Origin of the sequence: Enterobacter sp. 22499 (assembly GCF_052044815.1) — a bacterium.
Taxonomy (GTDB): domain Bacteria; phylum Pseudomonadota; class Gammaproteobacteria; order Enterobacterales; family Enterobacteriaceae; genus Enterobacter; species Enterobacter bugandensis.
The window spans coordinates 112,859-224,981 of the sequence record NZ_JBQENR010000007.1; the positions used below are offsets into that span (position 1 = coordinate 112,859).

109 protein-coding genes, 1 tRNA gene and 4 pseudogenes (2 of these 114 cut by a window edge) are annotated in these 112,123 nt (G+C 55.6%); 45 read left to right on the forward strand and 69 right to left on the reverse strand.

Annotated elements, in window-relative coordinates; all coding sequences use genetic code 11:
* The 3 genes from ACTJI7_RS18515 to ACTJI7_RS18525 form a co-directional block, all read right to left on the reverse strand.
* Positions 1-608: the 5' end (the start) of an efflux RND transporter permease subunit gene (locus ACTJI7_RS18515; RefSeq protein WP_063155224.1), read on the reverse strand. Its footprint begins 2,503 nt before the window's first position; only the first 608 of its 3,111 coding nucleotides appear in the window; it begins with the start codon at positions 606-608; its stop codon lies beyond the left edge, outside the window.
* Positions 608-1,729, reverse strand: a complete 1,122-nt coding sequence (locus tag ACTJI7_RS18520) for an efflux RND transporter periplasmic adaptor subunit (RefSeq protein ID WP_045260816.1) — start codon at positions 1,727-1,729, stop codon at positions 608-610. The genes ACTJI7_RS18515 and ACTJI7_RS18520 overlap by 1 nt, the downstream gene beginning before the upstream one ends.
* A 148-nt stretch (positions 1,730-1,877) precedes the next feature.
* Positions 1,878-2,447 (reverse strand): TetR/AcrR family transcriptional regulator, encoded by a 570-nt coding sequence (locus ACTJI7_RS18525; protein ID WP_048959756.1) that lies wholly within the window; start codon positions 2,445-2,447, stop codon positions 1,878-1,880.
* Between the two features lie 186 nt (positions 2,448-2,633).
* Here ACTJI7_RS18525 and ACTJI7_RS18530 point away from each other — a divergent pair, with 186 nt between their 5' ends.
* The 7 genes and pseudogenes from ACTJI7_RS18530 to ACTJI7_RS18560 all read left to right on the forward strand — a co-directional run bounded on the left by ACTJI7_RS18530 (position 2,634) and on the right by ACTJI7_RS18560 (position 6,761).
* Positions 2,634-3,053, forward strand: a complete 420-nt coding sequence (locus ACTJI7_RS18530) for a GNAT family N-acetyltransferase (protein ID WP_063155222.1) — start codon at positions 2,634-2,636, stop codon at positions 3,051-3,053.
* 147 nt (positions 3,054-3,200) lie between these two features.
* Complete coding sequence (gene nlpA / locus ACTJI7_RS18535; protein ID WP_063155221.1) at positions 3,201-4,001, forward strand: lipoprotein NlpA; 801 nt, start codon at positions 3,201-3,203, stop codon at positions 3,999-4,001.
* A gap of 122 nt (positions 4,002-4,123) precedes the next feature.
* Positions 4,124-4,816 carry an MBL fold metallo-hydrolase gene (locus ACTJI7_RS18540; RefSeq protein ID WP_063155220.1) on the forward strand — a complete coding sequence of 231 codons (693 nt, stop codon included), beginning with the start codon at positions 4,124-4,126 and terminating at the stop codon, positions 4,814-4,816.
* Between the two features lie 26 nt (positions 4,817-4,842).
* Positions 4,843-5,541: pseudogene (locus ACTJI7_RS18545) on the forward strand (GlxA family transcriptional regulator); the annotation flags it as partial.
* A gap of 2 nt (positions 5,542-5,543) precedes the next feature.
* Positions 5,544-5,777, forward strand: a pseudogene (locus ACTJI7_RS18550) (VENN motif pre-toxin domain-containing protein); the annotation flags it as partial.
* Between the two features lie 15 nt (positions 5,778-5,792).
* Positions 5,793-6,301, forward strand: a pseudogene (locus ACTJI7_RS18555) (polymorphic toxin type 25 domain-containing protein).
* A 4-nt stretch (positions 6,302-6,305) separates the two neighbouring features.
* The gene (locus ACTJI7_RS18560) at positions 6,306-6,761 is read left to right on the forward strand and encodes a hypothetical protein (protein ID WP_048960249.1); all 456 of its coding nucleotides are present in this window, start codon (positions 6,306-6,308) and stop codon (positions 6,759-6,761) included.
* Positions 6,762-6,799: 38 nt separating this feature from the next.
* Here the strand turns inward: ACTJI7_RS18560 and ACTJI7_RS18565 are convergent, their stop codons facing one another.
* Together ACTJI7_RS18565 and ACTJI7_RS18570 are read right to left on the reverse strand one after the other, a co-directional pair.
* Positions 6,800-7,888, reverse strand: coding sequence for an AAA family ATPase (locus ACTJI7_RS18565; RefSeq protein ID WP_048960250.1), 1,089 nt, complete (start codon positions 7,886-7,888; stop codon positions 6,800-6,802).
* Positions 7,881-8,777, reverse strand: coding sequence for a LysR substrate-binding domain-containing protein (locus tag ACTJI7_RS18570; RefSeq protein WP_044597397.1), 897 nt, complete (start codon positions 8,775-8,777; stop codon positions 7,881-7,883). Before ACTJI7_RS18570 ends, ACTJI7_RS18565 begins: the two co-directional genes overlap by 8 nt.
* 130 nt (positions 8,778-8,907) lie before the next feature.
* Between ACTJI7_RS18570 and ACTJI7_RS18575 the strand changes: the two genes are divergently transcribed.
* From ACTJI7_RS18575 to ACTJI7_RS18585, 3 genes are read left to right on the forward strand one after another with little or no spacing between them, the layout of a single operon-like run.
* Positions 8,908-9,918 (forward strand): aldo/keto reductase, encoded by a 1,011-nt coding sequence (locus ACTJI7_RS18575; RefSeq protein ID WP_192979463.1) that lies wholly within the window; start codon positions 8,908-8,910, stop codon positions 9,916-9,918.
* A gap of 45 nt (positions 9,919-9,963) precedes the next feature.
* Positions 9,964-10,761, forward strand: coding sequence for an SDR family NAD(P)-dependent oxidoreductase (locus ACTJI7_RS18580; protein ID WP_192979466.1), 798 nt, complete (start codon positions 9,964-9,966; stop codon positions 10,759-10,761).
* Between the two features lie 32 nt (positions 10,762-10,793).
* Positions 10,794-11,210 carry an SRPBCC family protein gene (locus tag ACTJI7_RS18585; protein WP_048960253.1) on the forward strand — a complete coding sequence of 139 codons (417 nt, stop codon included), beginning with the start codon at positions 10,794-10,796 and terminating at the stop codon, positions 11,208-11,210.
* A gap of 141 nt (positions 11,211-11,351) precedes the next feature.
* On the opposite strand, the gene ACTJI7_RS18590 is transcribed toward ACTJI7_RS18585, so the two are convergent.
* From ACTJI7_RS18590 to ACTJI7_RS18600, 3 genes are all read right to left on the reverse strand, one after another.
* Positions 11,352-12,311: a YbgA family protein gene (locus ACTJI7_RS18590; RefSeq protein WP_041911685.1), complete on the reverse strand. Its 960-nt coding sequence runs from the start codon at positions 12,309-12,311 to the stop codon at positions 11,352-11,354.
* A 102-nt stretch (positions 12,312-12,413) separates the two neighbouring features.
* On the reverse strand, positions 12,414-12,824 hold the full coding sequence (gene uraH / locus ACTJI7_RS18595; protein WP_069733374.1) for a hydroxyisourate hydrolase: 411 nt from the start codon (positions 12,822-12,824) through the stop codon (positions 12,414-12,416).
* A 99-nt stretch (positions 12,825-12,923) separates the two neighbouring features.
* Entirely contained in the window at positions 12,924-13,649 is a 726-nt protein-coding gene (locus ACTJI7_RS18600; protein WP_028014996.1) for a MerR family transcriptional regulator, read from the reverse strand.
* A gap of 117 nt (positions 13,650-13,766) precedes the next feature.
* On the opposite strand from ACTJI7_RS18600, the gene ACTJI7_RS18605 reads away from it, so the two are divergent.
* The 3 genes and pseudogenes from ACTJI7_RS18605 (at position 13,767) to ACTJI7_RS18615 (ending at position 15,006) form a co-directional block, all read left to right on the forward strand.
* Entirely contained in the window at positions 13,767-14,291 is a 525-nt protein-coding gene (locus tag ACTJI7_RS18605; protein WP_324660419.1) for a lipocalin family protein, read from the forward strand.
* 114 nt (positions 14,292-14,405) lie between these two features.
* Positions 14,406-14,519: pseudogene (locus ACTJI7_RS18610) on the forward strand (class I SAM-dependent methyltransferase); the annotation flags it as partial.
* 31 nt (positions 14,520-14,550) lie between these two features.
* Positions 14,551-15,006, forward strand: a complete 456-nt coding sequence (locus ACTJI7_RS18615) for an acetyltransferase (protein WP_440670550.1) — start codon at positions 14,551-14,553, stop codon at positions 15,004-15,006.
* Here ACTJI7_RS18615 and ACTJI7_RS18620 read toward each other — a convergent pair.
* Positions 14,996-16,024: a virulence RhuM family protein gene (locus ACTJI7_RS18620; RefSeq protein ID WP_440670552.1), complete on the reverse strand. Its 1,029-nt coding sequence runs from the start codon at positions 16,022-16,024 to the stop codon at positions 14,996-14,998. The genes ACTJI7_RS18615 and ACTJI7_RS18620 overlap by 11 nt on opposite strands.
* A gap of 58 nt (positions 16,025-16,082) precedes the next feature.
* Positions 16,083-16,424 carry a SymE family type I addiction module toxin gene (locus tag ACTJI7_RS18625; protein ID WP_440670554.1) on the reverse strand — a complete coding sequence of 114 codons (342 nt, stop codon included), beginning with the start codon at positions 16,422-16,424 and terminating at the stop codon, positions 16,083-16,085.
* Between the two features lie 125 nt (positions 16,425-16,549).
* Here ACTJI7_RS18625 and ACTJI7_RS18630 point away from each other — a divergent pair, with 125 nt between their 5' ends.
* Positions 16,550-16,741 carry a toxin-antitoxin system HicB family antitoxin gene (locus tag ACTJI7_RS18630; RefSeq protein WP_064489764.1) on the forward strand — a complete coding sequence of 64 codons (192 nt, stop codon included), beginning with the start codon at positions 16,550-16,552 and terminating at the stop codon, positions 16,739-16,741.
* A 1-nt stretch (position 16,742) separates the two neighbouring features.
* Here the strand turns inward: ACTJI7_RS18630 and ACTJI7_RS18635 are convergent, their stop codons facing one another.
* The 3 genes from ACTJI7_RS18635 to ACTJI7_RS18645 form a co-directional block, all read right to left on the reverse strand.
* Complete coding sequence (locus tag ACTJI7_RS18635; protein ID WP_193037605.1) at positions 16,743-17,771, reverse strand: DUF262 domain-containing protein; 1,029 nt, start codon at positions 17,769-17,771, stop codon at positions 16,743-16,745.
* Positions 17,771-18,823: a hypothetical protein gene (locus ACTJI7_RS18640; protein ID WP_440670557.1), complete on the reverse strand. Its 1,053-nt coding sequence runs from the start codon at positions 18,821-18,823 to the stop codon at positions 17,771-17,773. The genes ACTJI7_RS18635 and ACTJI7_RS18640 overlap by 1 nt, the downstream gene beginning before the upstream one ends.
* A gap of 71 nt (positions 18,824-18,894) precedes the next feature.
* Positions 18,895-18,989 (reverse strand) — tRNA-Sec (locus tag ACTJI7_RS18645).
* Between the two features lie 289 nt (positions 18,990-19,278).
* On the opposite strand from ACTJI7_RS18645, the gene ACTJI7_RS18650 reads away from it, so the two are divergent.
* On the forward strand, positions 19,279-20,670 hold the full coding sequence (locus ACTJI7_RS18650; protein ID WP_150145118.1) for a glycoside-pentoside-hexuronide family transporter: 1,392 nt from the start codon (positions 19,279-19,281) through the stop codon (positions 20,668-20,670).
* 12 nt (positions 20,671-20,682) lie between these two features.
* Complete coding sequence (gene yicI, locus ACTJI7_RS18655) at positions 20,683-23,001, forward strand: alpha-xylosidase (protein ID WP_440670559.1); 2,319 nt, start codon at positions 20,683-20,685, stop codon at positions 22,999-23,001.
* A 110-nt stretch (positions 23,002-23,111) separates the two neighbouring features.
* Here the strand turns inward: yicI and ACTJI7_RS18660 are convergent, their stop codons facing one another.
* A complete protein-coding gene (locus ACTJI7_RS18660) occupies positions 23,112-24,800 on the reverse strand; it encodes an AsmA family protein (RefSeq protein ID WP_248223748.1) in 1,689 nt (562 codons plus the stop codon).
* Between the two features lie 119 nt (positions 24,801-24,919).
* Positions 24,920-26,311: a xanthine/proton symporter XanP gene (gene xanP / locus ACTJI7_RS18665; RefSeq protein ID WP_014881972.1), complete on the reverse strand. Its 1,392-nt coding sequence runs from the start codon at positions 26,309-26,311 to the stop codon at positions 24,920-24,922.
* A gap of 225 nt (positions 26,312-26,536) precedes the next feature.
* On the opposite strand from xanP, the gene gltS reads away from it, so the two are divergent.
* Complete coding sequence (gene gltS / locus ACTJI7_RS18670; protein WP_047366905.1) at positions 26,537-27,739, forward strand: sodium/glutamate symporter; 1,203 nt, start codon at positions 26,537-26,539, stop codon at positions 27,737-27,739.
* Between the two features lie 2 nt (positions 27,740-27,741).
* Here the strand turns inward: gltS and recG are convergent, their stop codons facing one another.
* The 5 genes from recG to gmk are packed head-to-tail and all read right to left on the reverse strand — an operon-like array spanning position 27,742 to position 33,608.
* Positions 27,742-29,823, reverse strand: a complete 2,082-nt coding sequence (gene recG, locus ACTJI7_RS18675) for an ATP-dependent DNA helicase RecG (RefSeq protein ID WP_048958508.1) — start codon at positions 29,821-29,823, stop codon at positions 27,742-27,744.
* A 3-nt stretch (positions 29,824-29,826) separates the two neighbouring features.
* Positions 29,827-30,516, reverse strand: a complete 690-nt coding sequence (trmH, locus tag ACTJI7_RS18680) for a tRNA (guanosine(18)-2'-O)-methyltransferase TrmH (RefSeq protein WP_028015010.1) — start codon at positions 30,514-30,516, stop codon at positions 29,827-29,829.
* 4 nt (positions 30,517-30,520) lie between these two features.
* A complete protein-coding gene (spoT, locus tag ACTJI7_RS18685) occupies positions 30,521-32,635 on the reverse strand; it encodes a bifunctional GTP diphosphokinase/guanosine-3',5'-bis pyrophosphate 3'-pyrophosphohydrolase (RefSeq protein WP_045630233.1) in 2,115 nt (704 codons plus the stop codon).
* Between the two features lie 19 nt (positions 32,636-32,654).
* Entirely contained in the window at positions 32,655-32,930 is a 276-nt protein-coding gene (rpoZ, locus tag ACTJI7_RS18690) for a DNA-directed RNA polymerase subunit omega (protein ID WP_000135058.1), read from the reverse strand.
* Positions 32,931-32,984: 54 nt separating this feature from the next.
* Complete coding sequence (gene gmk / locus ACTJI7_RS18695) at positions 32,985-33,608, reverse strand: guanylate kinase (RefSeq protein ID WP_010426438.1); 624 nt, start codon at positions 33,606-33,608, stop codon at positions 32,985-32,987.
* 251 nt (positions 33,609-33,859) lie between these two features.
* On the opposite strand from gmk, the gene ligB reads away from it, so the two are divergent.
* The gene (gene ligB / locus ACTJI7_RS18700) at positions 33,860-35,530 is read left to right on the forward strand and encodes an NAD-dependent DNA ligase LigB (RefSeq protein ID WP_063155209.1); all 1,671 of its coding nucleotides are present in this window, start codon (positions 33,860-33,862) and stop codon (positions 35,528-35,530) included.
* 2 nt (positions 35,531-35,532) lie between these two features.
* Here ligB and ACTJI7_RS18705 read toward each other — a convergent pair whose 3' ends face one another.
* Positions 35,533-36,150: a trimeric intracellular cation channel family protein gene (locus ACTJI7_RS18705; RefSeq protein WP_023334014.1), complete on the reverse strand. Its 618-nt coding sequence runs from the start codon at positions 36,148-36,150 to the stop codon at positions 35,533-35,535.
* A gap of 206 nt (positions 36,151-36,356) precedes the next feature.
* Entirely contained in the window at positions 36,357-37,220 is an 864-nt protein-coding gene (locus ACTJI7_RS18710) for a YicC/YloC family endoribonuclease (RefSeq protein ID WP_008502687.1), read from the reverse strand.
* A 125-nt stretch (positions 37,221-37,345) separates the two neighbouring features.
* On the opposite strand from ACTJI7_RS18710, the gene rph reads away from it, so the two are divergent.
* The gene (rph, locus tag ACTJI7_RS18715) at positions 37,346-38,062 is read left to right on the forward strand and encodes a ribonuclease PH (RefSeq protein WP_010426431.1); all 717 of its coding nucleotides are present in this window, start codon (positions 37,346-37,348) and stop codon (positions 38,060-38,062) included.
* Positions 38,063-38,130: 68 nt separating this feature from the next.
* The gene (gene pyrE, locus ACTJI7_RS18720; protein ID WP_041911672.1) at positions 38,131-38,772 is read left to right on the forward strand and encodes an orotate phosphoribosyltransferase; all 642 of its coding nucleotides are present in this window, start codon (positions 38,131-38,133) and stop codon (positions 38,770-38,772) included.
* Positions 38,773-38,813: 41 nt separating this feature from the next.
* Here pyrE and slmA read toward each other — a convergent pair whose 3' ends face one another.
* From slmA to coaBC, 3 genes are all read right to left on the reverse strand, one after another.
* Positions 38,814-39,410, reverse strand: coding sequence for a nucleoid occlusion factor SlmA (slmA, locus tag ACTJI7_RS18725; RefSeq protein ID WP_028015015.1), 597 nt, complete (start codon positions 39,408-39,410; stop codon positions 38,814-38,816).
* A gap of 118 nt (positions 39,411-39,528) precedes the next feature.
* Positions 39,529-39,987 (reverse strand): dUTP diphosphatase, encoded by a 459-nt coding sequence (dut, locus tag ACTJI7_RS18730; RefSeq protein ID WP_015570042.1) that lies wholly within the window; start codon positions 39,985-39,987, stop codon positions 39,529-39,531.
* Complete coding sequence (gene coaBC / locus ACTJI7_RS18735; protein ID WP_028015016.1) at positions 39,965-41,176, reverse strand: bifunctional phosphopantothenoylcysteine decarboxylase/phosphopantothenate--cysteine ligase CoaBC; 1,212 nt, start codon at positions 41,174-41,176, stop codon at positions 39,965-39,967. Before coaBC ends, dut begins: the two co-directional genes overlap by 23 nt.
* Before the next feature lie 173 nt (positions 41,177-41,349).
* Here coaBC and radC point away from each other — a divergent pair, with 173 nt between their 5' ends.
* The 4 genes from radC to mutM all read left to right on the forward strand — a co-directional run bounded on the left by radC (position 41,350) and on the right by mutM (position 43,542).
* Positions 41,350-42,015 (forward strand): RadC family protein, encoded by a 666-nt coding sequence (gene radC / locus ACTJI7_RS18740; RefSeq protein ID WP_028015017.1) that lies wholly within the window; start codon positions 41,350-41,352, stop codon positions 42,013-42,015.
* Between the two features lie 218 nt (positions 42,016-42,233).
* Positions 42,234-42,470: a 50S ribosomal protein L28 gene (rpmB, locus tag ACTJI7_RS18745; protein ID WP_002436699.1), complete on the forward strand. Its 237-nt coding sequence runs from the start codon at positions 42,234-42,236 to the stop codon at positions 42,468-42,470.
* A gap of 22 nt (positions 42,471-42,492) precedes the next feature.
* Entirely contained in the window at positions 42,493-42,660 is a 168-nt protein-coding gene (gene rpmG, locus ACTJI7_RS18750; protein ID WP_003024094.1) for a 50S ribosomal protein L33, read from the forward strand.
* A 72-nt stretch (positions 42,661-42,732) separates the two neighbouring features.
* A complete protein-coding gene (gene mutM, locus ACTJI7_RS18755) occupies positions 42,733-43,542 on the forward strand; it encodes a bifunctional DNA-formamidopyrimidine glycosylase/DNA-(apurinic or apyrimidinic site) lyase (protein WP_028015018.1) in 810 nt (269 codons plus the stop codon).
* 2 nt (positions 43,543-43,544) lie between these two features.
* Here mutM and coaD read toward each other — a convergent pair whose 3' ends face one another.
* From coaD to rfaQ, 7 genes are all read right to left on the reverse strand, one after another.
* On the reverse strand, positions 43,545-44,024 hold the full coding sequence (coaD, locus tag ACTJI7_RS18760) for a pantetheine-phosphate adenylyltransferase (protein ID WP_063155207.1): 480 nt from the start codon (positions 44,022-44,024) through the stop codon (positions 43,545-43,547).
* 3 nt (positions 44,025-44,027) lie between these two features.
* Positions 44,028-44,798 (reverse strand): glycosyltransferase family 2 protein, encoded by a 771-nt coding sequence (locus ACTJI7_RS18765; protein WP_049137152.1) that lies wholly within the window; start codon positions 44,796-44,798, stop codon positions 44,028-44,030.
* Positions 44,798-46,072 carry a lipid IV(A) 3-deoxy-D-manno-octulosonic acid transferase gene (waaA, locus tag ACTJI7_RS18770; RefSeq protein ID WP_028015020.1) on the reverse strand — a complete coding sequence of 425 codons (1,275 nt, stop codon included), beginning with the start codon at positions 46,070-46,072 and terminating at the stop codon, positions 44,798-44,800. The genes ACTJI7_RS18765 and waaA overlap by 1 nt, the downstream gene beginning before the upstream one ends.
* 66 nt (positions 46,073-46,138) lie before the next feature.
* Positions 46,139-47,128, reverse strand: a complete 990-nt coding sequence (locus ACTJI7_RS18775; RefSeq protein WP_028015021.1) for a glycosyltransferase — start codon at positions 47,126-47,128, stop codon at positions 46,139-46,141.
* Positions 47,129-47,139: 11 nt separating this feature from the next.
* Complete coding sequence (locus ACTJI7_RS18780; protein WP_440670566.1) at positions 47,140-48,240, reverse strand: glycosyltransferase; 1,101 nt, start codon at positions 48,238-48,240, stop codon at positions 47,140-47,142.
* A 2-nt stretch (positions 48,241-48,242) separates the two neighbouring features.
* The gene (locus ACTJI7_RS18785; protein ID WP_041911666.1) at positions 48,243-49,370 is read right to left on the reverse strand and encodes a glycosyltransferase family 4 protein; all 1,128 of its coding nucleotides are present in this window, start codon (positions 49,368-49,370) and stop codon (positions 48,243-48,245) included.
* Entirely contained in the window at positions 49,367-50,437 is a 1,071-nt protein-coding gene (rfaQ, locus tag ACTJI7_RS18790; protein WP_045260064.1) for a putative lipopolysaccharide heptosyltransferase III, read from the reverse strand. Before rfaQ ends, ACTJI7_RS18785 begins: the two co-directional genes overlap by 4 nt.
* A 150-nt stretch (positions 50,438-50,587) precedes the next feature.
* Between rfaQ and ACTJI7_RS18795 the strand changes: the two genes are divergently transcribed.
* Positions 50,588-51,544: a polysaccharide deacetylase family protein gene (locus ACTJI7_RS18795; protein WP_063155205.1), complete on the forward strand. Its 957-nt coding sequence runs from the start codon at positions 50,588-50,590 to the stop codon at positions 51,542-51,544.
* Between the two features lie 24 nt (positions 51,545-51,568).
* On the opposite strand, the gene ACTJI7_RS18800 is transcribed toward ACTJI7_RS18795, so the two are convergent.
* Genes ACTJI7_RS18800 through rfaD form a run of 6 tightly spaced genes read right to left on the reverse strand, consistent with a single transcriptional unit; the run spans position 51,569 to position 57,757 of the window.
* Complete coding sequence (locus tag ACTJI7_RS18800) at positions 51,569-52,783, reverse strand: O-antigen ligase family protein (RefSeq protein WP_063155204.1); 1,215 nt, start codon at positions 52,781-52,783, stop codon at positions 51,569-51,571.
* Complete coding sequence (locus ACTJI7_RS18805; protein ID WP_063155203.1) at positions 52,771-53,679, reverse strand: glycosyltransferase family 2 protein; 909 nt, start codon at positions 53,677-53,679, stop codon at positions 52,771-52,773. Before ACTJI7_RS18805 ends, ACTJI7_RS18800 begins: the two co-directional genes overlap by 13 nt.
* 5 nt (positions 53,680-53,684) lie before the next feature.
* On the reverse strand, positions 53,685-54,785 hold the full coding sequence (locus tag ACTJI7_RS18810; RefSeq protein WP_041911661.1) for a glycosyltransferase family 9 protein: 1,101 nt from the start codon (positions 54,783-54,785) through the stop codon (positions 53,685-53,687).
* Between the two features lie 3 nt (positions 54,786-54,788).
* A complete protein-coding gene (rfaC, locus tag ACTJI7_RS18815) occupies positions 54,789-55,772 on the reverse strand; it encodes a lipopolysaccharide heptosyltransferase RfaC (protein ID WP_047366919.1) in 984 nt (327 codons plus the stop codon).
* Between the two features lie 3 nt (positions 55,773-55,775).
* Positions 55,776-56,822: an ADP-heptose--LPS heptosyltransferase RfaF gene (rfaF, locus tag ACTJI7_RS18820; protein ID WP_063155202.1), complete on the reverse strand. Its 1,047-nt coding sequence runs from the start codon at positions 56,820-56,822 to the stop codon at positions 55,776-55,778.
* 2 nt (positions 56,823-56,824) lie between these two features.
* On the reverse strand, positions 56,825-57,757 hold the full coding sequence (gene rfaD, locus ACTJI7_RS18825) for an ADP-glyceromanno-heptose 6-epimerase (RefSeq protein WP_041911658.1): 933 nt from the start codon (positions 57,755-57,757) through the stop codon (positions 56,825-56,827).
* Positions 57,758-57,972: 215 nt separating this feature from the next.
* On the opposite strand from rfaD, the gene kbl reads away from it, so the two are divergent.
* Together kbl and tdh are read left to right on the forward strand one after the other, a co-directional pair.
* Positions 57,973-59,169, forward strand: coding sequence for a glycine C-acetyltransferase (gene kbl, locus ACTJI7_RS18830; protein ID WP_045260056.1), 1,197 nt, complete (start codon positions 57,973-57,975; stop codon positions 59,167-59,169).
* A 9-nt stretch (positions 59,170-59,178) separates the two neighbouring features.
* Entirely contained in the window at positions 59,179-60,207 is a 1,029-nt protein-coding gene (gene tdh, locus ACTJI7_RS18835) for an L-threonine 3-dehydrogenase (RefSeq protein WP_063155201.1), read from the forward strand.
* Between the two features lie 26 nt (positions 60,208-60,233).
* On the opposite strand, the gene ACTJI7_RS18840 is transcribed toward tdh, so the two are convergent.
* Together ACTJI7_RS18840 and ACTJI7_RS18845 are read right to left on the reverse strand one after the other, a co-directional pair.
* Positions 60,234-61,148 (reverse strand): hypothetical protein, encoded by a 915-nt coding sequence (locus ACTJI7_RS18840; RefSeq protein WP_045260055.1) that lies wholly within the window; start codon positions 61,146-61,148, stop codon positions 60,234-60,236.
* A gap of 15 nt (positions 61,149-61,163) precedes the next feature.
* Positions 61,164-62,369, reverse strand: a complete 1,206-nt coding sequence (locus ACTJI7_RS18845; RefSeq protein WP_440670572.1) for a glycosyltransferase — start codon at positions 62,367-62,369, stop codon at positions 61,164-61,166.
* A gap of 205 nt (positions 62,370-62,574) precedes the next feature.
* On the opposite strand from ACTJI7_RS18845, the gene ACTJI7_RS18850 reads away from it, so the two are divergent.
* Positions 62,575-63,375, forward strand: coding sequence for a glycosyltransferase family 2 protein (locus ACTJI7_RS18850; protein ID WP_063155199.1), 801 nt, complete (start codon positions 62,575-62,577; stop codon positions 63,373-63,375).
* Between the two features lie 3 nt (positions 63,376-63,378).
* Here the strand turns inward: ACTJI7_RS18850 and ACTJI7_RS18855 are convergent, their stop codons facing one another.
* The 3 genes from ACTJI7_RS18855 to gpmM are packed head-to-tail and all read right to left on the reverse strand — an operon-like array spanning position 63,379 to position 67,152.
* Positions 63,379-64,311, reverse strand: coding sequence for a divergent polysaccharide deacetylase family protein (locus tag ACTJI7_RS18855; RefSeq protein ID WP_074147980.1), 933 nt, complete (start codon positions 64,309-64,311; stop codon positions 63,379-63,381).
* A gap of 3 nt (positions 64,312-64,314) precedes the next feature.
* Complete coding sequence (gene envC / locus ACTJI7_RS18860) at positions 64,315-65,574, reverse strand: murein hydrolase activator EnvC (protein ID WP_234105947.1); 1,260 nt, start codon at positions 65,572-65,574, stop codon at positions 64,315-64,317.
* Positions 65,575-65,607: 33 nt separating this feature from the next.
* A complete protein-coding gene (gene gpmM / locus ACTJI7_RS18865; protein ID WP_063155196.1) occupies positions 65,608-67,152 on the reverse strand; it encodes a 2,3-bisphosphoglycerate-independent phosphoglycerate mutase in 1,545 nt (514 codons plus the stop codon).
* 245 nt (positions 67,153-67,397) lie between these two features.
* Between gpmM and ACTJI7_RS18870 the strand changes: the two genes are divergently transcribed.
* The 5 genes from ACTJI7_RS18870 to cysE all read left to right on the forward strand — a co-directional run bounded on the left by ACTJI7_RS18870 (position 67,398) and on the right by cysE (position 70,507).
* Positions 67,398-67,829, forward strand: coding sequence for a rhodanese-like domain-containing protein (locus tag ACTJI7_RS18870; RefSeq protein ID WP_014882007.1), 432 nt, complete (start codon positions 67,398-67,400; stop codon positions 67,827-67,829).
* 11 nt (positions 67,830-67,840) lie between these two features.
* Positions 67,841-68,092: a glutaredoxin 3 gene (gene grxC, locus ACTJI7_RS18875; RefSeq protein WP_028015037.1), complete on the forward strand. Its 252-nt coding sequence runs from the start codon at positions 67,841-67,843 to the stop codon at positions 68,090-68,092.
* A 32-nt stretch (positions 68,093-68,124) separates the two neighbouring features.
* Positions 68,125-68,592: a protein-export chaperone SecB gene (gene secB, locus ACTJI7_RS18880; RefSeq protein ID WP_003860835.1), complete on the forward strand. Its 468-nt coding sequence runs from the start codon at positions 68,125-68,127 to the stop codon at positions 68,590-68,592.
* Positions 68,592-69,611, forward strand: coding sequence for an NAD(P)H-dependent glycerol-3-phosphate dehydrogenase (gene gpsA, locus ACTJI7_RS18885; protein WP_045630251.1), 1,020 nt, complete (start codon positions 68,592-68,594; stop codon positions 69,609-69,611). Before secB ends, gpsA begins: the two co-directional genes overlap by 1 nt.
* A gap of 74 nt (positions 69,612-69,685) precedes the next feature.
* On the forward strand, positions 69,686-70,507 hold the full coding sequence (cysE, locus tag ACTJI7_RS18890; protein WP_008502718.1) for a serine O-acetyltransferase: 822 nt from the start codon (positions 69,686-69,688) through the stop codon (positions 70,505-70,507).
* Here the strand turns inward: cysE and trmL are convergent.
* The 9 genes from trmL to ACTJI7_RS18935 all read right to left on the reverse strand — a co-directional run bounded on the left by trmL (position 70,504) and on the right by ACTJI7_RS18935 (position 80,590).
* Complete coding sequence (gene trmL, locus ACTJI7_RS18895) at positions 70,504-70,977, reverse strand: tRNA (uridine(34)/cytosine(34)/5-carboxymethylaminomethyluridine(34)-2'-O)-methyltransferase TrmL (RefSeq protein ID WP_063155195.1); 474 nt, start codon at positions 70,975-70,977, stop codon at positions 70,504-70,506. The genes cysE and trmL overlap by 4 nt on opposite strands.
* A 45-nt stretch (positions 70,978-71,022) precedes the next feature.
* A complete protein-coding gene (locus tag ACTJI7_RS18900) occupies positions 71,023-72,363 on the reverse strand; it encodes an MFS transporter (RefSeq protein WP_028015040.1) in 1,341 nt (446 codons plus the stop codon).
* 180 nt (positions 72,364-72,543) lie between these two features.
* Complete coding sequence (lldD, locus tag ACTJI7_RS18905) at positions 72,544-73,731, reverse strand: FMN-dependent L-lactate dehydrogenase LldD (RefSeq protein ID WP_063155194.1); 1,188 nt, start codon at positions 73,729-73,731, stop codon at positions 72,544-72,546.
* A complete protein-coding gene (gene lldR, locus ACTJI7_RS18910) occupies positions 73,728-74,501 on the reverse strand; it encodes a transcriptional regulator LldR (RefSeq protein ID WP_028015042.1) in 774 nt (257 codons plus the stop codon). The genes lldD and lldR overlap by 4 nt, the downstream gene beginning before the upstream one ends.
* Complete coding sequence (gene lldP, locus ACTJI7_RS18915) at positions 74,498-76,153, reverse strand: L-lactate permease (protein ID WP_045630254.1); 1,656 nt, start codon at positions 76,151-76,153, stop codon at positions 74,498-74,500. Before lldP ends, lldR begins: the two co-directional genes overlap by 4 nt.
* Positions 76,154-76,424: 271 nt before the next feature.
* Entirely contained in the window at positions 76,425-76,787 is a 363-nt protein-coding gene (locus tag ACTJI7_RS18920) for a YibL family ribosome-associated protein (protein ID WP_015572767.1), read from the reverse strand.
* Between the two features lie 57 nt (positions 76,788-76,844).
* Positions 76,845-77,435 carry a mannitol operon repressor MtlR gene (mtlR, locus tag ACTJI7_RS18925; RefSeq protein ID WP_028015045.1) on the reverse strand — a complete coding sequence of 197 codons (591 nt, stop codon included), beginning with the start codon at positions 77,433-77,435 and terminating at the stop codon, positions 76,845-76,847.
* Positions 77,432-78,580: a mannitol-1-phosphate 5-dehydrogenase gene (gene mtlD / locus ACTJI7_RS18930; protein ID WP_440670577.1), complete on the reverse strand. Its 1,149-nt coding sequence runs from the start codon at positions 78,578-78,580 to the stop codon at positions 77,432-77,434. Before mtlD ends, mtlR begins: the two co-directional genes overlap by 4 nt.
* 102 nt (positions 78,581-78,682) lie before the next feature.
* Positions 78,683-80,590: a PTS mannitol transporter subunit IICBA gene (locus tag ACTJI7_RS18935; protein WP_028015047.1), complete on the reverse strand. Its 1,908-nt coding sequence runs from the start codon at positions 80,588-80,590 to the stop codon at positions 78,683-78,685.
* A gap of 633 nt (positions 80,591-81,223) precedes the next feature.
* Here ACTJI7_RS18935 and ACTJI7_RS18940 point away from each other — a divergent pair.
* From ACTJI7_RS18940 to selB, 5 genes are all read left to right on the forward strand, one after another.
* On the forward strand, positions 81,224-81,580 hold the full coding sequence (locus ACTJI7_RS18940; protein WP_248223759.1) for a DUF3302 domain-containing protein: 357 nt from the start codon (positions 81,224-81,226) through the stop codon (positions 81,578-81,580).
* A gap of 2 nt (positions 81,581-81,582) precedes the next feature.
* A complete protein-coding gene (locus tag ACTJI7_RS18945; RefSeq protein ID WP_028015049.1) occupies positions 81,583-82,719 on the forward strand; it encodes an HlyD family secretion protein in 1,137 nt (378 codons plus the stop codon).
* Positions 82,720-82,809: 90 nt separating this feature from the next.
* The gene (locus ACTJI7_RS18950) at positions 82,810-83,418 is read left to right on the forward strand and encodes a glutathione S-transferase (RefSeq protein ID WP_402740598.1); all 609 of its coding nucleotides are present in this window, start codon (positions 82,810-82,812) and stop codon (positions 83,416-83,418) included.
* A 103-nt stretch (positions 83,419-83,521) separates the two neighbouring features.
* Complete coding sequence (selA, locus tag ACTJI7_RS18955) at positions 83,522-84,907, forward strand: L-seryl-tRNA(Sec) selenium transferase (protein WP_236299503.1); 1,386 nt, start codon at positions 83,522-83,524, stop codon at positions 84,905-84,907.
* The gene (gene selB, locus ACTJI7_RS18960; protein WP_236299501.1) at positions 84,904-86,742 is read left to right on the forward strand and encodes a selenocysteine-specific translation elongation factor; all 1,839 of its coding nucleotides are present in this window, start codon (positions 84,904-84,906) and stop codon (positions 86,740-86,742) included. Before selA ends, selB begins: the two co-directional genes overlap by 4 nt.
* A 3-nt stretch (positions 86,743-86,745) precedes the next feature.
* On the opposite strand, the gene ACTJI7_RS18965 is transcribed toward selB, so the two are convergent.
* Positions 86,746-87,630 (reverse strand): ROK family protein, encoded by an 885-nt coding sequence (locus tag ACTJI7_RS18965; protein WP_028015053.1) that lies wholly within the window; start codon positions 87,628-87,630, stop codon positions 86,746-86,748.
* Positions 87,631-87,795: 165 nt separating this feature from the next.
* On the opposite strand from ACTJI7_RS18965, the gene aldB reads away from it, so the two are divergent.
* Positions 87,796-89,334 (forward strand): aldehyde dehydrogenase AldB, encoded by a 1,539-nt coding sequence (gene aldB / locus ACTJI7_RS18970; protein WP_041911639.1) that lies wholly within the window; start codon positions 87,796-87,798, stop codon positions 89,332-89,334.
* On the opposite strand, the gene ACTJI7_RS18975 is transcribed toward aldB, so the two are convergent.
* On the reverse strand, positions 89,331-90,296 hold the full coding sequence (locus ACTJI7_RS18975) for a LysR family transcriptional regulator (protein WP_059357123.1): 966 nt from the start codon (positions 90,294-90,296) through the stop codon (positions 89,331-89,333). The two genes, aldB and ACTJI7_RS18975, sit on opposite strands and share 4 nt — an antisense overlap.
* A 117-nt stretch (positions 90,297-90,413) precedes the next feature.
* Between ACTJI7_RS18975 and ACTJI7_RS18980 the strand changes: the two genes are divergently transcribed.
* The 3 genes from ACTJI7_RS18980 (at position 90,414) to ACTJI7_RS18990 (ending at position 91,968) form a co-directional block, all read left to right on the forward strand.
* Entirely contained in the window at positions 90,414-91,154 is a 741-nt protein-coding gene (locus tag ACTJI7_RS18980) for a MipA/OmpV family protein (RefSeq protein ID WP_402740596.1), read from the forward strand.
* Between the two features lie 209 nt (positions 91,155-91,363).
* The gene (locus tag ACTJI7_RS18985; RefSeq protein WP_041911637.1) at positions 91,364-91,549 is read left to right on the forward strand and encodes a type II toxin-antitoxin system HicA family toxin; all 186 of its coding nucleotides are present in this window, start codon (positions 91,364-91,366) and stop codon (positions 91,547-91,549) included.
* A 14-nt stretch (positions 91,550-91,563) separates the two neighbouring features.
* Complete coding sequence (locus ACTJI7_RS18990) at positions 91,564-91,968, forward strand: type II toxin-antitoxin system HicB family antitoxin (protein ID WP_045630266.1); 405 nt, start codon at positions 91,564-91,566, stop codon at positions 91,966-91,968.
* A gap of 43 nt (positions 91,969-92,011) precedes the next feature.
* On the opposite strand, the gene ACTJI7_RS18995 is transcribed toward ACTJI7_RS18990, so the two are convergent.
* Together ACTJI7_RS18995 and ACTJI7_RS19000 are read right to left on the reverse strand one after the other, a co-directional pair.
* Positions 92,012-93,961: a glycoside hydrolase family 127 protein gene (locus ACTJI7_RS18995; protein WP_063155188.1), complete on the reverse strand. Its 1,950-nt coding sequence runs from the start codon at positions 93,959-93,961 to the stop codon at positions 92,012-92,014.
* Positions 93,962-93,971: 10 nt separating this feature from the next.
* Positions 93,972-95,372 carry an MFS transporter gene (locus ACTJI7_RS19000; protein WP_028015059.1) on the reverse strand — a complete coding sequence of 467 codons (1,401 nt, stop codon included), beginning with the start codon at positions 95,370-95,372 and terminating at the stop codon, positions 93,972-93,974.
* A gap of 225 nt (positions 95,373-95,597) precedes the next feature.
* On the opposite strand from ACTJI7_RS19000, the gene ACTJI7_RS19005 reads away from it, so the two are divergent.
* The gene (locus tag ACTJI7_RS19005; RefSeq protein WP_063155187.1) at positions 95,598-96,416 is read left to right on the forward strand and encodes a helix-turn-helix domain-containing protein; all 819 of its coding nucleotides are present in this window, start codon (positions 95,598-95,600) and stop codon (positions 96,414-96,416) included.
* On the opposite strand, the gene araD is transcribed toward ACTJI7_RS19005, so the two are convergent.
* The 8 genes from araD to yiaK form a co-directional block, all read right to left on the reverse strand.
* On the reverse strand, positions 96,417-97,112 hold the full coding sequence (gene araD / locus ACTJI7_RS19010; protein ID WP_041911632.1) for an L-ribulose-5-phosphate 4-epimerase: 696 nt from the start codon (positions 97,110-97,112) through the stop codon (positions 96,417-96,419).
* On the reverse strand, positions 97,106-97,966 hold the full coding sequence (locus ACTJI7_RS19015) for an L-ribulose-5-phosphate 3-epimerase (protein ID WP_045260035.1): 861 nt from the start codon (positions 97,964-97,966) through the stop codon (positions 97,106-97,108). The genes araD and ACTJI7_RS19015 overlap by 7 nt, the downstream gene beginning before the upstream one ends.
* A gap of 2 nt (positions 97,967-97,968) precedes the next feature.
* Positions 97,969-98,622: a 3-keto-L-gulonate-6-phosphate decarboxylase UlaD gene (ulaD, locus tag ACTJI7_RS19020; RefSeq protein WP_063155186.1), complete on the reverse strand. Its 654-nt coding sequence runs from the start codon at positions 98,620-98,622 to the stop codon at positions 97,969-97,971.
* Positions 98,619-100,124: an FGGY-family carbohydrate kinase gene (locus ACTJI7_RS19025; protein ID WP_063155254.1), complete on the reverse strand. Its 1,506-nt coding sequence runs from the start codon at positions 100,122-100,124 to the stop codon at positions 98,619-98,621. The genes ulaD and ACTJI7_RS19025 overlap by 4 nt, the downstream gene beginning before the upstream one ends.
* Positions 100,125-100,200: 76 nt before the next feature.
* Positions 100,201-101,520, reverse strand: a complete 1,320-nt coding sequence (locus ACTJI7_RS19030) for an MFS transporter (RefSeq protein ID WP_041911629.1) — start codon at positions 101,518-101,520, stop codon at positions 100,201-100,203.
* Positions 101,521-101,562: 42 nt separating this feature from the next.
* Positions 101,563-102,489 (reverse strand): DUF4862 family protein, encoded by a 927-nt coding sequence (locus tag ACTJI7_RS19035; protein ID WP_045260032.1) that lies wholly within the window; start codon positions 102,487-102,489, stop codon positions 101,563-101,565.
* Between the two features lie 26 nt (positions 102,490-102,515).
* Positions 102,516-102,983, reverse strand: a complete 468-nt coding sequence (locus ACTJI7_RS19040) for a YhcH/YjgK/YiaL family protein (RefSeq protein WP_045630272.1) — start codon at positions 102,981-102,983, stop codon at positions 102,516-102,518.
* A gap of 10 nt (positions 102,984-102,993) precedes the next feature.
* Positions 102,994-103,992: a 3-dehydro-L-gulonate 2-dehydrogenase gene (gene yiaK / locus ACTJI7_RS19045; RefSeq protein ID WP_041911626.1), complete on the reverse strand. Its 999-nt coding sequence runs from the start codon at positions 103,990-103,992 to the stop codon at positions 102,994-102,996.
* A gap of 224 nt (positions 103,993-104,216) precedes the next feature.
* Here yiaK and yiaJ point away from each other — a divergent pair, with 224 nt between their 5' ends.
* Entirely contained in the window at positions 104,217-105,035 is an 819-nt protein-coding gene (gene yiaJ / locus ACTJI7_RS19050; protein WP_041911625.1) for an IclR family transcriptional regulator YiaJ, read from the forward strand.
* 4 nt (positions 105,036-105,039) lie between these two features.
* Here the strand turns inward: yiaJ and avtA are convergent, their stop codons facing one another.
* Positions 105,040-106,296, reverse strand: a complete 1,257-nt coding sequence (gene avtA, locus ACTJI7_RS19055; protein ID WP_048958461.1) for a valine--pyruvate transaminase — start codon at positions 106,294-106,296, stop codon at positions 105,040-105,042.
* A gap of 200 nt (positions 106,297-106,496) precedes the next feature.
* Positions 106,497-108,527: an alpha-amylase gene (locus ACTJI7_RS19060; RefSeq protein WP_063155185.1), complete on the reverse strand. Its 2,031-nt coding sequence runs from the start codon at positions 108,525-108,527 to the stop codon at positions 106,497-106,499.
* A gap of 314 nt (positions 108,528-108,841) precedes the next feature.
* Between ACTJI7_RS19060 and ACTJI7_RS19065 the strand changes: the two genes are divergently transcribed.
* The gene (locus ACTJI7_RS19065) at positions 108,842-109,666 is read left to right on the forward strand and encodes a protein bax (RefSeq protein WP_045630274.1); all 825 of its coding nucleotides are present in this window, start codon (positions 108,842-108,844) and stop codon (positions 109,664-109,666) included.
* A gap of 39 nt (positions 109,667-109,705) precedes the next feature.
* On the opposite strand, the gene xylR is transcribed toward ACTJI7_RS19065, so the two are convergent.
* The 3 genes in view from xylR to ACTJI7_RS19080 are tightly spaced (at most 33 nt apart) and all read right to left on the reverse strand, a layout consistent with a single transcriptional unit that may run on beyond the window.
* Positions 109,706-110,884: a D-xylose utilization transcriptional activator XylR gene (gene xylR / locus ACTJI7_RS19070; protein ID WP_041911622.1), complete on the reverse strand. Its 1,179-nt coding sequence runs from the start codon at positions 110,882-110,884 to the stop codon at positions 109,706-109,708.
* A gap of 33 nt (positions 110,885-110,917) precedes the next feature.
* Positions 110,918-112,099: a xylose ABC transporter permease XylH gene (gene xylH, locus ACTJI7_RS19075; protein WP_028015066.1), complete on the reverse strand. Its 1,182-nt coding sequence runs from the start codon at positions 112,097-112,099 to the stop codon at positions 110,918-110,920.
* Positions 112,077-112,123, reverse strand: partial view of a xylose ABC transporter ATP-binding protein gene (locus tag ACTJI7_RS19080; protein ID WP_063155184.1) — the final stretch only. The gene runs 1,495 nt beyond the window's last position; 47 of the gene's 1,542 nt are visible here — the last part of the coding sequence; its start codon lies beyond the right edge, outside the window; the stop codon is at positions 112,077-112,079. Before ACTJI7_RS19080 ends, xylH begins: the two co-directional genes overlap by 23 nt.

Sequence of the window (112,123 nt, forward strand, 5' to 3'; positions counted from 1 at the left end):
TCGGACGGCATCAGCGAGTAGGACGCCAGCTTTGCCGGGTCGAGCCAGATGCGCATCGCGTATTCCGCCCCGAACACCTGCAGGCTCCCGACGCCTTCCACGCGCGCCAGCGGATCCTGCATATTACTCACCAGCCAGTCGGCAATATCCGAGCTGCTGGCGGTGTCGGTTTTATCGTACACGCCCATGATCAGCAGGAAGTTGCTCTGGGATTTTTCGACGGTGATCCCGGACTGCTGCACCTCGGTGGGCAGGCGTGATTCGGCCTGCTGGACTTTATTCTGCACCTGCACCTGAGCGGTGTCCGGGTCAGTGCCCTGCTCGAAGGTGACGGTAATGCTCACCGATCCGTCCGAGCTGCTGGTGGAGGTGAAGTAGAGCAGGTTATCCAGCCCGGTCAGCTGCTGCTCGATCACCTGCGTCACGCTGTTTTCCAGCGTCTGCGCGGAGGCACCGGTATAGGTGGCGGAGATTTTGATCGACGGCGGCGCAACGTCCGGGTACTGCGCGACTGGCAGCGTGCGGATGGCCAGCATCCCGGCGAGCATGATAAGAATAGCGATAACCCAGGCAAAGACCGGGCGACGCACGAAGAAACGGGAAAACATCAGGCGTTTCCTCCGTTGGCTTTCATCTCTTCGGCCTTCACTTCCTGCCCGGCGGTGACTTTGTCAGTACCTTCCACAATCAGCCTGTCGCCCGCCTTCAGCCCGCTCAGCACCAGCCATTTGTCGCCGTAGGTGTCACCCGTTTCCAGCTGACGCTGCTCGACCTTGTTGCTGGCATTGACCACCAGAGCGGTGGCGGTGCCTTTGGCGTCACGGGTGATGCCCTGCTGCGGCGCGAGGATCGCGTCGCTCATGACGCCTTCATCTACCCTGGCGCGGACAAACATGCCCGGCAGGAGCTGATGCTGCGGGTTCGGGAAGACGGCGCGCAGCGTGACCGAGCCGGTTGATTCATCCACCGCCACTTCGGTTAACGCCAGGCGGCCTTTCTCGCTGTAGGTGCTGCCGTCTTCGAGGATTAACGACACGCTTAGCGTATCGCTATTGGTGGCAAGGGTTTGCTTGCGTAAACGCAGCAGATCGGCGCTGGAACGGGTTAAGTCGACGTACATGCTGTCCAGCCCGCGAATGGTGGCGAGCGCGGTATCCTGCTGGGCGGTGACCAGCGCGCCGGGGGTGACGGAGGAGATGCCGATGCGTCCGGCAATCGGCGCGGTGACTGTGGTCCAGTTGAGGTTAATGCGCGCGCTCTCCTGCGCGGCCTTCTTTGATTCAACGCTGGCCTTGTCCTGCGCGCAGGTGGACTTCGCGTCTTCTGCGTCCTGACGCGACACGCCGTCGTCTTTCACCAGCTGCGCATAGCGCTGGGCTTTCTGGCAGTCGGCCTGCACCAGCGCCTGGGCCTGTTTCAGCGCCGCGGCGGCTTCATCAAACGCCGCGCGGTAGCTGGAAGGGTCAATTTGATACAGCGCCTGTCCGGCCTTCACGGTATCGCCTTCGGTGAACAACCTCTTCTGAATAATGCCGCCCACCTGCGGGCGCACTTCGGCGCTCATGGCGGCGGTGGTGCGGCCCGTGAGCTCGCTGACGACGGAGACCGGCTGGCTCATGAGGGTGACAATCCCCACATCCGGAAGAGGATGCTGGGGAGCAGATGTTTGCGCATTATCGCACCCGGTCAGGAGGAGTAATGCCGCGATGGAGGTTGTTATGGTTTTCATAATCTTTTTCCAGGGTGAACGATGCCTGCCCTGTTAAAGGATCAACAGGGAGGGGGGCTATTTAAAGGCACAGCGATACCGCATCTCCGGCAAGGCCGGAAATGTAAAGTTGGGAAATTACTTATTCCCGCTAATTATTCACATGCGATTACTTCGCAGAGAAAAGCATATTTAAAATATTCTGATAGATAGGCTCTAATTGTTCTGACGGTACTTTTAAAGGCGTGAGTCGACGGTAAATCGTGCCTTCGATCATCACCGCGGTAATTTCCACGCAGCAGCGAATATGTTCATCGCTCAGATGGGGAAATTGTTTTTTCAGGTGCGCACAGGCGTTGGTAAACATCCGGGCATCGGCTGCGATCAGCATGGCCGCCACCTGCGGGTTACGGGTCGCCTCGGCAGACATTTCGAGCATCAACGCATCGTCGTCTTCGTTGAGCGTCTGACGCCAGGCGAGCGCCTGCGGCATCCCTTCCACCACCGTTTTGTCCTGCATCCCTTCGATGCGTGAGTCGATAATGCGGCGGATCATCTCTTCAATAATCGCGTCTTTGTTACTGAAATAACGGTAAATTTGCCCGACGCTAAGCTTCGCCTCACTGGCAATTTGCGACATGCTGGCGGCGTGAAATCCGCTGGCGCGAAAGCAGCGACGCGCGGCGGTGATGATTTCGTCCTGACGTTGTTTTTGTCGTTCTTCCAGCTTTGTGCTCATCGTCGTCTACCGTGTAAAAGTGAGAATGATCGTTCTCAGTATACGTTTTGGGTGCGTATTGGAAAGGCTTTTTTTATTTAGTTATTGAGTGAATGTTTCTGTATTAAAAAAATGGAGGAAATTAGGAGTTTTTATGAAGGTTAAGCTGTGAGATATTCAAATTGCGCGGAAAATAAGGAGAGAAATATGCACCTGAGCATTACTTATAATGTAACACCCGCAGAAAAAGAAGAGCTATTTGTGGGGTTAAGAGCCTATAACGGACAGTTTATCGATCTGACAAACTTTAGCGGCGACATTGGTGTTTATGTACGAGACGATAAAGGCGTCATGCTCGGCGGGCTCATTGGGGTGCGTAAAGGTGACTGGCTGAATATCGATTTTCTCTGGGTCAGCGACACCGTGCGGGGTACCGGCGTGGGCAGCCAGCTTATCAAAACGGCGGAAGATGAAGCCAGACGCAAAGGCTGCAAGCATGCGCTGGTGGATACCGTCAGCTTCCAGGCGCGTCCGTTCTATGAAAAACAGGGGTACCAGTTGCAGATGTCTTTGCAGGATTATCCGTACCCGGGCATGCAGCGACATTACTTGGCGAAAGTCCTTTAAGCTCTGAATCCGTAGGCCGGGTAAGCGCAGCATCACCCGGCCATACCCGCATATAACTTATCCTTCTTATTGATTCTTTTTCGTTTTTTATTTCACCGCCTCGTTGTCGATATAGTCACTACAACATTCAGCAAAAGGAACTTTCTCGTGAAACGTCGATTGGGTGCTCTGGTTCTCGCTGGCCTGCTGCTGGCAGGGTGCGATCAAAGTGGCAGCGATGCCAAACACATAAAAGTGGGCGTCATCAACGGCGCTGAACAGGACGTGGCGGAAGTCGCTAAAAAGGTGGCAAAAGAGAAATATGGCCTGGACGTGGAGCTGGTCGGCTTCAGCGGCTCGCTATTGCCCAACGATGCCACTAACCAGGGAGAGCTGGATGCCAACGTCTTCCAGCATCGCCCGTTCCTTGCAGAAGATAACAAGGCGCATGGCTACAAGCTGGTGGCCGTGGCGAACACCTTTGTTTTCCCGATGGCCGGCTATTCCCGCAAAATCAAATCCGTCTCTGACCTGAAGGACGGGGCGACTATCGCCATTCCAAACGATCCGACCAACCTTGGCCGCGCGCTGCTGCTGCTGCAAAAAGAGAAGCTCATCACCCTGAAGCCGGATACCGGGCTGCTGCCGACGGCGCTGGATATTATCGCCAACCCTAAGCAGCTGAAAATCATGGAACTGGAAGGGGCACAGCTGCCGCGCGTGCTGGATGACCCGAAAGTGGATGTCGCCATCATCAGCACCACCTATATTCAGCAAACCGGGCTGTCGCCGGTGCATGACAGCGTCTTTATTGAAGATAAAAACTCGCCGTACGTGAACATCGTGGTGACGCGCGAAGACAACAAAGACGCGGAGAACGTGAAGGCGTTTATCCAGTCCTATCAGTCACCGGAAGTGGCGAAAGCGGCAGAGACGATCTTTAACGGCGGGGCGGTGCCGGGCTGGTAAAGGTGCCGGCAGAAAACGCGGTGATGAAAATGGCCCGATACCATCGGTAATCGCCCTTTAGCCCACAGCACCAATTGTGACGGCTGGCTATCCTCCTTATCACACCAACCGGAGGATAGCCCATGAACATTACCCAAATTCGCAATGCCACCCTGCTGATTACCTACGCCGGAAAACGCCTTTTAATCGACCCGATGCTGGCCCCGAAAGGCGCTTATCCGGGCTTTCCCGGTACGGCGCATGACGATCACTGGGATCGCACCGCGGCAGAGCGGATCGCCAAAGACAAACCGATCTACGTGCAAAACGATCGTGACGCCGCGCTGCTGCGCAGCCAGGGGTTTAGCAACCTGACGATCATGACCGACGAGACCACCTTCGGGGAGGTTCGGATTGCGAAAACGTACGGCGGCCAGCACGGGACCGACCGCGCTTACGCCGTGCCAGAACTGGCGGAGCGGCTGGGCGAGGCCTGTGGCGTGGTGCTGCGTCATCCTGATGAGAAGACGCTCTATCTTGCCGGGGATACCATCTGGCGCGAAGAGGTGGCAGCCGATCTGCAAAAACACCAGCCAGATGTGGTGGTACTGAACGCCGGTAATGCCCACGTCATCGGCTTTGGGCCCATTATTATGGGACAGGAAGATGTGCTTAACGTCCATTTCCTGCTGCCGCAGGCTAAAATCGTCGCGAGCCACATGGAGGCGATTAACCACTGCCTGTTGACCCGCAGCGCGCTGCGTGAGTACGTCGAAGCCAACCAGGTGAGCGATGTGGTGAGCATTCCCCAGGATGGCGAAACCGTTATATTCTGAGTGCGTTAACGGGAAAGGAGAGACAGATGTCGCTAATCAACGTCGCGATTGTCGCGGTAGACGGGTTCAGCCCGTTCCACTACTCCGTTCCCTGCATTCTGTTTGGTGATTCGGTCTCCGGCGAAAAGCGCTTTAACGTGACGATCTGCGCCGAAACGCCGGGGTTGCTTACCTCAAAAGACGGGTTTGCCCTCAACGCCACGCAGGATTACACCGCCATCGGGCAGGCAGACATTGTTGTCGTTCCCTACTGGCAGCACGTCCTTGAACGGCCGCCTCAGGCGCTGCTCGACAGCCTGGTGTTGGCGAGAGACAACGGCGCGGAAATTGTCGGCCTGTGTCTGGGGTCGTTTGTGCTGGCCTGGGCGGGGATCCTCGACGGTAAACGGGCCGCCACCCACTGGGAGTTTGAACATCATTTCCAGTCGCTCTTTCCGAACGTCCAGCTGGATATCAATGCCCTCTACGTGGATGACGGCAATATCATCACCTCTGCCGGTACCGCGGCTGCGCTGGACTGCTGCCTGTACATCATTCGCCAGCGTTTTGGCAGCGTCGTCGCCAACCAGATTGCCCGTCGGATGATTGTCCCGCCCCATCGCGAGGGCGGGCAGGCGCAGTTCATCGCCCAGCCGGTTCCGAAAGATACCCGTGACGCACGTATTAACTGCCTGATCGACTACCTGCAGCAGCACATCACCGAACCGCATAGTCTGGACTCGCTGGTGCTGCGGGAGCTGCGGGGGCCGCGTCAGGGGAGCTGGCTGCGCATGCTATAGCCAGCGTGCTCTATCCGGAAGTGAAAGACCTGTCGAAACTGAGCGAAGATCAAATGCAGACGGTCATTACGCTGGCTTCAGTATCGGCGGGGATGGCGGGTGGATTGGCGGGAGGGAGTACGGCTTCGGCAGCTGCTGGGGCGCAAGGTGGGAAGAACGCGGCAGAGAATAATGCTACCTCAAACTGGGGTGGATTAGTGCCTCCAGCAACACAACAGGATGCTTCACTGGCTTTCGATCTCGGCGGTAAAGGTGTATCTCCCGACAAAATTAACAAGGCTATTAAAGACTCTCATATTGGTCCATCAGTAGGGGATACGGCAAAAATCCATGGTGATGTAAAAGGTCAGGTGGCTGTTGGTTATGTCGGCGGGGGCTATCTGGAGGGGTCCTTTCAGAAGATAAATTCGCAATTAATGGCGGGATAACAAAGGTGTTTGGCTGGCGCGCGGATGCGTCGGCTGGATTAACTTTCGGGCCTTATCCAATTAAGGATTTCAATCCGGCTTATGATTATTCCGGTTCCATATCCGCTGGTATTTTTTCAATTGAAGGATCTGTAGGTAAAGATGGCGTTGGTGGTGCTTTCAGAATTGGCGGAGGTATTGGTGCTAGTATCCGACAAAGTGAAAATCATAACAACCTGCCGGAGATCGACGGCGCTGGCAGTACCGAACTCGTATCCTGGCCCTTCAAAAAGGATTAATTAAATGATTTATCTGCTCTTAGGAATTGCGCTGTTCGCATTTTTCGTTGGAACGGTCGTGTTTTTTCGTTTTAGTAAAGTGACAGGAAGAAGCGTCCAGTCACCGTTTACCCCGATGTTTTTCTTTGACGCGCTATTTTTTGGTCTGGGTAGTAAGCGAGACATGAACATCGCGGCATGTTCATTTATCGTCTTTCTAGTCAGTATCTGGGGATTAACTTATTTAAAATTAAGCACTCATTTTTGGGGCAGTCGCGAAAGTTATTTTGGTTTTGCGATCGCCGGGATTTTATTTCTGATTATGCATTGTCGCTATTGTGCAAAAAATGTCGTTATCAGAAATGATGGCCTGGCTCCCATGAGAGAGTTGATTAATCTCCGGCGGTCCGGCCTCATCAGCCCTTTTTTATGGTTAAGCCGGGCCGGATATCTGGGGTTCTTTATTGGCATGATTCGCTGAAGCGAGATGCGGAAAAACAGTCTCCGTACTCCTGGAGACTACCCCAGCCTCTCCACCCTCGTCTCCCCCTCCGCCATCGATAGCTGATACAGCGAAAACGATCTGTGCTTCTCAATCAACGTCGCCAGCTCCGGCGAGTGGCTGGTGAGCCAGATCTGCGAGTAGCGACTGGCCTCGGCGATTAAGCTCGCCAGGGCGGGCAGCATCTGTGGGTGCAGGCTGTTTTCCGGTTCGTTCAATGCGATAAATGCTGGCGGGCGCGGGCTTAACAGCGCCACCGCCAGGCACAGAAAGCGCAGGGTGCCGTCGGAGAACTCCGCCGGTTCCAGCGGCCTGCTCAGCCCCTCGCGCTGCATCATCATGCGAAAACGTCCACCGCTGTTGTCGCTGTAAAACACGCAGCCGGGGAAGGCCTGGTCAAGGATGCGCATCAGCAGCAGCTCGTCGCCAATCTCCACGATAGTCTGAAACGCCGCAGCCAGGTTGGCACCGTCGCTGGCCAGCACCGGGGAGCGGAAACCGACCTGCGGAGCGCGCATCGCCGAGCCGATTGATACAGAAAACTCATGATAAAAGCGCCAGTTACGCAGGGACTCGCGCATCTGCGACACTTCCGGGTAAAGGTGCGGTTCGCCAAGCTGCCCGAATACCGATTCGTTCTCGTACAGCGTGCCGCTGTGGGTCACCTTCTCGTGATGCACGTTGTTCAGAAACACGGCCTGATTCCTGCGCTTCATCAGCTGTGACGACGGTCGACGGTGCTGGCCGCTCAGCCAGATGGACTCCTCTTTGATCACCGGGTCGAGCTGAAACTGTGAGGGATACGGCAGCTTCTCCACAAACCCGACCTGCAGCTCGTATTCGTAGGTCTCAGTTTCTACCGCCAGATTCATCCGCCGCAGCTGGTCGCTGCGGGTTTTGCCTGCCCAGAACACCTTCAGAATGCCGCCCTCGTTCGCCAGCGCCTGGGAAAACTGCCCTTGCGCGGCGCTGTGCATCAGGTATATCGCCTTGTAAATATTGGATTTACCGGTACCGTTCGGCCCGAAGACTATATTGAGCTGCTCCAGCTCCAGCGACATCTCGCGGATGGAGCGGTAGTTTTGAATGTGCAGGGTGTTAATCATTTTTGTTCCCACGCAAAATTTCCCTGAAATGCGTGACCAGTGGACGCTGGTTGGCCTTATGCCACGCCGCCCACAGTTGAGTTGAGTAAGGCATCCACGTTAGTTCGCGCAGTATCACCCCTTCCGGTGCGTTATGACGCAGGCTGTGCTGGATGAGCGCCAGTCCAAGCCCGGCGGCCACAAGCCCCAGTGCCGTTAGCGGTTCACCCGCCTCCAGACGAATGGTCGGGTTAAATCCAGCCTTCACGCAGGCGGCAACAAACTCGTCGCGGGAGTGAGCATCATCGTTGTGAATGACGGCAATCCACTCCTGATCCGCCAGTTGCGCGGGCAAAAGGACTTCTTCCTGAGCCAGAGGGTGATGTTGCGGCAATGCCAGCAGCATTTTGTCATCCAGCACCTGAATATATTCCAGGTCTTGCTCGCTTTCCGCAGGTGGCGTGTCGACCAGTGAAAAGTCGAGGCTGCGCTGACGCAACCCTTCGATCTGCGTGGCGGGTGGTTGGCTGTAAAGGGCTATATGAACGTCCGGGCGGGACTGGCGCAGTGTGCGTAAGGCGGTAGAGAGCACACCGGAGTGCATCGCGTTTTCAATATAGCCGATACACAACCCCCCATCCTCACCGCGGCCTAAGCGCTTTCCGAGGGACTCCAGACGGTTCGCGTGGGTCAGCAGGGAGCGGGTCTCAGCGAGGAAAGTTTGCCCGTCGGCGGTTAAACGTATGCGCTGCTGGTTGCGTTCAAAAAGCATCAAACCGAGGCGTTCTTCAAGCTGGGCAATCTGGCGGCTCAGCGGAGACTGAGAGATATGCAAACGCTCGGCGGCACGGCCAACGTGCTCCTCTTCTGCCACCACCACGAAATATTTCAGCTGTCGTAAATCAATCATGTCAGACCTCAAAGGACTCAAGTTAGACGAATTATGTCCTATCAAGTCATAACCTCGCAAGGTATTGTGATCAGCGTCACAGGGCGACAGCGAAATCGCCCGACCTGAACCCAAAAACTGAGGACATCTTATGAGTATCAAAAATCTGTTACCTGCAAACATCGGCCTGGGCGGCGCACCGCTGGGCAACATGTTCCGCAACATTCCTGAGGATGAAGCATTGGCCACCGTACACGACGCCTGGAAACTGGGCGTGCGTTACTTCGACACCGCACCGCTTTATGGCTCTGGCCTTTCCGAACTGCGCATGGGTGAAGCGCTGTCTCAGTATCCTCGCGACGAGTATGTGCTGAGCACCAAAGTAGGCCGCATCATGCTCGACGAGATGGAAGATCCCGCGACCCGTGATTTTGGTGAGAAAGGCGGTCTGTTTGAACACGGTCTGAAAAACAAAATTCTCAATGATTACTCCGCTGATGCCACGCTGCGCTCTATTGAGGATAGCCTGAAACGACTGAAAACTGACCGTCTGGATATCGTCTGGATCCACGATCCAGCGCAGGATTTCTACGGTGACAGCTGGCTGGAACAGTTTAATGTGGCGCGTACCGGTGCGTTCCGTGCCCTGACTCGCCTGCGAGAAGAGGGCGTCATTAAAGCATGGGGTCTGGGCGTAAACCGCGTCGAGCCGTGCGAGCTGACGCTGGCGCTGGATGAGCCTAAGCCCGATGCCTTCCTTCTGGCGGGCCGTTACTCTCTGCTCGACCATAAACGCGCCTTACAGCGTCTGATGCCAGAGGCGCTGGAGCACAATGTCGATATCGTGATCGGCGGTCCCTACAGCTCAGGCGTGCTGGCCGGAGGGGAGCACTTCGAATATCAAAAAGCCTCTCCGGCTATTCATGAGCAGGTGGCACGTATTCAGGCTGTTGCCGCGCAGTTCAACGTGGATGTAAAAGCTGCGGCACTGCAGTTTGCGCTGGCGAATCCGGCCGTCGCCGCCGTGATCCCTGGCTCCAGCCGCCCTGGCCGTATGGCTGAGGATTTGGCTGCGCTAAAAACCACCATTCCAGCGGCATTCTGGGAAGAGATGCGCCGTCAGGGTCTGGTTGCTGAGAATGCACCGCTGCCCGTTCGTTAATCACCGCGGGGTCGTCAGGCCCCCAATAATTACATGAGAAATATGATGAAACTGGATCTTACCGACAAAATTGCGGTGGTGAGCGGCTCTACGTCCGGCATCGGGCTCGGCATTGCCGACGGGCTGGCACAAGCGGGAGCCACCGTCGTGGTGGTTGGCCGTCAGGAAACCAGCGTGGCCACAGCGATTGCCAGCATTAAAGCAAAAAATCCAGCCGCGCTGCTGCGTGGTGTGGTGGCTGACCTTAGCACCGAACAGGGTGTTGCCGCACTGATCGCCGCCGTGTCTGTCGCCGATGTGCTGGTAAATAACCTTGGCATATTTAACGACAAAGACTTCTTCACCGTGCCGGACGACGAGTGGATGCATTTCTACAACGTCAACGTTCTGTCCGGCGTCCGCCTGGCGCGGCACTATGCGACAGCCATGGCAGAGCAGGGATGGGGACGCATTATTTTCGTGTCGTCCGAATCTGGCGTGGCCATTCCCGGTGACATGATCAACTACGGCGTCACCAAAGCCGCTAACCTGGCGGTTTCGCATGGACTGGCAAAACGGCTGGCGGGCACAGGCGTCACCGTGAATGCGATTCTGCCCGGTCCGACATTTACTGATGGCCTGAAAACGATGCTGGCCGAGGCTGCCGAAAAATCAGGCCGTAACGCACGTGAACAGGCCGATGAGTTTGTCCGCAGCGCGCGCCCCAGCTCGATTATTCAGCGCGCCGCGGATGTGGAAGAGGTGGCAAACCTCGCCGTTTATCTGGCATCACCGCTCTCTTCCGCGACCACGGGTGCTGCCCTGCGTGTGGATGGCGGTGTTGTCGACACCCTCGCAATGTAATCCTACATTACTGATATTAAGAGAGAATAATCATGGCTAATACAACAGTATCTATTGAAATTCCGGCATCTGCCGAAACGGTGTGGCAACTGATGGGGGGCTTTGATGCCCTGCCAGACTGGCTACCGTTCATTCCAGAAAGCGTCTCCTCTGAAGGCGGGCGCGTACGTTCGCTGACCACGGCTGATGGTGGCACCGTGATTGAACGTCTGGAAGCGTTTGATAACCGCCAGCGCAGCTACAGCTACTCGATTATGAAAGCGCCCTTCCCGGTGGTGGATTATCTTTCCACCATTACGGTACATGAAACGGCCGACAGCAACGTCTCACGCGTAGAGTGGTACGGTGAATTCACGCCGGTAAATGTTTCTGACGCAGAGGCCCAGGCCCTGTTCAGCGGGATTTACCAGGATGGGCTGGAAGCGTTGAAAAAGAATTTTGTCGCATAATCCTCAGAGCGCCGTTTTACGGCGCTTTTTTTTGCCGATCGTATGGGTTAAGCGCAAAAAAGAGACGACAGTGAGGATGTCGTCTAAACGGGGTACTGCTTTGGGCCTCTATGGGTCAATGGGGCCTTCGCATTTTTTTCATCACTTGACTGCCAGACGCAGACCCAAATCATCAGGATAGGGATCAAAGTAGTTTTGCGTCATCAGATACCGGTCGGGGTATTCGGCCAGGTAGTGCTTCAGCAGCGTGATCGGGGCGAGGATAGGCAACTGTCCGTTGCGATAGTGCAGGATCACATCGCGCAGCTCGCCGCGCTGGCGGGTGTTGAGTTGGTTACGGAAATAGCCCTGAATATGCATCAGCACGTTGGTGTGATTCTTCCGCGAGGCGGGTTTTTTCAGGATGGTCATCAGCTTTTCCCGGTACGCCACGAAGAAGGCGTCCAGGTCTTCCCACTCGTGCAGCGAGGCAACGAACGGGCCGATTTCACGGTAGCCCGCCTGGTGGTGCGCCAGCAGTTGAAGCTTATAGCGGCTGTGGAAGTCCAGCAGCGCGCGGCGGGTCAGGCCATTTTTACGTAGCGTGTTGAGTTCGTGCAGCGCAAAAACGCGCTCGACGAAGTTTTCCCGCAGCACCGGGTCGTGCAGGCGTCCATCCTCTTCAACGGGCAGCCACGGCAAGGTTTCAAGGAGGGCGGCGGTGAACAGCCCGACCCCCTCCTTGCGGCCCCGGTTGCCGTTTTCATCGTACAGCCGCACGCGTTCCATGCCGCAGCTTGGGGATTTTGCACAGACAACAAAGCCTGCGAGGTCGCCGATTTTCGGCAAATAATCTGCCGCAAAGTCGGCCATTTTCTGCGTAACGTCTTCGTGAGGCGCGTGGCTGAAGCGCATCTGCGTTTCACCGTCTGTCGTGACGATCAGACGCAGCGCCGGGCGAGGCGTCGGCAGGCCGATGGCCATCTCCGGGCAGACGGGCCTGAAATTCACCCACTGGGCCAGCTCATCCATGATGAAGCCCATGCGCTTATGTCCGCCGTCAAAGCGAACGGCGGATCCAGTCAAACATCCGCTAATACCGAGCACAGGTTTCGTTGTCATGGTGTAGTCCTCCCGTTCATATAACTAAAACTTACACAACATGACTAATTTGTCCAAGTATTCGCGGAACTATTTTTTATAATCCTTTAAAATCAATGCCTCTTAACTGCCCTTGTAGGTCGAGTAGCCGTACTGGCTAAGCAGAAGTGGGATGTGCAGCTTCTCGTTGGTGCGGGTCACGGTAAACAGCACCGGGATCTCCGGGAAGAAGGTATCCAGCTTTTTGCCGTGGAAATACTCTGCGGTTTTAAAGGTTACTTTGTACACGCCAGGCTGCATGTCCTGATCCTGCGGATAGAGCGATTTGATACGGCCATCGTGGTCGGTTTTGCCGCTGGCAATCGGGGTCCATTTGTCCTGCTGCTGCTTCTCCAGCGTAACGGTAACGTCTGATGGCGGCATTCCGGTTTGCTGGTCAAGAATGTGGACGCTTAGCGTGCCGGCAGGGGCGCTAAAGGCGGCAGGGGCGAAGGCCATCGAGGCCAGGATCAGCAGAGGGGCAGTTTTTTTCATGGTGTTTTCCTGTTGAGTTATTCGTCACAGGAAAACGTTAGCATCTGCGGCGCGGGAAAATATTCAACTTTTCGTGAAGATTCCCGCAGGAGAAAATTATCAGAGGATAATCACTTCAAGCGATACCTGCTGCTGCCACTGCTCCACCTGCTTTTTCCGCCCGGCGGTGAGCTTGCCGCTGGTGACCAGCAGCCATTTCCGCTCCGGGAAAATCTCCGGTGCCAGCGCGTCAGGGGGAACCGGCAGGATGTCGATGCGGTGGCCCTGCCCGGTGCGCGTTAGGGCTTCGAGCCAGATCTCGCATGGGTCGTTCAGGTGCCAGCCGCTGAGCAGAATATTGTCGCCCGGCGCTTTTTTATCGCCTTCGAGGCAAAACGAGGTGTAGGCGATGATGATGCCGTCGAGGATCGCGCGCAGGGTCATGGCAGCGGCGACGTTAGCCGAGACCTGGCTGCGCAGCGGACGCAGTACGTTCGCGACCAGTTCCGGCCTTGGGTACTCGCGTCCGGCGTCGTAAATCATCTGGCGCAGGGACTCGACTTTGCCGTCCTGCAGGCGTTGCAGCATGCTCTGCTGCAGCGTTTGCCAGTTGTTGGTCCGCCCCGGCGTCGGGCGCTCCAGCAGCGGTTTGACCTGGCCAATCGGGACGCCTTTTTTTACCCAGTCGAGGATTTTGAGCGCCTGCTGGACGTCCTCATCGCTGTACTGGCGGTGTCCGCCTTCCGTGCGCTGTGGCTTGAGTAAACCGTAGCGACGCTGCCACGCCCGCAGGGTGGTGGCGGTGATGCCGCTGAGTCTGGCGAATTCGCCGATGGAGTAAGCCATGTCCGTGTCCAGGGTGGAGGAATACTCTCAATATACTACGAATTTTCCCGAACGGGATGAAGCGCCGAAACGGTGCACTACACTTAACTTCCAACCGTGCAAATGAAAGGAATTCTCATGAAGCTATGGCCTGTTGTGACCGGTGTTGCGATTGCCCTGACGCTGGTCGCCTGTAAATCCCCCACGCCGCCGAAAGGCGTGCAGCCTATTACCAACTTTGAAGCCAGCCGCTATCTCGGCAAATGGTACGAAGTCGCCCGTCTGGAAAACCGCTTTGAACGCGGTCTGGAACAGGTGACGGCGACCTACGGCGAGCGCAGCGACGGCGGCATCAGCGTGCTTAACCGGGGTTTTGATCCGGTGAAGAACAAGTGGAGCGAGAGCGAGGGGAAAGCTTACTTTACCGGCGAGCCGACCACCGCCGCGCTGAAGGTATCGTTCTTCGGCCCGTTCTACGGCGGGTATAACGTGATCAGGCTGGACGATAAGTACCAGTACGCGCTGGTGAGCGGCCCGAACCGCGACTATCTGTGGATCCTGTCACGCACGCCGACCATCCCGGATGCGGTGAAGCAGGATTACCTGAACACCGCGCGCAGTCTGGGCTTCCAGGTTGATCAGCTGGTATGGGTGAAGCAGTAAAAATCGTGCTTTCTTCCAGGGGGCATTACTGGCTCGCCTGGATAGACTTCCGTTAAAAGCCCAACGGAGAAAGACGACATGAACGGGCGAGCGGAGCTGCCATCCCGGTGGGGAGCGTTACAGCAGCTACAGGATATTCACCTTGCGGCAGGCGTGCCGATGGAAAACGTCACCGTGGTGGTACCGAGGGATGGGGTGATGGGGAACAGATCGCAAAGAGTGGATTGAAATAGTTCGGTTTTCTAATCATGATCTCCCCATGAAAATAGAAACCGCACTCCCAAGACACTTTGAACGTCTGGTCGCGATCTGGGAATCTTCCGTTCGCGCCACCCATCACTTTTTACAAGAAAGCGATATTGCGGCGCTGCGCCCGTTATTGCTTAACGCCTATCTGCCTAACCTAAAGGTCGTGATAGCTCGCGATGACGCAGGCGTTATTCACGGCTTTTTGGGCGTGGATGAAAACCGCATTGAAATGTTGTTTGTTGACGACGCGAGCCGCGGGAAGGGCGTTGGAAAATTGCTGCTGCAACACGCCATCGCCGAGTTTGGCGTAAACGAAGTGGACGTGAATGAGCAGAACCCGCAGGGTGTCGCATTTTATCGACATATGGGGTTTGAGCAGCTCGGACGCTCGGAACTGGACGGGCAGGGGAATCCGTTTCCGTTGTTGCATATGAAGCTGAGCAGAGATACCGGGATTAGCGCTTAGCCTGTTTATCCCATTTTAATAAGCCGACGATATCTTTCTCACCTTCGGCTTCTTTCAGCAGGCGCTGCTTTTTTTCAAACTCAATGTATTCTGAGCACGCCTTCTCATCAGCTGCTTTCTTACTGATTTTGCCAGCTCCTTCTAAAACGTCCCGGTCATTAAATTGCAGGAACTGATCGAGTTTGGTTTGCCAGTCTCGTAAAAATACCTGCTTGCGACGTTTGGCCTGATCTTCGGCAAAATCGAGCCACATATTAACGACGCGATTAAGCTCGCTGACCTCATCCTGAGACAGATAATTTTTTGCCGTGGTGACATCGCTTTTACGGACTTCTTCGCCCTTATAGCTGGTCAACCCCATATGCGGTTGAGTGGCGTCCGCACGTTGGTGAATCAACTCAGCAGCGGTAAGACCCGTGCAGGCAAAATGCAGTTTATTTTGGATTGTCTGGAAGAATTGCGTGGTTTCTTTGAGTGATGGCTGATAGTCAGCGGCTAGCGCAAAAATCTCCCTCACGCGAAGATAGACCCGGCGTTCACTGGCCCGTATGTCGCGAATGCGTTCCAGCATTTCATCGAAATAGTCAGGCACGGCGGAGGAACCCACAGGCGGGTTTTCCAGACGCTCGTCGTCCATAACGAAGCCTTTAACCAGATATTCCTGCAGCGTTTGGGTGGCCCACTGGCGGAACTGTGTACCTCGTGCGGAGCGGACGCGATAGCCGATGGCAAGAATGACGGGCAGGCTAAAGTATTGAACGTTATATACTTTACCATCGCTGGCAGTTGTTCGGTAAAATCGAACAACTGAATTTTCGACCAGCTCACCCTCATCAAAAATATTCTTGATATGCCCGCTGATCGTAGCTTTGGCTTTGCCGTATAACTCACAGATCGTGGCCTGTGAGAGCCACAACGTATCGCTTTCGAAGCGGCATTCAATGCGAACTTTTCCATCCTTGCTGGCAAACATGACGAACTCACCGGCTGGTGAATTCATTAATTCTTCATATGTCATGCTGCCTCCGCGTTATAAGGTTGATGCCGGTAAGCTCGTAGTATGCCAGAAACAGCCGCTAAGCCAGGTGGTTTGTATTTGATTTTGCGAGGCGCTTTCCATGATGCTGAGTTTGGATCGCCGCAAGCGCGTCCTCTATCTCAATCAGCTTTGCCTTCGTCCGTTTATAATCGTCCTGCAACCGCTGCTCCTGCTCGTTATACGCCACCAGAACGATGCACCCTTTCATGACCTTTACCGTGACCTGTTGTCCGGTATCAAAACCTGCTGTGCGCAGCCACTTGCCGGAAAGGATGATTTTCGGCGTGGATTTGTCGAAAACATTCGGGCGGTATCCCACAATTAATGAACGCTCGGTTCCGGATTGGTCTGTGTCTGGGGTAGAATGCGCATCAGCCATAATCAACTCCTTGATAGTTGGTGTGGTTAGACGCTCCGGTTGTGTTCCCGCACTTCGGAGCGTTGCTAATACAGGAGGATTAGGTGGCCTCCTATGTGAGTCAGAGTAGATGGATAGGTGGCCTCATGTCAATCATATCGCGCGAAAAAAAACCAAAAGGCGGCGGGCAGTCTCCGCAGTTTAAGATGCGTATTGATCCGGCACTGAAGGAGCAGTTGGATGCTGTGGCGGCTGAAGAAGGGGTGAGCCTCGCCAGTTGGTTGAAGGAACTGGCGAGGGAGGCGTTAAGAGCAAAAAACATTGAACCTCAGGGGTAAACTAATTATCTAAAAGACTGATTAGCACCTCTATTCGTTTGTTCCTTTGTGATTTGCTTTTTGTACTTGAACTCATTGTTTTGCGGTATTCTTTTCGCAATTCTTCATTATCATTATTACCTTTGTCCCACAGACTATCAAGAAATCTTTTAAGAACATCTGAAGCGTATTCAACAGGTATACCATTTTGATGACAGTGAATTACGTAATTAAAGAACCCATAAAGATGGCTTACGCCATTAGCTTTATAAGCCTTGAAGTCGATATTCATTTCTTGCAAATAGGAAGTAACATTTATAAATTCCTGTAAGGCCGGAATATATAAATCCTGATCCTGAGGGCAATATTTCTCATACAGTTCATCTATGATATCTTGTGTTGCTCCAAATACCTGGTTTTCAAGAAGGGTAAAAACAAGTTCAGAGATAAATTCTTTATCTTCCATCCTTTTTTTATCTACATGGTTTAATGTTTTCTGCCAAAAAGGTATTTGAGACAATTCGACAACGCTTTGATAGAAATTTGTTTGGTGATATTTGGCGTTTCTAAGTTCTTGACCATTTAAACGTTCTCCATTTCGATTTAAACGATCAAAAATGCTGTCAATTATTTTTTCATCTTCAGTATCAATATATTCTATCGGCATTTGATAGCGCCAAAATAGTTTCTTGATTTCAGCATATTTTTCATTGCCAAGATCTTCAAATGATACTCCAGTTAACTCATCATCATTTTCCTCACTTGCAGAAATAATAATTCCTTTGATAAAGTTAACAATTGCAGTTAAACGCTGTTTACCATCTACAACTTCGAATGTTATTCTTCCAGTATCATCATCAATTTTCTGATGCAAAAATATGGGTGGTATAGGATAATTTCTAAGAATTGAATCAATGAAGAAAGATTGTTTCTCTTCATCCCAAACGCTATCTCTTTGATATGGAGGGTCAAAGTTGAACTTATTAAGAGAATAACCTTCCCAGAAAGAGGCAATATTTATGCTATTGGAATCTCGCTTCAAAATATCCATTAGACTAACTCCTTCAAAATATCGGAGGATGAGTGATGTATATAACTATTAAAAACCATACCTAAAATAGCGCTTAACCCTTCAACATTACCCGGGTTAATCATTCTTACATTTACATCGCTATTTAACTCTCGGATTATTTCATCAATTTCAGCCCGATCAACATGCCAGTATGATATCCCGCATATGAAGAAATCATCTTTTTCTTTAAATTTGCTTATGGAGCCTTTTAAGTGGGATTTTATTGAGTTAGCCCAGTTTTGAGCATATCGATGGGCTTCACCTGCTGGGGGTATTATCGGGATTAGAGGCATGTATAAGCTTAAGTTATCATATTTAATTTGAAACTTTGATATATCACCGTTGTTCAATGAAAGTTCTGTCTGAATATTATAGTTATCTTTAGGCATGTAGCCTTCATAGATAAAGCTAATTGAACCATGTGGTTTATAAATTTTAAACTTCGCATCATTTTCTTGAATTCCAGGTATTGAGAATCGGATGTTAAGTTGATCTAAAATTCTTTCGAGAAAAATATCATAATTATAAGTTATGATCTCGACTGATTCTATGGTTGGGTCTTTATCGAGTTTTGTAAGATAATCACGCCATCCCCATGGGATGTTTCGGAGTGTCTCGTCATTAATCAACGAATTATAATATATAAACAACTCCCTTAAATATGCTACCAATTCTTGGTAGGCATATATGTATATATTAGATAATGGGCTGGGATTTGATTGATTTTTCTTTTTTAAAGTTTCTGACGGAAGAGTTGCATATAAATTGATTACTGTAATCAATTCCTCTATTATTTCGTATGAAGCTTTTTGATTTAATCCCGGCCTTGCACCTAAACGCCAAAGGTTTGGACAATACCTTGCAGACAGAAATCCCGGCTCTCCAGTTGCGGGCCATTTGACAAGGTCACCATATTTGAAAAGATCTGATGGATCAATGTTGGAAGAACTATTTATTCTATGTATTAAATCAATAGTGAAACCATTTCCAAGCATTATTCCTATTTTTTTATTTCTCTGAGTATCCAACATTCCATTCCTTTAGTTAGAAAAAAATGATGTTAACTGCTGTCGAATAATGAAAGCGTATAGAGTAAGACTTTTGGCGGAAGATCACAGGAGTCGAACCTGCCCGGGAACGCTGGCGCCCCCAACTGGATTTGAAGTCCAGCCACCTCACCGGAGATGACGATCTTCCGCGCCTGCATTGCTACATGGAGGCGGGGCGCATTATAGCTACTTTCAGGCATTTACCACATACCCCACACCACTTTTTTCACCTCTCTTTTGACCTGTACCCCCCTGTTTCAGCTAATTCCTAAGAAAATCCTCAGGTTAGCCTTTTGTGCTCTCCAACATTTATCGCGATCACAAAAAACAAGAAACGTAATCTGCTAACCAGAAAACGCAATACCCGCCGTTGAAACAATGGTTTAAAACCAATGCAACCGGTCTCAGCGCCCCCTACAGCGTGAAGGATAAAAAAGATGAGCGAAGTATTGTCAGTAAAAGAGAAGATTGGCTACGGCATGGGTGACGCCGCCAGCCACATCATTTTTGATAACGTCATGCTTTATATGATGTTTTTCTACACCGATATTTTCGGCATTCCCGCCGGGTTTGTCGGCACCATGTTCCTGCTGGCGCGCGCGCTGGATGCGATCTCCGACCCGTGTATGGGGCTGATTGCCGACCGCACCCGCAGCCGCTGGGGCAAGTTCCGCCCGTGGATTTTATTCGGTGCCATCCCGTTCGGCATCGTCTGCGTGCTGGCCTACACCACGCCGGACCTCAGCCTCAACGGCAAAATGGTTTACGCCGCCGTTACCTACACCCTGCTGACCCTGCTCTATACCGTGGTCAACATCCCGTACTGTGCGCTGGGCGGGGTAATCACCAGCGACCCGACGCAGCGTATCTCCCTTCAGTCCTGGCGCTTCGTGCTGGCGACGGCGGGTGGCATGCTCTCCACGGTGCTGATGATGCCGCTGGTGAAGCTGATTGGCGGAGAAGATAAGGCGTTCGGCTTCCAGGGCGGGATCGCCGTGCTGTCGGTGGTCGCGTTCCTGATGCTGGCGTTCTGCTTCTTCACCACCAAAGAGCGCATCCAGGTGCCGCCGAGCACCACCTCCATGCGGGAAGATCTGCGCGATATCTGGCAAAACGACCAGTGGCGCATCGTCGGCGTGCTCACCATCCTCAATATCCTCGCCGTCTGCGTGCGCGGCGGCGCGATGATGTACTACTGCACCTGGATCATGGGCTCGCCGGAAGTATTCGTTGCGTTCCTCACCACCTACTGCGTCGGCAACCTGATTGGCTCCGCGCTGGCGAAACCGCTCACCGACTGGAAGTGCAAGGTCAGCATCTTCTGGTGGACCAACGCCGCGCTGGCGGTGGTCAGCGTGGCGATGTTCTTCGTCCCGATGCACGCCACCGTGCTGATGTTCGTCTTTATCTTCGTTATCGGCGTGCTGCACCAACTGGTGACGCCAATCCAGTGGGTGATGATGTCCGATACCGTCGACTACGGGGAATGGACCAACGGCAAACGCCTGACCGGCATCAGCTTTGCGGGCACGCTGTTCGTGCTGAAGCTCGGCCTGGCGCTGGGCGGGGCGATGATCGGCTGGATGCTGGCAGGCGGCGGCTACGACGCGGCGGCCAAAACCCAGAACAGCGCGACCATCAGTATCATTATCGGCCTGTTTACGCTGGCGCCGGCGATCTGCTACGTGCTGAGCGCCATTATCGCCAAACGCTACTACACGCTGAAAACCCCCTTCCTGACCAAAATCCTGGGTGAGCTGGCGCAGGGCGCGCGCCGCAATCAGCAGGATTTTGAAAACCTGCCGGTCAGTAAAGAATTGCAGAACTAAGAGGACGAAAGCATGAAAATCAGTGATGGAAACTGGCTTATTCAACCGGGCCTGAACGTGACCTATCCGGTTCAGGTGTTCGACGTGGAGCAGCAGGGCAATGACATGGTGGTGTATGTTGCGCCGCGCGACGTGCGTGAGCGCACCTGGCAGCTCGACACGTTGATGTTCACGGTCCGCCTGTTTGCTCCACAGGAAGGGATTGTCGGGGTGCGCATCGAGCACTTCCAGGGCGCGCTGAACAGCGGCCCGCACTATCCGCTGAACGTTCTGAAAGACGTGAAGGTCGAGATTGAAAACAACGCCGAATTTGCCGAGCTGAAAAGCGGCAGCGTCAGCGTGCGCGTCACCAAAGGCGAGTTCTGGGCGCTGGATTTCCTGCGCAACGGCCAGCGCATTACCGGCAGCCAGCTGAAAAACAACGGCTACGTGCAGGACAGTAACACCGACCGTAATTACGTGTTCGAGCGTCTGGATCTGGGCGTAGGGGAAACAGTCTACGGCCTGGGCGAGCGCTTTACCGCGCTGGTGCGCAACGGCCAGACGGTCGAAACCTGGAACCGTGACGGCGGCACCAGCACCGAGCAGTCCTACAAAAATATCCCGTTCTACCTGACCAACCGCGGCTACGGCGTGCTGGTGAATCACCCGGAAAACGTCTCGTTTGAAGTCGGCTCCGAGAAGGTCTCTAAAGTGCAGTTCAGCGTGGAAGGGGAATATCTCGAGTATTTCGTGATCGACGGCCCGACATCAAAAGAGGTGCTGAACCGCTATACGCAGTTCACCGGGCGCCCGGCGCTGCCGCCGGCGTGGTCGTTCGGCCTGTGGCTGACCACGTCGTTCACCACCAACTACGACGAAGCCACGGTGAACAGCTTTATCGACGGCATGGCCGAGCGCGACCTGCCTCTGCACGTCTTCCACTTCGACTGCTTCTGGATGAAGGCTTTCCAGTGGTGCGACTTCGAGTGGGACCCGGTGACCTTCCCGGACCCGGAAGGGATGATCCGCCGCCTGAAAGAGAAAGGGCTGAAGGTCTGCGTGTGGATCAACCCGTATATCGGCCAGAAATCCCCGATTTTCCGCGAGCTGAAAGAGAAGGGCTATCTGCTCAAGCGTCCGGACGGCTCCCTGTGGCAGTGGGACAAATGGCAGCCGGGGCTGGCGATTTACGACTTCACCAATCCGGACGCATGCCGGTGGTATGCCGACAAGCTGAAAGGCCTGGTGGATATCGGCGTTGACTGCTTTAAGACCGACTTCGGCGAGCGTATCCCGACCGACGTGCAGTGGTTCGACGGTTCCGATCCGCAGAAGATGCACAACCACTACGCCTACATTTATAACGAACTGGTGTGGAACGTGCTGAAAGAGACCGTCGGCGAAGAGGAGGCGGTGCTGTTTGCCCGCTCGGCGTCCGTCGGAGCGCAACAGTTCCCGGTACACTGGGGCGGCGACTGCTACGCCAACTACGAGTCGATGGCGGAAAGCCTGCGCGGTGGGCTGTCGATTGGCCTGTCCGGCTTCGGGTTCTGGAGCCACGATATCGGCGGGTTCGAAAACACCGCTCCGGCGCACGTCTATAAACGCTGGTGCGCGTTCGGGCTGTTCTCCAGCCACAGCCGCCTGCACGGCAGCAAATCCTACCGCGTGCCGTGGGCGTACGATGACGAGTCCTGCGACGTGGTGCGTCACTTCACGCAGCTGAAGTGTCAGCTGATGCCGTACCTGTACCGTCAGGCGGCGCTGGCCCGCGAGTTCGGCACGCCGATGCTGCGTGCGATGATGCTGGAGTTCCCGGACGATCCGGCGTGCGATTACCTCGACCGTCAGTACATGCTGGGGGATTCCATGATGGTGGCGCCGGTGTTCTCCGAGGCGGGGGACGTGCAGTTCTACCTGCCGGAAGGCCGCTGGACCCACCTGTGGCACAACGACGAAATCCATGGCAGCCGCTGGCATAAGCAGCAGCACGATTTTATGAGTCTGCCGGTCTACGTGCGCGACAACACGCTGCTGGCGCTGGGTAACAATAACCAGAAGCCGGACTACGCGTGGAACGAGGGGACGGCCTTCCAGCTGTTTAACCTGGAGGATGGCGCAGCGGCGGTGAGCGAAGTGCCTGCGGCGGACGGTTCCGTGGCATTTACGCTGAAGGCATCGCGTCGGGGCGACATTGTGACCTTTAACGGCGCGGGTGACGCGAAAAACTGGTCGGTGTGCTTGCGCAACGTGCAGAAGGTGAGTGGCGTGAAAGGCGGCTCGTACGCGGGCAGCGAGTGGGGTGTGGTGGTGAAAGCGGAGGGGGATGAGGTGGTGGTTCAGCTCTGAGGTGGAAAATGCCCGGTGGCGCTTCGCTTACCGGGCCTAAGGTAATTATGCGCTCTGATGCCCTCACCCTGACCCTCTCCCTGTGGGAGAGGGAACAAACATCAAAAACTTTATTGCACAGGCGTTGAAACCACGCCGCCCGTCATCGTCTGCTCAACCTGCTGCTTATCCATATTCACCGCGCTCAGCTTCCCATTCACCGTCGGCTTCAGTGGGGCATTCGCCTGCACGCTGCCGCTGGCGGTCATCTGAATATTGCCGTCGCCCGTAATCGGTAACGCAGGCCAGCCCCACTGCTGCAGCACGTTGAGCGGTACGCCGCGCCCGTTCAGGCTCACGGTGGTTTGCCGCTGTGGCAGCTGTGACACGGTGGCGGTCGCCTCCAGGATCCCTTTCTCGGTAAAGGCGCTCAGGTCGCTAATGTTCACCGTGGCGGCGTTGGCATTCAGCGCCAGCGACGGACGGCGCACGTCGACGCGGTTAAAGGTCGCCGCCGCGCCGTTTAATGTTGCGCTGCCGCCCCAGACGCCCCACTGGCGATCTTTCGCCAGCTGCAGGTTTGCGCCGTAGCCGTCCAGGGAGGTGATCTGCCACGGGAAGGCGGGATCGATGTCGATCACCAGGTTGCGGCTCAGGCCAAATTTTTGCAGCGTGACGCTGTTCAGCCATTCCGGCAGCGGCTCCATCCACAGCGTTTTCCAGTTTTCAGGAAGGGTGTACTCCAGCCCGGCGATGGCAACATCGTCCAGAACCAGCGCTTTACCGTCGCGCAGCCAGTTGCCGGACGTGCGCACCATACCGCCTTCCCAGCGGGAGGTGAACTGACGCAGCGCTATGCCCTGCGGGGAAAACTCCGCATTCAGGATCGGGTCAAACAGATGCAGCGAGCCGAAGATAAACTCGCTGGCGTTCATGGACAGGCGACCTTCCTGGCTCTGCCAGTCGCCTTTGCTGAGAGTCAGGTTGCGCAGGCTTAAGTCGAGATCGGTCACCGCCCAGTCCGGGCCTTGCAGGCGGGCATCGGTGACCTCCAGACGGCCAATTTGCAGGGAGTGGATGGTAGCCAGCGGCGCGAAGAACGCCTTCAGCGTTTTGTCGCTCTGCAGGCGGATCTCGTTCAGGCGCATGGTGTCGATTATCCAGCTTCCGTCAGCATTACGCAGGGCGGAGCCGGTGAGCGAGCCACGGGCCATATCGGCACCAATGGTGTTCAGCACCACCTCCTTGCCGTTCAACTGGCCGTCGATTAGCACGTTGGTGGCTGGTACGCCGTTCAGGGTCAGCGAGCCGGCGCTCATCTGGATCTTCGCGTTTTTACCCAGCACGTTCCCGGCTTCTGGCTGCCATGGGCTGACGCCGCCCGTGACCTTCTGTGCGCTCAGATCCCATTCAGTATTCGGGCTATTAAAGGCCATGTTGTTCAGCTGCAGACGATCGGCCTGGAAGGGCAGCGGCGCTGTTTGAGGCGAGAGATTCAGCGTGCCGTCGAACAGGGTGATAGTGCCCATGTGCAGCGGAGCAGTGATCTGACGGCTGCTCAGGCCAATATCGACTTTTTTGGCAACTAATGTGGCGGGTTTACCGTCCCGCCCAAAGGTGACATTTTCCAGAATGAGGTGGGAAGGCGATGAAAAGCGGTGATTCATCTTGTCGAAACTGAGTTCGTAGTCGGTATTCACCGTAATCCAGCTGCTGACTTGCGCCGCGCCCCAACGGGTCTGCAGCAAAATATAGAGCGCCAGCAGCACAATAAGCAGGGCTACCAGAAGATAGACGAGTAGCTTTCCAATAAATTTCATGGTCTTCCATCCCGCGAAACGAACATAAGGGAGTTATGCACGATTTATGCGCAATGCTCAAGGCGGGAATGGTGTAATTAGATGTCACGGCAGGCATTGACCGCCTGCCGTGAGGGAGATCAGTTCTTCTCAGGCGGGAAAACGAGGTTCAGCACGATAGCGGTGATACCGCCCGCGGCAATGCCGGAAGAGAGCAGGTTTTTAACCCAGTCCGGCGCAAACTGCAGGATCAGCGGCTGCTGGGAAACACCCAGACCAACGGCCAGCGACAGCGCGATAATCATGATCGCGCGACGGTTCAGCGGCTCGCGGGAGACGATACGCACGCCGGAGGCCGCGATAGTCCCAAACATCACCAGCGTTGCGCCGCCCAGCACCGGCTCAGGAATGTGCTGCACAAAGCCGCTCACCGCCGGGAACAGGCCGAGGACGATCAGCATCAGCGCCACCACGAAACCAACGTAGCGGCTGGCCACGCCGGTCAGCTGGATCACACCGTTGTTCTGGCCGAAGCAGGAGTTCGGGAAGGTATTAAATACCGCAGAGACAAACGAGTTCAGGCCGTTCGCCAGTACGCCGCCTTTCAGACGCTTCATGTACAGCGGGCCGGAAACCGGCTGCTCAGAGACGTCGGAGGTAGCGGTGATATCACCGATGGTCTCCAGAGAAGTAATCATAAACACCAGCATCAGCGGCAGGAGCAGACCCCAGTCTATGCCCAGGCCGTAATAAAGCGGCGTTGGGACGGTGATCAGCGCGCTGTTGGTCGGCGCGGTGTTCTCCGGCAGCATCCCCAGCGCCCACGCCAGCAGATAGCCCGCTGCCATGGCGATCACCAGCGAGGCCACGCGCAGGTAAGGGTTACGCTGACGGTTAAGCAGAATGATGATCGCCAGCACCACGCCCGCCAGCAGCAGGTTTTTCGGCGCGCCGAAGGTGTGGTCGCTCATTGCCGCGTAGCCGCCACCGATGGAGGTGAGGCCCACCTGAATCAGCGACAGGCCGATAATCATCACCACCACGCCGGAAACCAGCGGGGTGATTACACGGCGAGCCAGGTGCAGCACGCGGGAGATGACCATCTCCGTGCAGCTTGCCAGCATTAGGGTGCCGAACAGCGCCGCCATCATGGTCGGAACATCCGCACCGCCGGTTTTCAGCGCCGTACCGCCCATGATCAGCGGCGCCACGAAGTTAAAGCTGGTGCCCTGAATCGACAGTAGCCCAGACCCCACCGGGCCCCAGGCTTTAATTTGAATAATGGAGGCCACGCCGGAGGCGAACAGAGACATACTGATAATGTGCTGCGTGTCCTGCGCCGGTAAACCGAGTGCCTGGCAAATCAGCAGCGCCGGGGTGATCACCGCAACAAACATCGCCAGAAGATGCTGGCAGGCGGCAAAAAGCGTCTGCGGCAGCGGCGGTCGGTCTTCAAGGCGGTAAATCAGTTCGCTATTTTGCTTCTGCGCAATCGGTTGCGCATCTGGCGATTCTATGGTGTTAACGGACATCGGCGGCAATCCCACGGTGGAAAAGCGGGCATTTTATCTGACCACCTGGTAAAAGCAAACGATTGCCAGCAAAAAAAAGGAAGAAAATCTGCCGCTGTGAGCAGGTTTTTTACAACCTATCGGAAAAAAAAATTACACTTTTTGCGCCGGGGGCTCATGACGAGCGCAAACCGGCCCAGGATAACGCCGCGTGTGTATGGAATACGCGCATAACAGGAGCCTTTTATGATTCATCTCGATACGTTGTCGACCCTTGTTGCCGCAACGCTGGTTCTTCTGCTTGGTCGCAAGCTGGTCCACAGCGTTTCCTTTCTGAAAAAATACACTATTCCTGAACCTGTCGCTGGCGGTCTGCTGGTGGCGCTGGCCTTGCTGATACTGAAAAAAAGCATGGGCTGGGAAATTGATTTTGATATGTCCCTGAAAGACCCGCTGATGCTGGCTTTCTTTGCCACCATCGGCCTGAACGCCAACCTGGCGAGCCTGCGCTCGGGCGGTAAGGTGCTCGGCGTGTTTCTGATTGTGGTGGTGGGGCTGCTGCTGATGCAAAATGCGATTGGCATCGGTATGGCAACGCTGCTGGGGCTGGATCCGCTGATGGGGCTGCTGGCGGGGTCGATTACCCTTTCGGGCGGTCACGGCACCGGCGCGGCGTGGAGCAAGCTGTTCATCGAACGCTACGGTTTTGAAAACGCGACGGAAGTGGCGATGGCCTGCGCGACCTTTGGCCTGGTACTGGGTGGCCTGATTGGCGGCCCGGTAGCGCGTTATCTGGTGAAGCACTCCACCACGCCGAATGGCAGACCGGACGATGAAATGGTGCCGACCGCGTTTGAAAAACCGGACGTTGGACGCAGCATCACCTCGCTGGTGATGATTGAAACCATCGCGATGATTGCCATCTGCCTGACCGTGGGCAAAGTGGTTGCGCAATGGCTGGCGGGTACCGCGTTTGAACTGCCGACGTTTGTCTGCGTGCTGTTTATCGGGGTGATCCTGAGCAACGGTCTGGCGCTGATGGGCTTCTACCGCGTGTTTGAACGGGCGGTATCGGTGCTCGGCAACGTCTGCCTGTCGCTGTTCCTGGCGATGGCGCTGATGAGCCTGAAGCTGTGGGAGCTGGCCTCGCTGGCGCTGCCGATGGTGGCGATTCTGGCGGTGCAGGCGCTGTTTATGGCGCTGTATGCCATGTTCGTGACCTGGCGCATGATGGGGAAAAACTATGATGCGGCGGTGCTGGCGGCCGGTCACTGCGGGTTTGGTCTGGGGGCTACCCCTACGGCTATCGCCAACATGCAGGCGATCACTGAACGGTTCGGGCCATCGCATATGGCGTTTCTGGTGGTCCCGATGGTCGGCGCATTCTTCATTGATATCGTCAACGCGCTGGTGATCAAGCTGTACCTGATGCTGCCGATATTTGCCTGAGATCAGGCGTTGGAATACCGTTCGGTTTCCGGCATCCAGCGTTCAATTAACGCTGCCGCCTGTTCGGGGTAGCGTTCATGAATATGGCGCGCAAGGCGCTGAACTTCCGGGATCATGGCCTGATCGCGCAGTAAATCCGCCACTTTGAATTCAGCATTTCCCGTCTGGCGCGTGCCCAGTAGTTCGCCCGGGCCGCGTATCTCCAGATCTTTTTGCGCAATCACGAAGCCGTCGTTGCTGTCGCGCAGCACCTGCAGTCGCATCTGGGCGGTTTTTGAAAGCGGTGCTTTGTAAAGCAGCACGCAGTGAGACGCTACCGCGCCGCGGCCAACGCGCCCGCGCAGCTGGTGGAGCTGGGCAAGCCCCAGACGCTCCGGGTTTTCGATGATCATCAAACTGGAGTTGGGTACGTCAACGCCCACTTCGATGACCGTCGTCGCGACCAGCAAATGCAGTTCCCCCTGTTTGAAGGATTGCATCACCGCCTGCTTCTCGGCAGGCTTCATGCGGCCGTGAACCAGGCCAACGTTCAGCTCGGGCAGTGCCAGCTTGAGCTCTTCCCACGTCGCTTCGGCGGCCTGGGCTTCCAGCAGTTCAGACTCTTCAATCAGGGTACAGACCCAGTAGGCCTGGCGCCCTTCATGGGTGCAGGCGTTGCGCACGCGGTCAATGATGTCGCTGCGGCGCGTATCCGGTATGGCGACCGTCGTCACCGGCGTTCGGCCCGGCGGCAGTTCGTCGATGGTAGAGGTATCCAGATCGGCGTAGGCGGTCATCGCCAGGGTACGCGGGATCGGCGTGGCGGTCATGATCAGCTGATGCGGGTGGAAGCCCTGCTGCAGCCCTTTTTCCCACAGCGCCAGACGCTGATGCACGCCGAAGCGGTGCTGTTCATCGATAATCACCAGCGCGAGGCCGTTAAACTGCACCTGCTCCTGAAAGATAGCGTGTGTGCCGACAATCATCTGCACTTGGCCGCTGGCGATGGCTTCCTGCTGCGCAAGACGCGCTTTGCCTTTTTGCTTTCCGGCGAGCCAGCCCACCTCAATCCCGAGCGGTGCGAACCAGGCGCGGAAATTATTGGCGTGCTGCTCGGCCAGCAGCTCTGTCGGCGCCATCAGGGCGACCTGTTTGCCGTGGGCGATGGCGCGCAAGGCGGCCAGGGCGGCAACCAGCGTTTTACCTGAACCTACGTCGCCCTGCACCAGGCGCATCATCGGCACGTCGAGCGCCATATCGCGCTCAATCTCGGCGGTGACGCGCGCCTGCGCGCCGGTGGGCTTAAAGGGTAGCGAGGCCAGCAGCTTATCTTTGAGCACATCATTCGGGCTTAACGGCTGAGCGTGGAAACGCTGCGCGCCAGCGCGCAGCGCCAGCATACTCAGGTTATGCGCCAGTAATTCCTCAAGGATAAGACGCCGTTGGGCGGGGTGTTTACCGCTTTCTAAATCGCTGAGCTGCAGCGTTGGCGGCGGGCGGTGCAGGGTGCGCAGCGCCTCGGGCAGGCTCATCATCCCCTGAGCCAGTTCTGGCGGCAGCAGCTCGGTAATGGCGCAGGTATCGAGCAGTTCCAGGGCCTGATCGGTGAGCTTACGCAGCGTCGCCTGCTTAATGCCTTCGGTCGTCGGGTAAACCGGAGTGAGCGTCTCCTGCAGTTCCGGCGTGCTGAGATCGCCCTGCACGCGGTACTCCGGGTGGATCATCTCTGCGCCGTATTTCCCGCGTTTGGCTTCGCCATAGGCCAGCACTCTGCGGCCGGTCGCCAGGCTGTTCTTCATCGCCGCGCTGAAGTTGAAGAAACGCATGGTGAGGATGCCGGTGCCGTCGCTGATCTGGCAGGTCATCATCCGGCGTCCGCCGAAAGTGATGTTGCAGTTCAGGACTTCGCCTTCAACGGTGGCGTAAATGGCGGGAAGCAGATCGCCAATCTTGTAGAGTTGAGTGCGGTCTTCGTAACGCAGGGGGAGGTGAAGCAGGAGATCCTGCACGGTGTGCAGGCCAATTTTTGCCAGCTTATTGCTTTGCGCCGCGCCCACGCCCGTCAGGCTGTTGAGCGGGATAGCATCCAGCAGGCGGCCTTTCATCGGTTACCCGGCGTACTGCATGGTGGCCCACCACTCGGCATCGGCTTCAATTTCGCCCTGCGCGTTGACGTGGGGGTAAGGCAATTTTTTCTGCTTCGCAACGCGTGCCAGCACCGGATAGCCACCTTCAAACAGCAGGCGCTGCTGTTCTTCTTCCGGCAGCATGCTGTTGCTGCGCTCGTACATCCCGGCGTTCTGACGCTGGCGCTGCGCTTCATACAGAATGAGCGCGGATGCCACGGAGACGTTAAGGGACTGGACCATGCCGATCATCGGAATGATGATGTCCCGATCCGCCAGATCCAGCGCTTCCTGGGAGATCCCGGTTTTCTCCTGACCCATCAAAATGCAGGTCGGGCGGGTATAGTCGATCTCGCGGAAATCCACGGCCTTATCGGACAGGTTTGTCGCCAGGATCTGCATCCCGCGTCCTTTCAGATGCGATACGGCATCGCCAATCGTCTGGTGAGATTTGACGGATACCCAGCTGTTACTGCCTGCCGCAGCAGAGACCATGGTTCGCATCCGGTGACCCGGCCAGACGGCGTGCACTTCATGCACGCCGACGGCATCTGCGGTACGGACGATGGCAGAGACGTTATGAGGTTTATGCACCTGCTCCATGCAGACCGTCAGGTCAGGCTGGCGTCTGGCGAGCATTTCGCAGATACGGGCATAACGTTGTGAATTCATAAACCTAGTTTCGGTTTCGGGTGACTTTAATCACGTCCGGCATGACGCGGATCTTGCGCATAATGTTCGCCAGATGCACGCGGTCGCGAGCGGTCAGACGAATAAAGGCGCTATAGACGCGGCCGTCTTTTTCTTCCGTATTCAGGCTCTGAATGTTGGACGAGGCCGTGTTGATGGCTGCCGTCAGGTTCGCCAGGGCACCCTGGTGGTTGAACATATCCACCTTAATTTCGGTGATAAATTCCTGCGCCGTCTCTTTATCCCACTCGACCGCCATAAACTTCTCGGCTTCTTTCTGGTAGCCGCGAATGTTACGACAGGATTCATGGTGGATAACCAGCCCTTTGCCCGGACTGACGTGCGCAATAATCGGGTCGCCAGGGATTGGACGGCAACATTTTGCGAAGGTGATCAGCACCCCGTCCGCGCCTTTGATCGGCAGATGAGCATGGCCGGATGCGCCTGGAGCAGATGGCGTCGCTTCGCCCTGCTGCAGGTTTTTCGCCACCACGACGCTCATCGCGTTACCCAGACCAATTTCCGCCAGCAGATCGTCCAGAGACGTGAGCTTCATACGGTCGAGTTCACGCTGAATATGCTCCGGTGGGATCTCAGCCAGCTTGCGGCTGCCGCCCAACGCGTGGTTGAGCAGGCGACGCCCCAGGCTGACGGAGTCATCGCGCTTGAGGTTTTTCAACAGCTGACGAATTTTGGCGCGCGCTTTGGAACTCACGACAAAGTTCAGCCAGGCCGCGTTCGGACGTGCGCCCGGCGCGGTAATAATTTCGACCGTCTGTCCGCTGGAGAGCGGCTGAGACAGCGGGTAAGGCTGTCTGTCGACGCGCGCGCCCACGCAGGCGTGCCCGATATCGGTATGCACGGCGTAGGCGAAGTCGACCGGCGTTGCGCCCGCAGGCAGTTCGACAATGCGGCCTTCTGGGGTGAAAACGTAAATCTCATCCGGGAAGAGATCGGATTTAACGCTCTCGATAAATTCGAACGAGCTACCCGCACTCTGCTGAAGCTCCAGCAGGCTCTGCATCCAGCGCTGGGCGCGGATTTGCGCGGTGGTGCTGCTTTCGCCACCGTGCTCTTTGTAAGCCCAGTGTGCGGCTACACCCATCTCTGCCATCTGGTCCATGTCTTCGGTGCGGATCTGCACTTCAACAGGCACGCCGTGCGGACCGATCATCGAGGTATGCAAAGATTGATAGCCGTTCGCTTTCGGAATGGCGATGTAATCTTTCATGCGCCCCGGGCGCGGTTTATAGAGGCTGTGCATCTGCCCCAGCACGCGGTAGCAGGTGTCAGAGTCGTGGACGATTACGCGGAACGCGTAGATATCCATGATCGAGTGAAAACGCTGCTCTTTGAGCACCATTTTGCAGTAGATGGAGTAAAGATGTTTTTCGCGACCGCTGACGCGGCACGGGATTCCCGCTTCCTGCAAACGCCCTTCAATTTCAGAGAGGATCTTTTGAATCATCTCTTTACGGTTACCGCGTGCGGCTTTCACCACCTCTTTAATCACGCGATAGCGGTTCGGGTACAACGCTTCAAAGCCCAGCTCTTCCAGCTCGGTTTTGATGTGGTGGATACCTAAACGGTGCGCCAGCGGGCTGTAAATTTCAAGGGTTTCACGGGCAATGCGGCGGCGTTTGTCCGGGCGAAGTGAGCCCAGCGTGCGCATGTTGTGGGTACGGTCAGCGAGTTTGATGAGAATGACGCGGATATCCTGCACCATCGCCATAATCATCTTGCGGAAGTTTTCGGCTTGAGCCTCTTTCTTGTCGCGGAATTTCAGCTTATCAAGCTTAGAGACCCCTTCCACCAGCTCGGCAACGCTTTTGCCAAACAGCTGTTCCATATCCTGGTAGGTGGCAGGGGTATCTTCGATCACGTCGTGCAGCAGGGCAGCCATCAGCGTTTCGTAGTCGAGTTTCATCTCGGCCAGAATACAGGCTACCGCAACCGGGTGCGTGATGTAGGGTTCACCGCTTGAACGTGTCTGGCCCTCGTGAGCGTCACGTGCAACGAGATACGCCTGCTGAAGACGCTTAATCTGGTCTTCAGGCAGGTAGATTTGAATCAGTTGATTCAGGCTTTCAAACAGATACAAGGGCGACCCGCAGGTTTAATTAACGACGACCTTCAGCAATGGCGGTTACGGCCTGCAGTTCTGCGGCTTCCTGCTCTTGCTGCTCCTGGCGCTCACGCACGTCGAGGATCTGGTTGTTGATCAGACCTTCTTCGATTTCGCGAAGTGCAATAACGGTGGTTTTATCGTTTTCTTCCGGTACCAGCGGATCTTTACCGCCCACCTGCATCTGACGAGCGCGACGCGCGGCGACCAGCACCAGGTCAAAACGGTTACCAATTTTCTCTACAGCGTCCTGAACAGTTACGCGTGCCATACTTAAAATGCTCCACAGGTGAAGAAATGACTGGGCATGATACTGAAAGTGGGTTCAGTCTGCCAACAGTTTGGTGATTAATGCGTCATGTCGCTGCTTCTGGCGGCTCATACGCAGTCGTTCTGCGCGAAGAATGGTTTTGAGATCGCTCAGCGCGGCATCAAAATCATCATTCACAATAAGGTAATCATATTCCGCGTAATGGCTCATTTCTGCAACTGCCTGTTCCATACGCTTTGCGATGACTTCTTCACTGTCCTGACCGCGGCCACGCAGGCGGCGATCCAGCTCATCCTTCGACGGCGGTAAAATAAAGATACTGCGCGAATCAGGCATTTTCTTGCGAATTTGCTGTGCGCCCTGCCAGTCGATGTCGAGGAACACATTCACGCCCGTCGCCAGAACCTGCTCAATGGTTTCACGCGAGGTGCCGTAGTAGTTACCGAACACTTCTGCGTGTTCAAGAAACGCATCTCTGCCGATCATCGCTCTGAACTCGTCGTGATCCACAAAGAAATAGTGTTCACCGTGCACTTCACCCGGACGCGGCGCTCGCGTGGTGTGAGAAACAGAAACCTGTGTGTCGTACAACGGTTGGGTTTTTAACAGTGCCTGAATAAGGCTGGATTTACCCGCGCCGCTAGGGGCAGAAACAATATAAAGCGTGCCTTGAGCCATGAGAGTCTTTTGTATGTGTTAACGAAGAAGTCCTACATACGGGCTTATTATACACGTCGCCGCTGTGTGACGTAGCCTTTGTCACACTTTTTCCCCTGGATTATTGAATTTTGCGTACCGTTTTCAGGTTTTATCTGCGGTTTGCAGCAATAAAAATTAACGCTGGATAGCGCCTCGCAACGTGAAAGGTTGCTATTAGCGTCGTTTCTCACGTCAGGTTATACCTCCTGCATTGCAAAGGAGAGATAGCGATGTGGCGGTGGATAAGCGGGTTAATGCTGTTGTGGTGTGGTTACGGGGCGGCGGTGTGCCCGGTGTGGTCACAGGCAAAAGCCGAAAAAGAGATTGCGTCATTAAGTGCACAAATCAAACGCTGGGATGAGGCTTACTGGAAGCTGGGGGTGAGCGAGGTCAGTGACGAAGTGTATGACCAGCTCAACGGCCGTTTAACCCAGTGGCAGCGCTGTTTCGGCAACGATTTTGCTGAGAGCGCCCTACCTGCGCTGGAGGGAAACGTAAAACATCCTGTTGCCCATACGGGGGTACGTAAAGCAGCCAGCAAAGAAGCGCTGGGTCACTGGATGCACGGCCGGAAAAATCTCTGGATGCAGCCAAAAGTCGATGGCGTGGCGGTGACGCTGGTGTATCGCAACGGAAAGCTAGCGCGGGCCATCAGCCGTGGTAATGGGCTAAAAGGCGAGGACTGGACGGCCCGCGTGCGTTTGATCCCGTCCGTGCCCAAGGAGGTATCCGGCGCGCTTGCAAACAGCGTCTTACAGGGGGAGCTTTTCTGGCTACGCGAAAACCACGTCCAGCGGCAGATGGGCGGAATGAATGCTCGCGCAAAAGTGGCGGGCGCGATGATGCGACAAAAGGACAACGCGCTTCTGAGCCAGACAGGAATATTTATCTGGGCCTGGCCGGATGGACCGAAGGGAATGGAAAACAGGCTTTCTGAGCTGTCCAGCGCAGGCTTTTCCCTGACGGCGCGCTATACGTTGCCCGTACAAGCGGTTGATGCTGTTGAAAAACAGCGTTTGGCCTGGCAAAACACGGCATTGCCCTTTGCCACGGATGGCATAGTGGTTCGGTCTGCGGAGTCACCTACAGGGGAAAGTTGGCTGCCCGGCGAAGGCAACTGGATTATCGCGTGGAAATATTCGCCTGCGGCACAGGTCGCAGAGGTCAGGAATATTCTTTTTTCCGTGGGGCGCACGGGCAAAATTTCTGTCGTGGCGGCACTTGAGCCTGCGCAGTTGGACGATAAACGGGTGCAGCGAGTGAGTCTCGGTTCGGTTGGGCGTTGGCAGAGGCTGGATATTGCCCCGGGCGATCAGATCCAGGTCAGCCTGGCAGGGCAGGGTATCCCCCGGTTTGATAAGGTGGTCTGGCGAGGGGCGGACAGACAAAAACCAGAGCCTCCGGCCTCGCGTTATCACTCCCTGAGTTGCTTTTATGCCTCGCCGGAGTGTATGGAACAGTTCTTTGCCCGGCTGACGTGGCTCAGTTCAAAGCAGGTATTCAACATTGAAGGATTAGGTGAGTCAGGCTGGCGGACACTCTGGCAGGCGCATCATTTTGAACATCTCTTTTCGTGGCTGCTATTAACGCAGGAGCAGCTGCAGTCGACGCCGGGATTCTCTGCCGCACGCGGGCTGGCGCTCTGGCATCGCTTTAATCAGGTGCATGAGCAGCCTTTTATCCGCTGGATTATGGCGCTGGGTGTTCCGCTGCCACAGGCCTCGCTGAAGGCGTTGGAAGATGTGTCGTGGCAGAAGATGAGCGAACGCAGTGAAAAGGCCTGGCAGGCCTTGCCGGGTACGGGAGCGGAGAAGGCGCGGCAAATCGTTGCCTGGCTGCACGCGCCAGAGATCGATGTGCTGGTCAGGTGGCTTGCTCAGCAGCACATCAATGGGTTCTGAGATCAGTGGGCGCTGTGCTTATAGTGAAACACGGGCAATCCGAGTTTCAGACGCAGCGCCAGCATGCGGGCCGTAAAGCCAAACAGCAGCGTGGAGATGACCACCACGTCGTGGTTTGAAACGTAATGCTGCAGGGCAATGTAGAGCACCGCTGCGGCGAAGGAGATGCCGGCATACAGCTCTTTTTGGAAGACCAGAGGAATGCGTTTGCAGAACATATCGCGCAGCACGCCGCCGAATACGCCCGTGACCACGGCAGCAATGGTGGCGATAACCGGGCCTTCCCCCATATCGAGCGCGATTTGTGCACCGATGATAGAAAAGACGATCAGCCCCAGCGCGTCAAGCACCAGGAACAGGCGGCGAAGGTGCGGCATAACGGGTGCCACGATGGTGGTTAATACGGCAGCCGTTGCGACGATAATCACATACTCAGGATGTTTCACCCAGCCGAGCGGGTAATGGCCAAGCAGGATATCGCGCACGGAACCGCCGCCCAGCGCGGTTGCAGTGGCAATAATGATCACACCGAAGGTGTCCATCCGGCGACGCCCGGCGGCGAGAGCGCCAGTCATGGCTTCGGCGGTGATACCAATAAGATAAAGAATGTGAAGCAGCATATACCCTCCGGTGTGAACGCGGAAAGGTTAGCGATTTGTGCGCAAGATCACGATTGAGATTTTCTAAGGCGATTGGGTTTCACCTATAAAATTTAATCAATACATGTTGAATACCTTTGATTTTTGGCTGCTGAATTTGAAAAGAGGCGGGAATTCGGATTAGAAATAATAATGGATGGCGTCAGCCGACGCCACCCAAAAAGCGATTACTCAATATTCTGGATCTGCTCGCGCATCTGCTCAATCAGAACCTTGAGTTCAATCGCTGAGTTGGTCACTTCAGCGTTGATAGACTTAGACGCCAAAGTGTTCGACTCGCGGTTGAACTCCTGCATCATAAAGTCCAGGCGGCGGCCTACAGCTTCCTTCTTCTTCAGGATGTTGTAGGTCTCTTTAACGTGCGCTTCCAGACGGTCCAGCTCTTCAGCAACATCGATACGCTGCGCCATCAGCACCAGCTCTTGTTCCAGACGGGTGTTTTCCAGCTGAACTTCCGCTTCTTCCAGCTTGGCGACCAGACGCTCGCGTTGCCATTGCAGCACTTCCGGCATGTGGGTGCGGACTTTGGCTACTTCAGCGCTGACGCCTTCAAGGCGCTGCTCAATCATCGCTTTCAGTGCCTGGCCTTCGGTTTCGCGGGCAACGATAAAGTCATCCAGCGTGCCGTCGAGGGCTGCCAGAATTTCAGCGGCAATCGCGTCCAGATCCTGCTCACCGGCGGCCATGACGCCAGGCCAGCGCAGAATATCAACCGGGTTGATTTCGCCTTCATCGCTCTGCATTTTGACCCAGTTCGCCGCATTCACGAGCTGTTTCGCCAGTTTTTCGTTGAGGATCAGCTCGCCCTGTGCGCTGGCATCGGGCTCAAAGCGCAGGTTGCATTCCACTTTCCCGCGGGTCAGACGCGTACGGATACGCTCGCGCACCACAGGTTCAAGGCTGCGGAACTGTTCCGGCATACGGAAATATGTTTCCAGATAGCGCTGGTTTACCGAACGCATTTCCCAGGTAGCGCTACCCCAGCTACCCTTGATTTCACGCCGGGCGTAGGCGGTCATACTGCGGATCATAGACATTCCCGTTTTTAAAGGAGAGATGGGGGGATTATAGCTTTCGGGGGCTTCTCAGGATAGGAATAAGCGTCCTTTATCCGTATAATGCGCAGCCACATTCGTTTCAAGCCGGAGAATCCATCATGCGTCCATCAGGTCGTAGCGCCAATCAGGTGCGTCCCGTCACCCTGACCCGTAACTATACAAAACACGCTGAAGGCTCCGTGCTGGTTGAGTTTGGTGACACCAAAGTGCTTTGCACCGCGTCCATCGAAGAGGGCGTTCCGCGCTTTCTGAAAGGTCAGGGCCAGGGCTGGATCACCGCCGAGTACGGCATGCTGCCGCGCGCGACCCATACCCGTAACGCCCGTGAAGCGGCAAAGGGTAAGCAGGGTGGACGTACCATGGAAATCCAGCGCCTGATCGCACGTGCGCTGCGCGCCGCCGTTGATCTGAAAATCCTCGGTGAATTCACTATTACCCTGGACTGCGACGTGATTCAGGCAGATGGCGGCACGCGTACCGCGTCCATTACCGGTGCCTGTGTGGCGCTGGCCGATGCCCTGAACAAGCTGGTTGCAGCCGGTAAGCTGAAAACCAACCCTATGAAAGGGATGGTCGCGGCGGTTTCCGTGGGGATCGTTAACGGTGAAGCGCTTTGCGATCTGGAATATGTTGAAGATTCTGCCGCCGAGACCGACATGAACGTGGTGATGACCGAAGATGGTCGCATCATTGAGGTGCAGGGGACGGCGGAAGGTGAGCCGTTCACCCATGAAGAACTTCTCTCCCTGCTGGCGTTGGCCCGAGGGGGAATCGAATCCATTGTAACGACGCAAAAAGCGGCGTTAGAAAATTGATTTTAAAGGCGACCAATGAGTCGCCTTTTTTTTGCCTGTAAGACAGAAAAAACCAAAGGAGCGAATCCATGAAATCGTATCAGCGCCAGTTTATTGAGTTTGCGATTAATAAACAGGTACTTAAGTTTGGCGAATTTACGCTGAAATCCGGGCGTAAGAGCCCGTATTTCTTCAACGCCGGGCTGTTTAATACCGGGCGCGATCTGGCACTGTTAGGCCGCTTCTATGCCGAAGCGCTGGTGGATTCCGGGATTGATTTCGACCTGCTGTTTGGCCCTGCGTACAAGGGCATTCCGATTGCAACTACCACGGCGGTGGCGCTGGCGGAGCACCATGACCGTGATGTGCCGTACTGCTTTAACCGCAAAGAGGCCAAAACCCACGGTGAAGGCGGTAATCTTGTGGGCAGCGCGCTGCAGGGCCGCGTGATGCTGGTCGACGACGTGATTACCGCAGGCACCGCGATCCGTGAATCTATGGAGATTATCCAGGCCAACGGTGCGACGCTGGCTGGCGTGCTGATTTCTCTTGATCGTCAGGAGCGTGGTCGCGGCGATATCTCTGCTATCCAGGAAGTAGAGCGTGATTACAGCTGCAAAGTGACCTCTATCATCACCCTGAAAGACCTGATTGCGTATCTGGAAGAGAAGCCAGAGATGGCGGATCACCTGGCGGCGGTGCGGGCGTATCGCGAAGAGTTTGGCGTGTAATTAAAATGCCCGGCGGCGCTACGCTTACCGGGCCTGCGGTGCTACTGCAGCTGCGCTGCCACTAACGGCCAGCGGGCGTCAAAATCGTCCGTTGGTCGGTATTTGAATTCGCTGCGCACAAAGCGGGAGAGCATGCCTTCACAAAACGCCAGAATCTGGCTTGCCAGCAATGTCTCATCCGTATTGTATCCTTCGCCTTCACGCATTTTCTTCTCGCGCAGCACCTGGCGCAGCTGCGCTTCAATACGCTCAAAAAGCTGATTGATGCGGCCCTGCAGCCTGTCCTGCTCAAACATCAGCGCGTGGCCGGTCAGGATACGGGTTAAACCCGGATTGCGCTCCCCAAAGCCCAGAATTAACAGCACAATCAGACGAAGACGCGCGGTGGTATCTTTTTCATCTTTCAGAATCAGGTTAATGCGCGTGATCAGACTGTCTTCAATAAACTCGATCAGGCTGTCGAACATTTTTGTTTTGCTGGGGAAATGACGATACAGCGCCGCCTCAGACACGCCCACAGAGGCGGCCAGTTTGGCGGTGGTGATGCGTTGACTGCCATCGCTGGATTCAAGCATCAGAGCCAGAGATTGAAGTATTTCTTCGCGACGATTCCTTTTCGCGGTTTGTTTTTCTGCCATGTTACAAAATACCCCTGAAAATAAGCACTTGCCAGGCTGGCATCCACACAGCGACCGCAAACTGACGTTTGCGGTTTGTTATTGCGTTATGGCGCTGCGAGATACGTGTGTCGGGCGGTTATTTGCGCCCGGAATGGCCGAAGCCGCCTTCGCCACGGTCGGTGGCATCAAAATCTGCCACCAGGTTAAATTCTGCCTGTACCACCGGTACAAAAACCATCTGCGCGATACGCTCGCCCGGTTCAATGGTGAAGCTGTCCTGACCACGGTTCCAGACGGACACCATCAGCTGACCCTGGTAGTCGGAGTCGATCAGGCCGACCAGGTTACCCAGCACTACGCCGTGCTTATGGCCCAGACCCGAGCGCGGCAGGATCACTGCCGCCAGAGACGGGTCTGCAATGTGGATCGCCAGGCCAGTCGGGATCAGGGTAGTGGCACCGGGAGCCAGTTCTACGGCGTCATCGAGACAGGCGCGCAGGTCAAGTCCGGCAGAGCCGGAGGTGGCATAGGTTGGCAGCGGGAATTGCTCGCCAACACGCGGGTCCAGAATCTTAACGTCGATTTTTTTCATCATAACGGGTAACGATCTCGTCCAGTAATTGTTGGCCCAGGAGTTCCTTGCGCTCAAGCGGTAAGATTTTATCTCCATCCTGCCAGAAAAGGTGCAGTGCGTTGCTGTCGCTATTAAATCCTTGCGTGGCCAGCGATACGTCGTTCGCGCAAATTAAATCGAGGTTTTTGCGGGTACGTTTTTGCCGGGCATATTCTTCCACATTATTCGTTTCTGCGGCAAATCCAACAACGTAAGGACGATGGCTTTTTAATGCGGCGACACCGGCAACAATGTCCGGGTTTTTCACCATTTTCAGTGTTAATTCATCGCCTTGCTTTTTGATTTTAGACTCGGCGATGGTCTCGGCGCGATAGTCTGCCACGGCCGCACAGCCGATAAAAATCTGCTGGCGTTGCGCATGAGCCTGCACGGCGGCTTCCATCTCCAGCGCAGTGGTAACATTAATACGCTGTACAAAAGGTGGCGTAGGTAACGAGACCGGGCCGCTGACCAGCGTGACGTTAGCACCGCGTTTTGCCGCTGCGGCAGCAATTGCAAAGCCCATTTTGCCGGAGCTGTGGTTGGTGATGTAACGCACCGGGTCCAGCGGCTCGCGCGTCGGGCCCGCGGTAATCATGATGTTGAGATGTTGCAGGTCGTTGACAGGTGAAAAATGGGCGGCGGCCATATCCACAATCGTCAACGGGTCGAGCATACGCCCCGGGCCAACGTCGCCGCAGGCCTGGCTGCCGCTGTCCGGGCCCCAGACAAGCAGGCCGCGCGAAGCCAGCGTCTCCAGATTATGCTGGGTGGCGGCATTGCGGTACATCTGCTGGTTCATGGCGGGCACAACGGCGACGGGCGCAGGCGTCGCGAGGCAAATGGTCGAAACCAGATCGTTCGCCATACCGGCCGCCACGCGGGCAATTAAATCTGCCGTGGCAGGGGCAAGAATCACCAGATCGGCCCATTTCCCGAGCTCAATATGCCCCATCGCGGCTTCGGCGGCCGGATCGAGCAGGCTGTCAGATACCGGGTATCCTGAAACCGCCTGCAGGCTCAGAGGGGTGATAAAGGCTTTACCGCCTTCGGTTATCGCGACCCGCACGTCCGCCCCGCGCTCGCGCAGACGACGCACCAGCTCCGGCGCTTTATAAGCAGCAATGCCGCCGCTCACGCCAAGAACGATTTTTTTACCGGCCAGGCTCATCATGATTCTTTCCTGTTGGGTTTCACCAGAGAGCGGGCATTTTACCACAATCCCAAATAGGGGGTGATGAAGTCCTTTATGCACTTTGCGAGGCGCTACGCAAGAACGAAACCTCAGCGTCGAGCCCCGGATTTGCCTGTGGCAGCATAATGGCAAACAGAAGGAGGCCGGGCATGGAAGAGACTGAACTGCTGCTACCGCGCGAAAAAATGCTGCGTCATGGCGTCGCGTTATTAAAAGACGAGGAGCTGCTGGCGCTCTTTTTACGTACAGGTACGAAGGGAAAAACGGTATTTACGCTGGCGAAAAATCTGATAGACCATTTTGGTTCACTACATGGTTTGCTGACAGCCGAACTGGAGGCGTTTACGCACGTAGAAGGCATTGGCGTCGCGAAGTATGCCCAGTTACGGGGTATTGCTGAACTTGCCCGGCGATTTTATAACGTACAGATGGAGGAGCAAGATCCGATCCTTACCCCTGACATGACCCGCGAATTTTTGCAAAGCCAGCTATCTGGTCTGGAGCGGGAGATCTTTATGGTGATCTTTCTCGACAACAGGAACCGGGTACTGAAGCACAGCCGCCTGTTTTCGGGTACACTGAGCCACGTTGAGGTACATCCGCGTGAAATTGTGCGTGAAGCGATAAAAGTGAATGCAGCGGGGGTGATCCTCGCGCATAATCACCCCTCTGGCTGTGCAGAACCGAGCAGAGCTGACAAAGAAATCACCGAACGCATTATCAAATGCTGTCAATTCATGGACATTCGTGTTCTGGACCATCTGATAATTGGCCGCGGCGAGTACATTTCTTTTGCAGAACATGGCTGGATTTAGGCTATTTCTCGCGATCCATCGGGATCTTTGTCTGTTCGGGACTTGAGCACACCGCCGAGTCAGCGTATACTACGCCACCTTTGAGAATCTCGGGTTTGGCATTTGGGCCTGGCAATCGAGAGTTCACTTAGAACTACGCGATGACCGGGCTGTAAAGCCTGACGAGGCGCCGATACCCCATACGAAGCTCGAGCTAATTTGATTTTTGGAGAATAGACATGTCCCGAGTCTGCCAAGTTACTGGCAAGCGTCCGGTGACCGGTAACAACCGTTCCCACGCACTGAACGCGACTAAACGCCGTTTCCTGCCGAACCTGCACTCTCACCGTTTCTGGGTTGAGAGCGAGAAGCGTTTTGTCACCCTGCGTGTATCTGCTAAAGGTATGCGTGTAATCGATAAGAAAGGCATCGATACAGTTCTGTCTGAACTGCGTGCCCGTGGCGAAAAGTACTAAGTACTTAAAGAGGAAATAAATCATGGCTAAAGGTATTCGCGAGAAAATCAAGCTGGTTTCTTCTGCTGGTACAGGTCACTTCTACACCACCACGAAGAACAAACGTACTAAGCCGGAAAAACTGGAACTGAAAAAATTCGACCCAGTTGTACGCCAGCACGTACTGTACAAAGAAGCTAAAATCAAATAATTTTAGCCTCCTTGTATTGAAAAACCCCGCAACTGCGGGGTTTTTTGCATTCTGCATCTCAACGGAGGAACCATGCCTGAATTACCTGAGGTAGAGACCAGCCGTCGCGGCATTGAGCCCCATCTGGTCGGCGCGACTATTCTTCATGCCGTCGTTCGCAATGGACGACTGCGCTGGCCGGTGTCCGATGAGATCCACGCGTTAAGCGACAAACCCGTCCTTAGCGTGCAGCGCCGCGCGAAATACCTGCTGCTGGAGCTGCCTGACGGCTGGATCATTATCCATCTTGGGATGTCCGGGAGCCTGCGCATCCTGACCGAAGAATTGCCTGCGGAAAAACACGATCACGTCGACCTGGTAATGAGCAACGGCAAAGTGCTCCGCTACACCGATCCGCGGCGCTTTGGCGCGTGGCTGTGGACGAAGGAGCTGGAAGGACACAACGTGCTGGCGCATTTGGGCCCTGAGCCGCTTTCAGACGCGTTTAATGCGGACTACCTGAAAGAGAAGTGCGCGAAGAAAAAGACCCCGATCAAGCCCTGGCTGATGGATAACAAGCTGGTGGTCGGCGTGGGGAATATTTACGCCAGCGAATCGCTGTTCGCGGCCGGGATCCATCCCGATCGGCTGGCCTCGTCGCTGTCCGCGCAGGAGTGTGAGCTGCTGGTTCGGGTCATTAAAGCAGTGCTGCTGCGCTCGATTGAGCAAGGCGGGACCACCCTGAAGGATTTTCTGCAAAGCGACGGTAAACCAGGCTATTTTGCCCAGGAGCTGCAGGTGTATGGCCGTAAGGGCGAGCCATGCAGGGCATGCGGGACGCCGATTATTGCCACGAAGCACGCCCAGCGCGCCACGTTCTACTGCCGCCAGTGTCAGAAATAGAACTACTTTAGCTTTTCCATCAGTGCCAGGTGGACGTTATCCGGCAGGAAATGGGTAACGTCCCCGTGATGGCGCGCCACCTCTTTTACCAGCGTGGACGAGATAAACGACCACTCTTTTGACGGCATCAGGAATACGCTTTCCAGCTCCGGCATCAGGTGGCGGTTCATGTGCGCCAGCTGCATCTCATACTCGAAGTCTGCCACCGCGCGCAGGCCACGAATCAGAATATTGGCCTGCTGGGTGCGGGCGAAGTTCGCCATCAGATCGCTGAACCCGACAACTTCAACATTCGGCAGGTGCGAAATGGCGTCGGTGGCAAGTTGCACGCGCTCGTTGAGATCAAACATCGGCTTTTTGCTGGGGCTGGCGGCAATCGCCAGGATCACCTTGTCGAACATGCACGCTGCACGGGTAATGATGTCAAGATGACCGTTAGTGATCGGATCGAAGGTACCCGGATAAATCGCTTTTGTGCTCATGGCTCACGTTTTCTCTGAGTAGCCGCGGCAGAGCGCCCACAGCTCGGTGTATTTGTTGAAAGTATACTGGGCATTCACTACCGCCAGTAACCAGCCCTGCTTACCATCCAGCACGCCGCCGCGCAGCAGCAGCGTTTTCAGAAACGCGCCCAGCGTGTGGGTGAAGATTCCTGTCAGCGAGGCCTTCTTGCCGCGCTGGTGGCGTTCCTGCGCCCATGCGGTGGCATAGTTGAGCTGCTTTTGCTGGAAGCTGGCGAAATCACGGCAGGTCAGATGCAGCAAATCACCCGTCAGGGGGATGACCTGGGCGCCGTCGCAGGCCAGTGACTCATGGACAAGATTGTCGTTGTACTGAAAGCGCCCGCGCTCGTAGAGGCGCATTACGCGATCCGGATACCAGCCGCTGTGGCGCATGAAGCGGCCAAGGAAGTAGTTGCGACGCGCGATGCTGTATACGGCGCCAGGCTGGGGTGAGGAAAGCACCGCCTGAATGGCCTGCTGGAGTTCCGGGGTGACGCGCTCGTCGGTGTCGATCATCAGCACATAATCGCCCGTGGCCTGACCCTGCGCGCGCTGGCGCTGAATGCCGTAGCCCTGCCAGTCGGTATCGGTAAAGACTTTTGCACCCGCGGTCCGGGCGATGTCCACCGTGTTGTCCGTGCTTCCGGAGTCGAGGATAACAATTTCGTCAGCCCAGGCGACGGAGGCCAGGCAGTCCGGAAGCAGGTCGGCGGCGTTTTTGGCGATCATGACGACCGACAGACGCGTAGACATTAGTGGCTCCGCTGAGGCAGATAAGGTTGCAGAAGCTGCAGCAGACGGGTGAGTGCGCCCTGGTTCTGGTGCAGCACTTCGACGGCGTGGCGACCGTACCACAGGCGGTAATCTTCATCCGTCAGAAGGGTCGATACTTCTTTGACGACCGAGTCCGCATCGGTCACGGTAATTAAACCATCGGCCTGCTGCAATTTAGCGCAGATATCTTTGAAGTTAAACGTGTGTGGACCCATCAACACAGGAATGGCGTGGGCTGCCGGCTCGAGCGGGTTATGGCCTCCGCGCTCCACCAGGCTGCCGCCAACAAAGGCGAGGTCAGCAATGCCGTAGAGCAGCATCAGTTCGCCCATCGTATCGCCAATCACCACCTGGGTACTGCCGGAAGGGATCTCTCCGCTGCTGCGCAGGGTGAAGCTGAAGCCGCCTTTCTGCACCATTTCGCGGGCATCTTTAAAACGTTCGGGGTGACGAGGCACCAGAATCAGCAGTAGGTCCGGGAAGGTTTCCAGCAGCTTACGGTGCGCCTGCAGGATGATCGCCTCTTCGCCCTCATGAGTACTGGTCGCTATCCAGACCTGGCGACGCGGAGCCCACTGGCGGCGCAGCGTGATGGCGCGGGCGGCCAGTTCAGGGGTAACGGAAATATCGAATTTCAGGCTGCCGGTCACGGCAAGCTGGTTGCGCTTCAGGCCCAGGGAGATAAAGCGCGCCGCGTCTTCTTCGTTCTGCGCGGCAATCAGCGTGATTTTGCTTAGCAGGCGGCGCATAAATTTGCCCAGCTTGCCGTAGCCTTTCGCCGAGCGCTCTGAAAGGCGCGCGTTGGCAATCACCAGCGGAATTTTACGGGCATGCAGAGCGGAAATCATGTTCGGCCACAGCTCGGTTTCCATCACGATCACCAGCTTCGGGCGAACGGTATTCAGGAAACGATTCATAGCGCAGGGCAGATCGTAAGGGAGGTAGACGTGATGAACGTCTTTGCCAAACGCGGATAACGCGCGCTCTGAGCCGGTTGGCGTCATGGTGGTGACGGTAATCGGCAGAGACGGGTAGCGGTGGCGCAGAGCGCGAACCAGCGGGATCGCCGCCAGCGTTTCACCGACAGAAACGGAATGCAGCAAAATACCGTCCGGGGCGACTTTATTGCGGCAAAAGCCATAGCGTTCAGCCCAGCGTTTACGATACGCAGGCGCTTTACGGCTACGAAGCAACAGTCTCAGCCACACCAGTGGCTGAATGATATAGAGCAGGGCGGTATACAACAATTCCAAGCGATTATCCGTCTTTTTAGTTTCGGCGGGCAAATTCTAAGCATTTAAGCCAGGTAAAGCTATCTCTTATGCCAGATACCGTTTTAAACGGAAGTAGCGTCGGCCCAGGCGCCAGCGCAAACGCGGGCTTTTGGCACTTTTCCAGATAAGCTTCCAGATCCCGGTGTCGAAGAACTCTTTGATAATCATTGTTTTCTTTGTCTCATCCTTCATGTTGTCGAAGGTATGAATGATCCCCAGCCCCTCTTTGGCGATTTGCCAGTGGCAGGCGGGGATATTTTTCACTTTATCCGGGTAACGCTGGTTAATGGCATCAAGCATCTGCAGGATTTTCATGTAGTGGCGCGCGGAGCGGATCAGCGTGTCGTCATTATCCGGCGTATGCGATACCGAGGCAGAGTGAATGTAGTAGTCATAAAAGCGTTCACTGGTGTACTGAACGCGCTCTGCGGCAAGCAGCACCTCGGTGGTCCACGGGATATCCTGATGGCGCAGCCCGGGTTCGAAATGGAAACTGTGTTTACGAATAAAATCGTGGCGATAGATATTAAGCCAGGTCACGTGCAGGAACTTACGTGAATCCAGCGCCATCTTTAACCATGCCGGGCCCGTCATAACGCCCGTTGAGGCGAGTTTATCCTCGGGGAAGATAGGTCGAGACGGTTTCTTATCATTTTCCCAGACGTAGTTGCCGTTGCAGGTGGCGACATCCAGATCCTGCGTGACGGCCATATCCAGCAGACGCTGGTACATGCCAGGTTTGAAGACGTCATCAATATCCGGGAAAGAGAGATACTGACCGGTTGCAACGGCCAGGCCGGTATTTCGCGCAATGGAAACGCCCTGGTTTTGCTGTTCAATCACCTGCATCTGCGGCAGTTTTTCACGCCAGCTTTCGACGATCTGCATCGAGCGGTCAGTTGAGCCATCATTGACAATAATGACTTCCATGCTGTCGATGCGTTGATTCACAAGGCAGGTAAAGAACTGATCCAGAAAAGCTTCGCCGTTATAAACGGCAACCACCACGCTTAACAATGGCGCTGAATTTTGCATAAGAAACCTGATTATTTTTGATTGTCGACCAAAGCAATGTACTGCTGGCAAATGGCATTGATACCGAACGACGCAATCGTTGCATCGCCAACGACCGGCGGGGCGGTATAAATATCTACCAGGGTTTTTGCCAGTGACGCGTCATTTAGCTCTGCCAGCCCGCGCGCTAAGGCGCCGGTGAGGATTTCTGCGGGGCCACCCGGACAATTGGTACTGACCGGTGGCGTCTGGCAGATAATGGATTCCACCAGCACATTACCAAAACCTTCGCAGTCAGAACTTAACACTAAGAGGCGTGCCCCTTTAATCCAGGGGTAGGGATTGGAGTCGAAGGGACGGAAAACCGTCTTGTCTTCAATACCCAGGCCGCGGGCAAGCTGTTTGAGCTTTTGAATTTTGGCTTCGGAACCATTGCCCATCATGACAAGCGTAGTGTCGAGCTGGCTCTGTGCGAACGCGCGTAAAAGACGGTCGTGGCGTTTGTGTTCATGGAAGCGGCCGACATGGATGATGTAATCCTTCCCTTGCATCTCGAAGGGGGCATCCGCCAGACGCTGAATTTCAGGGATATCAAAAGGATTGTGGATAACCGCTTTACGCCGGAGTTTCAGAGACAGGGTCTCGGAAAGGTCTTTCAGCACGGCGCCTGAGACGGCGACAACGTTTCGGTTTTCGTAGGTATGACGAATTTTAAGATGCTTAAACCAGCGCGAAAGCCCGCTGCGATGGCGAAGATAGGAGAAAGAGAACATGCCATGCACGCAGAACCAGACTTTTTCACGCTCCAGCGCGCGGCAGTGCGCCACAATGCGGTCAGTTTTGTGCAGATGAGAGAACACAACGTCAAATTTTCCGCTGCGCTCAGCCCGCTCAATTGCCTGATCCAGCAGGCGGGCTCGGCGTGGGATCTCCGTCAACTTGCGCCACGGTTTTTTGCAGGTATCCTGAACCACCTGATAATCAATGCCTTCCGGGATGGCGTAATCACACACTTTCCGCAGAGAGAAAAGGGAGACCTGATGCCCCATTTCCGTTAATCCGCTGGAAAGTGTAAGAACTGTTTTTTCAGCTCCCCCACCGGGTAAACCATCAATAATCATTAGGATGCGCATTTTTAATCCAGTAATTTTTGATAAAGCGAAATAAGCTGACTTGACAGTTTTTCGGGGGTGGCGTCTTTTACCCGTTCACGTGCCGCTTGCCCCATCGTGTTATTTTTTCCCAGAGAAGGAGTGGCTGCAATTGCCTCCTTCAATGTGTTGATATCCAGGGCGTCACAATAAAATCCGTTCTGGCCTTGCTGAATAAATTCAGCGCCTCCGCAACTCTCTGAAGTAATGACGGGCAAGCCGCAGGCCATCGCTTCAAGAATGACGTTTGGAAAGGGATCATACAGCGTTGGCAACAGTAAACCATCGGATAGCTGATAAAAAGGCAGCGTTTCTTTCTGCATCCCCAGGAAACGGATTTGCCCTTCGCAGCCCAATGAACGGGCGAGGTCACGATAACGATGTTCTGCTTTATCCTGTCCAACCACAATCAGCCAGGCTGAAGTTCCTGCGATAGCGCGTATGGCGCTGGCCAATCCTTTTCGTTCAAATCCCGATCCTACAAAACAGAACACCACGGCATCGGCTGGCAAACCAAATTGCTGACGCAGCGCGGCACGCTGTGCTTCCTGGGCCGGAACGAAGCGGCTGGAATCAATTGAATTATAAATCACATGGATCTTTTTTGCGTCAATATCAAAGTCTTCGACGATTTCGCGTTTGATCATCTCCGCATTACAGATAACCGCTTTCAGCTCTGGCGCCTGGTACATTTCACGCTCGGCGTGCATCACGTAGCGGTGATAGCGGTCGACCATCAGCATTTTCGCGCGCCAGGCGGGCAGGATGCGCGCACGCTGTAGCAGCCAGCGGCGATGAACGCCATCGCCAGCGCGGTAGATATCACAGCCCGGAATCCGCTCGTGGCTTTGCACAATATCAAACTGCTGTTGCTGCCACAGCGCGCGGGCAGCATGGGCAAACCCGCGTTCGCGGCTAATTCGGCCCCATTTGCGCGGGTCGCAAATATGGATATGCCAGTCGTCCTGTCTCTCGCCCTGCCATTCACGCGTAATGACGTTGAGTTCAAGATTCTGATTGCTCAGTGCGGTGAGCGCACGTGAAACGAAGCGCTCTGCTCCGCCATCAGGGCGATACTTTTGGCGAACAATCGCCAGACGATGGTGTTTCATGACAAATATCTCCTTGCAGCGGAGACGACAGCATCAACAGGAATGGCGTCGAGATAGCGTTCTTTCGTTTTGGTATCAATAGCGTCGGGATCGGGAAGGGGACCGTAGTCGCCAGCCCAGATGACTTCACCGTTGACTTGCCATGGAGACCAAAACGTCAGTTTGGAAGGGCCAAACAGCGCCACGCAGGGCGTCTGCAGCGCGGCGGCCATATGCATCGGAACGGAGTCAACGCCAATAAAAAGACACGCGTGGTCGATGAGTGAGGCCAGCTGGCGCAACGTTAGCTGTCCCGCCAGCGAGACGACCCCCGTTTTCGGTGAGGCGGCGAGTATGCGATCTATCATCGCCAGCTCTTTTTTATCCGGCCCGGCCGTGAGTACAACGGTATGCCCATCCTGCTGCAGCGCGGTGATGGTTTGCGCCATTTTGCTTTCATCCCAGCATTTGAAGAACCAGCGTGATGTCGGCTGAATGACGATGTAGTTATCGCCCACTCCTTTTTGCACCAGCTGCTGGTGGGCGTGGTGCCAGTCTTCTGCGCTGTAGGCCATGGTAACAGCTGGCTCAGGTGCGACCTGTAATGGTGACAGAATGGAGAGATTTTGTTCGACAGTGTGCAGGGATTTGTGATTTGCAACAGAGACTAAATCGCTATGACAGAAACGCCAGAATGGATTGTTGCGTTTGTTAAAGGCGAATCCGAGGCGAACCGGCGCACCAGTGAAACGGGTAACGATAGCGCTACGCCACTGATCGGCAAGATTTATCACCAGATGATAATGTTGCTTTCGTAACGCGCAGAGTAACTGCCACTCCTTTTGAAGGTGCTTTAGCGTGCCCAGCTGCTTCCATTTACGATCGATTCCATAAATAGTGCCAATCGTCGGATGCGCGGCGAGCATATCGCGCGTTTCTTCATACAACAGCACGTCAATTTGCGCTTGTGGCCATTTTTGACGTAATGAATCAATGACGGGGGTGGTCAATAACATATCGCCATGATGGCGGAGTTTGATCAGTAGAATGCGCAAATCAGGCGTGTCAGGTAAGTTATTCATCATCATCTTATCGGCGTTGTACTGTTGGCAATTCTAATAGACCTGGTAGCGACTTGCACTCTTTCTCCATAATCTCAGGAATTTCCCAGGAAGGGTTTACTCAGGCTTTGGAGAGTGCGTAACATAGCGCTAACTTCCCTGTCATGCGGACTCATTATGAAAAAACCAGCGTTTATCATCACGATTGATACTGAGGGCGATAATCTCTGGGAGAATCACCGCGTCATTAAAACGGAAAATGCGCGCTATCTGGCCCGGTTCCAGGCCCTTTGTGAGCGTTTTGGTTTTAAGCCCGTATGGCTGACAAACTATGAGATGGCAATCGAGCCCGTTTTCATTGAATTCGCCAGGGACGCGATCGCTCGTGGTCAGGGGGAGGTGGGTATGCACCTTCATGCATGGAATAGCCCACCTGAGCACGATCTCACGGGAGATGACTGGCGCTGGCAACCGTATCTGATTGAATTTTCAGACGAGGTGATGCGTGAGAAAGTGCTGTTCATGACCCGTCTGCTGGAAGAGACATTCCAGACCAAAATGCTGAGCCACCGCGCCGGGCGTTGGGCATTTGATAGCCGCTATGCAAAATTGCTCGTTGAACTGGGCTACCAGGTTGATTGCTCCGTGACGCCACGCGTGAACTGGCGCAATGCGAAAGGTGCTCCGCAGGGCTGTGGTGGAACGGATTATCAGCATTTCCCCGACCACGCCTATTTTATGGATTTAGATACTATTTCCCGGGCGGGAAATAGCCCCTTACTCGAAGTGCCGATGAGCATTCAGTATAAACATCCGGCCTGGTTGAATACGATCAAACAGGGATACGATCGGCTTCGCGGTAAATATCGCTCGCCTTCCGTGAACTGGCTACGACCGACCGGTGGCAATGCGTCGCAGATGATTCAGGTCGCGCAGCAATGCCTGTCGCGGGGAAATGACTATGTGGAGTTTATGCTTCATTCGTCAGAATTTATGCCCGGCGGAAGCCCCACGTTTAAAGATGAGGCGGCGATCGAAGGGTTGTATCAGGATTTAGAAGCGCTTTTTAGCTGGCTATCCGATAAGACGGTGGGGATGACGCTGGCGGAGTTTTATCAATACAAGAAAAAATAATGCCCGGCTGGCGGGCATTATCTCTTATTGATGTTGTCTGGTTTGCGAGAAGGGAGTACTCAATGCAAACAGAGTAACAAAGAATATTAGGGCTTCTGAGCTCAATAAAATGACGTCCGTCAGGCCATAGAGTAATAAAAGAAGCATCGTTGTCAGCAGCAGGCCATTTCGGTTTTTAAGCGCGTAAGCGATCATCGAAACGAAGAAAAAGAGTAATATCGCCAGACCCGGAAGCCCCTGCAGAGAGTATTTTTCGATAAATTCATTGTGCAGATGTATCCTGATATACTCGAGTGCGGATACGAGGTGCGGGTGCCCCTCTTGAACATAATGCTGTGACCATACCTCGCGATCTTCGATTGACTGTCCCAGTGGGTGGGCCAGACCGTTCTGAAGACCCACTATCCACATGGAAAAACGCGCCCCGAGTGACGTGGCGTCAATGCCTTGTTGGTAGATTGCAAATTCCCTCTGCGTTTGATCTATCTTTGGCGAGATCAAAGGCTTGTAGCTAACGATAATAATGCCCGCCACAACACATAAGAAAATCAGCATTGATTTAAGGTGAATTCTTCTGAAATGGTAAAGGGTCAGCACAATCGCCATAAGCAAATACAGCCCCATGGCAGCACGCGTCCCTGTCAAAAGAATAACGAACCAGGAAATTAATACGGTGAGACCCGCTACAACATACAATTTTCTGTTTTTCTTAAGATAAAGACTGTATATGAGCGCCAGCGACAGTACAGAGTATACATAGGCTGACACGGTCGCACGATTTATGGCCATCTCGATACGCCCCATTCCCTGGCAGGCCTGCCATAAGCCATAGACCGTGGCAAGGATGAGTCCCGCGCCAGAGGCGTATAAGAAGTATTTCTGAAATGATTCTTTATCAATATACGATTTGAACCGATCAAGATAAAAAACGAGAATGCTCGCTAATATCAGTTTCTTACTGGCACCCAGATAATCGCTGTAAGCGTTTAAACCTTCGCTATGGTATTCGTACACCATATACCAGACAAGATTGAGTAGCCCAATCAGCAATATGGGGAGCGCGATTGAAAAGGGGCGCAGGGTGATTTTTTTATATTCGCAAGCTAAGCCGATAATGCTGGCATAAACCGCAATATAGAAAAATTCGCGTTGTTTACCTGAGCTCAGCAGCACCAATGCAAACGAAATGAGGCTCAAAATCAGCGTCAGCTGATAGAGCCGCAGTTTTACTTTTTCCATAATGCCTCAATGACCCTTTTTTTGTAGCTGAAACGTACATCTCTGGAGAAGAAAAAAGAGAAAGAATAAAGTGCGTTTACCCGCGCCTTAACCTGTTTGAGTTGCTGGTCGGTCAAATGTTTTCGATGGTTACTGTAAATATCAAACCAGTGGCAATTAACCAGATGCCTGAATGATTGCGGTAAGGTGTTTTCCATCTGTAAGGTGCATTCAACCAGCGTAGCGATTTTGCTGGCGTCAAGACGGCTCGACAAGCTGTCGCTGCGTTTGATGTAATAGTAGTGTCCCTGGCGCTGATAGAATATTTTGTGCGATTGCATCAGCATGCCGGGAAATACCGCGAAATCTTCATAGCAGACCATAGACGGGATCGGGTTGCTTGCATACAGCTTACGGTGGATGAATTGCCCGATGAGATGCGCCTGAAAATCTTTGTGCTGCAGGAAACGCTTTATTGCATCATGTTGCGATAATGAGACGGGCGTGAATCCCTGCCAGGCGGAGGTGATTTTCCGCATATCGCGAATTTCCAGCAGGCGCGTCAGCAACATATCAGGACGCTCTGCTTTCAGGAAGGCGACGGCATCCCGGATGCTACCCGGCTTTAACAGATCGTCGCTATCAAGCATCGTGATGTAATCGCCTGACGCCAGCGAGACTGCGCTGTTTCGAACATGCCCTACGTTACGGTACTCAACGTATTGGCATTGCGCATGCGGAAGCTTTGGCAACCACGCCTCAATAATATCCTGTGTGGAATCGTTGGAACTGTCATTAATGATAATAACTTCTACATCATCGCCTGCATTCTCAATCGCGTTTTGCAGACTTTCCAGCGTGGCGTGAAGCGTGTTTTCGGCATTATGTGCGGCAATAATGATGCTGAGAAAAGCCATAGTAATTAGTTCCCCTGAGCATCAAAGGCAGATTTTGCTGTTGGTAGCCCGCAAATGAAATGTTTGAGTTCGTCCAGCGATTCATCTGTTACCGCGAAGAGTTCTTCCCGGCCTTGCGGGAAATAATAACGAGTTTCAAAAACATACGAGCAAATATTATCATCGTTGCCAATCAGCAACACGTTGCCAAGCGGGCGCTGCTCGTAGTGACAGCACGGACCGAACAGTAAGACGACCGGCACGCCAACCGCATCGGCGATGTAGACATTCCCCGAGTCGGAGGCGATATAACAATCCATTTTAGAAATTGCCCACGGAAGCTCTTCAAGCGAGATCTTGCCAATCAGATTAATAAAGTTGGGCAGTTCACCGTAAGCGCGGGTGATGTCATCCATCCAGGACTGTTCATTTGGGGCGCCAAAGACATAAAACTCGCAGGGCAGGTCGGCGAGACGATCGGCAATTTGCTTCCAGATGACAGGCGGAACGGTTTTGGCTTTATTCCCGGCGGCGATACTGATGCCAATGCGGACCGCGCCGGGTTTATCAAGGATCGCCGGATAAGTCGCGGGTTTAAACAGTGGCTTTGTGGCGTGCTTTGGAGAGTCTTGCCAGGTCAGAGCGCGGTCGGCCAGCTTAAGATAGTCAGTGACTGTTAACGTTTTTCTACCGTGGTCAACCGTACCATCGGCCGTTGAATAGAAAATCCCGTGATACCACCTGCGCGTGTAAGTGCTTAAGAATTGCTTGTTTTTGGCGTTACAAACGGAGGCGAAAAAAAGATTCACGCTGTTAGGCTGCAGAAGGTAGACGTTGTCATAGCGGTTCATGATCCTGCAGGCGAAACAGAGCTTACGCCACAGGTTACGCTTATGCTGCTCAATAAAATAAATCTCTTCGACCGTCTCGTCGTGCTTCGCCAGCGCACCCACGCTGCGGCTGATGAGCACGTCGCTTTTTTGTAGCCAGGCCAGAAGAGGCGTTGCATTAACAAAATCACCGATTTTGGCTGTCTGAATGACCAGGTTTTTCCCTGTCTCTTTGCGCAACAGCTTGCGGATAAGCTTCACCGGAAAGAGTAAAATCAGCAGAAATACGTAACTCATGGGTTAAATATCCCTGTTGGAAAGCCAACGGCTGCCCTGTAAAAATGAAAAAATCGCATCTGCGCTGATATCCTTCGTTTGCTGAGTCGGGCTGACCATCTGATGCTGGTTTTTGCCATAGCCCCCGATCAGGCCGGGATCGGTCGGGCCAAAAAGGGTGATATTTGGGCGATCCAGCGCCGCGGTTAAATGGCTTAAACCCGTATCCACGGAAACAACGGCGTTAGCGCCTGCCAGCTCTGCGGCAACCTGCGCCAGCGTGAGTTTGGGTAACACCTCGACGTGGGAAAAGCCTGCTGCCAGACGCGCCGCACGCTGCCGCTCATGCTCAGCGCCCCACGGGAGTTTAATATGGATACCGGAGGGTTGCATTAGTTCAATCAGCCTTCGCCAGTGTGTTTCCGGCCAGTGCTTATCGTCGCGCGTTGTGGCATGCAGAAAGACAAGATAAGGCTGAGCACAGGGATCTGTATTGCGCAAAAAGTGCTGCGCAATGGCGTAGTCGCCCTGCGCTTCCGGTTTCGCATAGCCGAGGCTTTTCGCAAACAGCTCGCGGGTGCGTTCTACGGCGTGCTGCTGCTTTGCGATGTGGTGGCGGCGGTTATAGAACAGACTCGCCAGCGGTTCGCGGGCGGTGTGCCAGTCCATGCCGTGCTTTACGCCGTGCGCCAGACGCGTGACCAGCGCCGCGCTTTTCACCAGCCCCTGCGCGTCGATAATCGCGTCGTAACGCTGCGCCTGCACCGTTTCACGGAAGGCTTTACGCTCAGCTTTAATCGGCGCGGAGAACCACGCTTTGCGCCAGCGGCGAATCGCGACCGGGATCACGCGGTCAACCGCTTCATGCCAGGTGGGGATCTGCGCGAAGCCTTCTTCAACCACCCAGTCAAAACGGATGCCGGGAATGGCCCGCATGGCGTCCGTCAGCGACGGTAGCGTATGCAGCACATCACCCATTGAGGAGGTTTTAACGATCAATACCCGCATCCGTTATCCTTCTTCGCTCAACAGCAGTTCGTTGAGCTCTTCGAGAACGCGCTCTGGGGTAATGTCGATCAGGCTCTGATGGTAACCTTCAGCGGCATCGCCTTTGCGTACCTTGTGGTAGCCGGTGATCAAACGGATTACGCGCGCTTTGTGCGACAGCGGCGGCGTGAAGTCCGGGCTGCTTGGGCCATACAGCGCAACCAGCGGACGATCCAGCGCGGCGGCGACGTGCATCAGGCCAGAGTCATTGCTGACCACGGCCTTACAGGCGGCAATCAGGATAACGGCCTGCTCAAGCTGCGTTTCTCCAGCCAGGTTGCGGCACCAGGCCTGTTGCTCGGTGCTCAGCGTGGCGAGAATTTCGTTGCCCGCCTCGTGATCCTTCGCCGAGCCAAACAGCACAATCTGGTAGCCTTCGTCGATCAGCTGTTTCGCCAGCTCTGCATAGTGGTAGTGCGGCCAGCGTTTTGCCGGGCCAAATTCTGCGCCGGGGCAGAAGCCAATCATTGGGCGTTCGGACGAAAGGCCAAACGCGTTGCAGGTGTGGGATTTCTCCCCTTCGTTCACCTGAAGCTGCGGCCACAGTAGCGGCTGCGGCAGATCTTTCGCGCTGCGCATGACGCCTTTGTCGTAGGCCAGCGCCACGTAGCGCTCCACCATCAGCGGCCAGGCTTCTTTATCCAGCACCCTGGCATCGTTCAGCAGGCCGTAGCGCATTTCGCCGCGCCAGCCGGTACGGTGCGGGATGCCTGCAAAGAAGGGCACAAGGGCGGATTTGAAGGAGTTAGGCAGCACGTACGCACGGTCATAGCGCTTCTCGCGCAGGCTATGACCGAGTTTGCGGCGTTCACCGATTTCCAGCGCCCCGTGGCCGAGCGGCATCGGGATCGCCTCGTTTACTTCCGTCATACGCGATAACAGCGGACGGCACCATGCGGGTGCCATCACGTCGATTATCGCCTGGGGATAACGCGCCTTGAGCGTGCGATAGAGACTTTGCGACATCATCATGTCGCCCACCCATGACGGGCCGATCACCAGAATCTTCATACTTACGCGTCGCGGTTCAGCCAGGCCATATATTCCGTTACGCCTTCGGCAACGGTCTTGAACGGCTTGTCATAACCTGCTGCGCGCAGGTTGGTCAGGTCGGCCTGCGTGAACGCCTGGTAACGGCCCTTCAGCTTGTCCGGGAACGGAATGTACTCGATGCTGCCTTTCTTATGGTATGCCAGCGTTGCGTCTGCCACCGCCTGGAAGGATTCCGCGCGGCCCGTGCCCAGGTTGAAAATGCCGGAGACGCCGTTTTCCAGGAACCACAGGTTTACGGCTGCAACGTCGCCTACGTAGACGAAGTCACGCTTGAAGCCGTCGCTGCCTTCGAACAGTTTCGGGCTTTCACCGTTATTCAACTGGGTGTTCAGGTGGAACGCCACGCTCGCCATGCTGCCCTTGTGCCCTTCGCGCGGCCCGTAAACGTTGAAGTAGCGGAAGCCGACAATCTGCGAGTTCGCTTCCGGCAGGATCTGACGCACGTACTCGTCAAACAGGAACTTGGAGTAGCCGTAGACGTTCAGCGGCTGCTCGTATTCGCGGGATTCGATAAAGTCCGAGGTGCGCCCGCCGTAGGTTGCCGCGGAAGAGGCGTACAGGAACGGAATTTCACGCTCCAGGCAGTAGTGCAGGATCTCTTTAGAGTACTGATAGTTGTTATCCATCATGTACTTGCCGTCCCACTCGGTGGTGGAAGAGCACGCACCTTCGTGGAAGATGGCTTCGATCTCGCCGAACTCTTCACCCGCCATAATCTGGATAAGGAAGTCTTCTTTATCCATGTAGTCAGCGATGTTCAGATCCACCAGGTTAACGAACTTGGTGCCGTCTTTCAGGTTGTCCACCACCAGAATGTCGGTGATGCCCTTATCATTGAGGGCCTTAATAATGTTGCTGCCGATAAAGCCCGCGCCGCCGGTAACGATGATCATAACTGTAACCTTTGAAGTGTTGAGCCCGGGGACAATCCCGGACGCTAATATTCATATCATATCATCACAATGCCCGGTCTTCAGCCATTCACCGATATGCAGCAGGGGTACACGTGATTTATGCTGCAAAAACGAGAAGAGATACGGTGTCATCTCGTCATGAACTATAGGTTTGGGTAATATGTGCCAAAATTTGCCGAGTCTGGAGAATTGCAATGCGTGGTGATTTTTACAAACAGTTAAACAGCGACCTCGACACCGCACGTGCGGAAGGGTTGTTCAAAGAAGAGCGTATTATCACGTCTGCCCAGCAGGCGGATATCACCGTTGCCGACGGCAGCCATGTGATCAACTTTTGCGCGAACAACTACTTAGGTCTTGCGAATCACCCTGAGCTGATTGCCGCCGCGAAAAACGGCATGGACACCCACGGCTTTGGCATGGCCTCCGTGCGCTTCATCTGCGGCACCCAGGATAGCCACAAGCAGCTTGAGCAAAAGCTGGCAAACTTCCTCGGAATGGAAGACGCGATTCTGTACTCCTCCTGCTTCGACGCCAACGGCGGTCTGTTTGAAACCCTGCTCGGCGCAGAAGATGCGATTATCTCCGACGCCCTGAACCACGCCTCCATCATCGACGGTGTCCGCCTGTGTAAAGCGAAGCGTTTCCGCTACGCCAACAACGACATGGTTGAGCTGGAAGCGCGGCTCAAAGAGGCACGCGAAGCGGGTGCCCGCCACGTACTGATCGCGACCGACGGCGTGTTCTCCATGGACGGCGTGATCGCCAACCTGAAGGGCGTGTGCGACCTGGCGGATAAATACGACGCGCTGGTGATGGTCGATGACTCCCACGCGGTCGGTTTTGTCGGTGAAAACGGCCGCGGCTCCCATGAATACTGTGACGTGATGGGCCGGGTGGACATCATCACCGGTACGCTGGGCAAAGCGCTCGGCGGCGCGTCCGGCGGTTATACCGCTGCGCGTAAAGAGGTGGTTGAGTGGCTGCGTCAGCGCTCCCGTCCGTACCTGTTCTCCAACTCCCTGGCGCCAGCCATTGTGGCCGCCTCCATCAAAGTGCTGGAGATGGTTGAGTCCGGCGCCGAGCTGCGCGACCGCCTGTGGGCAAACGCCCGTCTGTTCCGCGAAAAAATGAGCGCCGCAGGGTTCACCCTGGCCGGCGCTGACCACGCGATCATTCCGGTGATGCTGGGCGACGCAGTTGTGGCGCAGCAGTTTGCCCGCGAGCTGCAGAAAGAAGGGATTTACGTCACCGGGTTCTTCTTCCCGGTGGTACCAAAAGGTCAGGCGCGTATCCGCACCCAGATGTCTGCGGCGCATTCGCCTGAACAAATTGAGCGTGCGGTGGAAGCCTTTACCCGCATCGGCAAACAGCTGGGCGTAATTGCCTGAGGACGTGTGATGAAAGCGTTATCCAAACTGAAAGCGGAAGAAGGGATTTGGATGACCGACGTGCCGGAGCCGGAAGTCGGTCATAACGATCTGCTGATCAAAATTCGTAAAACCGCCATCTGCGGTACTGACGTTCACATCTACAACTGGGATCAGTGGTCGCAAAAAACCATTCCTGTCCCAATGGTTGTCGGTCACGAATATGTTGGTGAAGTGGTCGGCATCGGCCAGGAAGTCAAAGGCTTTAGCATTGGCGATCGCGTCTCTGGTGAAGGCCATATTACCTGCGGTCACTGCCGCAACTGCCGTGGCGGTCGCACCCACCTGTGCCGCAACACCGTCGGCGTGGGCGTAAACCGTCCGGGCTGCTTCGCGGAATACCTGGTGATCCCGGCGTTTAACGCCTTCAAAATCCCGGACAATATCTCTGACGATTTGGCCTCCATCTTCGACCCGTTCGGCAATGCGGTACACACCGCGCTCTCCTTCGACCTGGTCGGTGAAGACGTGCTGGTTTCCGGCGCCGGCCCAATCGGCATTATGGCGGCAGCCGTGGCGAAGCACGTGGGCGCGCGCAACGTGGTGATCACCGACGTGAATGAATACCGCCTGTCGCTGGCGCGCAAAATGGGCGTCACCCGCGCGGTGGATGTCTCGAAAGAGAGCCTGACCGACGTGATGGAAGAGTTGGGCATGACCGAAGGCTTTGACGTGGGTCTGGAGATGTCCGGCGCGCCACCGGCGTTCCGCACCATGCTGGACACCATGAACCACGGTGGCCGTATCGCGATGCTGGGCATTCCGCCGTCAGAAATGTCCATCGACTGGAACAAAGTCATCTTCAAAGGGCTGTTCATCAAAGGCATCTATGGCCGCGAGATGTTCGAAACCTGGTACAAGATGGCTGCGCTGATCCAGTCCGGCCTGGATCTGTCCCCGATTATCACTCACCGTTTCTCCATCGATGAGTTCCAGCAGGGCTTCGACGCGATGCGTTCCGGCCAGTCAGGGAAAGTGATCCTGAGCTGGGATAAGTAAACAAAAAGGGGCCTCAGGCCCCTTTTTTACTGATTCTTTTTCTCTTCATCCGTCAGGTAGCGCACCTTGCGGGTATAGTCCTGCCCTTTGAACAGCAATTTGTTATCCGGCGATTCCAGATACTTCTGCCATTCGGAAAGCGGGAAACCCCCGTGCGCGCCAATCACCTCTTTCGGCACAACGGCTTCCTGACCGCCGATCTTCTTGGAGACCGGCCAGTTCATCCAGTCGCCCAGGTTAACCGTTTTAACATCCAGCATGTCCAGCAGCGCGGCGAGCGGCAGCTGATCGGTCGGCGGCTGCGTGTCGTCCATCAGCTCCCAGGTATCCTGGAACAGCGTCAGCCACAGCGGGCAAATGCGACGCCAGGTCTTTTTGGTTGCGGCAAGAAACGCGCCGTTAACGTGATCGACCAGATACGGGCGCACCGTTTCTTTGTAATATGCCGGCACTTTTTCTGCGGGGGCGCCGTCCAGCTTGGCGATCATTTTGCCCTGACGGAAGCTGGAGTAGATGTGCATATCGGCCATGTTGATCTGGGGCATCTTCAGCAGGTTGAGATCGGAGTCGATCATCAATACGCCTTCTCCGCGCGCCTGAAGCGGAGCGTTAAGCTTCACCAGACGGCTGAGGTAGATTTGCTTGTAGCGGTACCCCTCTTCACGTTTTGGCAGCGTGAGGGTCACAACGCGGGTTTTTGGCGGCAGCTCGCCGAAAGCGGATTCAGGCTGATCGCTGACGATAACAATCTCGCTGACGTCGGTGGCGTAACGCTCTGCAAAGGTCGCTGATAATAACGCCTCTTCGACGAAATCCGCGCCCGTACAAGGGATCACGATGGAATCAACCGCAACGAGATCGCGCGTGACCGGAAGGGAAGCGTAAGGAATGTTATGACGCCCGGTAATGTGGCGGTAGCGAGCATTCAGGAATTTAAACATGTTCTTCTCGTTTGGTTATTGCGCGCCAAGAACGGCCTCGACACCGTTAACATAGCTTTCAATGGCATACACGTTGCAGACATTCTGGTGCGCGGCTGCGGCGAGCCGGGCGCGCAGAGCAGGATCCTGCCAGATATTATCCAGATGTTGAGCAAGTTGCGACACATCGCTCCACGGGAACAGCAGCCCGGTCGACTCATGGTCGATCAATTCTGCCGTGCCGGTTACCTTGGAGCCAATCACCGGAATATTCAGCAGCATTGCCTCCAGCACGACTCGGGGCAAACCTTCGCTCTTCGAAGCCAGAATAAACGCGTCAAAGGTGGCGAGATAGTCAAAAGGCGTATTCTGGAAACCGGTAAAAATGATGTGCTCAGCAATCCCCAGCGCGTCAGCCTGCGCCGTCAGCGCGCCGCGTTCAGCCCCTTCACCGACCAGCACCATCTTCCATTTTGCTTGCGGGTGCTTCTGGTTGAACTGGGCCAGCGCCTCCAGCGTGTGGTGATTGGACTTGCGAGGGATAAGCGACCCAATGCTGCCGAACACAAACGTCTCATCATCAATGTTCAGACGCTGGCGCATCGCGCGTCGGTCAGGTAAAGGCTGGTGGATGTCGATGGCATTATTGACTGTCGTACACAGTTCGGGCCGGACGCCATGCTGAAGCAACACGCGTTCAACGCCGTGCGAAACCGCGATGATTTTTGTGGCATGTGCGTTGACCAGCTTCACCAGCGGTGGGGTCAATACAGGTTCAATGCGACAGTGCTGAATCAACCGCGCCTGCAGTTTCGCTGCCGCGAGATAGCCTTCCTCATTTGAGCCGGGTTGGTTATTCATATAGAGCGTATCGAAACCGCCCTCCATGAAAAGCGTCTCGATTTTGCTGACGTTAGGCCTGATTCGCCACAGGATATCCACGTAACGAGTCAATGCCTTACGGGCGCTGCGTGAGAAAAATAGCAGGCTACGTCCCGCTTCCTTCAGTAATTTGGCCCAGAGCGGCTGCTGACGCTGAGGGATCACGATGAGCGGGATCCCGATGCTGTTGAGCACCTGACCAATCGCCTCACCTTCAGCGCGGCTATAATCACTGTAAAAACAACACGTAATATCGAATTTATCGCGATTGATCCGCTTCAGGAGCTCAAGCATACTGTTGGTGCCTCCCCCCCATTCTTTACCCGTATCCAGGAGGAGAATTTTACTTTTGTGCGGCATGTCTGAATCCGTGTGCTACCCTTCATCTGACTGCATTATAAAGAATTTGTTGAAATAAAATAGATTTTTCTATTTTATTGCGCTTCAGAATTAGACAAAACGTCATACGTGCTTATTTGAAAAGTGTGATTCAGGACTTTAATCATCTCTACTCATTTATATAGTATTAATCATATTCATTTATGCTGCTGTTGAGAGTGGAAACATGTTTAAAATAACGATCTGCTTATTAACGTTTAATTCTGAAAGATTATTGCACGATGTTATTCCGCCTCTTTTAAAAATAGCGGATGAGATCGTCGTTGTAGATTCAGGCAGTACGGACAAAACACGTTTTATTTGTGAGAGCTATGGACTGCTCCCTGTCTATAAAAAATTTGGCTGGCATGGCGAGCAGATGAATCATGCCATATCCTTAGCCAGCAATGACTGGGTCCTGTGCATCGACTGTGATGAAATTCTTGACCAGGAAACAGTTGATGCTATTTCAGCGTTAAAAGCAGGTGATGAGCCTGACCCCGGAACGGCATGGCGAATATGCCGCCACTGGTTTGTTCTGGGTAAAGAAGTCCGGACGATCTATCCTGTTTCATCCCCTGATTACCCTGTACGTCTTTTTAACCGGAAACAGTCCCGATTTAATAACAGACCGGTAGACGATCAGGTGGAAGGTTTTCTCCGTTGTGAATGTATTCCGGGCTATGTAAAACATGATACGTTTCCCACTCTGCATGAGCTTTTTAACAAATTAAATTGTTATACAACCCGTCTGGTACAATATCATAAAATACGCCCCTCTATCGGGCGCGGCATCATCAGTGCCATCGGGGCTTTTTTTAAATGGTATTTGTTTAGCGGCGCCTGGCGTCAGGGTAAAGTGGGAGTGGCGACAGGACTGTATGCCACAGCCTACAGCTTTTTGAAGTATTTCAAATCCTGGTATTTGCATCAGGAGAAAAAAAAGCCCGTTGCGAATGAGCAGACGGGCTCTCAGATTGCGAAATAAGCGTCAGGCTTTCTTGCCCCATCCCTGCCACTGCTGCTGGACGTATTTCACCAGCGTACTGTTACTGATGCTGTCTCCGATGACAGAGAAGACGCGGGTCGCGTAGACCGGTTCTAGCGGCTGCTTCGGTACACAGCGCTTCACGCCGCGGAACGGGTTACGCGGTGCCGTCGGGACGGGCTGCGCAGAATTCGGCGTAGAGGTATCCACCTGCGGCTCGTTCAGCAGATCGCTCGGGCGTACCAGCGTGATATCGGCGGGTAAGGTCGGCAGCATTTGCTGCAAAACGCGAACGGTAGACGGATGCGGGTGCCCGATGGCAATCGCCGAACCGTTACGGCGCGCCAGCTGTACCGCGCGGTTGAACTGCACGCGGATATCCGCTTCGTTCTGGGAGTCGTCCAGGAAGACTTTGCGCTTGATGACCTTCACCCCCGTACCCTGAGCGGCACGCATCGCCTGGCTGTTGCCAATGGTCATGCTGTCGAGGAAATAGAGATTGTAACGCTCCAGCGCCTGCATCACCTTCAGCATACCGTACAGGCTGGAGGTCATCGCGCTACCCATATGGTTGTTCAGACCCACGGCATACGGCACCTTGTTGTAGGCGTCGCGGATGATGCGTTCGATCTCATCGCTGCTCATATCCGGGCGCAGGGTGTCTTTTTCCAGCGGCTGCTTGCTGAGCGGTGCCATCGGAAGATGGATGAGGACCTGGTGGCCGCTATTGTGCGCTTTGGTCGCCATTTCATGCGCGTGAGGCGCATTCGGCAGGACGGCGACGGAGATGGCTGATGGCATCGCCAGCACCTGATTTTCATAGTGTGGTCGATAACCGAAGTCATCAATCACGATGGCGAGTTTACCTGCATATACCGGTGCAGCCAGCGCCAGTGCGCTGACGACGGAGAGAACCATTCGACGAAATTGAAGCAAAACTTATCTTCCCAACCACGGCTGTGGATTGACCGCCTGACCCTGACGACGAATTTCGAAATAGAGTGACGGGCGGCCCTGACCGCCACTGCTGCCCACAAGGGCGATGGGTTGGCCGGCGCGCACCTGGGTGCCGACGCTGACCAGCGCGCTCTGGTTGTAGCCGTAAAGACTCATGTCGCCTTTACCATGCTCGACCACCACCACCAGCCCGTAACCCTGCAGCCAGTCGGCCAGAATCACGCGGCCATCGGCGATGGCTTTCACTTCGCTACCTTCAGACGCACCGATAACGATCCCTTTCCAACGTAGCTCACCCTGCAGCTGTTCGCCATAGCGATGCAGAATAGTGCCGCGAACGGGCCAGTAGGCCTGACCGCGCGGGGAACCCAGACCGCCGGTACGCGACATCAGGGAGCGTTCGCTTTCGCTTGGCTTGTAGGTGGTCCCTTTGCGGGAGGCTTCCTGCTGCTTGTCGCGAACCGCCTGCGCCTCGCGGGCCTCTTTTTCGGCGCGCGCCTTCGCTGCGGCTTCCGCACGGGCAATGCTGTTACGCAGTTTTGATTCGTTGGCGCGCATTTCGCTCAGCTGGCTCTGTCCTGCCTGAATGGAGGACTCAAGACCCGACAGCGTTTTCTTGCGTTCGTTACGGGCCTGCTCAAGTTTCGCCTGCTGCGCTTTTTGTTCGTAGAGCAACGTCTGCTGCTGGCTCTGCTTCTCTTCCAGCTCCGCTTTTTGGGTGGAAACCTCTTCACGCGTCTGCTTCAGCTGTGCAATGGTCTCCTGACGCGCCTGGTTCAGATAGCCGAAATAGGCCTGCAGACGCTGGCCGCGCTGGCTCTCTTCACCGCTGAGGATCAGCTGGAGTCCGGTATGTTCACCCTGGCGGAATGCGGCATCCAGCTGTGCTGCGAGGTTGCGCTCCTGCGCATCACGCTGGCGCTCCAGTTTGGCAATCGACGCATTCATCTCGTCGATCTGTTTATTCAACTGGGTGAGGGTGTTTTGCGTTTCACGGAGTTTACGTGCGGCAGCGGAGATGGCCTCTTCCTGCTGCTTAAGCTGGGCGAGCAGGGTGGCGCGCTGCTGTTGCTGCTGGCGTACCGCACGCTCTTTGGTGGCGATATCGGCCTGAATGGATTTCAACTGGTCGCGGTCATCCGCGTGGGCGGATGCGGCGCACAGCAATACGCCAGCGCTGAGTGCGCTGGCGCAAAGCAGAGGTCTGACTGATAGCCTAAGCGGCTTCACGACCCATGTGATTGAAAAAATCGCCTTTCCCCTCATGGGGAGCGATTATTCCACGATGAACAGCGGCTTACCAGTCATCTCTTCAGGGATCGGCATACCCATCAGCGACAACATGGTTGGCGCGATGTCGGAAAGCTTACCGCCTTCTACTGCTTTCACTGATTTATCACCCACATAAATCAGCGGAACAGGCAGGTTGGTATGGGCGGTGTGCGCCTGACCGGTTGCCGGGTCACGCATCTGCTCGGCGTTACCGTGGTCAGCGGTGATCAGCAGCTGGCCGCCAACGGACTCAACCGCTTTCGCAACCTGCTCAACGCAGTGGTCCAGCGCTTCAACCGCCTTCACTGCCGCTTCCATTACGCCGGTATGGCCGACCATGTCGCCGTTCGGGTAGTTACAGATGATGGTGTCGTACTTGCCGCTTTCGATGGCCGCGACCAGTTTTTCAGTCAATTCCGCAGAGCTCATCTCTGGCTGCAGATCGTAAGTCGCGACTTTCGGCGAGTTGATCAGAATGCGCTCTTCGCCTTTGAACGGCTCTTCAACGCCGCCGTTAAAGAAGAAGGTCACGTGCGCGTATTTTTCCGTTTCGGAAATACGCAGCTGCGTTTTGTCGTTCTTCGCCATCCACTCACCGAAGGTGTTAGCCAGCGAGGCTGGTGGGTAAGCGCAAGGGGCGTTGATATCTGCCGCGTATTCGGTCAGCTGGATGAAGTCGATGTTAACCACTTTCTTACGGGCAAAACCGTCGAAGTCGCTGTTGACGAACGCACGGGTGATTTCGCGCGCGCGGTCAGCGCGGAAGTTCATAAAGATCAGCGCGTCGCCATCTTCCATTGCGGCATCGGCCTGGCCTTCAGCGCGGATCACGCTCGCTTTCACGAATTCGTCGTTTTCATCACGCGCGTAAGCGGCTTCAAGTGCTTCAACCGCAGTCGGGAACTGGAATTCCCCTTTTGCCAGAGTCATCAGGTCATAGGCCTGTTCAACGCGATCCCAGCGGTTGTCGCGGTCCATAGCGTAGTAACGGCCAATGATGGAGGCCACGCGGCCTTTGCCCAGCGCAGCGAATTTGTCTTCGAAGGCTTTCAGGGACCCTTCTGCGCTGCGCGGTGGCGTATCGCGACCGTCCAGGAAGGCGTGCAGGTAGATTTTTTCCGCACCGCGTTCAGCGGCCAGTTCAACCATCGCCATGATGTGATCTTCGTGGCTGTGCACGCCGCCTGCGGAGAGCAGACCCATGATGTGCACCGCTTTACCTGCCGCAACGGCTTTATCTACCGCACCGCAGAGAACCGGGTTAGCGAAGAAGGTGCGTTCTTTGATTTCGACGTCCAGACGGGTCAGATCCTGATACACGATACGACCCGCGCCGAGGTTAACATGGCCAACTTCGGAGTTGCCCATCTGGCGATCCGGCAGGCCCACTTCCAGACCGGATGCGTCAATCAGGGTATGCGGACGTTTTGCCCACAGTGCATCCATGACCGGGGTTTTTGCGTTGAAAATAGCGTTATCCTGGCTATCTTCACGGTAGCCATAGCCATCCAGAATCACCAGTACCATAGGTTTTTTAGAAACCGACATTGCAACAACCTCATGCTCAAGAGTCAAAATTTGCGTAATTTTACTACAGCTGAATCGATCAAATAGCCGCAGAAGATCAAAGAAAACGCGGGGGCAAGATGCTGACCGGACCATTTTGAGGCATTTTTTTAGGTGGCATGCCGCAGAAAATGGATTAGGTTATGGTCGCTGGCTGTATTTGCCAGAACGCACAGGTATACTCCTGTCCTGGTTTTTTATCACTTAGTCGGGAGTAGTTACCCTCCATGCAAGAAATTATGCAATTCGTTAGCCGCCATCCGGTACTGAGCATCGCGTGGATTGGCCTGCTGGCTGCTGTGCTGTTCACCACATTTAAGAGCCTGACGTCTAAGATTAAGGTTATCACCCGTGGTGAAGCGACGCGTCTGATTAACAAAGAAGATGCCGTCGTTGTCGATCTGCGTCAGCGTGACGATTTCCGTAAAGGTCACATTGCCGGCGCAATCAACCTGTTGCCAGCTGAAATCAAAGCCAACAACGTTGGTGAGCTTGAGAAACACAAAGCCCAGCCCATTATCGTTGTGGATGCGACCGGTATGCAGGCGCAGGAATCTGCCAGCGCGCTTTACAAAGCGGGCTTCGAAAACGTAACGGTACTGAAAGAAGGGATTTCCGGCTGGAGCGGGGAAAATCTTCCTTTGGTTCGCGGTAAATAAGGAGTTCAGTCATGGCCAATATTGAGATCTACACCAAAGCGACGTGCCCGTTCTGCCACCGTGCGAAAGCGCTGCTGAGCAGCAAAGGCGTCACGTTCCAGGAACTGCCGATCGACGGTGACGCGATCAAACGCGAAGAGATGATCCAACGTAGTGGTCGTACGACGGTTCCGCAGATTTTTATTGATGCGCAGCACATTGGCGGCTGTGATGACTTGTATGCGCTCGACGCCCGTGGTGGACTCGATCCGCTGCTGAGCTAAGAGACTTTAGGACAATTAAAAAGGGTATTTCCATGTCAGAACAAAACAACACCGAAATGACTTTCCAGATCCAGCGTATCTACACCAAGGATGTCTCTTTCGAAGCGCCAAATGCGCCGCACGTTTTCCAGAAAGACTGGCAGCCAGAGGTTAAACTTGATCTGGATACCGCATCCACCCAACTGGCGGATGACGTGTATGAAGTCGTACTGCGTGTGACCGTGACCGCCTCTCTGGGCGAAGAAACTGCATTCCTGTGCGAAGTACAGCAGGGCGGTATCTTCTCCATCGGCGGCATCGAAGGCAACCAGATGGCGCATTGCCTGGGTGCATACTGCCCGAACATCCTGTTCCCGTATGCCCGTGAATGCATCACCAGCTTGGTTTCTCGCGGTACATTCCCGCAACTGAACCTTGCGCCAGTGAACTTTGATGCGCTGTTCATGAACTATCTGCAGCAGCAGGCTGGCGAAGGTGCCGAACAACATCAGGATGCCTGATGAGCACTGTTAATGCGTCAATGACTGTGATCGGTGCCGGCTCATACGGCACCGCTCTTGCCATCACGCTGGCAAGAAATGGTCACGACGTGGTCCTGTGGGGCCACGATCCAAAACATATCGCCACGCTGCAGCGCGACCGTTGCAATGTGGCGTTTCTTCCGGACGTTCCGTTCCCTGACACCCTGCACCTGGAAAGCGATCTTGCAACCGCGCTGGCGGCCAGCCGCAACATTTTGATTGTGGTACCAAGCCATGTCTTTGGCGACGTGCTGAATCAGATCAAGCCGCTGATGCGCCCGGATGCGCGTATCGTCTGGGCGACCAAAGGGCTGGAAGCGGAAACCGGACGTCTGCTGCAGGACGTTGCCCGCGAAGCGCTGGGGGATGAGATCCCGCTGGCGGTCATCTCCGGGCCGACCTTTGCCAAAGAGCTGGCTGCGGGCCTGCCGACGGCGATCTCGCTGGCATCCACCGATCAGGCTTTCTCCGACGATCTCCAGCAATTGCTGCACTGCGGCAAGAGCTTCCGCGTCTACAGCAACCCCGATTTTATCGGCGTGCAGTTGGGTGGCGCGGTGAAGAACGTGATTGCCATCGGGGCCGGGATGTCTGACGGTATTGGCTTTGGCGCCAACGCGCGTACGGCGTTGATTACCCGCGGCTTAACCGAGATGTCCCGTCTGGGCGAAGCGCTGGGTGCCGATCCGGCCACCTTTATGGGGATGGCGGGTCTGGGGGATCTGGTGCTGACCTGTACCGATAACCAGTCTCGTAACCGCCGCTTTGGCATGATGCTCGGACAGGGCAGCGATGTAAAAAGCGCGCAAGAGAAGATTGGACAGGTGGTGGAAGGCTACCGCAATACCAAAGAAGTCCGCGAGTTGGCGCACCGTTTCGGTGTCGAAATGCCAATAACCGAGGAAATTTATCAGGTATTGTATTGCGGAAAAAATGCGCGCGAGGCAGCATTGACCCTATTAGGTCGTGCGCGCAAGGACGAGCGCAGCAGTAACTAGTCGGAACCGTTGTCACCTGAATGACCCAGCCAGCGCAGAACTGGCTGGTCATTAACTATCGTCTGGAGCAAGCAATGCCGTGTGAAGAACTGGATATCGTCTGGAATAATATTAAAGCCGAAGCCCGCGCTTTGGCCGACTGTGAGCCTATGCTGGCCAGTTTCTATCACGCGACGCTACTCAAGCACGAAAACCTCGGCAGCGCCCTGAGCTATATGCTCGCCAATAAGCTGGCTTCCTCCATCATGCCTGCTATCGCCATTCGTGAGGTAGTGGAAGAGGCCTACGCCGCCGACCCGGAAATGATCGCCTCTGCCGCCTGCGACATTCAGGCCGTGCGCACCCGTGACCCGGCGGTCGATAAATACTCCACGCCGCTGCTGTACCTGAAAGGCTTCCACGCGCTGCAGGCGTACCGCATTGGCCACTGGCTGTGGAATGAAGGCCGCCGCGCGCTGGCGATCTTCCTGCAAAACCAGGTTTCCGTGACGTTTCAGGTTGATATTCACCCGGCGGCAAAGATTGGCCGCGGGATCATGCTCGACCACGCCACCGGGATCGTTGTCGGGGAAACGGCGGTGATTGAAGACGACGTCTCGATCCTGCAGTCGGTTACCCTGGGCGGTACCGGGAAAACCAGCGGCGATCGCCACCCGAAAATTCGTGAAGGGGTGATGATTGGCGCAGGCGCCAAAATCCTCGGCAATATCGAAGTCGGGCGCGGCGCGAAGATTGGCGCGGGGTCGGTTGTGCTCCAGCCCGTGCCACCGCACACCACCGCCGCTGGCGTACCGGCGCGCATCGTTGGTAAGCCAGACAGCGACAAGCCGTCCATGGATATGGATCAGCACTTCAACGGCATTCACCATACCTTCGAGTATGGTGACGGCATTTAACTTCTGAGAATGGCGCCCGGGTAACCCAGCTGGCGCCAGGCTTCATACACCACCACCGACACCGCGTTCGACAGGTTCATGCTGCGGCTGTCCGGCATCATCGGAATTCGGATTTTCTGCTCAGCGGGCAGGGCATCGAGGATCGTGGCCGGCAGGCCGCGGGTTTCCGGGCCAAACATCAGATAGTCACTCTCCTGATAGCTCACGGCGCTGTGCGCTGGCGTGCCTTTGGTGGTCAGGGCGAACATGCGCTGCGGCTTCTCTGCTTCCAGAAACGCGGCGTAATCGTGATGGCGAACCACGGCGGTAAATTCATGGTAATCCAGCCCCGCGCGGCGCAGGCGTTTGTCGTCCCACGTAAAGCCCATCGGCTCGATGATGTGCAGACGAAAACCGGTGTTGGCGCACAGGCGGATGATATTGCCGGTGTTCGGCGGAATTTCTGGTTCGAATAAAACGATGTTAAGCATGCTGCCCCCTTAATTGCGGGGGCAGAATAGCAGAAAAGAGAGGAACTACGCGACGCCGGGTTCCTGCGAGCGGCTGTACAGCATTTTGTAGACGGTTGCCGCAGCGGCCACCAGAGCGGGCACGCTGAGGATCATTAAAATACTGTCTGCCTGCCACTGCATGGAAAGAAGCTGGGCGCTGGTCATGGTGCCCGCCACGCCGCCAAAGCGGCCGATGCCCTGCATCCAGGCGATACCCGTCGCGCGGCACTCGGTAGGGTAAAAGGTGGCGGCCAGGGTTTGCATGCCCGACTGCGCGCCGTTCATCGCGATCCCCATCAGGAAAATCAGCCCGCCAAACAGGGCGATATGGTTATGCTCAAGGCCAAGCAAAAGAATCAGGCCCATCGTCAGCACAAAACCACCTGCGACCACCTTGTGCGCTTCCCAGCGGTCCATCATCCAGCCCGCGAGCAGAATGCCTGCGGTGCCGCCAAAGGTAAACAGCGAGGTGAGCCAGGCGGATTCCGCCAGGGCATAACCCATCCCCTGCATCAGCGTCGGCATCCAGCTAAGCAGGACGTAGTAAATCACCAGCCCCATAAAATAAGTCACCCACAGCATCAGGGTGCCGGGTAGCCAGGGCATGGAAAACAGCTGCCCCACGCTCCCTTTTTTAGACGCGGCTTTCTCTTCCGCCAGGAAAAAGCCCGTAACGCTCTCCAGCGTACTGCGGCTGAACCGGCTGGCAATGCGGCGAACCTGCGCGACGTCTTTCCCACGCTGCACCAGAAACTTCACCGATTCCGGCAGCAGCAGCGCCAGCAGCACGGTTAAAATCAGCGGCGCAATCGCGCCGGTCAGCAGCACGCTTCGCCAGCCGTGGTGGGGAATTAGCCAGGAAGAGATCGCCCCGCCGCCCGCTGCGCCCAGAGGGAAGCCGCAGTACATGGTATTAATCGCCATGGCGCGGCAGCGCTGGGGGGCGAACTCTGAGATCAGCGTGATGGCGTTAGGCATGGCGGCGCCGAGCCCGAGACCCGTCAGAAAGCGCCAGAGCGTCAGGGTATTCAGGCTTTGCGCCCAGGCCGTCCCCAGGCTCGCCAGGCCGAAGAACAGGCACGAAAAGACCAGCACGCGTTTGCGTCCCATCCGGTCCGATACCGGACCTGCAATAAGGGCTCCCAGCGACAGCCCCAGCAGCGCCGCACTCAGCACCGGCCCCAAATCCTGTTTATGTATTCCCCACTCCGCCGACAGCGTAGGCGCGATGTAGCCCATCGCTGCCGTATCAAAACCATCGATCGCCAGAACCAGAAAGCCCAGCACGATAAGAAGCCAGTGAAACCCTGAAAAAGGACTCTCGTCGATCACCTGCTGAATATCCACCTTACCTGAATAGGTCATACGCTCCCCTCCGATGTGATGTTGTTTTTGTGTTCTTGTATTTGCTTGTCTATACAATTGCGAACGGGAGGGATGTGTCAAATTTTCTTATCCAGAATGTTACGCAGGTGTTATTTTCGACAAAAAAAGCGCCCGAGGGGGAAATCGGACGCATGGGAAAGGTGGGGGAACGGGAGAGGATCAGGCCGCGTCGCCACGTGACAGCGGAGCCAGCGCCGCCGGTAGTTTGCTCAACTCCTGCACCAGCGAATCCTTGCTGATTTCACTGATCGACTTCGCGCCGGTCAGGGTCATCGCCACCTTCATCTCTTTCTCGATCAGGTTCAGCAGATTTGCCACGCCCGCCTGGCCGCTGGTGGCCAGCGCGTACAGGTACGCGCGGCCCAGCAGCACGCTTTCGGCACCCAGCGCAATCATGCGCACCACGTCCAGCCCGTTGCGGATGCCGCTGTCGGCCAGAATGGCAATATCGCCTTTCACCGCATCGGCAATGGCCGGCAGGGCGCGGGCGGAAGAGAGCACGCCGTCGAGCTGGCGTCCGCCGTGGTTAGAGACCACAATCCCGTCTGCACCAAAGCGTACCGCATCGCGGGCATCTTCCGGATCGAGGATCCCTTTGATCACCATCGGTCCATCCCAGAACTCGCGGATCCAATCCAGGTCTTTCCACGAGATCGACGGATCGAAGTTGTTCGCCAGCCAGCCGATGTAATCCTCCAGCCCGGTCGGTTTGCCAAGGTAGGCCGAGATGTTCCCCAGATCGTGCGGACGGCCGTTCAGACCCACATCCCACGCCCACTGTGGATGCGTTACCGCCTGCCAGTAGCGGCGCAGGGCGGCATTCGGGCCGCTCATGCCGGAGTGGGCATCACGGTAGCGCGCGCCGGGCGTGGGCATATCGACTGTAAAGACCAGCGTGGAGCAGCCCGCCGCTTTAGCGCGCTCCAGCGCGTTACGCATAAAGCCGCGATCGCGCAGGACGTACAGCTGGAACCACATCGGCCGCTTGATGGTCGGGGCGACCTCTTCAATCGGACAGACCGAGACGGTAGAGAGGGTAAACGGAATGCCTTTAGCATCTGCCGCGGCGGCGGCCTGCACTTCACCGCGACGGGCGTACATGCCGCATAAGCCGACAGGTGCGAGCGCCACCGGCATGGAGAGCGTTTCGTTAAACAGTTTCGTCTCAAGGCTCAGGTCAGACATATTCTTCAGCACGCGCTGGCGCAGGGCCACTTCTGACAGATCCTCCACGTTGCGGCGCAGGGTGTATTCGGCATACGCCCCACCGTCGATGTAGTGGAACAGGAACGGCGGCAAAATGCGCTGCGCCGCGGCGCGGTAGTCACTGGCTGCTGAAATAATCATGCTTTGTTCTCCCTGGAAATATCACTGTCGCCAGGCAGACGGGTAATACGCGCCTGTCGGGCCTGGTCTTCATCAAATCGTTTAATGGTGGTGTGCACGAAGCCGAGATGCGCCATCATCGCCTTGCGCGCGGCTTCGGCATCGCCAGCCAGAATGGCGTTGAGCACCGCCTCGTGCTGTTCGGTCAGTTGGGCAAAGACCGGCGGGACCAGATACATGCGCTGGCGGCTCTGCTTCACGGAGGATTGCAGCAGGTCGAAGAACCCGCGCATGGTCTGGAGCAGCACCACGTTGTGCGACGCCTCGGCGATTGCCAGATGGAAACGCACGTCCGCCTGGGAGGCGATGTCCGGGTCGCTGCTTAGCGTGGCTTCGAAGCAGGCTTTGAGCTTCTCTTTGTCGGCTTCGGTTGCCCGCATCGCTGCGTGCCATGCGGTACTGGTTTCGATGGCGTGACGCGCTTCAAGAATGTCGAAGCTGTAGTCCGGGTCGTTTTCCAGCAGCGTCTTCAGCGGCTGAACGATGTTTTGCTCGGACCAGTCGTCATGCTGCCAGCGCACAAAGGTGCCGCCGCCGCGACGGCTCACCAGTACGCCTTCGCTGACCAGCGTCGCCAGCGCCTCGCGAAGTGAGTTACGCGATACGCCAAGCTGGGCGGCAAGCTGGCGCTCGGCGGGCAATTTCATGCCCGCTTCCAGCTGTTGTTCTTCAATCAGCGCCCGCACGCGAGAGGCAATCTCGTCGGACAGGCGTCTGGGCATCACTATCATGGGATCATCCAGGTTAAGACATAGGCCTGCAGGGTGGTGATCACGCCCACCATGCAGGTGAATATCAGGCTGTGTTTCACGGTAAAGCGGAACAGGTCCGACTCTTTGCCCACCAGTCCCACCGCCGCACAGGCAATGGCGATGGACTGCGGGGAGATCATTTTGCCGGTCACGCCGCCGGTGGTGTTCGCGGCGACCAGCAGCACGTCCGACACGCCAATCTGCTGCGCAGCCGTCGCCTGCAGGGCGGCAAACAGGGCGTTAGACGAGGTATCTGAACCCGTCAGGAACACCCCCAGCCAGCCGAGGAACGGCGAGAAGAAGGTGAACGCGTGTCCGGTGTGGGCCAGCGCTAACGCCAGCGTCGACGACAGGCCGGAGTAGTTCGAGATAAACGCGAACGCCAGCACCATGCCGATGGAGTAGATCGGCAGCATCAGCTCTTTAATCGTTGCCGCAAAAGTCTGTACCGCGGCGGCAGGCTTCATGCGCAGCCACACCACGGAAAGGAGTGCCGCAAACAGGATGGCCGTACCGGTGGCGGAGAACCAGTCAAACTTAAACACTGCCGCATACGGCGTGGCGTCGTGCACCACCGGCGGCATACGGGCAACCATCTTGTCGAGGAACGGCACGGAGATGTTAATCACCATGTCGTACAGCGCGCCGCCGGGAGCGAACAGCGCTTTAAACGGCGGTATGCTCCACAGCGTCACGGTAGCGGTCAGGAACAGGAACGGCGACCACGCGCGGACGATCTGTCCTGCGGTATAGCCCGTGCGGGCTAGGGTCTGATCCACATGCGACGCACCCATGTCGGCAAAGCGGAAGATACGTACCGGCTGCCAGCGTTTCAGGAACAGCGTCAGACAGACCAGCGACACCAGGGAAGAGATAATATCCGGCAGTTCCGGGCCGAGGAAGTTTGAGCTGAGATACTGGGCAATCGCGAACGAACCGCCTGCCACCATCACCGCAGGCCAGGTCTCCTTCACGCCGCGCCAGCCGTCCATAATCGCCATGATCCAGAACAGCACGATAATGGTCAGGAACGGCAGCTGGCGGCCAACCATCTGGCCGATCTCAAAGCTGTCCAGCCCGGTCACCTGTCCGGCCACCAGAATCGGAATCCCCATCGCGCCAAACGCCACCGGTGCGGTGTTCACAATCAGGCACAGGCCAGCGGCGTACAGCGGGTTAAAGCCCAACCCGACCAGCAGCGCGGCGGTGATCGCCACCGGTGCGCCGAATCCTGCCGCGCCTTCAAGGAACGCCCCGAAGGAGAAGCCGACAATCAGCATCTGCAAGCGCTGGTCCGGGGTGATGGAGAGAATCGACGAACGAATGATGTCGAACTGCCCGGTCTTTACCGAGATTTTATAGACAAAGACCGCGGCGATGATGATCCACGCAATCGGCCACAGGCCGTAGAAGAAACCGTAGACAACGGAGGCCAGCGCGCGGTCGACCGGCATCTTGTAAAAGAACAGCGCCACCAGCAGGGCGATGGCAACGGTGTACGTCGCGGCGAGGTAGCCCTTCAGCTTGAGCTTAATCAGCGCAAAGAAGAAGAACAGGATCGGTAACGATGCGATCAGGCTCGACAGCCAGATATTGCCGGCCGGGTCGTAGTTTTGTTGCCAGAGGCTCATGCTGGTCTCCTGGGGACCAGACAGCCTGTGCTGCGGGTGAGTCTCCGCTCAACTCTGCGTCACAAGCTGTGTAAAAGTGGTCCTGCCAATATTGTGTTGTAGGGTTAATGACAATGAATGGTTAACCAGATGTTATGGAGTGGCAATGGTTTTGTGAGCGCAAATAATGGAATTGTGAACCGGGGGAGGATTGATTGCGCTATTGGTTGGACCAATTCACGCGAAGGGGAAAAGAGTAGGCCGGGTAAGCGCAGCGCCACCCGGCATGAAATCAGAATGCGGTCTTACAAAAACCCGTCATCTCTTTCAGGCCCATTTCGCGGCCAAGCTCAGTCATCGGGTGTACCACCACCAGACCACGGACGCTTTTCTTCAGCTTGCCCATGTCGGCCTGCTCTTTTTTGGTGATCGCGCGGCGGTGCGGCATGTTCATCAGCTTCTGCGCTTCTTTGCTCAGCTTCTGGCCTTTCACTTCGCGCAGGCGCTCAATCTCCGCTTCCAGCTTCACGGACTCTTTTTCCAGCTCGGCATATTTCTCGGCGGAATCAACCAGAGACAGGCCAGCCATCTGGTGACGGATCAGATCCAGACGGTCGCTCAGGCGTTTAATTTCGTTCTTTTCGACTTCTTTCATGACAATTGACTCTAAATCGGGGGAATTACAGGGAAGGATACACCAATGTGAACGGGCTTACTTCTGAAACGCTTTTTTTAAGCTGATTTTAGAAATCAGCTCAGTCAGGGAGAGGACCATCGTGGAACGGACAACCTGTTGATAGCGCAGCTTTTGCATCGCGTACAGTTCAGGGTCGCTGTTATCAAAATGGGGAGCAGGAGGCAGGGCGGTGACGCAGTGCAGCTCGCCGAACGGTCCCAGGATTTCATCATCGGTAAAAGTGTACTCATTACCGTCATGATTGAGTTCTTCGCGCAGCGCCATTAACAGTTCAGCGTCTTCATACTCCTGGCGGTTGAGCACGCCAAGACCATAAATCAGCTTCAGACGCACCGACAGATCGCCCAGCGGTCCGTCTCCGTCCAGTAACGGTTCTACAGCGTACTTTACCGCGTAGTCGTCTTTGCGAAACACCTGAAGCACCAGGATATTCACCGCCTCGGTTAACAGCTCGACGGCGGCAATCAGGAAACTTCGTACGGTTTTGCCAGCATTCAGACGCTCAAGCACACGATTTTCAAAGGCCTGGGTTTGTTCCATTATTGCCTGCATATCTGACAATCTGTTATTCGGGCGCAGGCTTACCTGCGCCGGATTCTGCATCATTTGGTTGCGTTGTATGCGTTAACCGCCTCCGCAACCACGTCGCTGCTGGCGTCCAGACCGGAAATCTGCGCCAGCGCACCCTGCGCGCCTTTGTCATCAATCAGCTGAGCCAGCTCAATCGCCTGCGGGTCCTGCTCGCTGCGGTAGTGCATCGCGGCAGCAATCCCTTTCACCAGGTTGGCGTGCGGCAGACCGTATTCCAGCGTGCCCAGCAGCGGCTTAATCAGGCGGTCGCCCGCGCTCAGCTTACGCAGCGGCTGACGGCCCACGCGCTCAACGTCATCTTTCAGATACGGGTTTTCAAAACGACCGAGGATTTTCTGGATGTATGCTGCGTGTTTATCAGCATCAAAACCGTAGCGTTTGATCAGCACCGCGCCGCTCTCTTTCATTGCCCCTTTTACCACCGCGCGGATCTGCTCATCGAGGATCGCGTCGCGAATGGTCTGATGACCGGCCAACTTTCCGAGGTACGCGGTTATAGCATGCCCGGTGTTCAGCGTGAAGAGTTTGCGTTCGACAAATGCCATCAGGTTATCAGTGAGTTCCATTCCCGGAATGGTCGGCAGCGCGCCCTTGAACTGAGTTTTATCGACGATCCACTCGCTGAAGGTTTCAACAGTGACTTCCAGCGGATCGTTGGTGGCGGATTCGGACGGCGGAACGATACGGTCTACAGCGGAATCCACAAACCCGACGTGCGCTTCAACCCAGGCTTTATCTTCCTCAGCCACGGCCGCCATAACGTGGCCTTTCAGCTGCGTGGTGCCGCGCACCATGTTTTCACAGGCGATGATGTTCAGCGGTGTTTCAATGCCCTGTGCTTTACGCTTCGTCAGGCCTTTCGCGACCGCAGGAGCAATACGTTCAAGCACCACCGGACCCACGGCGGTGGTCACCAGATCAACGCTGGCGATCAGGTCAATCACGTCGTCGCCGATGCTGCTGACCGCGTTAACGCCAGAGACGGTTTCAACCTGTTCCTTTTCACCCACCACATGAACCTGATAGCTATGACGGGCATTCAGGGCATCCAGAACCACCTGATTCACATCGGCGAATGTCAGGGTAATGCCCGCGTCTGCCAGCAGTTTACCGATAAAGCCACGACCGATATTACCTGCGCCAAAATGTAATGCTTTCATAGTGTTAACCTTCATCAATGTTTTTACCCGAGAGGGCTGGGGTGAGGAACGTTTCCCCCTCACCCTAGCCCTCTCCCCGAAGGGGAGAGGGAAGAGGCGCTGCTATTTGTTGAGCAGGGCCAGAACTTCTTCAACGCTTTCAGTTTGTGCCAGGCGCTCGATGACGGACTCATCATCCAGCGCGTTGGTCAGGCTGGTAATCACCTGAATATGCTCGTTGTTGCGAGCGGCGATACCAATCACCAGACGGGCGATGTCGTCCTCTTCTTCACCGAAGCGCACGCCGTCAGGATACTGACAGAACACCACGCCGGTTTTCAGCACGCGGTCTTTCGCTTCAACCGTACCGTGCGGAACCGCGATGGATTCACCCAGGTAGGTTGGCGTCAGTTTTTCACGTTCCAGCATCGCGTCAACGTATTCTGGCTGAACGTAGCCGCCCTTCACCAACTGTTCACCGGCAAAGCGAATCGCCTCTTCTTTGGTGCTCGCGGTACGGCCGAGGAAGATGTTCTCCGCGCCCAGCTTAAACAGGTGAGCGTTGCTCTCGTCAAAGCTGTCCTGCAGGCTGGTGCGCACTTTCACTTCGTTGTCTTCGTGGCGCTGCGCGGCAACCAGACGTTCGGTCAGGCTGGTGTACAGGCCGCTGTCCAGGAAGTTGGTCAGCGAGATGTGCTGTGCCTGCGGTACCTGACGCATAGCGCGCTCGGTCAGATCGCGGTGCGTGATGACCAGGTCAACGTCCGGCGGCAGGTTGTTAATCGCGCTGTTGGTCACAGAGATATTGGTCAAACCCGCATCCTGCACTTTCTTACGCAGCACGCCTGCACCCATTGCGCTGGAACCCATACCGGCGTCGCAGGCAACGATGATTTTACGCACGTGGCTCAGGTCGTTAGAAACATCGCCAGCCGCCAGCGGGGTCGCACCTTTGGATTCGGCTTTCATGTCGTGCATACGACGGGTTGCCGCTTCGATATCGTCGTCTTCTTTCACCTTGCTGGTTTTCAGCAGGATAGAAGAGACCACGAAGGAGACTGCCATCGCCGCACAGATCGCCGCGATGTTCGCGAAGTACGCGCCTTTCGGCGTCATCGCCAGCACCGCCAGGATAGAGCCTGGAGAAGCAGGGGAGACCAGACCGCCGCCCAGCACGCTCAGGGTGAACACACCAGTCATACCGCCGAGGATAACGGCCAGGATCAGACGTGGGTTCATCAGCACGTACGGGAAGTAAATTTCGTGGATACCGCCCAGGAAGTGGATGATAGCCGCGCCGCCAGCAGACTGCTTCGCGCTGCCGCGACCAAAGAACATGTACGCCAGCAGAACGCCCATACCCGGACCCGGGTTCGCTTCAATCAGGAAGAAGATGGACTTGCCGAGATCGTGAGACTGCTGAATACCCAGCGGCGAGAAGATACCGTGGTTAATGGCGTTGTTCAGGAACAGGATTTTCGCCGGTTCAACGAAGATAGACGCCAGTGGCAGCATGTCGTGCGCCACCATGAAGTTAACGCCCGCTGCCAGCAGTTTGGACAGCACTTCAACAGCCGGACCAATGCCGAGGAACGCCAGAATCGCGAGGATCATCCCGATGATGCCCGCAGAGAAGTTGTTCACCAGCATTTCGAAGCCGGACTTGATCTTGCCATCAACCCAGACGTCGAATTTCTTAATCGCCCAGCCGCCCAGAGGACCGGCAATCATCGCACCGAGGAACATCGGCATATCCGCACCGACGATCACGCCCATGGTTGTGATGGCACCCACGACGCCACCACGGTCACCGCCCACCAGACGACCACCGGTATAACCGATGAGCAGCGGCAGGAGATAGGTAATCATTGGGCCAACAAGTTTCGCCAGCGTTTCGTTAGGCAACCACCCTGTCGGAATGAACAATGCGGTGATAATACCCCACGCGATAAACGCGCCGATATTTGGCATCACCATGTTGCTGAGGAAACGACCAAAGCTTTGAACTTTGATCTTGAAATCGGATGACATAAAACACCCCTTCTTCTGTTTACGCTTAGGCTTGCGGCCCGAGGTTTATTGTTAATGAGGCGGCAGAGGTAGCCGGACCCTGTTCTGATGCTGTGAAATCTGGCACTGAATCGTTCAACTGTCCAGATAGCGGAATTTTGTGTGATGTATGTCACGTAAATGTAGGGGGTGTGGCGTTGAATGAAGTGATCTGAGTCACAAAATAGGCGAGTAAAAAAATACGATGGCGAAAAATAGAGCAAAAACCACCTCTTTATGTGATTGATATCACATTTTGTTTTTGCGTGTTTGTTTCTGGATTGTGACTGGTTTCACAAAATATTTTTATGCAGATTTCTCCGACTGCGATCGGCGTCAGGACGGCCTCGAGTAACACGGAAAGCTAATAAAACAGTTTTCATATGTAGTATGGCGGAAAGTTGAAACCTGAATTACGCTCATAATGTAAGGTTGAGTATATTATTATTCAGGATATATTTTGACACGCTTATAAACTTGCGTGGAGATATTATAAAAACCGATACTCCCCGGCTCTGAAATAATCAGTGTGCCTTTTAAATTTAAAAATAAATTAATTAGGCTGCGTGCTGTTTTATTAATGTAATGAGTTGACGTTGTTTAAGTGAGGAGACTATGTTTCTCAACTATTTCGCGCTGGGTGTGTTGATTTTTGTATTTCTGGTTCTTTTTTACGGAATCATCGCCATCCATGACATCCCCTATAATATGGCTAAAAAACGTAATCATCCCCATGCCGATGCTATTCATACGGCAGGCTGGATCAGCCTGTTTACGCTCCATGCCATCTGGCCGTTCCTGTGGATTTGGGCCACGCTGTACCGCGAAGATCGCGGCTGGGGCATGCAGAACCACATCACTAAGCCTGATGAAGTTCCGGGGATGGATGCGCTGGCCAAACGCGTGGCCGAGTTAGAACACAAGCTGGCAGCGGTTCAGCCCTCTGATGATAAAAACATGCTGGAGCGCTAATCATGGATCTGTTGATTATTCTGACCTATGTGGCATTTGCCTGGGCAATCTTTAAAATATTCCGTATTCCGGTAAATCAGTGGACGCTTGCTACCGCGACGTTAGGCGGGGTGTTTATTGTTGCCGGACTCATTCTACTAATGAACTATAACCATCCGTATACCTTTACGGCGCAAAAAGCGGTAATTTCCATTCCGATTACGCCGCAGGTCACGGGGGTGGTTACTGAAGTGACCGATAAAAATAACCAGCTCATTAAAAAAGGCGAAGTGTTATTTAAACTGGATCCGGGCCGCTATCAGGCGCGCGTCGACAGACTGAAGGCGGACCTGGTGACCGCGACGCACAATATCGACACTCTGAAAGCGCAGCTTTCGGAAGCGGTTGCCAATACGACACGCGTCTCCGCTGAGCGCGATCGACTATATAAAGATTATCAGCGCTACCTCAAAGGCAGCCAGGCGAAGGTGAATCCGTTCTCTGAAAGCGATATTGATAACGCGCGGCAGAACTATCTGGCGCAGGATGCCATGGTGAAAGGCTCCGTTGCTGAGCAGACGCAGATTCAAAGCCAGCTGGACAGCATGGTGAACGGCGAGCAGTCGCAGATTGCCTCGTTACGCGCCCAGCTTGCTGAAGCAAAATACAACCTCGATCAGACCGTGGTGCGCGCGCCGAGCAATGGCTATATCACCCAGGTGCTGATTCGTCCGGGAACCTATGCCGCCGCGCTGCCGCTGCGCCCGGTGATGGTCTTCATTCCTGAACAGAAGCGCCAGATTGTGGCCCAGTTCCGTCAGAACTCGCTGCTGCGTCTGAAGCCGGGCGATGAAGCGGAAGTGGTATTTAACGCGCTGCCGGGCCAGGTTTTCACCGGTAAGCTCACCAGCGTTCTGCCGGTAGTGCCGGGCGGGTCGTATCAGGCGCAGGGCGCATTGCAGGCACTGACCGTTGCGCCGGGTACGGATGGCGTACAGGCGCTGATTGAACTGGAGCCTAACGCCGACGTCGATGCTTTGCCGGACGGTATTTATGCCCAGGTGGCGGTCTATTCGGATCATTTCGCCCACGTCTCGGTGATGCGTAAAGTGCTGCTGCGTATGACCAGCTGGATGCACTACCTCTATCTCGATCACTAATCCTTCCGGGGCGGGAATGCGACACGCATATCTGCCCTTTTTTCATCGCTTGATCCATACTGACTTTTTCCCGGCATCAAGGATCAGGCAATGAAACTCATCGGTAGCTACACCAGTCCCTTCGTGCGAAAAATCTCGATTCTCCTGCTGGAGAAAGGGATTGAATTTGAATTCGTTAATGAACAGCCCTACAACGCCGAAAACGGCGTCGCGCAGTATAACCCGCTGGGGAAAGTTCCGGCGCTGGTGACGGACGAGGGCGAATACTGGTTCGATTCCCCCATTATTGCGGAGTATATCGAACAGCTGGGCATTGCCCCGTCAATGCTGCCGTCTGACCCTAAAGCGGCGCTGGCGGTGAAGCAAATTGAAGCCCTGGCCGACGGCATTATGGATGCAGCACTCACCTCCGTTCGCGAGCAGGCAAGGCCCGCCGCCCAGCAGTCAGAAAACGAGCTGCTGCGCCAGCGGGAAAAAATCAGCCGCAGTCTGGATATGTGCGAAAAGCTTATCCGGGAGGGCAAGATCCACACCGACAGCCTGGACCTGGCAACCATCGCCATCGCCTGCGCCATCGGCTATCTCAACTTCCGCCGGGTGTCCCCTGGCTGGTGCGTTGACCGTCCGCTGCTGGTGAAACTCGCAGAATCGCTCTTTAGCCGCGAGAGCTTTGCCCGCACCGAACCGCCAAAGGCTTGACGCGGGTTATAACACTTCGGCGTCGGAGGCGGTACAATCCCTCCATATGTTAACTCCCTCTCCCGTCGGGAGGGGGGAAGATATTTACTCGCCAGGCGCTTTCATGACTACTCATCATTCGCTGTACAGCCAGATCCCCGCGACCGACCGACTTCTTCGCGAGCCCCGCATTCACGCTGCCGTTGAGCGCTTCGGCCATACCGCGACGGTGGAGATGTTACGTCTGCTTCAGGATGAAGCCCGAGGCCATATCCAGGCCGAAAACGCCTTGCCTGACTGGTGTGCAGCGTGGGAGCAGGAAGTTGAGCATCGGCTGGGTGAGAAGGCGCAAAGCGCGTTACGCCCGGTGGTCAACCTGACGGGGACCGTGCTGCACACCAACCTGGGACGCGCCCAGCAGGCGGAAGAGGCGGTGGCTGCGGTCGTGCAGGCCATGCGCTCGCCGGTGACGCTGGAGTACGATCTGGATGGCGCCGGGCGCGGGCATCGCGATCGCGCGCTGGCGGATCTGCTCTGCCAGCTAACCGGTGCGGAAGATGCCTGCATTGTGAATAACAACGCGGCGGCGGTGCTGCTGATGCTGGCGGCGACCGCGAGCGGCAGAGAGGTGGTGGTGTCCCGCGGCGAGCTGGTGGAGATTGGCGGGGCGTTTCGCATCCCGGACGTGATGCGCCAGGCGGGCTGCACGCTGCATGAAGTGGGTACGACTAACCGTACCCATGCGAAAGATTATCGCGCGGCGGTGAATGAAAACACCGCCCTGCTGATGAAGGTCCACGCCAGCAATTATCATATTGAAGGCTTCACCAAAACGGTTGAAGAGGCCGAGCTGGCGGCGATTGGGCGTGAGCTGAATATTCCGGTGATTGCCGATCTCGGCAGCGGTTCGCTGGTGGATCTCAGCCAGTACGGGCTGCCTGAAGAGCCGATGCCGCAACAGATGATTGCGGCGGGCGTGAGCCTGGTCAGCTTTTCCGGCGACAAACTGCTGGGCGGGCCGCAGGCCGGAATTATCGTCGGCAAGCGCGAGCTGATTGCGCAGCTGCAGCAGCACCCGCTCAAGCGCGCCCTGCGCGCCGATAAAATGACCCTTTCCGCGCTGGACGCGACGCTGCGCCTCTATCTCCACCCGGAGAAACTGGCTGACCGCCTGCCCACGCTGCGCCTGTTAAGCCGGGATGCCGCCTCGATTCGCGCCCAGGCCGAACGGCTGCTGCCGCGCGTTGCCCCGCACTACCCCGATTTTGACGTTCGCATTGAGCCCTGCCAGTCGCAAATTGGCAGCGGTTCGCTGCCGGTGGACAGGCTGCCGAGTCAAGCGCTCACCTTCACCCCGCGTGACGGGCGCGGTAGCCGCCTTGAGGCCCTGTCGTTGCGCTGGCGTGGCCTGCCGACGCCGGTTATCGGACGGATTTACGACGGCCGCATGTGGCTGGATCTGCGCTGCCTTGAAGATGAAGAGCGATTTCTGGAGATGTTGTTGAAATGATTATTGCCACCGCCGGTCACGTCGACCACGGAAAAACCACGTTACTGCAGGCAATTACCGGCATAAACGCCGATCGTCTGCCGGAAGAGAAAAAGCGCGGCATGACCATCGATCTTGGCTATGCCTACTGGCCCCAGCCCGATGGCCGCGTGCTGGGCTTTATTGATGTTCCGGGGCATGAAAAATTTCTTTCCAACATGCTGGCGGGCGTGGGGGGCATCGATCATGCCCTGCTTGTGGTGGCCTGCGATGACGGCGTGATGGCGCAAACCCGTGAGCATCTGGCGATCCTCCAGCTGACAGGCAACCCGCAGTTGACCGTGGCGCTGACTAAAGCCGATCGCGTTGACGACGCGCGCGTCAGCGAGGTGCGCGAAGCGGTGCAGGCGACCTTACGGGAATATGGTTTTGCCGATGCACCGCTTTTTGTCACCGTAGCGACAGAAGAGCGCGGTATCGGCGAACTTCGCCACCATTTACAGCAGCTTTCGTCGCGTGAGCACGCCAGCCATCACCGCTTCCGTCTGGCGATTGACCGGGCGTTTACCGTCAAAGGCGCGGGGCTGGTGGTCACCGGTACGGCGTTAAGCGGTGAAGTGAAGGTGGGCGATAGCCTCTGGCTGACGGGCGTTAATAAACCGATGCGCGTGCGCGGCTTACATGCGCAAAATCAGCCTGCGGAGCACGCCCACGCCGGGCAGCGGATCGCGCTCAACATTGCCGGGGATGCGGAAAAAGAGCAGCTTAATCGCGGCGACTGGCTGCTGGCCGATGCCCCGCCGGAACCGTCTGAACGCGTGATTGTCTCCCTGCAGACAAACGTCCCGCTGACCCAATGGCAGCCGCTGCATATTCACCACGCGGCCAGCCATATTACCGGGCGCGTGTCCCTGCTGGAAAACGATCTTGCCGAACTGGTTTTTGATTCGCCGCTCTGGCTGGCGGATAACGACCGTCTGGTACTGCGGGACATTTCCGCACGGGAAACGCTGGCCGGGGCGCGGGTAGTGACGCTGAACCCGCCGCGACGCGGCAAGCGTAAGCCTGAATACCTGCAATGGCTGGCTGCGCTTGCACAGGCTCAGGATGATAACGCCGCGCTGCGGGTGCATCTTGAGCGCGGGGCCGTGAGCCTGAGTGATTTTGCATGGGCACGCCAGCTGAGCGGCGAAGGGTTGCATCAGCTGACCCAACAGCCGGGCTTTATTCAGGCCGGCAACAGCCTGCTCGATGCGCCGGTTGCGGCAAACTGGCAGCGTAAGATCCTGAACACGCTCGCCACTTACCATGAACAGCATCAGGATGAACCCGGTCCTGGTCGTGAGCGCCTGCGACGCATGGCGCTGCCGATGGAAGACGATGCGCTGGTGCTGCTGCTGATTGAAAACATGCGCGAAAGCGGGGTGATTAAAAGCCATCACGGCTGGCTGCACCTGCCGGATCACAAAGCCGGGTTCACCGCAGAGCAGGAGGCAATCTGGCAAAAAGTGGCCTCACTGTTTGGCGATGAACCGTGGTGGGTTCGCGATCTGGCGCGTGAAACGAACACCGACGAGCAGGTGATGCGCCAGGTATTGCGCCATGCGGCGCAGCAGGGGCTGATAGTCGCGATCGTGAAAGATCGTTATTACCGTAACGATCGCATTGTGGCGTTTGCTAACCTGATCCGCGAACTGGATCAGGCGCGCGGCTCCACCTGCGCAGCCGATTTCCGCGACCGGCTGAACGTTGGGCGCAAGCTGGCGATCCAGATCCTGGAATATTTCAACCGCATCGGTTTTACGCGTCGCCGGGGTAATGACCATCTGCTTCGCGACGCGCAGTTGTTCCCCTGAGCGCTACGTGCGGCGGGAGAGTTTTTGTTTTGCCAGCCATACCGCGCCCAGCCTTCCCGCCTGGTTACCCAGCTCGCAGGGCAGAATGGGCACCTTGAGCGCCTCCCACTCCTCGAATCGCTGCAGGTACTTATCGAGCAGGAGATAGATTTTCTCCTGCTCGCTTACCCCGCCGCCAATCAGCACTGCCTGTGGATCGAACATCGAGATTACGCTGTAAACGCCGCGCGAGAGGCAATGGGCCCACTCCTCAATGGCCTCACGCAGATGCACGTCGCTCTCCATGCGTTTAAACAGCTCCTCGCCGTCAGGCATCTCTTCTTCTGATACGGCCAGCGCGCGGCGGCAGGCTTTCATCAGGCCGCTGGCCGACGCCACGTCATGCATGGGTTCGCCGTTATTACCGACGGGCAGCACGCCAAATTCGCCAGCGCGGTAATGCGACCCGCGATAAAGATCGCCTTCCATCACAATCCCGCCACCGATGCCCGTGCCGATGGTGATGCAGACGAAATGCTCGTAGTCCTTACCCGCGCCCTGCCAGCGCTCGCCCAGCGCCGCACAGTTGGCGTCGTTTTCCACGGTGACGGGAAGGTCGGTCAGCCCGGCGAAGAGTTCGCACAGGTTTTCGCCGTCGAGATAGTCGAGCGCGCCCGCTTTTGCCGCTTCGCCGCTGTGGTGGTTAATATGGCCGGGAAAGCTCACGCCGATACCGACAATGTCGTGTTCGTCCTGATACGCTTCAACTACCGCTTTCCACTTCTTTTTGAAGGTGTTTTTATCCTCAGGAGTATCGTACTCGTCCGTCGTCAGCTCCTTGCCATTTTCATCAATCACGCCGTGTTTGATGTGGGTTCCGCCTACATCAAAACCGATAAACAGCTGCATCGCATCGTTCCTCATGAGCCCTTGAGCTGTTAAGTATGGCTCAGTGGCAGAAACGAAACGTAAAGTACGGTAATCCGTGATACGGCTCGTAAACCCGTCACCCACTGGCGAGAAAACCGCCAGCCGGGACTACCCTTGTTGTACACCAACAGCAAGGAGACGGTCATGACAAACAATCCTCCCTCTTCGCGTATCCAGCCCGGCGAGTATGGTTTTCCCCTCAAGCTGAAGCCCCGTTATGACAATTTTATCGGCGGCGACTGGGTGGCCCCCGTCGACGGCGAATACTATTCCAACCTGACGCCCGTTACCGGCCAGCCGCTGTGCGAGATTGCCAGCTCCGGCAAGCGGGATATCGATCTGGCGCTGGATGCGGCGCACAAAGCGAAAGATAAATGGGGCCATACCTCCGTTCAGGAGCGCGCGGCCATTTTGTTCAAAATCGCCGACCGGATGGAGCAGAACCTGGAGCTGCTGGCGACGGCGGAAACCTGGGATAACGGCAAGCCGATCCGGGAAACGATGGCGGCAGACGTGCCGCTGGCTATCGACCACTTCCGCTATTTTGCCTCCTGTATTCGCGCGCAGGAGGGCGGAATAAGCGAGGTAGATAGCGACACCGTGGCGTACCACTTCCACGAGCCGCTGGGGGTCGTCGGGCAAATTATTCCGTGGAACTTCCCGCTGCTGATGGCGAGCTGGAAAATGGCGCCCGCGCTGGCCGCCGGGAACTGCATTGTGCTTAAACCGGCGCGTTTAACCCCGCTCTCTGTCCTGCTGCTGATGGAAATTGTTGCCGATCTTCTGCCGCCGGGGGTGATTAACGTGGTGAACGGCGCGGGCGGTGAGATAGGGGAATATCTGGCCACCTCAAAACGGATCGCTAAAGTGGCTTTTACCGGGTCGACGGAAGTGGGCCAGCAGATTATGCAGTACGCCACGCAAAACATCATTCCGGTGACCCTGGAGCTGGGCGGGAAGTCCCCGAACATCTTCTTCGCGGACGTGATGGAGGAAGAGGACGCTTTCTTCGACAAGGCGCTGGAAGGGTTTGCGCTGTTTGCCTTTAACCAGGGCGAAGTCTGCACCTGCCCAAGCCGCGCGCTGGTGCAGGAGTCCATCTACGAGCGCTTTATGGAGCGGGCCATTCGCCGCGTCGAGTCTATCCGCAGCGGTAACCCGCTCGATAACGTTACGCAGATGGGGGCGCAGGTCTCGCATGGCCAGCTTGAAACTATCCTCAACTACATCGATATCGGCAAGAAGGAAGGGGCGGATATCCTGACCGGCGGTCGCCGTAAGGTGCTCGGCGGGGATCTGCAGGAAGGGTATTACCTTGAGCCGACGATCCTGTTCGGGCAGAACAACATGCGCGTCTTCCAGGAGGAGATTTTCGGACCGGTGCTGGCGGTGACTACCTTCAAAACGATGGAGGAGGCGCTGGAGATTGCCAACGACACGCCGTATGGCCTGGGGGCGGGAGTCTGGAGCCGTAACGGTAATCTGGCCTATAAAATGGGCAGGGGTATACAGGCCGGGCGCGTATGGACCAACTGCTACCACGCCTATCCGGCTCACGCGGCATTTGGCGGGTATAAGCAGTCGGGCATCGGGCGTGAAACGCACAAGATGATGCTGGAGCATTACCAGCAGACGAAATGTCTGCTTGTCAGCTACTCCGATAAACCGCTGGGGCTATTCTAATCGCCCAGTTCAGGCCGTCCATGGACGGCCTGAGCAATTTGCTGGCGCAGACAGTTGAGGACACCATCCAGAACATATTGTACGCGCCAGGGCTGATATTCGCGCTTGCGGAAGATGGCGGTCAGATCGAGCCACCACTCTTCCTGATGCGGGAAACAGGGGACCAGCGTGCCTTGCGTTAATTCCTTCTTCAGGCTTTCTTTCGGCGCGAACACAATGCCAAGATTATTTCTTGCCAGCTCCAGGGCCGTCTGGGTATTGTCGCAAATATAGTTTCCGGTTACCCGATAATCATGCACATCATCACTGCCATGCATGCGAAAACGCCAGATGTTGGCGTCATCGACCAGCATGGAGTCGATCAGAATACAGGAGTGATTAATTAAATCTTCAGGTCCGGTTAAAGGATGTTTATTTAAATATTCCTGGGTTGCGAATGCAGTGACGGAATATTTTGCTAACACGCTGGCGACCAGACTTTCATCTTTTGGCTGAGCATAGGTAATTAAAATATCACAGTCATCCGGGAAGGACACACCTTCTGAATATTCGTTGCGGTCCAGGTTGTAGGTTTTCAGGGAAATGCGAATGTCCCCGATGTCCTTTATCTGGTGGATCACGTGGCGCGCGAGATAGGTCACAATGCCCGTTGGGGCGTAAATCGTGACTTTTCCACGCTTTTCATGCTTATAATCGGCAATGAAATTAATAAGTTGCGTGTTTTTGTCCAGCGTGGCGTCGACATAGGGGAGTAATGCTTCACCGAACTGCGTCAGAGCGAGCTGGCGGGTCGTGCGCTCAAAAACCTTAAGCCCAACCCGCGTTTCAAAATCCGAGAGATATTTACTGACGTTGGCCTGCGCCATGCCCAGCAGGGCGGCGGCATCACCAATGCTGTGGGTGGCTGCGATGACGGAGATTATTTTTAACTCGCGTGGCTTTAGCTGTAATTTATTCATCATGCGCACCCATCTATATGGTTTTATATATAATATTATATAAACTGCAGCGTTGCACAGGCAAATTTGTAACCATTATTATTCGCCCCGCTTATTTGGCGTATAAATGGATTACTTCACATGACTATTAAATACAATTTACTGATTGCTTCCACGTTATTTGCAACCTCTTCTGCAATGGCCGGTGATTTTTCACTTGGCGCGGGGGCCGTATTTAATGAGTCTCCTTATAAAGGCTATAACGAAAATACCACCGCGGTGCCGTTAATTAGCTATGAGGGCGATCGCTTCTATGTTCGTCAGACCACGGGCGGATGGATCCTGTGGAAAGACGCAAAAAATGAACTCAGCCTGACCGCATCCTGGATGCCGCTGCATTTTGATCCGGATGATAACGACGACCACCAGATGAAGCAGCTTGATGAGCGTAAAGCCTCTGCGTTCCTCGGCGGTGCGTACTACCGCCACGAAAGCTGGGGTTCTCTGAAAGTGGCGGTCTCAGGCGATGCCACGGATGAAAGCGGCGGCGTGGTGGGCGAGGTATCCTACTTCCGTCCAATCAGGATGGAGCGTTTGACCCTGACGCCTTCTGTCGGTGTTTTTTACAGCGACGAGAGCTATAACGACTACTACTACGGCGTATCCGGCAGCGAGTCACGCCGCTCAGGGCTGGATCAATACACCGCCGGTGACAGCTGGACGCCCTACGTTGGTCTGGTAGCTAAATATCAGTTAACCCAGAAGCTGTACCTCAACGCCAGCGCGGTCTACACCGTGTTGCCTGATGACGTGAAGAACAGCCCGATGATCGACCGCGATGATAGCTTCGCGCTAATGACCGGCCTGACCTGGCGCTTCTGATGCGGTAAAGCCGGGCGACGGCGTTGCCTTGCCCGGCCTACGATCTTGCCTGCATTTTTATCTGCAATACAACGTATTCCTTTTTCATTTCTCGATGCTTCTTCCTGTTCCGCCAAAACACGGCTGCACTAATGTTCCTTATGCGCTAATGTGATTCGACCCGATAGCAATGGTGTGTATCATGTGTATAATCATGGAAGGACTGGGATGTGAAAAGTGCGGATGTCATTACCGTTCTGATCGGCCACGGCTGGAAATGTGTCAGAACGAAAGGAAGCCATCATCAGTTTCGCCATCCCGAACAGAAAGGGCTGGTTACTGTCCCACATCCTAAGAAGGATATTAAACCGGGCACGCTCGCGCAGATATGGCGGCAGGCGGGAATTAAACACTGATATCAGGAGTAGTTATGTTTTATCCGGCTTACATTCATTCTGACACCGACGGTAGCGCCAGCGGCTTTTTTCCTGACGTTCCAGGCTGTTTTTTTGCAGGTGATTCCCTGGACGACGCTTTTCAGGATGCACGTGAGGCGCTCACCGCGCACTTCGAAGCGCTGTTTGAAATGGATGAAGCATTGCCTCTTCCGGGGAATGTCGAAGTGCACCTTGAAAATCACCCTGACGACTTCACGGGCGGGCAATGGTTGCTGGTGGATATTAATATGAGGCAGTTTGACGGCAGAGCCGAGCGTATCAACATCACGATGCCTCGACGTTTGCTGGTAAAGATTGATTCCTTTGTCAGCGAGCATCCTCAGTTCGGTAATCGAAGCGCATTTCTTGCTGAGGCAGCACGTCGCGTGCTGCCATAGCGTTCAACCTCTCCCGTGGGTGAGGGCAACAGACCGCCGCTATTCAGCCTTCATCCACCCATATCCGCATTTCCCCTTCTCCCCGGTTAGCCCAGCTAAACCACGGAATAAAGGTCAACGTCCGGGGCTGGCGCTGTACCGGCGAGCGGTCGTACTGCCACAGCGCATCCGTTTCCTTCATGTGACACCCAATTCCCTCTGTCTGTATCAGCATCTTATGCGCGAAAATGCCTTTGCCTTCATACACCCGGAACTCGCTATCTCGGGGCAAGGAGAGGTTATGCAGGTTGGCGCCGTTATCAGCTTCTTCCAGGCAGTAAACCAGCGGCCCGCGCTGTAGCGCGACTTTACCCGCCTGCTGGCGCACCTGGGGGTTACCGTACACGCGGCGGACCGGCATCGGTAGCGTCAGGGTCAGGGTGTCGCCTTCCTGCCAGCGGCGGTTGAGGTAGAGGTATCCGCGTGACACTTCACCGGTAATGGCTTCGCCATTCAGCGAAACGGCAGGCTCCGCGCACCAGTCCGGCAGCCTGAGTGCCAGCGTGTGGGTGACCGTAACCGGCGAGGTGATTTCAATCTTCACCTGCTCCTGCCACGGATAGTTACCGCTAATGCGCAGCTGTAGGGCGTTATCGCCCACCGGAATGGCGACGTCGTTCCCCACGTACAGGTTTATCAGCAGCGCATCCGGGCGAACGGTATAAATGTAGTGCCCCAGCGAGGTCAGCACGCGGGCGATATTCGGCGGGCAGCAGGCGCAGCCGAACCAGCGCTGACGCACCGGCTTCACGTGGTCATAGATATGGTTAAAGGCCAGCGTTTTCGGATGCACTTCCAGTGGATTGACATAAAAGAAATGCTTACCGTCCAGCGCCATCCCGCCCAGCACCGTGTTGTACAGCGCGCGCTCCATCACGTCGGCGTAGTGGCCGTCTGCCTCCATCTCCAGCATCCGGCGGGCGAACATCATCAGGCCGATTGAGGCGCAGCTTTCGGCGTAAACCGTATCGTTGGGCAGATCGTAATCGCTGCTGAACGCCTCGCCGCTGCTCTGCGAGCCAATCCCGCCGGTAATGTACAGCTGGCGCTGCGCCATGTTGTTCCACAGCCGCAGACAGTCCCGGCGTTTCCCCTCGTCGTTGCTCAGGCGCGCCAGATGCGCCATGCCCGCCATCAGATAGACGAAACGCACGGCATGGCCGATGGCCGTTTGTTGTTCCGCAAGGGGCAGATGCGCCTGGCTGTAGGCTTTGTCCTTGACCATCCACGCCGGACCATAGGTGTTCCAGTAAGATGTTTTGCCGCGCTTCTCGTATTCGCTATCGTAGAAGTGAGGCTGCGCGCCGCGTTCTTCAATAAAGTATTTCACCAGATTGAGATAACGCGGCTCCTGCGTGACGTCGTACAGCCGCATCAGCGCCAGCTCGATTTCCGGGTGACCAGGGTAACCGTGTAGCTGTGTTTCTCCCGGGCCAAACACGCTGTCGATATGGTCCGCCAGCCTGCACACCACGTCCAGCAGGCGACGTTTTCCGGTTCCCTGGAAATACGCCACGCCCGCTTCAATCATATGCCCGGCGCAGTACAGCTCGTGGCATTCGGCCAGATTCGTCCAGCGTTCCTCGGGGGCTTTTACCGTAAAGTAGGTGTTGAGGTAGCCATCTTCACACTGCGCTGCCGCGACCAGCTCAATCACCTCGTCGGCGGTTTTTTCCAGTGCTGCATCCGGCTTCTGGCACAGCGACCACGCCACGGCTTCGAGCCATTTCGCCACGTCGCTGTCCTGAAACACCATCCCGTAAAATTCCCCCTGTTCCAGCCCGGCCGCGATGCGGAAGTTGGCGATGGCGTGGCTGGGTTCGGCCTCCGCCACGCGGTCGTTTAGCGCATCCCACTGGTAAGGGATCACCACGTCACGGACCAGCCGTTGATATTGCCCGAGAAACGGATCGTTGATTTTCAGCTGGTGCAGGTCGGGTTCCATTATGAACATAGCGTTCTCCTCAGGACGGTACGTGACGCTGGCGCAGGTCGGTGGAAATGCGCGACATCATTGGGTTATTAAGCCTGCACCAGCGGATAGCGACCGCCAGCAGCAGGTGGAAAAGGGCAGGCAGCAGCGTCTCCATGGCGGTGATGCCCTGCAGTGAGGCTGGCGTCTGGTTGCCCGCGCCTGGCTGATAGGCCACGGCAATAAACACCAGGCTGATAATCCCGGCGCTGGATGCCCACGCAAGCTTGATGAAAAACAGGTTGAAGGCGAAGTTCATGCCCGACGAACGCACGCCGGTTTTCCACTCGCCGTAGTCATCGGCAAAAGCCATTAGCGAGAAGTGCAGCGGCAGGGTGAAGCCCAGGATCACGCCGTTGCTTAAAATGACGATCAGCCATAGCGTCTGGTGCGCCGGGCCACCCGGCAGAAACCACATGCCCACCGCAAGCGCAGCGAGCACCAGGTTGGTGTAGTAGTAGAGTTTGACGGTATCAATACGGCGCGACAGCGGGCTGACGATCACTGCGCCCAGAATAGCGGCAAAGGTCACCATGGTGAAAAACAGCGAGGTGTACGCCGTGCTGCCCTGAAGCACGTAAGTGATAAAGTACATATATCCACCGCCGCGAATGTTGAAGACGTTGATCAGCAGAAACGACATCAACAACATCAGCAGCAGCTGATCGTTTTTACGCAGGCCCGCCAGGTGCTCGCGCAGGGTGAATTTGCCCATCAGCGCCAGCGGAACGCGTTCGCGAACCCAGAAGAAGCAGCACAAGAACATCACCACGGCGATAGCGCACAGCACGCCAACGCCCAGTTGATAACCCTTCGCGGCATCGCCCTGACCCAGCTCCGCTACCAGCCACGGCAGGCCAACGGAGACCAGAAAGCCCGCCACGCCGCACAGCACAAAGCGCCAGGACTGGCAGGCGATCACCTCGTTGTGGCGGGTGGTCATGGTGTTGATCAGCGCGCAGTAGGGCACGTTGATGGCGGTATAGCCCACGGACAATAGCAAATAGGTGCCGAACGCCCAGGCGATTTTCACGCCCATGCTGGCTTCCGGAACGGTGAAGGTCATTACGCCGATAATGCCTATTGGGACGGCGACCCACAGCTGCCAGGGACGAAATCGGCCCCAGCGGCTCTGCGTGCGGTCAGCAATGACGCCCATCACCGGATCGGAAATGGCGTCAAACACGCGAAGGGCAATAAACAGCGTGCCCACCAGCGCAGGGGTGAGACCAAATACATCGGTATAGAAAAAGGTCAGAAAGTTCATGATCAGGCAGGTAATCACCGTGCCGCCCGCATCGCCCAGGCCGTAGCCCATTTTCTCGCGGACGGACAGCCGGTCATCGACTTTCTGTTTTGCAGCGTCTGCGTCTGTAATCGGTGTGGAAGTCATGAAGTAACTCCTCGGAGATCGAATTTATTATCGTATTTATGCTGGGTACCTCTTTATTCTGCATCGAACGGGAAGGCCAACAAGGGAAGGGAAAAGTATAAAAAGGTGACGATTCCGACCTGATGATAAAAATGTGATTCCGATCGGACAGATATTTTAATATTGATTAATAATCAACGGGTAAGTCGAATATTAACGACAATAAAAGCGGAATGGTGAATATCCATGCTCGAATTATCCATAGCGCTTCCGGTTAAGGTTCAAAATGGCGGGCTATTTATCTCCCGCGGAGTGGGCCGCCACCCTGCGCGAAAATTAACATCGTGGGAGGTTATTTTTGTCGAAAAAGGGACTTTAACGATCCAGGAAGAAAATCATGTTTTTGATGTTAATGCGGGAGAGAGTTTGTTGCTCTGGCCGCAGCGTCGGCATGTGGGCGTGGAGGATTTCCCGGCGGACCTGCGCTTTTACTGGCTGCATTTTGAGGTGGAGCCGCAAGATCTAACGTTACCCAACGCTGCTCCTCTGGCAATAGAACAACACTGCCGCGTAAGGGATGCGGAATATGTGATTGCGCTCTTTCGTCAATTCCTCAGCGAGCAGGAGAAATTACGGCGAAGCCTGGCGCTGGAGATGATTTTATTATTGATTTTACAGCAGGTGTCAAACTCTTCAGGATATGAAGACAGCGCAGATCAGGCCGGCGCGGCGATGGCATGGAAGGCAAAACAGCTTATTCGCACGCAGTTTCATTTACCGATATCCACCTCGCAGCTGGCAAAAGCGTTGCACTGTAATGCAGATTATCTCGGGCGCGTCTTTCGCCGGACTTTCCATTTAACCCTGACGGAGGCGATACATCGCCAGCGCGTCAGGGCGGCGGAAAAACTCCTGCTCAACGACGCTGCGTCATTAACCGAGGTCGCAGCGCGCTGCGGCTTTAACGACGTGGGATATTTCCGACAGATATTTTCGAAGCATACCGGGTTAACCCCCGCCGTCTGGAAACGGCGGTACTGTAAAGAGCATATTAATTCCGGTTGATTACTGCCCGTAATAGGCGTTCGCCCCGTGCTTGCGCAGATAATGCTTGTCCAGCAGCGCCTGCTGCATAGCCGGTAACTGTGGTGCGAGCTGGCGTGAGAACAGGCCCATATAGGCGCACTCTTCCAGCACGACGGCATTGTGGACCGCATCGGCAGCGTCTTTGCCCCAGGCGAACGGGCCGTGGGAGTGAACCAGTACCGCCGGGACCTGCATTGGGCTGAGATCGCGCTCCTCGAAGGTTTTAATGATCACTTCGCCCGTCTGGTATTCGTATTCCCCGGCAATTTCTGCCGTGGTCATCAGCCGCGTGCAGGGGATCGCTCCGTAGAAATAGTCTGCGTGCGTCGTGCCCCAGGCGGGTAAATCCTGTCCCGCCTGCGACCAGATGGTGGCGTGGCGGGAATGGGTATGTACGATGCCGCCAATCTCCGGATAACGGCGATACAGTGCCAGATGGGTTGGTGTGTCAGAGGAGGGTTTTTTACTGCCTTCGACCACCAGGCCGGTGGCAATGTTCACCACCACCATATCCTCCGCCGTCATCACGTCGTACTCCACGCCGGACGGCTTGATGACCATCATACCGCTTTCGCGATCTATTGCGCTGACGTTGCCCCAAGTAAAGGTCACCAGCTGGTGGGCTGGCAGCGCCAGGTTTGCCGCCAGTACCTCGGTTTTGAGTTGTTCTAACATGTCATGCCTCCTTCCTGCATACGGGCTTCAATCCAGCGGCGTGCCTGGATAATCTCCAGCACCGGCTCTTTGGCTTTTTCGGTCCACATTTCAATCAGAAACGCGCCGCGATAGTTCAGCTTATTCAGCGTGTTAAACACGCCGACAAAATCGACGCAGCCATCGCCAAACGGTACATCGCGGAACTGTCCGGGGCTTTGCGCGGTAACGGGTTGGGTATCTTTCAGGTGAATAGCCGCAATGCGGTCAATGCCCAGCGTCAGCTCGGCGGTAACGTCGTTACCCCACGCGCTCAGGTTGCCAACGTCCGGGTAAACGCTGAACCACGGCGAGGCGAGCATGCTGTCCCACTTTTTCCACTTGCTGATGGAATTCATAAATGCGGTATCCATGATCTCGACCGCCAGCATCACCTGTGCGGCGGCGGCCTGCTCGACGGCCCATGCCAGTCCTTCGGCAAAACGTTGTTGAGTACCTTCATCGTGCTCTTCGTAATAGACGTCATAACCCGCAAGCTGAATGGTGCGAATACCTAAGTCGCGTGCCAGCCTGATGGCTTTGGTCATGATCTCACGGGCGCGCTGGCGCACCGTTTCGTCGCGGCTGCCGAACGGGAAGCGACGGTGGGCAGACAAGCACATAGAAGGGATAGACACCCCGGTTTCCAGCATCGCTTCAACCAGAGAGGCGCGCTGCGTGGTACTCCACTCAAGGCGCGATAAACGCTCGTCGGTTTCATCAACCGACATCTCAACGAAATCGAATCCGCAGCTCTTCGCCAGGACCAGGCGTTCCGGCCAGGAGAGATCTTTCGGCAGCGCTTTTTCATAAATACCTAACGGATGCTGACGCATGGTTACGCTCCCCAGATATCGCGGATTTGCGAATGGAATGCCTGTGCCACCTGCGGCGGATTATCCGCGCCCGCCAGCGCGCGCCCGGCGATAAACGCTTTGACGTTGATTTGCTTAAACAGGGGGAGATCGGCAGGCGTGATGCCGCCGGTAATCGAAAGCTGTAAACCGATATCCGAGAGGGCTTTCATTCTGGCGAGATCCGCCTCGCCCCACTGCTGACCGCTGGCCTGCGCGTCTCTTCCCCGGTGGTATATCGCCTGTTTTACGCCGATACGTTGCCATGCGCGCGCGTCGTCCAGCGTCCAGTTACCAAAGAGCTCTATCTGGATTTCTCCTCCGCAGCGCAGTGCCACCTCGTGGCCTCGCTCAACGGTCGCCAGCGGAGCGGCGCAGATAATGGTCATCCAGTTCGCGCCCGCGCCAAACGCCTGTTCTGCCAGCGTCTCTCCGGCATCGGCCACTTTCCAGTCCGCCACGATAATTTTCTCCGGGCACTGTTTGCACAGCGCGCGGACGGCGCTTAGTCCTTCGGTCAGACATAAAAGGGTACCGGCTTCGACGATATCGACGTGATCCACAAGCAGGGCAACATCGCGCTGCGCGGCCTGAAGTGAGGTGTGATCGAGCGCCAGCTGCAGTAATGGTCGGCTCATAGGTCGTGCTCCTTAACCTGGGCGTGATAGCCCTGTAATGCTGAAATCAGTAACTGATAGCGGTGATATTTGCGTTGATAGGCCGCATGGGCGTCCATGTCGGGTTCAATCACCCGGATGTCATGTTTAAGGGCGCGTTGCGCCGTGTGGAAATCGGGATAGATGCTTGTACCGACCAGTGCGGCCAGCGCTGCACCGGAACAGCCAGTCTCTTCTACCTGGGGTAATTGAATTGTCAGACCGCTGACGTCCGCAAGCATCTGCATCCACACGTCCGAATGGGCCGGGCCACCCGTGACGCGCAGTGCCTTCACCTCGGTAAAGCGCTCAAGCATGCGGTTAAGATGGGTCATGTGGCTGAATACCACGCCTTCGTAAACCGCCTGCAGCAGGTGCGCGCGGGCGTGTAGCGCCTGCATGCCGTAGAAACCGCTGGTCATCTCCAGACCCGCGTTGCTGCCGTAGAGGAAGGGCAGGAAAATCAGATCGCTTCCGGCTTTTGGCAGACCGGCGACGGCATGGTTGATTTCATCGAATGACATATCGCCCCACTGCGCGGTGAGCCACTCCAGGTTGCCGGAGGAAGTCGGGCTGGCTTCGTGAACGATGTACTGCTGCGGATGAACGTAGCGGCCATAGACGTAGGGAAACGGCTCGCTGTCGCGAATGCCATGCGCAATCCCGCTGGTGACGGCCCAGGTGCCCATTACGGCATTCAACGTATGTTCGTCGTGTAGCCCGGCGCAGATCGCGGTGGAAACCACGTCAAACAGTCCACCAACGACGGGCGTACCCGCCGCGAGACCGGTCAGGGCGGCTGCCTGAGCGGTGATTTCCCCGCAAATTTCTGCTGAACCGACAATCGGCGGCAGGGCGCCGTCAATTTCGCTGATACCGAGCCAGCGTGTGAGCTGTGGGTCGTACTGGCCGGTATTCATATTGTAGAGATTGGACTCCGAAATGTTGCTCTCTTCGCAGGCTTTGGTGCCGGTGAGGCACCAGCGAAGATAATCGTGCGCCATCATCACGCAGCCAATTTTCTCGAAGCGCTGAGGCTCATTCTCTTTTACCCAGCGCAGAAGCGAGGCCGGATGCCCGGTCCACAGCGTCTGGCGCGTATGCGGATAGAGTTTTTCTGGAATGCCGTCCTGCTGCCAGCGTTGCACAATCTCCAGCGCCCGGCGGTCAGAAGAGAGCATGGCGTTGCCCAGGGGCCGATCCTGTTTATCGAGTAGAAACAGTCCTTTGCCCTGAGCAGAAATGCCGACGCCTTTGATCTGCTCTCCGTCTACGCCTGAACGTTTGAGCAGCGTGGCGACGGTAGCGTGGCAGTGCTGCCAGAGCTGGTGCATATCCCGCTCCGCATAGCCTGCGCGTGGGCTGAGCGTGGCAACCGAGCGACGTTCGATACACATTTCCTTTCCCTGGCGGTTGTATAACCCGGCTTTCAGATAAGTACCGCCACAATCGATACCCAGCCAGAAGGGCTCTTTTTCACTCATCTTCATCTCACTTATTCGCCGGGTGGCGCTTCGCTTACCCGGCCTACGGTTCGGTTTAGTGGGTTGGGTGAGGGCATCAGGCCGCACGTTTATGCGGATTCACCGTGGGATTAGGTTCTGCTCCGGCATCACATTTCGCTGGCAACAGCAGTGCCAGCAGCGCCGCCAGTGCCAGAGAAATCGCCAGGCAGTAAACTCCCGCATCTTTGCTGTACAGCGTTATCAGTACGCCTACCGCATAAGGGCCGCAGAATCCGCCGAGGTTACCAAGCGCATTGATCACACCGCGCGCACCGCCTGCCATTTCGGCGCTAAACAGACGTGCAGGAATCGTCCAGAACACCCCAGCGGCGGACTGCAGGAAGAATCCGCAGCCGACCAACGCGGCATAGGCCAGCCAGGTGTTTGCCTTCAGCGCCACGGAGAGGAACATGCAAAGTGCGAAGCCAATCAGCGGCAGGGAGACAAACAGCTTGCGCTTGCCGGTGCGGTCAGAAAGCGTAGAGAACAGGAACATCCCCGCAATGGCACCGATGTAAGGCAGAATGGCGAGCACCCCTACCTGGCCGATGCTGGTGTGCGTCAGCTCTTTCAGGATGGTGGGCAGCCAAAGGGTATAACCGTAAATCCCGGTCTGGTAGAAGAAGTTCAGGGCGATTAATTGCCACATGGTTTTATCGGAAAGTACGGCGCTCAATGAGGCATTTTTCACCTCTTTTCCGGCGATGGCCTGCTGTTCAGCGGCCAGCGTTTGCACCAGATAGTTTTTCTCGGCCTCTGAGATCCAGCGTGCTTCCTGCGGACGGTCGTAAACGGTGAACGCCCACAGCACCAGCACCACTATGGACATCAAACCTTCAATGATAAAAAGCCAGCGCCAGTCGAGCGCGGTAATAATCCAGCCAGAAAGTGGCGCGGTGATGATCCCGGCAATCGGCACGAACATGATCACAATCGCGTTGGCGCGGCCACGTTCGGCATCCGGGAACCAGTTGCTTATCATCGTTAACACAACGGGCAGCATCCCGCCTTCCGCCACGCCGAGTAAGAAGCGCAGCACCAGCAACTGATACTGGTTAGTGACAATACCGGTCAGGACTGAGATGACTGCCCAGGCGACCAGGGACCAACCGATAAACTTCTTGCCGCTACCATGAACAGCAATCTTGCCGCCCGGAACCTGCAGGAACAGATAGCCGATAAAGAAGATCCCGCCTGCCAGGCCTGCCATGGTGGCGGAAATACCCAGTTCTTCATCCATACCTCCGGGCATCGCAAAGGCGATATTTACGCGGTCCATGTAAGAGATAATGCAGGCGATAAGAATAGGTGGAATGATTCTTAGCCAGCGCTGGCGCGGAATATCCGCATGTAGAGCATTCGTTGAAATATTCATAGTTAATGTCTCTGTGAATGTAATCGGAATATGTTTTTATTTTTATTGTGTCGCTTTATTCATAGCGCTAATGCCGTCACGCAAAATGGCGATGCGATGGCTGACATCAGCATTAGCATTTATTTCCAGTAATTTAATACCGGAGAATTTCAATGTTGCGGCGCTCGCCGCAGTAAAGAGTGATGTAGCCTGTTCAGTCGTCATTAAACTGTCGGCACAGAACGAAGAAAACGGCGCGTGCAGATCCTGCCACTCGCCATATTCGCCGCGTGTGGTGGTGCCAGAGAACATCAGCGCGCCCAATTTTCCGGCTTTACATGCGGCCTGAACGTGTTCAAGCGGAACGGTGGAATTACGGCCTTCAATGGCCGACCGTGCCCAGTTGATGCAGACGCTGATGTCGGTTCCGTTTACCACCTCCAGCACCTGTTCTAAGGGTAAAAAACCTTTACGCGGTGCAGGTCCGGTCATGGCATCGCAGTGTTCCAGCACCAGATCGCAGGACCAGTTCCAGCTCACAATTTCGCGGATTGAGCGGGAGAATGCCTCGGTGGCCTGTTCGACGGATGCATTCCCGGCCTGCGGCGCCGCCTGCATCTCCAGGGCTATGACTTTTCCCGGAAAACGCACATTTACAGCGTCAATTTTCTGGTGTAGATGCCGGTAAAATTCAACGCATGCTTTACGTTGTTCTTCGTCTGCTGATGCCAGACCAAATGCGCCGTTCGTGCCACGACGGCGCATGGTTTCCATCACCGCCGTGACCACGATTTGCCACTCGTCCGGCGTATGACGGAACAGCCACTCGTCACCGAAAGGATGAAGGTTTTCCAGGCAAGGTTGTTCCAGCCCGCGTATGTACGGTGTGTCGGAAAGTTCCCGCCAGAAGGATTGTTCTTCTTGTTCCCCTTTCTGGTGAAACGAGGGTGCGCAGGGGTACGCACCAATAATAAAACCGGTGTTGGTCATTTCGCGTTCCTGTATTCGTCAGAAAATTACAATAATTCGCTGATTGCCACTTTCACCACAATTTTACGAATTACCGTTTCCTTGTTTTTAATACAGGCAGGACGATGAACATCCTGCGGGAAAAATATGGCATAACTGCCAGGTACCATTTCTATAAACGACTCATTTTCGCTGTCGTGATAAAAAATAATATCTCGCTGTTCCAGTAATGATTCGCTTATTTTGTTATTGCCGGTATCAATAGCGATACCGATTTTCTCTTCACCCCAGGCCAGAAACTGAATATCCAGATAGCGGCGGTGCACTTCAGGACGGTTTTCGTGTTGTTCCTTTGTGGTGAGGTCGAGCACCTGGGCAAAAATAGTGCGGCCTTCAATTTCCACCACGCCTGGCTCCAGGGTGGTGAAATCCGTGGTGCGCAGAAAATGAAGCGCTTTTTCAATCGCCAGCGGCAGGCGACACGGATTGGGCTGCGAAATATGTCCGAATATCATCATCCCCTCCTTACAGAGACTGGATTTTCGCCCATACGCTGTCGTCAATGGTTATGCCGTTGCGACGGTTCTCTTCCTGCAGACGCGTGAATTCATGTCCCGGCAAACGAACGGCAACATTCTCATCAGCGCGTTCGGCGGTAGTGATGAAGTCCATGATGCGTTGCAGTTTGGCATCGCGGGTTGGCCCGTCGATCAGGCGATCCACTTCAATAGCGATAAAGATCTGCGATACGCCATATTCGTCGCTGTTGTCCTGGGTCACTTCTGCGACGGAAGAGCCGTTAGAGAGCAGGGTAGCGATCATGTCGAGCACGATGGATAAGCCTGAACCTTTCCAGTAGCCCATCGGCAGAATACGGCGGTTTTTCTCAATCACGCCAGGCTCTCGGGTGAGATTGCCCTCGTCGTCAAAGCCGCCATCTACAGGCAACTCGCGCCCGGCCAGGCGGTTCACTTCCAGCATGCCGTAGGAGAACATCGACATCGACATGTCGACCATGGTGATAGGATTCGACGGGATAGCGACGATCAGCGGGTTTGTGCCGATGCAGCATTCTTTTGATCCCCACGCAGGCATTACTGCAATGGAGTTGGTCCAGCAAATTCCAATGTAACCTTTCTCAGCCGCCTGCCAGCCGTAACTGCCGCCGCGCATCCAGTGGTTGGCGTTACGCAGCGCCACCAGGCCGATACCGTGGTCGGATGCCAGTTCGGTAGCGCGATCCATCATCTTTTTCGCCGTCAGGTTGCCGATGGAGCGTCGGGCATCCCACTGTTCGATGGCACCCAATGAGGTCACCCGTTGTGGCTGGGCGTCAGGGATGATGTCGCCCGCATCCAGTTGCTGAATAAAACGCGGGAAGCGGTTTACGCCATGCGAGTAGACACCGGACTCGGTGGTGCGGGCAAACATCTCTGCGCAGGCATCGGCAGTCTCCACTTTTATGCCGCGATCGAGCAGAACCCGATTGAACGCCGCTTTCAACTCTTCGAAGGTCACTTTCATCCCTGTTCTCCTGTTTTTTAGGGGCAAGTGCGAACGCTTTTTTATCGTTAAATTTCACTATGCGAAATCTGATTTCAAATATAACGATCAATTTTTATCAGATCAACGACATTCACGTTTTTCAAAAAGCATTAAAATCAACTGGTTGTGTTTTTTCTGTTGAGATCGTGAACTAAACCACACTTTGCGCTACCATCAGGAGCGCGATAAAAAGGAGCGATTTGATGAGCATGAAAGAGAGCGAAATAACGCAGGAAAAAGAGAGGCCAGCGGGCAGCCAGAGCCTGTTTCGCGGCCTGATGCTGATTGAGATCCTCAGCAACTACCCGAACGGGTGTCCGCTTGCGCATTTATCGGAACTGGCAGGTTTGAATAAGAGCACCGTCCACCGGTTACTCCAGGGTCTGCAGTCGTGCGGGTACGTTACCCCGGCGCCAGCGGCGGGCAGCTATCGTTTGACCACTAAATTCATTGCTGTCGGGCAAAAGGCGCTGTCATCGCTCAACATTATTCACGTGGCGGCCCCGCATCTTGAGGCGCTGAACATTGCCACTGGCGAAACGGTAAACTTTTCCAGTCGGGAAGATGACCACGCGATCCTAATTTATAAGCTCGAGCCGACAACCGGCATGCTGCGTACGCGTGCTTACATCGGACAGCATATGCCGCTCTATTGTTCTGCAATGGGCAAGATCTATATGGCCTTTGGTCATCAGGATTACGTGGCCAGCTACTGGCAAAGCCATCAGGAACAGATTCAACCGCTGACGCGCAATACCATCACTGAACTGAGTGCTATGTACGATGAGCTGGCGGAAATTCGCGATCGCAGCATGGCAATGGATAAAGAAGAGAACGAGCTGGGTGTCTCCTGTATCGCCGTGCCGGTGTTTGATATTCATGGTCGCGTGCCGTATGCGATCTCCATTTCGCTGTCGACGTCCCGCATGAAGCAGGTTGGCGAGAAAAACCTGCTCAAGCCTCTGCGCGAAACGGCAGAGGCGATATCAAAAGAGCTGGGTTTTAACGTGCGTGAGGGGTAGCGTGTTACTGGCTGCCTTCGTGCCACGCTTTTTCAATTTCTTCGGCGAGAATTTTGATGCCCGCTTCGATTTTTGCCGGATCGGGCACGTAGTTCATGCGCATGCACTGGTGGGTGTGCGGCCATGGCTTATCCAGACCCGGGAAGAAGTAATCGCCCGGCACCATCAGCACGCCACGCTTTTTCAGTCGCTGATAAAGCAGTTCTGTAGTGATCGGCAAATCCTTAAACCACAGCCACAGGAAAATCGCGCCTTCAGGTTTGTGGATCAGGCAGCGTTCTTCCGGTAAGTAGCGGCGAAGCGTCGCAATCGTCTCCTGAACGCGCTGGTAATAGAACGGTTTGATGACTTCATTAGACAGACGCAGCAGGTCGTTGCGCTTGATCATTTCGCACATCATCGCCGGACCGATACCGCCCGGTGAAAGGCTGATAATGCCGTTCATATTGGTAATGGCGGTGATGATTTTCTCGTTGGCGATGATGATGCCGCAGCGGCTGCCCGGCAGACCCAGCTTGGAGAGGCTCATGCACAGGACAATGTTCGGGTTCCACAGCGGACGTGCTTCGCTGAAGATAATGCCCGGGAACGGCACGCCGTAGGCATTGTCGATCACCAGCGGGATGCCGTGCTGGTTCGCCAGGACATCCAGCTTCATCAGTTCGTCGTCGGTAATCACGTTGCCCGTTGGGTTCGTCGGGCGCGATACGCAGATCATCCCCGTCTCTTCACCAATATGCAGGTGTTCAAAATCGACGTGATATTTGAACTGGCCTTCCGGCAGCAGCTCGATGTTCGGGCGCGCGGAGACGAACAGATCCTCTTCCAGGCCGGAATCAGCATAGCCGATATACTCCGGTGCCAGCGGGAACAGCACCTTTTTGGTGGTGCCGTCGGCACGACGCCCTGCGAAGAGGTTAAACAAGTAGAAAAACGCGCTCTGGCTGCCGTTTGTTAGTGCAATATTCTGTGGTTCGATATCCCAGCCCAGCTCTTCACGCAGCATTTTGGCAAGGAGAGTCAGTAGCTCGGTTTTACCCTGCGGACCGTCGTAATTGCAGAGCGCATCGGTCGCTTTGCCGTTTTCCAGCATCTGCGCGAGCAGCGTCTGGAAATAGGTTGTCATCTCCGGAATTTGCGCCGGGTTTCCGCCGCCGAGCATGATGGCGCCCGGTGTGCGCAGCCCGTCGTTGAGGTCCTCCATCAGGCGAGTAATGCCTGAATGGCGGGTGAATTTGTCGCCAAAAAGTGAAAACGTCATAGCAGGTGTTCTATCGAGCTTATTTTGAAAGTGGGTAACCATAACGCTAGCACTGTGCTGGTGCAAATCGGGAGATGTGGTCGGATTTGTTGTTTTGTATGGTCGAGAGGGATTTGTGTAGTGAATAGTTCTGTTGGGTTTCACCCCTCACCCCGGCCTTCTCCCCATGCGGGGAGAGGGCCAGGGTGAGGGGGGGATAATTATTGATTACCCGCCCATACCACCATCACCTTATCGCCCTTATGCTCGCGCACGAAGCCGTACCCCTCTTTCAGCGACAGCGTGGTTTGCTTGCCTTCACCGATCGCCGGATGGCGGGCGCGGAACTGGCCCAGCGTTTGCCAGTGGGCGACGGTTAAGGCCTGCTTGCCCGTCACGTCCTGCCAGTTCATATCCGAGCGGGTACCCTGCAGCGGGTCAGACCCCGTCGGGCCAAACGGACGCTCGGATTCATCACCGTAATAGATTTGTACGCTGCCCGGTGCCAGCAGGAGCAGCTCCGCAGCGCGCTGGCCTCCTTCGCGGAACAGGCGTGTGTCATGGGAGGAGAGATAGCTCAGCACGTTGAAGCTTTGCAGCTTTTCCGCCATCTGCTGCCAGGTGAGATCCATATCGGCCAGGCAATCCACCGCTTTTGCCGCCTGCTCCTGATAATCAAAGTTGATCATCGCGTCGAAACCGTGGCGGTAATAGTCGCTTTGCATCACTCCGTGACCCCAGGACTCGCCGGTCATCCAGAACGGTGCGTTATCGAGCTTTTTGTCCGGGTTGGCCCCTTTCCACGCGGCCAGCGCCTGACTAGCCTGGTCCTTTAACTGTTGCCAGGCCGCAAGCTCGACGTGCTTCGCGGTATCCACCCGGAAACCGTCAATGCCGTAGTCGCGCACCCACTGGCTGAGCCAGTGGGTGAGATAGTCGCGCGGGGTATATCCCGGGATGGCTTTCGCGTGGGTATCGGGCTTATGCTGATAAAAGTTGGGTAATCCGGAAGGGGCGGTGGATTCCGTTTTCAGATCCGGTAGGAACGCCAGCGACATGGTTAAATCGTCGAAGCCGGGGTTGTCGTAATCACCAATGTCGGTGCGGATCCATTTCTTGCCCCACCATTTTTCCCATGCGGCTTTGTCGCTAAAGTTGATGTAATCGTTGAAGCTATGCCAGCTTTGGCCCGCGCCCGGCTTCCAGTCCGTCCAGCGGTCGCCCAGGGTCTTTTTCAGCTCATCACCCTGCAGATACAGCGCGCCAAACTGGTACTCCTGCATGTCCGCAAGTGTCGCGTAGCCCGCGTGGTTCATGACGATATCGAACAGGATGCGAATGCCGCGCCTGTGCGCTTCATCAACAAGATGGCGCAGATCATCCTCGGTGCCCATGTTGGCATCGAGCTTCGTCCAGTCCTGGGTGTAGTAGCCGTGATAGGCATAGTGTGGGAAGTCCCCTTTGGTGCCACCGCCTACCCAGCCGTGGATCTGCTCAAGCGGGGAACTTATCCAGAGCGCGTTCACCCCCAGCTGCTGTAAATAGTCGAGCCTGCTGGCGAGCCCTTTAAGATCGCCACCGTGGAAGGTGCCAATCTCCTGCATGCCGTCTTTGTGGCGACCGTAGCTGTTGTCGTTGCCCGGGTCGCCATTCACAAAGCGGTCGGTTAGCACAAAATAGACGGTGGCGTTCTGCCAGCTAAACGGCGCTGGTTTGTCGGTTTCGGCGCGCTCAAGCAGCAGCAGGCCACCACTGCTGGCGGCTGGCTGCAGGGTTATGTTTCCGTTCTGCACCGTCGCGGTCTGTTTGCTGTAGAAATCACGCACCACGGTGCCTTCCGGGAAGGTATGGCTGACGTCCAGCGTCAGCGGTTTACCGTCCCACTTCGGGCACTGGCGGATAACGCTTGCAACCGGCTGTTCTGCGGTGCTCTGAATTGTCAGCAGCAGCGTGGGCGTGCCGGATCGGGTATCAATCCGCATCTGGTATTCACCGTCGCGGAAAAGGCGCCACTGCGGCGGAGACCCGTCGCAGGGCTTGAGCGACAGCATCTCATTGAGTTTTATCGCCTCCGAAGGCTGCCAGCACGTCTTGTCAAAACCCAGCGTCAGAGGACGCGTACCCTTCGCAAGCTTTGCCTGGCTGGTGAAAACCCCGGTGCCTTCGGCGCGAAATGCGTCAAACCCCGGCGATGACCAGTCGGCATGTGCCAGAGCGGGTAACATCAGAAAAGCTAATGCGGTGCGTTTCATTCCATTTTCCTGTCGCGGCATTTTTGACCAGTGTGCCATCAGGTTGTGGTTAAAAACTCATCCCCCATCGCTTTCTGTCGGGAGGATCTGTGAGGATGAGTGATCCCGCGCGAAATGAGACAGTTATCTGCGATATCGCACACATTTTTTCAGGAATGATGTTTTTATGAGCAAGTTTCAGGTGACATAGTTTCGGATTTGGACTATTTCTATACGTGCTCTTGAAGTCTATTTTTGATATGATTTGAGATTCCGCTCTCAAATTTGTGAAAAAAATAAGGTGTTGGGATGATTACATCCGACCAGGAGACCTAATGATATCGACTCCCATTCGACGATATGGGGCCGCGATACTCATGTTACTCACCACGACATTTTCGGGTGGGGTGCTTGCGAAGACGCACACGGATACAACGAGTAAGAAAGCCCACGTAATAAAGACGACAAGTAGTAAGGTTAGCAGTAAACAAGAGTATTCTCGCAATAGTGCAAAGAGTAGTTCACTTCCTGATTTGCGAAAATACCCTTCCGGAACACCAAGAAAAAAAGCGTTTCTCCGGACGGTAATGCCTTACATAACAAGTCAAAATGCCGCGATTACGGCGGATCGTAACTGGTTAATTTCAAAACAGTACGATAGCCGCTGGTCGCCGTCTGAACGCGCGCGTCTGAAAGACATCACGAAGCGCTACAAACTGAGCTGGAACGGTAACACGCGTCGCGTACCGTGGAATGCTCTCCTTGAGCGTGTGGACATTATCCCAGGCAGCATGGTAGCGACCATGGCAGCAGCCGAAAGCGGCTGGGGAACGTCTAAGCTTGCGCGTAATAACAACAACCTGTTCGGCATGAAATGTGCGAAAGGGCGTTGTAATAATGCGCCCGGCAAAGTGAAGGGCTATTCTCAGTTTGAATCAGTAAAAGATTCCGTGAATGCTTACGCGGTAAATCTTAATACGCACCCGGCCTACTCATCGTTCCGTAAATCACGCGCTCAGTTGCGTAAAGCGGATCAGGAAGTAACGGCCAGCGCAATGATTCACAAGCTAAAAGGGTATTCGACGAAGGGAAATAGCTATAACAACTATCTGTTCGCTATGTACCAGGATAACCAGCGCTTAATTGCCGCCCATATGTAATCTCAAAAAAACGCCTTCCAGTGGAAGGCGTTTCCTTTTCTAGATCAGCACCTCGCTGTGGCGATCCCGGTACTCTTTCGGCGTGGTGTCATACTCTTTGCGAAACACCGAATAGAAATACTGCAGCGACGGATAGCCGCACATCTGCGAGATTTCGTTGATCGACAGTGACGTGGAGACAAGCAGGCTGCGGGCCTTCTCCAGCTTTTCCGCATGAATGACGGCATGAATGGTTTCGCCCACCTCTTCTTTGAATCGCTTCTCCAGATTCGAGCGGGAAATGCCCACCGAGTCCAGGACCTGATCGACCTTAATCCCTTTGCAGGCGTGGTTGCGGATATAGTGCATGGCCTGGATGACGGCCGGGTCGCTTAGGGAGCGATAATCGGTTGAGCGACGCTCAACGACGCGGACGGGGGGAACCAGCAGGCGCTGAAGCGGCAGAGCCTCTTTATCCAGCAGACGGTGCAACAGCTTTGCCGCCTGATAGCCCATCTGACGTGTGCCCTGTGCTACGGAGGAGAGCGCCACGCGGGACAAGTAGCGGGTCAGTTCTTCGTTATCAATGCCAATCACGCACAGTTTTTCGGGCACCGGGATATGCAAATGTTCGCAGACCTGCAGCACGTGTCGGGCGCGGGCGTCCGTCACGGCAATAATGCCGGTTTGCGGTGGCAGCGTTTGCAGCCAGTCCGCCAGGCGGTTTTGCGCGTGCTGCCAGTTTTCCGGTGCGGTTTCCAGCCCCTGATAGACCACGCCGCGGTACTTCTCCTGCGCGACCAGCTGGCAAAACGCATGTTCACGCTCAACTGCCCAGCGCTTGCCGCTGGTGGCGGGTAAACCATAAAACGCGAAGCGATGGACGCCTTTCTCCTTTAAATGGAGAAAGGCGGCCTCGACCAGAGCATGGTTATCGGTGGCGATGTAGTGGACCGGCGGGTAGTGTTCGGGTGAATGATACGAGCCGCCGACGCCCACAATCGGCACGTCGACGTCGGTTAGCAGCTGCTCGATGATGGGATCGTCATAGTCGGCGATAACGCCATCACCCAGCCAGTCTTTGATGTTCTCCAGACGGGTGCGGAAATCTTCTTCAATAAAAATATCCCATTCGGATTGCGACGCCTGCAAATATTCACCCACGCCTTCTACCACCTGACGGTCGTAGGCTTTGTTGGCATTGAATAACAACGTAATGCGGTGACGCTTTTCAAACATGGCTCGCTTCCCAATTAAGTCACAATGCGGTTATCAGGCTCGTCGCTTGGTGGCAGAGTCCATCCAGACTGCCAGTAAAAGAATGGCCCCCTTGACGATATACTGCCAAAACGTCGGGACGTCCATCATACTCATCCCGTTATCCAACGACGCCATGATAAATGCCCCCATGACCGCGCCCGCCACGCTACCGATACCGCCTGCGAGGCTGGTGCCACCGATGACGCAGGCAGCGATAGCATCCAGCTCGGCGATGTTACCGGCGGAAGGAGAGCCTGCCCCCAGACGCGAGCTGAGGATCAACCCGGCGATAGCGACCATCAGGCCGTTAATGGCGAAAACCGCCAGCTTGGTACGTTCGACGTTAATACCCGACAGGCGAGCAGCTTCAAGGTTGCCGCCGATGGCATAAATACGACGGCCAAACGCGGTGCGCGTCGCCATAAACATGCCGCCGAGCAGTAACAGCGCCAGCAGCAGTACCGGCGTCGGAACGCCGCGATAGTCGTTAAGAAGCCAGATGGCGCCCAGCACAATGACCGCCGTCAGCGCCTGACGTCCTACCACGGACGTTGACGCTGGCGACGCAAGACCCAGCGCCTGACGGCGCATACGTCCACGCCATTGCCACGCGACAAACGCCAGCAGTCCCACCACGCCGATCGTAAAGCCTATGCTATCCGGGAGGTAACTCTGGCCAATTTGCGACATCGCCGCGCTGGTCGGGGAGACGGTCGTGCCGTTAGTGATACCGATCAGGATCCCGCGGAAGGCCAGCATTCCCGCCAGGGTGACGATAAACGATGGCACCTTCCGATAGGCAACCCACCAGCCGTTCCAGGCCCCTAAAACCAGCCCCAGTACCAGCGTCACCGCCACGGTCAGCGGCAGCGGCCAGCCGAGCCAGACGTCAAAAATGGCCGCCACGCCGCCGAGAAGACCCATCATCGACCCGACCGACAGGTCGATTTCCGCAGAGATGATCACGAACACCATGCCCACGGCCAGGATGCCGGTGATGGCGGTCTGGCGGAGCAGGTTTGAGACGTTACGCGCGCTTAAGTACGAGCCATCCGTCATCCACGTGAAGAACAGCATGATGACGATAATCGCCGCGATCATCACGAAAACCTGCAGGTTCAGCGCTTTTAGCCCCGCGAACGCGCCGGGCGTCGGAACAGCGACTTTGATATCAGACGGATTGCTTTTCGACATGACGTTCGCTCCTTAAAGCGGCTT

Bases quoted from the DNA above. Each gene is read 5' to 3' on its own strand.
- ACTJI7_RS18520 (WP_045260816.1), bottom strand. From the start codon at position 1,729: ATGAAAACCATAACAACCTCCATCGCGGCATTACTCCTCCTGACCGGG.
- ACTJI7_RS18525 (WP_048959756.1), bottom strand. From the start codon at position 2,447: ATGAGCACAAAGCTGGAAGAACGACAAAAACAACGTCAGGACGAAATC.
- ACTJI7_RS18530 (WP_063155222.1), top strand. From the start codon at position 2,634: ATGCACCTGAGCATTACTTATAATGTAACACCCGCAGAAAAAGAAGAG.
- ACTJI7_RS18540 (WP_063155220.1), top strand. From the start codon at position 4,124: ATGAACATTACCCAAATTCGCAATGCCACCCTGCTGATTACCTACGCC.
- ACTJI7_RS18560 (WP_048960249.1), top strand. From the start codon at position 6,306: ATGATTTATCTGCTCTTAGGAATTGCGCTGTTCGCATTTTTCGTTGGA.
- ACTJI7_RS18565 (WP_048960250.1), bottom strand. From the start codon at position 7,888: ATGATTAACACCCTGCACATTCAAAACTACCGCTCCATCCGCGAGATG.
- ACTJI7_RS18570 (WP_044597397.1), bottom strand. From the start codon at position 8,777: ATGATTGATTTACGACAGCTGAAATATTTCGTGGTGGTGGCAGAAGAG.
- ACTJI7_RS18575 (WP_192979463.1), top strand. From the start codon at position 8,908: ATGAGTATCAAAAATCTGTTACCTGCAAACATCGGCCTGGGCGGCGCA.
- ACTJI7_RS18580 (WP_192979466.1), top strand. From the start codon at position 9,964: ATGAAACTGGATCTTACCGACAAAATTGCGGTGGTGAGCGGCTCTACG.
- ACTJI7_RS18585 (WP_048960253.1), top strand. From the start codon at position 10,794: ATGGCTAATACAACAGTATCTATTGAAATTCCGGCATCTGCCGAAACG.
- ACTJI7_RS18590 (WP_041911685.1), bottom strand. From the start codon at position 12,311: ATGACAACGAAACCTGTGCTCGGTATTAGCGGATGTTTGACTGGATCC.
- uraH (WP_069733374.1), bottom strand. From the start codon at position 12,824: ATGAAAAAAACTGCCCCTCTGCTGATCCTGGCCTCGATGGCCTTCGCC.
- ACTJI7_RS18600 (WP_028014996.1), bottom strand. From the start codon at position 13,649: ATGGCTTACTCCATCGGCGAATTCGCCAGACTCAGCGGCATCACCGCC.
- ACTJI7_RS18605 (WP_324660419.1), top strand. From the start codon at position 13,767: ATGAAGCTATGGCCTGTTGTGACCGGTGTTGCGATTGCCCTGACGCTG.
- ACTJI7_RS18615 (WP_440670550.1), top strand. From the start codon at position 14,551: ATGAAAATAGAAACCGCACTCCCAAGACACTTTGAACGTCTGGTCGCG.
- ACTJI7_RS18620 (WP_440670552.1), bottom strand. From the start codon at position 16,024: ATGACATATGAAGAATTAATGAATTCACCAGCCGGTGAGTTCGTCATG.
- ACTJI7_RS18625 (WP_440670554.1), bottom strand. From the start codon at position 16,424: ATGGCTGATGCGCATTCTACCCCAGACACAGACCAATCCGGAACCGAG.
- ACTJI7_RS18630 (WP_064489764.1), top strand. From the start codon at position 16,550: ATGTCAATCATATCGCGCGAAAAAAAACCAAAAGGCGGCGGGCAGTCT.
- ACTJI7_RS18635 (WP_193037605.1), bottom strand. From the start codon at position 17,771: ATGGATATTTTGAAGCGAGATTCCAATAGCATAAATATTGCCTCTTTC.
- ACTJI7_RS18640 (WP_440670557.1), bottom strand. From the start codon at position 18,823: ATGTTGGATACTCAGAGAAATAAAAAAATAGGAATAATGCTTGGAAAT.
- ACTJI7_RS18650 (WP_150145118.1), top strand. From the start codon at position 19,279: ATGAGCGAAGTATTGTCAGTAAAAGAGAAGATTGGCTACGGCATGGGT.
- yicI (WP_440670559.1), top strand. From the start codon at position 20,683: ATGAAAATCAGTGATGGAAACTGGCTTATTCAACCGGGCCTGAACGTG.
- ACTJI7_RS18660 (WP_248223748.1), bottom strand. From the start codon at position 24,800: ATGAAATTTATTGGAAAGCTACTCGTCTATCTTCTGGTAGCCCTGCTT.
- xanP (WP_014881972.1), bottom strand. From the start codon at position 26,311: ATGTCCGTTAACACCATAGAATCGCCAGATGCGCAACCGATTGCGCAG.
- gltS (WP_047366905.1), top strand. From the start codon at position 26,537: ATGATTCATCTCGATACGTTGTCGACCCTTGTTGCCGCAACGCTGGTT.
- recG (WP_048958508.1), bottom strand. From the start codon at position 29,823: ATGAAAGGCCGCCTGCTGGATGCTATCCCGCTCAACAGCCTGACGGGC.
- trmH (WP_028015010.1), bottom strand. From the start codon at position 30,516: ATGAATTCACAACGTTATGCCCGTATCTGCGAAATGCTCGCCAGACGC.
- rpoZ (WP_000135058.1), bottom strand. From the start codon at position 32,930: ATGGCACGCGTAACTGTTCAGGACGCTGTAGAGAAAATTGGTAACCGT.
- gmk (WP_010426438.1), bottom strand. From the start codon at position 33,608: ATGGCTCAAGGCACGCTTTATATTGTTTCTGCCCCTAGCGGCGCGGGT.
- ligB (WP_063155209.1), top strand. From the start codon at position 33,860: ATGTGGCGGTGGATAAGCGGGTTAATGCTGTTGTGGTGTGGTTACGGG.
- ACTJI7_RS18705 (WP_023334014.1), bottom strand. From the start codon at position 36,150: ATGCTGCTTCACATTCTTTATCTTATTGGTATCACCGCCGAAGCCATG.
- ACTJI7_RS18710 (WP_008502687.1), bottom strand. From the start codon at position 37,220: ATGATCCGCAGTATGACCGCCTACGCCCGGCGTGAAATCAAGGGTAGC.
- rph (WP_010426431.1), top strand. From the start codon at position 37,346: ATGCGTCCATCAGGTCGTAGCGCCAATCAGGTGCGTCCCGTCACCCTG.
- pyrE (WP_041911672.1), top strand. From the start codon at position 38,131: ATGAAATCGTATCAGCGCCAGTTTATTGAGTTTGCGATTAATAAACAG.
- slmA (WP_028015015.1), bottom strand. From the start codon at position 39,410: ATGGCAGAAAAACAAACCGCGAAAAGGAATCGTCGCGAAGAAATACTT.
- dut (WP_015570042.1), bottom strand. From the start codon at position 39,987: ATGATGAAAAAAATCGACGTTAAGATTCTGGACCCGCGTGTTGGCGAG.
- coaBC (WP_028015016.1), bottom strand. From the start codon at position 41,176: ATGAGCCTGGCCGGTAAAAAAATCGTTCTTGGCGTGAGCGGCGGCATT.
- radC (WP_028015017.1), top strand. From the start codon at position 41,350: ATGGAAGAGACTGAACTGCTGCTACCGCGCGAAAAAATGCTGCGTCAT.
- rpmB (WP_002436699.1), top strand. From the start codon at position 42,234: ATGTCCCGAGTCTGCCAAGTTACTGGCAAGCGTCCGGTGACCGGTAAC.
- rpmG (WP_003024094.1), top strand. From the start codon at position 42,493: ATGGCTAAAGGTATTCGCGAGAAAATCAAGCTGGTTTCTTCTGCTGGT.
- mutM (WP_028015018.1), top strand. From the start codon at position 42,733: ATGCCTGAATTACCTGAGGTAGAGACCAGCCGTCGCGGCATTGAGCCC.
- coaD (WP_063155207.1), bottom strand. From the start codon at position 44,024: ATGAGCACAAAAGCGATTTATCCGGGTACCTTCGATCCGATCACTAAC.
- ACTJI7_RS18765 (WP_049137152.1), bottom strand. From the start codon at position 44,798: ATGTCTACGCGTCTGTCGGTCGTCATGATCGCCAAAAACGCCGCCGAC.
- ACTJI7_RS18775 (WP_028015021.1), bottom strand. From the start codon at position 47,128: ATGCAAAATTCAGCGCCATTGTTAAGCGTGGTGGTTGCCGTTTATAAC.
- ACTJI7_RS18780 (WP_440670566.1), bottom strand. From the start codon at position 48,240: ATGCGCATCCTAATGATTATTGATGGTTTACCCGGTGGGGGAGCTGAA.
- ACTJI7_RS18785 (WP_041911666.1), bottom strand. From the start codon at position 49,370: ATGAAACACCATCGTCTGGCGATTGTTCGCCAAAAGTATCGCCCTGAT.
- rfaQ (WP_045260064.1), bottom strand. From the start codon at position 50,437: ATGATGATGAATAACTTACCTGACACGCCTGATTTGCGCATTCTACTG.
- ACTJI7_RS18795 (WP_063155205.1), top strand. From the start codon at position 50,588: ATGAAAAAACCAGCGTTTATCATCACGATTGATACTGAGGGCGATAAT.
- ACTJI7_RS18800 (WP_063155204.1), bottom strand. From the start codon at position 52,783: ATGGAAAAAGTAAAACTGCGGCTCTATCAGCTGACGCTGATTTTGAGC.
- ACTJI7_RS18805 (WP_063155203.1), bottom strand. From the start codon at position 53,679: ATGGCTTTTCTCAGCATCATTATTGCCGCACATAATGCCGAAAACACG.
- ACTJI7_RS18810 (WP_041911661.1), bottom strand. From the start codon at position 54,785: ATGAGTTACGTATTTCTGCTGATTTTACTCTTTCCGGTGAAGCTTATC.
- rfaC (WP_047366919.1), bottom strand. From the start codon at position 55,772: ATGCGGGTATTGATCGTTAAAACCTCCTCAATGGGTGATGTGCTGCAT.
- rfaF (WP_063155202.1), bottom strand. From the start codon at position 56,822: ATGAAGATTCTGGTGATCGGCCCGTCATGGGTGGGCGACATGATGATG.
- rfaD (WP_041911658.1), bottom strand. From the start codon at position 57,757: ATGATCATCGTTACCGGCGGCGCGGGCTTTATCGGCAGCAACATTATT.
- kbl (WP_045260056.1), top strand. From the start codon at position 57,973: ATGCGTGGTGATTTTTACAAACAGTTAAACAGCGACCTCGACACCGCA.
- tdh (WP_063155201.1), top strand. From the start codon at position 59,179: ATGAAAGCGTTATCCAAACTGAAAGCGGAAGAAGGGATTTGGATGACC.
- ACTJI7_RS18840 (WP_045260055.1), bottom strand. From the start codon at position 61,148: ATGTTTAAATTCCTGAATGCTCGCTACCGCCACATTACCGGGCGTCAT.
- ACTJI7_RS18845 (WP_440670572.1), bottom strand. From the start codon at position 62,369: ATGCCGCACAAAAGTAAAATTCTCCTCCTGGATACGGGTAAAGAATGG.
- ACTJI7_RS18850 (WP_063155199.1), top strand. From the start codon at position 62,575: ATGTTTAAAATAACGATCTGCTTATTAACGTTTAATTCTGAAAGATTA.
- gpmM (WP_063155196.1), bottom strand. From the start codon at position 67,152: ATGTCGGTTTCTAAAAAACCTATGGTACTGGTGATTCTGGATGGCTAT.
- ACTJI7_RS18870 (WP_014882007.1), top strand. From the start codon at position 67,398: ATGCAAGAAATTATGCAATTCGTTAGCCGCCATCCGGTACTGAGCATC.
- grxC (WP_028015037.1), top strand. From the start codon at position 67,841: ATGGCCAATATTGAGATCTACACCAAAGCGACGTGCCCGTTCTGCCAC.
- secB (WP_003860835.1), top strand. From the start codon at position 68,125: ATGTCAGAACAAAACAACACCGAAATGACTTTCCAGATCCAGCGTATC.
- gpsA (WP_045630251.1), top strand. From the start codon at position 68,592: ATGAGCACTGTTAATGCGTCAATGACTGTGATCGGTGCCGGCTCATAC.
- cysE (WP_008502718.1), top strand. From the start codon at position 69,686: ATGCCGTGTGAAGAACTGGATATCGTCTGGAATAATATTAAAGCCGAA.
- trmL (WP_063155195.1), bottom strand. From the start codon at position 70,977: ATGCTTAACATCGTTTTATTCGAACCAGAAATTCCGCCGAACACCGGC.
- ACTJI7_RS18900 (WP_028015040.1), bottom strand. From the start codon at position 72,363: ATGACCTATTCAGGTAAGGTGGATATTCAGCAGGTGATCGACGAGAGT.
- lldD (WP_063155194.1), bottom strand. From the start codon at position 73,731: ATGATTATTTCAGCAGCCAGTGACTACCGCGCCGCGGCGCAGCGCATT.
- lldR (WP_028015042.1), bottom strand. From the start codon at position 74,501: ATGATAGTGATGCCCAGACGCCTGTCCGACGAGATTGCCTCTCGCGTG.
- lldP (WP_045630254.1), bottom strand. From the start codon at position 76,153: ATGAGCCTCTGGCAACAAAACTACGACCCGGCCGGCAATATCTGGCTG.
- ACTJI7_RS18920 (WP_015572767.1), bottom strand. From the start codon at position 76,787: ATGAAAGAAGTCGAAAAGAACGAAATTAAACGCCTGAGCGACCGTCTG.
- mtlR (WP_028015045.1), bottom strand. From the start codon at position 77,435: ATGATGCAGAATCCGGCGCAGGTAAGCCTGCGCCCGAATAACAGATTG.
- mtlD (WP_440670577.1), bottom strand. From the start codon at position 78,580: ATGAAAGCATTACATTTTGGCGCAGGTAATATCGGTCGTGGCTTTATC.
- ACTJI7_RS18935 (WP_028015047.1), bottom strand. From the start codon at position 80,590: ATGTCATCCGATTTCAAGATCAAAGTTCAAAGCTTTGGTCGTTTCCTC.
- ACTJI7_RS18940 (WP_248223759.1), top strand. From the start codon at position 81,224: ATGTTTCTCAACTATTTCGCGCTGGGTGTGTTGATTTTTGTATTTCTG.
- ACTJI7_RS18945 (WP_028015049.1), top strand. From the start codon at position 81,583: ATGGATCTGTTGATTATTCTGACCTATGTGGCATTTGCCTGGGCAATC.
- ACTJI7_RS18950 (WP_402740598.1), top strand. From the start codon at position 82,810: ATGAAACTCATCGGTAGCTACACCAGTCCCTTCGTGCGAAAAATCTCG.
- selA (WP_236299503.1), top strand. From the start codon at position 83,522: ATGACTACTCATCATTCGCTGTACAGCCAGATCCCCGCGACCGACCGA.
- selB (WP_236299501.1), top strand. From the start codon at position 84,904: ATGATTATTGCCACCGCCGGTCACGTCGACCACGGAAAAACCACGTTA.
- ACTJI7_RS18965 (WP_028015053.1), bottom strand. From the start codon at position 87,630: ATGCAGCTGTTTATCGGTTTTGATGTAGGCGGAACCCACATCAAACAC.
- aldB (WP_041911639.1), top strand. From the start codon at position 87,796: ATGACAAACAATCCTCCCTCTTCGCGTATCCAGCCCGGCGAGTATGGT.
- ACTJI7_RS18975 (WP_059357123.1), bottom strand. From the start codon at position 90,296: ATGATGAATAAATTACAGCTAAAGCCACGCGAGTTAAAAATAATCTCC.
- ACTJI7_RS18980 (WP_402740596.1), top strand. From the start codon at position 90,414: ATGACTATTAAATACAATTTACTGATTGCTTCCACGTTATTTGCAACC.
- ACTJI7_RS18990 (WP_045630266.1), top strand. From the start codon at position 91,564: ATGTTTTATCCGGCTTACATTCATTCTGACACCGACGGTAGCGCCAGC.
- ACTJI7_RS18995 (WP_063155188.1), bottom strand. From the start codon at position 93,961: ATGTTCATAATGGAACCCGACCTGCACCAGCTGAAAATCAACGATCCG.
- ACTJI7_RS19000 (WP_028015059.1), bottom strand. From the start codon at position 95,372: ATGACTTCCACACCGATTACAGACGCAGACGCTGCAAAACAGAAAGTC.
- ACTJI7_RS19005 (WP_063155187.1), top strand. From the start codon at position 95,598: ATGCTCGAATTATCCATAGCGCTTCCGGTTAAGGTTCAAAATGGCGGG.
- araD (WP_041911632.1), bottom strand. From the start codon at position 97,112: ATGTTAGAACAACTCAAAACCGAGGTACTGGCGGCAAACCTGGCGCTG.
- ACTJI7_RS19015 (WP_045260035.1), bottom strand. From the start codon at position 97,966: ATGCGTCAGCATCCGTTAGGTATTTATGAAAAAGCGCTGCCGAAAGAT.
- ulaD (WP_063155186.1), bottom strand. From the start codon at position 98,622: ATGAGCCGACCATTACTGCAGCTGGCGCTCGATCACACCTCACTTCAG.
- ACTJI7_RS19025 (WP_063155254.1), bottom strand. From the start codon at position 100,124: ATGAGTGAAAAAGAGCCCTTCTGGCTGGGTATCGATTGTGGCGGTACT.
- ACTJI7_RS19030 (WP_041911629.1), bottom strand. From the start codon at position 101,520: ATGAATATTTCAACGAATGCTCTACATGCGGATATTCCGCGCCAGCGC.
- ACTJI7_RS19035 (WP_045260032.1), bottom strand. From the start codon at position 102,489: ATGACCAACACCGGTTTTATTATTGGTGCGTACCCCTGCGCACCCTCG.
- ACTJI7_RS19040 (WP_045630272.1), bottom strand. From the start codon at position 102,983: ATGATATTCGGACATATTTCGCAGCCCAATCCGTGTCGCCTGCCGCTG.
- yiaK (WP_041911626.1), bottom strand. From the start codon at position 103,992: ATGAAAGTGACCTTCGAAGAGTTGAAAGCGGCGTTCAATCGGGTTCTG.
- yiaJ (WP_041911625.1), top strand. From the start codon at position 104,217: ATGAGCATGAAAGAGAGCGAAATAACGCAGGAAAAAGAGAGGCCAGCG.
- avtA (WP_048958461.1), bottom strand. From the start codon at position 106,296: ATGACGTTTTCACTTTTTGGCGACAAATTCACCCGCCATTCAGGCATT.
- ACTJI7_RS19060 (WP_063155185.1), bottom strand. From the start codon at position 108,527: ATGAAACGCACCGCATTAGCTTTTCTGATGTTACCCGCTCTGGCACAT.
- ACTJI7_RS19065 (WP_045630274.1), top strand. From the start codon at position 108,842: ATGATATCGACTCCCATTCGACGATATGGGGCCGCGATACTCATGTTA.
- xylR (WP_041911622.1), bottom strand. From the start codon at position 110,884: ATGTTTGAAAAGCGTCACCGCATTACGTTGTTATTCAATGCCAACAAA.
- xylH (WP_028015066.1), bottom strand. From the start codon at position 112,099: ATGTCGAAAAGCAATCCGTCTGATATCAAAGTCGCTGTTCCGACGCCC.